This is a genomic window from Streptomyces sp. NPDC051109 (genome assembly GCF_044455885.1).
GTDB lineage: Bacteria > Actinomycetota > Actinomycetes > Streptomycetales > Streptomycetaceae > Streptomyces.
The window spans coordinates 410243-522744 of record NZ_JBITFF010000001.1 but is presented as its reverse complement, the minus strand read 5'-3'; the positions used below and the strand labels follow the sequence as shown (position 1 = coordinate 522744).

Below are 112502 nucleotides of genomic sequence, written 5' to 3'. Positions count from 1 at the left end.
TGCACGTAGAGTTGGCCACCCGCCACAGAAAGGGACACCCGGTGCAGCGTTACGACCGGCTGAGGGAGATCCTCCGTCTTGACCCCGACAAGGACTTCCTCGCCATCTACCGGCTCACCACCACCTACGAGTTCCCCTGGGACTTCACCCGCGCCCTGGAGCTCGCCCTCCTCCGGACGTACGCCGTCCCCAGCATCGGCCGCCTGCTCGCCGAGACCGCCGAGTTCACCGACCGCCCGCAGAAGCGCTACGACGACACCTCGCTGCTCCTCGACGCCGTCGTGGAGCACGGGTTCGAGAGCGAGACCGCACGCACCGCGATCCGCCGTGTCAACCAGATGCACCGCGCCTACGACATCGCCAACGAGGACATGCGCTACGTCCTGTGCACGTTCGTGGTGATTCCGGTGCGCTGGATGGACGCCTACGGCTGGCGCGCGTTGACCCACCACGAGCGCCGCGCCAGCGCGAACTATTACGCCGAACTCGGTCGGCACCTGGGCATAAAGGACATTCCGGGCTCCTATGAGGAGTTCGAGGAGACCCTGATCGCGTACGAAGACGCCCACTTCGGCTGGGACCAGGGCGGCCGCGCGGTCGCCGACTCCACCATCGGCCTGATGGCCTCCTGGTACCCGGCGCCGCTCGCTCCCGCGGCGCGCGCACTCGCCCTCTCCCTCCTCGACGAGCCACTGCTGTCCGCCTTCCGCTACGAGAGCCCCCGCCCGCAGGTCAAGCGGCTCTTCCGGGGCGCCCTCAAGCTCCGCGGGCGCGCCGTCCGGCTGCTGCCGCCGCGCAAGGCCCCGCACCACGCCCGGCAGAACCGGGAGATCAAGGGCTACCCCCACGGCTATGACGTGGGCGAGCTCGGCACGTTCCCGGTGCCCGGCTCAGGGGGGTGCCCCGTACCGCATCCCCGCCGACCGGCCGGGGCCGAGGCTCAGCCTCCGGCGTGATCCGGGGCACCTCCTCGGATCCCGGGCCAGGTGCCGACGTACGAAATGCCTGTGGGGAGGGGCCGGTCAGGTGCGGCGCAGCGCGAGCGCCAGGAAGCGGGCGTCCTCGTCGGCGTACGAGGTCATGTCCCAGCCCGAACCGGCCAGCAGCGGGCCCAGGTTGTGCTCGGCGCGCATGTCGTCCGGCGTCAGCTCGCGGCCCTGCCGCGCCGCCAGGGCCGCCCGTCCGATGGGGTGGAACAGGGCGAGCCGGCCGCCGGGGCGGACGACGCGGGCGAGCTCGCGCAGGTTCGCCTCCGGATCGGGCAGGTGCGCGATGAGCCCGGCGGCGAACACGGCGTCGAGCACCCCGTCGCGCAGCGGCAGCCGCGCCACGTCCGCGAGCAGCAGCGCGCCCTCGGCGTCCCGCCCGGCCCGCCGTGCGGCGGCGAGCATCTGCGGGGTGAGGTCCGCGCCGAGCACCGTGCCGGCCGGGCCGACTGCGGCGCGCAGCGCGGTCAGCGCCCGCCCGGTGCCGCAGCCCGCGTCGAGGACGCGGTCCCCGGGGCGCAGGCCGAATTCGGCCACGGCCGCGGTGAAGGCGGGCCCGTCCGCCGGGAACTTCCGGTCCCAGTCGGCGGCGCGCGTCCCGAAGAACTCCTGCACGTGCGTGTGGTCTTCGCTCATGTGAACATGATCCCCCATGGGCTCCGCGCGGTGCGTGCGCAAGGTGGCACGTGGCGTGATCGATGGCGAACGTAGCTCTGTCATATTCCAGCAGTTCCAGCTGCTTTCGAAATGCGCCCCTTGTTCGTGCCCTCACCCGGACTAGCGTCCCGGGGCCATGGGACACCTCGACCACGCGGCCTATGGCTGGCTGACACCCGTACTGTCATATGTGATGGCATCCATCGGCGCTGCCCTCGGGCTGCGCTGCACCGTCCGCGCCCTCGCCGCGACGAACGGATCCTCCCGCCGCAACTGGCTCCTCACCGCGGCCTCGGCCATCGGCACCGGCATCTGGACGATGCACTTCGTCGCGATGCTCGGCTTCAACGTCACCGGTACCGAGATCCACTACAACGTGCCGCTGACCATTCTCAGCCTCCTCGTCGCCGTGCTCGTCGTCGGCGCCGGGGTGTTCGCCGTCGGCTACGGCAGGGCCCGTGGCCGCGCCCTGGTCCTCGGCGGGCTCACCACCGGCCTCGGCGTCGCCAGCATGCACTACCTCGGGATGGCCGCCCTGCGCCTGCACGGCAGCGTCTCCTACGACCCGCTCACGGTCGGGCTCTCGGTCGCCATCGCCGTCGTCGCGGCCACCGCCGCGCTGTGGGCCGCGCTGAACATCAAGGCCCCGGTCGCGGTAGCCGTCGCCTCGCTCGTCATGGGCGCCGCCGTCAGCAGCATGCACTACACCGGGATGCTGGCGGTCGCCGTCAACGTGGCCCCCTCGGACCAGGCGCTGGCGGGCGCCACCGCGATGCAGTTCATCTTCCCGCTCGCCGTCGGGCTCGGCTCGTACCTGTTCATCACCTCCGCGTTCGTCGCGCTCTCCCCGACGGCAGACGAGCGCGCGGCCTCGGCGTCGGCCGCCCGGCATCTGGGCGGGCGGGCACCCGCCTCGGCACCGGCGTCGACGCACGCGCCGGCGGCGTCCGCGGTACCGCCCGCGGCGGCCCGCTGATCTGCGGGCCTGCCGATCTGGCGGCCTGCCGATCCGCCGATCCGCCCAACTGTCGAACCGTCCCGAACCACTCCGCTGGACCGCATCCGGAACGAGGAGCCCATGCGCACACCCCGCAGACCACCGGCAGCGGCGCCGCAGCTGCCCGCGCCCCCGGCGCGCGGCCGCCGGGCGCACGCCGGACCGCCCGCCGAGGAACCGGCAGCGCCGGAGGACGGGCGGCCCGGCGGACCCGGTCCGGCGAGGGCGGCCGCCGCCGACGGCCGGCCCCGCCGACCGGGTCTGCGGCCGAGGCTGCGCCCCGCCTCCGTCCGCGCGAAGATCGTGTCGCTCCTGATGGTCCCGGTCGTCTCGCTGCTCGCCCTCTGGGGCTTCGCGACCGTCAGCACCGCCCAGGACATCGCCCGGCTCACCCGCGCCCAGCGGGTCGACGAGCAGATCCGCACCCCCCTCGCGGCCGCCGTCACCGAGCTCCAGGCCGAACGGCGCGCGGCCGTCCGCTACCTGGCCGATCCCGCCTCCGACCAGGGCGCCGCGCTCGAACAGCAGGCGCGGCGCACCGACGCCGCCGTCCGGCGGCTCCGGCTCGGCGACCGGCACACCGTCGCCGAGTCCGGCGACCACCGCACCGCCGTCGTGGTCCGCGTCGGCGCCTTCGTGGCCGCGGCGGAGGGACTCGGCGCCACCCGCAAGGACGTCACGGACCGGCGGGCGACCCAGGACTCGGCGTACGAGACCTACACGCGCGTGGTCGACGGCGCCCTCGCCGTCGACGGCTCCCTCACCGGCGGCGCGGAGGCCGAACTCGGCGCCGATGCCCGCGTCCTGCTCGAATTCGCCCGAGCCGGGGAGCTCCTCTCCCGCGAGGACGCGCTGATCGCCGCACCCGGACCGCGTACCGCCGAAACGCTTCGGCGCCTCACCGGGGTCATCGAAACCCGCCGCGCCCTCACCGCGGGCAGCGCCGACGACCTGCCCGCCGCCCAGCAGGCCGCCTGGCAGTCCGTCGCGAAGAGTGCCGCCTACGCCGAGCTGACCGCAGCCGAGGACCGGGTGCTCACGGCCGGGGCGGCCTCGGGATCCGCCCCTGGACCCGCCACCGGATCCGCCACCGGGCCGGCCAAGGACGCGGCCCGCGGCGCGCCCGCCGGCTGGGACGCCGCCTACACCGGCATCAGCACCTCGATGCGCGAGATCGGCGCCGCCGCGCACGCCGGAGCCGTCGACCGCACCGACCCCCTCGCCCAGGGCGGCCTCAGCCCCGCCGGAGCGGCCGTACTGCTGGGCCTCGCCGCAGTCGCCGCCTCCCTCGTCATCTCGGTGCGCATCGGCCGCGCCCTCGTCGTGGAGCTCGTCTCGCTGCGCAACACCGCGCTGGAGATCGCCCACCGCAAGCTGCCGCACGCCATGGACCGGCTGCGGGCCGGCCAGGACCTCGACGTCGAGGCGGAGACCCCGCCCCCGCCGCCCGCCGACGACGAGATCACCCAGGTCGGCGAGGCCCTCGCCACCGTCCACCGGGCGGCCCTGAGCGCCGCGGTCGAGCGTGCCGAGCTCGCCAGCGGGGTGAGCGGCGTCTTCGTCAACCTCGCCCGTCGCAGCCAGGTCCTGGTGCACAAGCAGCTCACCCTGCTCGACTCGATGGAGCGGCGCGCCGACGACCCCGGCGAACTCGGCGACCTCTTCCGCCTCGACCACCTCACGACACGGATGCGCCGGCACGCCGAGAGCCTGATCATCCTGTCCGGGGCCGCCCCCGGGCGGGCCTGGCGGATGCCGGTCCCGCTGACGAACGTCGTACGGGCCGCGGTCTCCGAGATCGAGGACTATCCGCGCGTCGAGGTCCGCCAGCTGGCCGAGGCGGCCGTACTCGGCGGCGCGGTCGCCGACCTCACGCACCTCCTCGCCGAACTCATCGAGAACGCCACCCAGTTCTCCCCGCCCCACACCAAGGTCCGCGTCAGCGGCGAGCCCGTCGGCGCCGGATACGTCCTGGAGGTCGAGGACCGCGGGCTCGGCATGGGCCGCGAATCCCTCCACGAGGCCAACCGGCGCATCGAACAGTCCGAGGCCCTCGACCTCTTCGACAGCGACCGGCTCGGGCTCTTCGTCATCAGCCGGCTCTCGGCCCGGCACGGTGTCCGGGTGCACCTGCGGACGTCGCCGTACGGGGGCACGACCGCCGTGGTGCTCCTGCCGAACTCCCTGCTCCAAGGCGCGATAGAGACCGGCTCAGGGCAGGCGAAGGCACCCGCCCCGGTCCCCGCCCCGGCCCCGGCTCCGGTCCCCGCCCCGGCCCCGGCTCCGGAGGAGCTCTTCGAGCCCCCGGCGCAACCGCGGGAGCCGGCGCCGCCCGCGATGACCGTCGTACGCAAGGACGCACGCCGTGCGGCGGTACGGGAGGAACCGCGCGGCATCCCGGCGCCGGAGCGGAGCCCCGTACGGGAGGACGAGCCGCACCCGGCGCCGGTGGCCCCCCTGCGGGCGCGGGGTACCGCGGGCGCGGCGGTCACCGAACTGCCGCGCCGCGTGCGCCAGGCCAGCCTGGTCCCGCAACTGCGCGAGGCCCCCGCCCCGAAGGCCCCGGCCGGGGCGCGCCCGCCCGAGGACCCGCCCGGGCGCAGCCCGGAGGAGACCCGGGACCGGATGGCGTCCTACCGGGCCGGCTGGGTCCGCGGCGCCCAGGAGAACTCCGACCACGCAGGCAGCGAAGGAGAAGTGTGATGATCGAACACCAGAGATTCAATCCTGACGGGATCCGCAGGTCCGGCGAACTGGACTGGCTGTTGGACGATCTGGTGGTCCGGGTCCGCGAGGTCCGGCACGCCGTGGTCCTGTCCAACGACGGTCTGGCGGTGGGGGCGTCCAGCGCGCTCAGCCGGGAGGACGCCGAGCACCTGGCCGCCGTTGCCTCCGGCTTCCACAGTCTCGCGAAGGGCGCGGGGCGGCACTTCCACGCCGGGGGCGTGCGCCAGACGATGGTGGAGATGGACGAGGGGTTCCTCTTCGTCGCGGCCGCCGGGGACGGCTCCTGCCTGGCCGTGCTGAGTGCTGCGAGCGCCGACATCGGGCTGATCGCGTACGAGATGGCCCGGCTCGTGAAGCGGGTCGGGGAGCACCTCTACACTCCGCCCCGGTTCGCGGCGCGGCCGCCGGCCGCGGGCTGAGAGCGGCGGTCCGGTACGTGAACGGCCAGTGGTACGACGCCGACGCGGGCCCGCTCGTCCGTCCGTACGCCATGACGGGCGGGCGTACGAAGCCGGGACCCCACGGGGTGCGGTTCGACCTGATCGCGCTGGTCGTCGTCGACGGCGAGGGCGGGGACGCGGCGGCCGAGTCCCTGCTCGGCCCCGAACACCGGGCGCTGCTGGGGCTCTGCCGGTCCGAGACGCAGTCGGTGGCGGAGCTCGCCGCGGACGCGGACCTGCCGGTGGGCGTGGTGCGGGTGCTGCTCGGCGACCTGTTGGAGGGCGGGCACGTCAGGGTGAGCCGGCCGGTGCCGCCCGCCCGTCTGCCGGACGAGCGGATTCTGCGTGAAGTCATCGAGGGATTGCGAGCGCTGTGATGGGACAACACCACGACGGAACCGGCGGACGGGCCTCTGTGCCCGACCCGGAGACGGATCTCGATCCGGGTGCGGATCCCGAGGCCGACGGGGAACTGGCTGCTCTCGCGCTGAAGATACTCGTGGCGGGCGGGTTCGGCGTCGGCAAGACGACGCTGGTCGGCGCGGTGAGCGAGATCCGGCCGCTGAGGACGGAGGAACTCCTCAGCGAGGCGGGCGAACTGGTCGACGACACGGGCGGGGTCGCGCAGAAGACGACCACGACCGTGGCCATGGACTTCGGGCGGATCACCATCCGGTCCGGGCTGTCGCTCTACCTGTTCGGGACGCCGGGGCAGGACCGGTTCTGGTTCCTGTGGGACGAGCTGTCGCAGGGCGCCCTCGGTGCGGTGGTGCTCGCGGACACGCGGCGGCTGGAGGACTGCTTCCCGGCGGTGGACTACTTCGAACACCGGCGCATCCCGTTCGTGGTGGCCGTCAACTGCTTCACGGAAGCGCGGCGGTACGGGTCGCACGAGGTGGCGCGGGCACTGGACCTGGAGTCGGGGACCCCGGTGGTGCTGTGCGATGCGCGGGACAAGGACTCGGGGAAGGAAGTGCTGATCAGGCTGGTCGAGTACGCCGGGCGGGTGCACACCGCCCGGCTGCTGGACTCGGTGGAGCCGCAGGCCGATTCCGTGTGAGGGGGCGGGTGGCAGGGAGGGAGGGGGCGGGGGCGGTGCCCGCGTCAGTGGGTCACGCCGTCGACGGAGATCACCTTGTCGATGGGGACGCGGACGAGGAGTTCGCCGGTGACGGCGTTGCGGCGACCGTAGGCCGCGGCGCGCTCCTCACCCATGTAGCGGGCGGCGATGCGCGTCGCCCAGGGGAGCATCTCCTGCAGGTCCTCGCCGATCTCGGCGCGCCCCTGGAGGACGACGTAGGAATACGGCGGACGGTCGTCGTCCACGCAGAGGGCGACCCGGCCGTCGCGCAGCAGGTTGCGTCCCTTCACCGTGTCCTTGCCGGTGTTGAACACGAAGGCGTCGCCGTCCAGGACGAACCAGACGGGTGCGACGTGCGGGCTGCCGTCCTCGCGGACGGTGGACAGCTTGCCGGTGCGGGTCCCGTACGAGACGAACGCCCGCCATTCCTCTTGAGTCATCTTCTTCGCCATGGGGACATCCTCCTTGCCCGAAAGGCGCTGGTGGGGAAGGCTGACGGCATTTACTACGAGGGGTGGGGCGCGGCCACGCCGGCGGCGTCGACGGGGAGGGGCTCGAAATGGCACTGGACAAGCAACTCGACTGGCTGCTCGACGATCTGACGCGCAGGGTCCAGCAGGTCAGGCACGCGGTGGTGCTCTCCAACGACGGTCTGGTGACGGGTGCGAGCGCGGGGCTCGCCCGGGAGGACGCGGAGCACCTGGCGGCGGTGGCGGCGGGGTTGCAGAGTCTGGCCAAGGGGTCGGGCCGGCATTTCCGGGCGGGCGAGGTACGGCAGACGATGGTCGAGTACGACGACGGGGCCCTGTTCGTCATGGCGGCCGGTGCGGGGAGTTCGCTGTGCGTGCTGAGCGCCGCCGAGGCCGACATCGGCCAGGTCGCGTACGAGATGACGCTGCTGGTCAACCGGGTGGGGGAGCACCTCGGAGTGGCGGAGCGGCGGATCACCGGGGGCTGAGGCCTTCCGGATCCAGGCGTCTGCCGGCTCGCAGGGTTGCCGGAACGCCGGAACGCCGGGACGCCGGGTTGCCGGAACGCCCGGTTCCTGAGTTATCCACAGGCCTCGCAGGGTGTCGTAGCGCTGGGTTACGGTCTTCACACAGAGTAATCGTCTCGTGTGGGGGAGGACCGTCATGGAGGTCGCGACGCAGGTCTTGTCGGAGGTACGGGGGCAGGCCCTGCCGATGGTGGGGGCGGCCGGGCCGTCGGGGGTGGCGGGGGCGGACCTGCCGCCGGATGCGGCGGTGGGCGGTGCCCGGGCGGCCGGGGAACTGAGGCTGACCCGGACCGAGTTCGCCAGGGCAGTGCAGCTGGGCATCGTACGGGCCGGGCCGCCGGCGCCGGGAGGGGCCGCGCGCTACACGCGGGCCGAGCTGGAGCGGATCCGGTCGGCCGAGGGATTTCCGGACGCGCTGCGCGAGCGCGTCGAGACCGTGGCCGGAGCCGAGGCCGCCGGCGTGCTGCTGGGCGTCAGTCCGGGCCGGTTCACCCGGCTCGCGCGCTGCGGGCACATCACCCCGGTCGGCTACCGGATCAACCGCTACCGGGTCGTGGTGTGGCTCTATCTGACCGCGGAGTTAAGGGAGTTCGCTGACCGGGAGCCGGGGATGCTGCGCGGGAGCGCACCCCCGGCCGACCGGGAGCTGCTGGCCGCCAAGGCGGATCTGCGACCGCGGAAGTGGCGGGGGCGCTATGTGGGGCTGCTGCTGAGACGAACCGCCGACCCTTGGGAGCGGGCCGCCGTGCTCGCCTCCGTCCTCCCGGAGGAGGAACTGCGGGAGGCCGTGCCCGATCCGGCGGAGCGGATCGTGCTGGCCGCGCTCGCCCCGCCCCCGCCGTACGGGCACCCGCAGATCCCGGCCGCGGCGGCCGTGGCGCTCCGGCTGCTGCGGGCGCAGCCTCCGGACGAGGTCCACTGGTACCGCACCAGCCTGGACTTCGCGCTGACCGGGGCCCGCGGTCAGTCGAAGTCGACGGGGGACAGGGGGCCGACGTAGACCCAGGCGCCGGCCTCCCGGGTGAAGGCGCTGTGCTCGTGCAGGGAACCGGTGTGCCCGCCCTCGCGGTAGTACGCCCGGAACTCCACCGAACCCTCCGTCTCGAACATCCCGCCGCGTTCGGTGGCGAGGATCTCCAGGCGCTCCCAGCGCTGGCCGGGGTCCAGATCGAGCCGGCCGGGCCGCGTGCTCGGATGCCAGGAGCGCAGCAGGTAGGAGGTGTCGCCGACGGCGAACGCGCTGAACCGTGAGCGCATCAGCAGCTCGGCGGTGGGCGCCTGCTGGGCACCGGAGTGGAAGCGGCCGCAGCACTCCGGGTAGGTGGCGGGCAGCCCGCAGGGGCAGGGGAGGGCCGGGGTGGGCATGGGTGCGCTCAGCTCTTCGTGGACGGGACGGACTGCCGGGCCGGCGGAGTCCTGCGGACTGCCGGAAGGGGTGGGCTGCTACTGGGGTGACACGGGCGGCTTGGCCGCGTTCTCGGCGTACGGGCGGAAGAGCCCCTCCTGGACCACGGAGACCAGCAGCCTGCCCTCCAGGTCGTAGATGCGGCCACGGGCCAGGCCCCGGCCGCCGTGCGCGATGGGCGACTCCTGGTCGTACAGGAACCACTCGTCGGCGCGGAACGGCCGGTGGAACCACATGGCGTGGTCCAGGGAGGCCATGTCGAAACCGCGCATGCCCCACAGGGGCTCCACCGGAATGCGCACGGCGTCGAGGAGGGTCATGTCACTGGCGTAGGTGAGGGCGCACGTGTGCACCAGCGGGTCGTCGCCCAGCGGGCCGACGGCGCGCATCCACACCGCGCTGCGCGGGTCGGCGTCCTTGAGCTCCTCCGGAGTCCAGCGGAGCCGGTCCGTGTACCGGATGTCGAACGGCTGGCGGCGGGCCATCCGCTCCAGCGCCTCGGGCAGCGCGCCCAGGTGTTCGCGGATCTCGTCCGCGACCTTCGGGAGCGTCTCCGGGTGGGGGAAGTCGAGTCGGGGAGGCAGTTGGTGCTCGATGCTGCCCTCCTCCGGATGGTGGAAGGAGGCGGTGAGATTGAAGATCGTCTTGCCTTGCTGGACCGCGGTGACGCGCCGCGTGGTGAAGGACCGCCCGTCGCGCACCCGCTCCACCTGGTACACGATCGGCACCCCGGGGATGCCGGGGCGCAGGAAGTACGCGTGCAGCGAGTGGACCGGGCGGTCGCTCTCGGTGGTGCGGCCTGCGGCCACCAGGGCCTGGCCGGCGACCTGCCCGCCGAAGACCCGCTGGAGGGATTCCTGCGGGCTGGCGCCGCGGAAGATGTTGACCTCGATCTGCTCCAGGTCGAGCAGATCGACGAGTCTCTCGGCGGGATTCGTCATCAGAGGTTCTCCACTGTCGGGTCTGGGCGGAGCCGGCGGGAAACCGGCGTCGGCGGTGCCGGTCGCTTGCGGGTGGGGTTCCCCCCGGCCGGAGTCCGGGGGGAGTTCAGAGCGCGCCGAGCTCACCGACCGAGGTCAGCCGGATGATCGCACGGCCTTCCTCGTCGGAAGCCGCGAGGTCGACCTCGGCGCTGATGCCCCAGCCATGGTCCCCGTTCGGGTCCGCGAAGGTCTGGCGGACGCGCCACAGGCCGTGCGCCGGGTCCTCCTCGATCTGGAGCAGCTTCGGGCCGCGGGCGTCGGGGCCGGTTCCCAGGTCGTCGTACTCGTCCCAGTACGCGTCCATGGCATCGCCCCAGGCGTCGGCGTCCCAGCCGGACTCGGCGTCCAGTTCGCCCAGCTGGTCGACGTGGTCCAGGGCGGCGAGCTCCACCCGGCGGAACATGGCGTTGCGGACCAGGACGCGGAAGGCGCGGGCGTTCGCCGTGACCGGCTTGACCTGGTCGGCCTTCTCCTGGGCCTGCTCCGCCGTCTCCACCTCGGGGTTCGCCAGCTGCTCCCACTCGTCGAGCAGGCTGGAGTCGACCTGGCGGACGAGCTCGCCCAGCCAGGCGATGAGGTCCTGGAGGTCCTCGGACTTGAGGTCGTCGGGAATGGTGTGGTCCAGCGCCTTGTACGCGCTCGCCAGGTAGCGCAGCACGATGCCCTCGGTGCGGGCGAGTTCGTAGAAGGAGGTGAACTCGGTGAAGGTCATCGCGCGCTCGTACATGTCGCGGATGATCGACTTCGGGGAGACCGGGTGGTCGCCGACCCACGGGTGGCTCTTGCGGTACACGTCGTAGGCGTGGAAGAGGAGCTCTTCGAGCGGCTTGGGATACGTGACGTCCTGCAGACGCTCCATCCGCTCCTCGTACTCGATCCCGTCGGCCTTCATCGCGCCCACGGCGATGCCGCGCTCCTTGTTCTGCTGCGCGGCCAGGATCTGGCGCGGGTCGTCCAGGGTGGACTCGACCACGGAGACCATGTCCAGCGCGTAGGAGGGGGAGTCCGGGTCCAGCAGCTCGAAGGAGGCCAGCGCGAAGGTGGACAGCGGCTGGTTGAGCGCGAAGTCCTGCTGGAGGTCGACGGTGAGCCGGATGGTACGGCCCTCCGCGTCCGGGGTGTCGAGCTTCTCGACCACGCCTCCGTCCAGCAGCGAGCGGTAGATCGCGATGGCCCGGCGGATGTGCCGCAGCTGCGCCTTGCGCGGCTCGTGGTTGTCCTCCAGGAGGTGGCGCATCGCCTGGAAGGCGTCGCCCGGGCGGGCGATGACCGACAGCAGCATGATGTTGGTGACCTTGAAGCGGGAGGTCAGCGGCTCCGGGTCGGCGGCGATCAGCTTCTCGAAGGTGGTGTCCGACCAGGCGACGAAGCCCTCGGGAGCCTTCTTGCGCACCACCTTGCGGCGCTTCTTCGGGTCGTCGCCGGCCTTCGCGAGGGCCTTCTCGTTCTCGATGACGTGCTCGGGCGCCTGGGCGACCACGTAGCCCGCCGTGTCGAAGCCGGCCCGGCCCGCGCGGCCGGCGATCTGGTGGAACTCGCGGGCGCGCAGCGTGCGGACCCGGTTGCCGTCGTACTTGGTGAGCGCGGTGAACAGGACCGTGCGGATCGGGACGTTGACGCCGACACCGAGGGTGTCGGTACCGCAGATCACCTTCAGCAGGCCGGCCTGGGCCAGCTTCTCGACCAGGCGCCGGTACTTGGGCAGCATGCCGGCGTGGTGGACGCCGATGCCGTGCCGGACGTAGCGGGAGAGGTTCTGGCCGAACTTGGTGGTGAAGCGGAAGTTGCCGATCAGATCGGCGATCTTGTCCTTCTCCTCGCGGGTGCACATGTTGATGCTCATCAGCGACTGCGCCCGCTCGACCGCCTGGGCCTGCGTGAAGTGCACGATGTACACCGGGGCCTGCCGGGTCTCCAGCAGCTCGGTGATCGTGTCGGTGATCGGCGTCGTGACGTACTCGTACGACAGCGGCACGGGCCGGGTCGCGGAGCGGACCACCGAGGTCGGCCGGCCGGTGCGCCGGGTCAGGTCCTCCTCGAACCGCTTCATGTCGCCGAGCGTCGCCGACATCAGGACGAACTGCGCCTGCGGCAGCTCCAGCAGGGGGATCTGCCACGCCCAGCCGCGGTCCGGCTCGGCGTAGAAGTGGAACTCGTCCATCACGACCTGGCCGATGTCGGCGTACTTGCCGTCGCGCAGGGCGATGGACGCCAGCACCTCGGCGGTGCAGCAGATCACCGGGGCGTCCGCGTTCACGGAGGCGTCGCCGGTCAGCATGCCGACGTTCTCGGTGCCGAAGAGCTTGCACAGGTCGAAGAACTTCTCCGACACCAGCGCCTTGATCGGGGCGGTGTAGAAGGTCACCTTGTCCTGGGCGAGGGCGGTGAAGTGCGCGCCCGCCGCGACGAGGCTCTTGCCGGAGCCGGTCGGGGTGGACAAGATCACGTTCGCCCCGGAGACGACCTCGATCAGTGCCTCCTCCTGAGCCGGGTACAGGGTGATGCCCTGATCCTCCGCCCACGAGGAGAAAGCCTCGAAGAGGGCGTCGGGGTCGGCGTTCGGCGGGAGCTGATCAATGAGGGTCACACCCCCCATCTTGCCTGGCTTCCCGCCGGAAGAGGGAACCGGCGGACGGATCGAAGATCACCGCCGGTACGCTGTGCCGTTGACCGGGCCCGAACGAAACCGTCAACAGGGCCCGACCACCACACGACTGGGGCGGGGAACGACCATGATGGGTCCGGCGCACTCACTGTCCGGGGCGGCAGCCTGGCTGGGGGTGGGAGCGGCGGCCGCGGCCGCCGGGCACCCGATGCCCTGGCCGGTCCTCGTCGTCGGCGCGCTCATCTGCGCCGGCGCGGCCCTCGCCCCCGACCTGGACCACAAGTCGGCGACGATCTCGCGCGCCTTCGGCCCGCTGTCCAAGGTCCTGTGCGAAGTGGTCGACAAGATCTCCTACGCCGTCTACAAGGCCACCCGCGCCCCGAAGGACGCCCGCCGCACCGGCGGCCACCGCACCCTGACGCACACCTGGCTCTGGGCCGTCCTGATCGGTGGCGGATCCTCCGCGCTGGCGGTCACCACCGACCGCTGGGGCGTGCTCGTCCTGCTCTTCGTCCACCTGGTCCTGGCCGTCGAGGGCCTGCTGTGGCGGGCCGCCCGGATGTCCAGCGACGTCCTGGTCTGGCTGCTGGGCGCCACCAGCGCCTGGATCCTGGCCGGCTTCCTGGACCAGCCCGGCAACGGCGCCGGATGGCTGTTCACCGACCCCGGCCAGGAATACCTCTGGCTCGGCCTGCCGATCCTGCTCGGCGCCCTGGTCCACGACATCGGCGACGCCCTGACCGTCTCCGGCTGCCCCATCCTGTGGCCCCTCCCGATCGCCGGGAAGCGCTGGTACCCCATCGGCCCGCCCAAGGCCATGCGCTTCCGGGCCGGCAGCTGGGTCGAGCTCAAGGTGCTCATGCCCGTGTTCATGCTGCTCGGCGGCATGGGCGGAGCCTCCGCCCTCGGCTTCATCTAGGTCATCGTCCAGGAGCCCGTCGGCACGGCGAAGGCCCCGGCAGGGCGAAGGCCCCGGCCCCCGCGCTGCGGCGGGGGACCGGGGCCTCGTACGGCAGGCGACGCCGGCCGGTCAGCCGTGCCAGGAGCGCCACAGCGCCGCGTACGCGCCGTCCGCCGCGACCAGCTCGTCGTGCGAGCCCAGTTCGCTGATCCGGCCGCCCTCGACCACCGCGATCACGTCCGCGTCGTGCGCGGTGTGCAGCCGGTGCGCGATCGCGATCACCGTACGGCCGTCCAGCACCCGGGCCAGCGAGCGCTCCAAATGCCGCGCGGCCCGCGGGTCCAGCAGCGAGGTCGCCTCGTCCAGCACCAGCGTGTGCGGATCCGCCAGCACCAGCCGGGCCAGCGCGATCTGCTGCGCCTGCGCCGGGGTCAGCGCCGTACCGCCCGAGCCCACCTCGGTGTCCAGTCCGGTCTCCAGCGCCCGGGCCCACCCGTCCGCGTCCACCGCGCCCAGCGCCGCCCACAGCTCGGCGTCATCGGCCCCGGTGCGCGCCAGCCGCAGGTTGTCCCGCAGCGAGCCCACGAACACGTGGTGCTCCTGGTTGACCAGCGCCACCTGCTCGCGCACCCGCTCCGCGGGCATCCGCGCCAGCTGCGCCCCGCCGAGGGTGATCTCACCGGTCCGCGGCGCGTAGATGCCCGCCAGCAGCCGGCCCAGAGTGGACTTGCCCGCCCCCGAGGGTCCGACCAGCGCCATCCGGGTGCCCGGCGGCACGGACATGGACACCTGGTGCAGCACGTCCACGCCCTCCCGGTAGCCGAAGCGCACCTCGTCGGCCCGTACGTCCCGCCCCGCCGGGGAGACGCCCGCGTCACCCGCGTCCGGCTCGATCTCCCGTACGCCCACCAGGCGGGCGAGCGACACCTGGGCGACCTGCAGCTCGTCGTACCAGCGCAGGATCAGGCCGATCGGATCGACCATCATCTGCGCCAGCAGTGCACCGGTGGTCAGCTGTCCCACGGACATCCAGCCCTGGAGCACGCAGTAGCCGCCGATCATCAGCACGGAGCCGAGGATCGTCACGAAGGTGACGTTGATGACGGGGAAGAGGACCGTCCGCAGGTACAGCGTGTACCGCTCCCACGCCGTCCACTCCTTGATCCGCTGCTCCGACAGCGCGATCCGGGCCGACCCGAGGCGGTGCGCCTCGACCGTGTGCCCGGCGTCCACCGTCTCGGTGAGCACGGCGGAGACCGCCGCGTACCCGGCCGCCTCCGAGCGGTACGCCGACGGCGCCCGCCGGAAGTACCAGCGGCAGCCGATCACCAGCACCGGCAGCGCCACCAGCGCGGCCAGGGCCAGCGGCGGCGCGGTCACCGTGAGCGCCCCGAAGAGCAGCCCCACCCAGACCACGCCGATGGCCAGCTGAGGCACGGCCTCGCGCATCGCGTTGGCCAGCCGGTCGATGTCGGTGGTGATCCGCGACAGCAGGTCACCGGTGCCGGCCCGCTCCAGCACGCCCGGGGGCAGGCCCACGGACCGCACCAGGAAGTCCTCGCGCAGATCGGCCAGCATCTCCTCGCCGAGCATCGCGCCGCGCAGCCGGACCAGCCGCACGAAGAACGTCTGGACCACGAGGGCCAGCGCGAACAGCAGTGCCACGCGCCCCAGATGGAGCTCGCGGGCCCCCGCCGCCAGCTGGTCCACGACGCGGCCCAGCAGGTACGGGCCGACCATGGAGGCGGTCACCGCGGCCGCGTTGACCGTCACCAGCACCACGAAGGCCCGCCGGTGGCGGCGGAACAGGCCGCGCACATAGTCCCGTACGGTCGCCGTCGTGCCCACGGGCAGGGTGGCGGCCGATGCGGGGGCCGCCGGATCGTATTGCGGCGGCGCCACGCCGATCATGCGGATTCCTCGATCTCTGTGAGTGCTTCTTCCAGCCGGGTCAGCTCCAGTCGGGCCACCCGCTGTTCCTCGTCGGTCTCGCGGGTGACGACCGCCCGGTAGAGCGGTTCGCCGTGCAGCAGTTCGCGGTGCGTACCGGTCGCGGCGACCGCGCCCTCGTGGATCAGGACCACCCGGTCGGCTCGGTCCAGGAGCAGGGGCGAGGAGGCCAGTACCACCGTCGTGCGCCCGGCGCGCAGTGCGGTGATCCCGTCCGCGATCCGTGCCTCGGTGTGCGAGTCGACCGCAGAGGTCGGTTCGTCCAGGACCAGCACCTCCGGGTCGGTGGCCAGGGACCGGGCCAGCGCGAGCCGCTGGCGCTGGCCGCCGGAGAGGGACCGGCCGCGCTCGGTGATCCGCGCGTCCATCGGGTCCTCCACCCCGTCCGGCGCCGACTGCAGCAGCGCCTCCAGGACGTCCGCGCACTGGGCGGCGGCCAGCGCCGCCCCGGGCTCGACCGCTCCGGACGCCGGTACGGCGAACAGCTCGCGCAGCGTCCCGGACAGCAGCACCGGGTCCTTGTCCTGCACGAGGACCAGGGTGCGCGCGGTGTCCAGGGCGAGCTCGTCCAGGGCGACCCCGCCCAGCAGCACCGAGACCCGCTCGGCCGCCGGGCCGTCGTCCGCCGGATGCCCGCCGAGGCGCTCGGCGAGCCGGCCCGCCAGGTCCGGATCCCCGCACACCACGGCGGTGAACCGGCCCGCCGGGGCCAGCAGTCCCGTCGCGGGGTCGTACAGGTCCCCGCCCGGGGCCGGAGCCTGCGGGATCCCGGCGTCCGGCGCCTTGGGCTCGGGGGCGTCCGTACGCGTCAGCGACAGCACCCGCGCCGCCCGCGCAGCGGAGGGCCGGGAGAAGGAGTACGCCATGGCGATCTCCTCGAAGTGCCGCAGCGGGTAGAGCATCGTGGCCACCGCGCTGAAGGCGGCGACGAGTTCGCCGACCTCCAGCCGGCCGTCCAGCACGAGCACGGAGCCGTACCAGACCACGGTGATCAGCAGGGCGCCCGGGAGCAGCACCTGGATCGCGGAGATCAGCGCCCACATCCGGGCGCTGCGCACGGCGGCCTTGCGGACCTCCTGCGAGGCCTCGCGGTAGCGGCCCAGGAACAGCTCCTCGCCGCCGATGCCGCGCAGCACCCGCAGGCCGGCGACGGTGTCGGAGGCGAGTTCGGTGGCCTTGCCTGCCTTCTCGCGCTGGACGTCGGCGCGCCGGGTGGCACGCGGCAGCAGCGGCAGTACGGACAGGGCCAGCACGGGGACGCCGATGGCGACGACCACGCCGATCGCGGGCGCGTAGAACAGCAGGCCGACGCAGATGGCGACGACGGAGAAGGCGGCGGCGAGGAAGCGGGAGACCGCCTCGACGAACCAGCCGATCTTCTCCACGTCGCCCGTGGAGACCGCGACGACCTCGCCCGCCGCGACCCGCCGGGTCAGGGCTGAGCCCAGTTCGGCGGTCTTGCGGGCGAGCAGTTGCTGCACCCGCGCGGCGGCGGTGATCCAGTTGGTGACGGCGGTCCGGTGGAGCATCGCGTCGCCGACCGAGATGGCGACGCCGATCAGTGCCAGCAGCGCGCCGACCAGCAGCAGTCCGGTGCCGTCGCGCCGGACGACCGCGTCGACGCCCAGGCCCACCGCGTACGGCAGCCCGGCGACGCCGCCGAAGTGCACCAGTCCCCAGCACAGGCTCTTGGCTTGTCCGCCGAGTTGGCCGCGTCCCAGCCACACCAGGAATCGCGGGCCGGAGCGGGCGTCCGGGACTCCGGGATCCGGATAGGGAAGATCGCTGATCTGCATGACGCCCCATGACTGGTCGAGTGGTCCAAACCGTGCAAGGTTCGCCTTCCCGACCGGTCCGGGGCAATCGATTTTGCGTTGGCCAAGGCGCTACGCAGCGGGGTGTGCGGCGCACCGGGCCGCGGACCGCCGGCTCACGGGCGGGTCGCCCACTCCAGTTCCAGCAGCGCCGAGTGGTAACTGCGCCCGGTGGCCCGGTCCATGCCCACCTCGCACATCCGGTTGGCCGACAGATGCGCGTCGAACGGGCGCGGGGCCACCTCGGCCGCCTCGCGCTCCGTCGCCGAGGCCGTCAGTTCCGGATGCAGCATGCCCCGGTCGCCCGCGAAGGCACAGCAGCCCGCATCGTCCGGAACCACCACCTCCGCCGCACAGGCCTCGGCCACCGCCCGCAGCTGGGTCACGTCGCCCAAGTGGTGCATCGAGCAGGTCGGATGGAGCACGGCCGACCCCACCGTGCGCCGGACCTCCAGGTGCGGGAGCAGTTCGTCCGCCGCCCACACGACGGAGTCGACGACCGTCAGCTCCGCGTGCAGGGCCCGGTTGTCGTCCGTCAGGTACGGGACCACCTCGTGCGCGACGCCCAGCGTGCAGGAGGAGGCGTCGACCACCAGCGGCAGCCGCCCGCCGGCGGTCCAGCCCCAGGCGGCCTCCACGATCCGGTTGGCCATCACCCGGTTGCCGGCGTCGTAGCCCTTCGAGTGCCAGATCGTCGCGCAGCAGGTGCCCGCCACGTCGCCGGGGATCCACACCGGCTTCCCGGCCCGCTCCGACACCGCCACCACGGCCTCGGGCAACGAGGGGCCGGTCCGGCCCTTCGGGCCGCCGAAGATCCGGTTCACACAGGCCGGGTAGTACACGGCTGCCGCGCCCACCCTCTCGGTCCGGGGCGGCTTCCCGGCGGCGGCGCCGGGCAGCTGCGGCAGCCACTGCGGAACCAGGTCGGGGCGTACGGCCTTGCGCGCGACCCCGGTGACGGCCCCCAGCAGCCGGTCGCCGGCCCGGGCACCCATCAGGCCGACCACCTTGTCGGCGGCGGCCAGGGCCAGCCGGGCGGAGCCCTCCACGGCCTTGAACCGCTGCGCGGCGAGCTCGGCGGCGCGCTCCTCGCGCGGGCTGTGCCGGCGGTGGCGGAAGTCCCGCATCAGCGCGCCCGTGTCGATGCCGACGGGGCAGGCCAGCTTGCAGGTGGAGTCACCCGCGCAGGTGTCCACGGCGTCGTAGCCGTAGGAGTCGAGGAGTCCGTCCAGCACCTGTGAGCCGGGCTGCTGGCGCATCATCTCCCGGCGCAGCACGATCCGTTGGCGCGGCGTGGTCGTCAGGCCCTCGCTGGGGCAGGTCGGTTCGCAGAAACCGCACTCGATGCAGGGGTCGGCCACCGCCTCCACCCGGGGGATCGTCTTCAGCCCGCGCAGATGGGCCGCCGGGTCGCGGTCGAGGAGGATGCGCGGGGCGAGCAGCCCGTCCGGGTCGACGACCCGCTTCGTCCGCCACATCAGCTCGGTGGCCTTGCGCCCCCACTCCAGTTCCAGGAAGGGGGCCATGTTGCGGCCGGTGGAGTGCTCGGCCTTCAGCGAGCCGTCGAACCGCTCGACCGTCAGCCGGCAGAAGGCCTCCATGAACGCCGCGTACCGCTCGACGTCCGCGGGCTTCGCCGCGTCGAAGGCGAGCAGGAAGTGCAGGTTGCCGTGGGCCGCGTGGCCGGCGACGGCCGCGTCGAAGCCGTGCTCGGCCTGGAGCGTGAGGAGCGCCTCGCAGGCCTCGGCCAGCCGGGAGGGCGGCACCGCGAAGTCCTCGGTGATCAGGGTGGTGCCGGGGGCGCGGGCTCCGCCGACGGCGGTGACGAAGGCCCTGCGGGCCTTCCAGTACCCGTTGACCGTCTTCGCGTCGCGGGTGAACGCGTTGGTGATCGAGGCCGCCGGAGCGACCAGGTCCAGGCCCGCGAGGACCTCGGCGGCGCGGCGTTCGTACTCCGCGCGGCCCGCCTCGTCCGGGGCGCGGAACTCCACCAGCAGTGCGGTGGTGTCCTTCGGCAGCCCGGCCCAGTCGGCGGGCACGCCCTCGACGTTGACCGAGGCGCGCAGGGTGTTGCCGTCCATCACCTCCACGGCGCGGGCGCCCGCCTCGTTGAACAGCGGTACGGCGGCCGCCGCGGCGGGCAGCGAGGGGAAGAAGAGCAGCGCGCTGGTGAGCTCGCGGTCCAGCGGCACGGTGTCGAAGACGACCTCGGCGATGAAGCCGAGCGTGCCCTCCGAGCCGACCATCAGGCCGCGCAGGATCTCGACGGGGGTGGCGCCGTCCAGGTAGGCGTCGAGGCGGTAGCCGGTGGTGTTCTTGATCTCGTACTTGGTCCGGATCCGCGCGACGAGCTCCGGATCGGCCTCGATCTCGCGCTTGATCTCCAGCAGCCCGCGGCACAGCGCCGGTTCCGCGCGCGCCAGCTCCTCGTCCGCCTGTGGATCGGCGGTGTCCACGACGGTCCCGCCGGGCAGCACGAAGGTGAGCGAGGAGAGGGTGCGGTACGAGTTCCTCGTGGTCCCCGCCGTCATGCCGGACGCGTTGTTGGCGACGACCCCGCCGAGCGTGCAGGCGATGGCGCTCGCCGGGTCGGGGCCGAGGACACGGCCGTGCCGCGCGAGGGCGGCATTGGCCCGCGCCACGGTGGTGCCGGGCCGGATCCGGGCGCGGCGGCCCTCCTCCAGCACCTCGATTCCGGCCCAGTGGCGGCGTACGTCGACCAGGACGTCCTCGCCCTGGGCCTGGCCGTTCAGCGAGGTCCCGGCGGCGCGGAAGACGACCTCGCGCCCGCGGCCGTGCGCGTACGAGAGGACCGCGGACACGTCGTCGACGTCCTCGGCGACCACCACCACCTGCGGCACGAACCGGTACGGCGAGGCGTCGGAGGCGTAGCGGACCAGGTCGGAGATCTTCCAGAGCACCTTCTCGGCGCCCAGCAGCTCCGTCAGCTCGGTGCGCAGCGGCTCCGGGGTGCCGGCGGCGCGGTGGTCGGGGACCCGGTCGGGGGCGGGGCCCCCGATGCCGTGCGGCCGCAGGGCTCCGGGCCTCGGTTCCAGCAGCGGCATGCGCGACCCCTTGCCTACTCGTTCGGCCCAATCCGCGGAACCCTCTGCGGCACCGGGACGGCCCTCTCAGCAGCCGTGCTCCGTCGGGGCGTCCGTCAGAGCGTTCAGCAGGCCGCCGAGCACCTCGCGCTGCTCGGCGGTCAACGGAGCCAGGATCTCCTCTGCCGCGTCGGTTCGCGCGTTGCGCAGCCGGCGCAGCGTGGCGCGGCCCGTGTCGGTCAGCTCGATCCTTATGACCCGCCGGTTCGCCGGATCGGGCGCGCGGCGCACGCATTCGGCGGCCTCCAGGCCGTCCACCAGCGTGGTCACCGCGCGGGGCACGACTTCCAGACGGGCGGCGAGGTCCGCCATGCGGGGCGGCCGGTCGCCGTCGTAATGCGAGACGAGGCGCAGCAGCCGGCTCTGGGCGGGGGTGATGCCGAGCGGTTCCAGGTGGTGCTTCTGGATCCGGTGGAGCCGGCGGGTCAGCCGCAGCAGCTGCTCGGCGAGCACGCCGTCCGTGCTGTCGGTTTCGGAAGCGGTCCTCATACTGGGAAACAGTACCAGGACCACATTCATTGTGAGCATAGGTAACAATGAGCTATGCTCATTCGAGTCTCGCAAGTCTCGTACACAGCCAGGTCCCGCCAGAAGGAGGCCCATGCGCCCCGAAGAGCCGAAATGGATCCCATCGAAAGAAGCCCTCGACCCCAACCGCCCCGCCCCGGCGGAGCGGCCGCGCGAGCTGCGCCGGATCGTGGGCCTGTTCCGCCCCTACCGCGGCCGCCTCGCCGTCGTGGGGCTGCTCGTCTGCGCCTCCTCCCTGGTAGCGGTGGCCTCTCCGTTCCTGCTGAAGGAGATCCTGGACGTCGCCATCCCGCAGGGGCGCACCGGGCTGCTGAGCCTGCTCGCGTTCGGCATGATCCTCATCGCCGTCGTCACCAGCGTCTTCGGCGTGCTCCAGACCCTGATCTCCACCACCGTCGGCCAGCGCGTCATGCACGACCTGCGCACCGCGGTGTACGCCCAGCTCCAGCGGATGCCGCTGGCCTTCTTCACCCGCACCCGGACCGGCGAGGTGCAGTCCCGCATAGCCAACGACATCGGCGGCATGCAGGCGACCGTCACCTCCACCGCCACCTCCCTCGTCTCCAACCTGACGGCCGTGATCGCCTCCATCGTCGCGATGCTCGCGCTCGACTGGCGGCTCACCCTCGTCTCGCTGCTCCTGCTGCCCCTGTTCGTGTGGATCAGCCGGCGCGTGGGCCGCGAACGCAAGAAGATCACCCTGCAGCGACAGAAGCAGATGGCCGCCATGGCGGCGACGGTCACCGAGTCGCTGTCGGTGAGCGGCATCCTGCTCGGCCGCACCATGGGCCGCGCGGACTCGCTGACCCGGTCCTTCTCCGACGAGTCCGAGAAGCTCGTCGGTCTTGAGGTGCGCTCCAGCATGGCCGGGCGCTGGCGGATGTCGACCATCGGCATCGTCATGGCCGCCATGCCCGCGCTGATCTACTGGGCCGCCGGCATAGCCCTCCAGTCGGGCGCCCCCTCGCTGTCGGTCGGCACCCTCGTCGCCTTCGTCACGCTCCAGCAGGGCCTGTTCCGGCCTGCCGTGAGCCTCCTGTCGACCGGCGTGCAGATCCAGACCTCGCTCGCCCTGTTCGGCCGCATCTTCGAGTACCTCGACCTGCCGGTGGACATCACCGAGCGCGCGGACGCGGTACGGCTGGACCGTGCCAGGGGCGAGGTCCGGCTGGAGGACGTGCACTTCGCGTACGACGCCAAGCACGGCCCCACGCTGACGGGGATCGACATCACCGTCCCGGCCGGCGGCTCGCTCGCCGTGGTCGGCCCGACCGGCTCCGGCAAGAGCACGCTGAGCTACCTCGTGCCCCGGCTCTACGACGTGACCGGCGGCCGGGTCGCCCTCGACGGGGTGGACGTCCGCGATCTCGACTTCGACTCGCTGGCCCGCTCCATCGGCGTGGTCTCCCAGGAGACCTACCTCTTCCACGCCTCGGTCGCCGACAACCTCCGCTTCGCCAAGCCGGACGCCACCGACGAGGAGATAGCCGAGGCGGCCCGCGCGGCCCAGATCCACGAGCACATCGAATCCCTGCCCGACGGGTACGACACCCTGGTCGGCGAGCGCGGCTACCGCTTCTCCGGAGGCGAGAAGCAGCGCCTCGCCATCGCCCGCACCATCCTGCGCGACCCGCCGGTGCTCATCCTCGACGAGGCCACCAGCGCGCTCGACACCCGCACCGAGCATGCCGTGCAGCGGGCCATCGACAACCTCTCCCAAGGCCGCACCACGATCACCATCGCGCACCGGCTCTCCACCGTCCGCGACGCCGACCAGATCGTCGTCCTGGACAAGGGCCGCATCGCCGAACGCGGTACGCACGAGGAACTGCTGCAGGCGGGCGGCCGGTACGCGGCCCTGGTCCGGCGGGACCGGGAAGCCGCGCTCGTGCCGGAGAAGGTCGCACAACCCGCACCGGTAAACGTGTGATCGTATGACCGGGGTGCGGGTGTGGTGCCGGGAATGTGCCGTTTCGCGGGTTAGCGTGCCCGCATGCGCCATGAGTACCAGCCGCCACGGCGTCGCTCCCGGCTTACTCGGCGGGGCCGTCTGGCGCTCTTCCTCGGCATGCTGCTCGCCATCGGTGCGGCCGCTCTGCTCCCACTGCTGCGGAGCACGCAAGCCCCCGAGGAGCCGCGCCAGTTGACCATCCCGGAGGGCTGGCGGGCACCGCAGGTGTACGCCGCGATCGACCGCGCGCTGAAGCTCCCGGCCGGATCCACCAAGGCGGCGGTCCCCACGGCGGGACTGGCCCTGCCCCCGGAGGCGAAGGGCAACCCGGAGGGCTTCCTGTTCCCGGCGACGTATCCGGTGACCTCCGACTCCACGCCGGCCGCCCTGCTCGCGTACATGGTGGACACGGCCAACCGGAAGCTGGCGACCAGGGCCGTCGCCGACGGCTCCAAGGCGCACGGCATGACCCCGTACCAGACGGCCACGCTCGCCAGCATCATCGAGGCGGAAGCCGAATCCCGCAGCGACCGGGGCAAGGTCGCGCGGGTGGTGCACAACCGGCTGGCGCGGTCGATGCCCCTCCAGATGGACTCCACCATCAACTACGCGCTGGGCCGCAGCACGGTGGACACCAAGCTGAGCGAGACGCGGATCGACAGCCCCTTCAACACCTACGAGCGCCAGGGGCTCCCGCCGACGCCGATCGACAGCCCGGGCCTTGAGGCCATGGCCGCGGCCGTCGCGCCGACGCCCGGCGACTGGCTGTTCTTCGTCACCGTGAAGCCGGGCGACACCCGCTTCTCGGCGACGTACGAGGAGCACGAGAAGCACGTCGCCGAGTTCAACCGGATCCGGGCCGGTGCCGGTGCCGGTGCCGGTGCGAGCGCGGGGCCGGGGACGGGGACGGCGCCGGGACCGGGGACCCGCGAGGCCGCCGCCGGGCACGTCCGGGCGGGCTCCCGCGCCGGTTAGGCCGTCCAGGCGGAGCGGACGGCGGCCGGTTCGACAGTGTCGTCCGGTTCGACGGGGTCCTCCGTACGGTCCGTGTCGTCCGTGCCGCGGGCCAGCAGGCGGCGTATCTCGCGGACCGCGGCGCCGCCGGCGCGGTTGGCGCCGATCGTCGACGCCGACGGGCCGTAGCCGACCAGGTGGATCCGCTCGTCACGGACCGCGCGCGTGCCCTCGACGCGGATCCCGCCACCGGGCTCGCGCAGGTGCAGCGGGGCCAGGTGCTCGATGGCGGCCCGGAAGCCGGTGGCCCACAGGATCACATCGGCCTCCACCCGCCGCCCGTCCGCCCAGGCGACCCCCGTCGCCGTGATCCGCTCGAACACCGGCCGTCGCTCCAGCACCCCCGAGGCCAGCCCCGCCCGGACCGCCTCGTTCAGCGGGAGCCCGGTCACGCTCACCACGCTCTGCGGCGGCAGCCCCCGGCGCACCCGCTCGTCGACCAGGGCCACCGCGGCCCGGCCCTCGGCCTCACCGAAACCCCCGTCGCGGAAGACCGGGGGCCGGCGGGTCACCCAGGTGGTCTCCGCCGCCACCTCGGCGATCTCCAGCAGGTGCTGCACCGCCGAGGTGCCGCCGCCCACCACGACGACCCGGGCCCCGGTGAACTCCTGGGGGCCCGGATAGTTCGCGGTGTGCAGCTGGCGGCCCCGGAAGGCCTCCTGGCCCGGGTAGCGCGGCCAGAACGGCCGGTCCCAGGTCCCGGTCGCGTTGACCAGCGCCCGCGCGGTCCAGATCCCGGCCGGCGACTCCACCCGCAGCCGCCCGTCGCCCCCGTCCCGTACCGCCGTGACGTCCACGGGCCGCCGCACGCGCAGCCCGAACCGCTCCTCGTACGCCGCGAAGTACTCCCCGATCACCGCCGAGGACGGCCGCAGCGGGTCGGCGTCCGTGAGCTCCATGCCGGGCAGCGCGTGCATCCCGTGCACCTTGCCGTACGTCAGCGAGGGCCAGCGGAACTGCCACGCGCCGCCGGGCCGCGGTGCGTGGTCGAGCACCACGTACCCGATCCCGGCCCGGGCCAGGTGGTACGCACTGGACAGCCCCGCCTGGCCGCCCCCGACGACCACCACGTCGACGTCCGCCGCATCCCGCATGAAATCGTTCACGGTTCTACCAACTCGGGGACCCGGCGGGATCTTCCCGACCGCCCGATGGCCCTGCGCGAGCGCGGAGCGCTCGCTAAGGTCGGGGGACGTCAGGGGCGACTGCGGCGAGCGGCGGGGGCGGCTGGGTGGGGCGACGATTCTTCATCGGCATGGGCAGCGGCAGGTACCTGCACCTTCCCCCCGGGGAGCAACTCGCCTCCGTCCCGTCCGACATCCGTGACGTGTCGGCGCTCTTCGCGTCCTTCGGCTACGACGCGGTCCTCTCCGGACTCGGCGAGTACGACGGAGCCGAACAGCTGCGCCAGAAGCTCCGCCACTGGTCCGCAGACACCGGCCTCACGGGTGAGGACGTCGTCGTGGTCTACTTCGCGGGCCACGGCGCCGTCGAGGAGCGCGACCGGCACTACCTGCTCTGCTGGGACTCGCAGGAAGCCGACCTCGCCGCCACGGCCCTGGCCACCGAGGACCTCGTCCGCATCCTGTGCAAGGGCGGCCTGCGCCACCTGCTGCTGATCCTCGACACCTGTTCCGCCGGTGCGGGCAGCGCGGACGCCTCCGCCGTCGCGCTCCAGAGCATCGTGTACCGGGGCTCGGCCTCCGACGCCTCCGCCGGCCTCTGGTTCCTCGCCTCGGCCCGCCGCAAGGACGTCGCCGACGACGGGGCCTTCGCGACCGCGCTCGGCGACGCGATCACGACCACCACCGAACGCACCGGGCAGCGCCAGCAGTACCTCGACCTGACCGAGCTCGTGAAGGCCGTCAACGAACGCTTCGAGGCCGACGGCCGCGGCCAGCGCGCCGAACTGGCCAGCGGCCTGGTCACCGGCCTCGCCCCCTTCCTCGCCAACTCCGGCTACCGCGAGGAGTTACCGCCGCTCGGCACCGATCTGGAGGTCCAGCGCCGCGTCGTCGCCCGCGACCTCACCGAGCATTTCGGCCCCCGCTCGCGCGGCGTGGAGTTCGAGTCCGAGCAGGGCCTCTACTTCAGCGGCCGGGTGAGCGTGCTGTCCGAGCTGGTGGGCTGGCTGACCGCCGCCGACGGCGACTGCCGGGGCCGGGTCGTCACCGGCAGCCCGGGATGCGGCAAGTCCGCCGTCCTCGGCCGGATCGTCGCCCTCTCCGACCCGGCGTACCGGGCCCGGCTGGACCTCACGGGCGGGGATCCGCGCACCGTCGTCCCCGAGGGCTGTGTCACCGCCGCCGTGCACGCCCGCCACAAACGCCTCGAAGAGATCGTGGACCGGATCGCCGCGGCGCTCGGCACCGAGGCCGACGGCGCGGCCGCCCTGCTGCAGGAACTCACGCGGCGGGGGCGCCAGGGGCCGCCGCTGATCATCGTCGTCGACGCCGTGGACGAGGCCGGATCCGACACCGCGGCGGACGCCGGCGGCCACGGCGAACCCCGCCGGATCACGCGCGAGCTGCTGCGCCCGATGTCGGAGATCCAGGGGGTGCGCCTCCTCGTCGGCACCCGGCACGAGCTGGTCACCCCGCTCGGACCCACCTTCGTCTGCCTGGACCTGGACCGCGAGGAGTACCGGGCCGGGCACGAGGACGTCACCGGGTACGTGGCCCGCGTGCTGCTCGCCGCCGAGGAGGCCGACGTACGCACCCCCTACCGCGGCCGTCCCGAACTGGCCCGCGCGGTGGCGCGCGGCGTGGCCGACAAGGCCGCCGGCGTGTACCTGTACGCCCGCACCACCGCCCGTACGCTGCGCTCCGACGAGACCGCCGTCGACATCACGAAGCCGGGCTGGGCCGAGGCGCTGCCCAGCGAGGTCGGCGAGGCCTTCGACGACTACCTGGCCCGCTTCGGCCCCGACGAGCCGCGGGTCCGGCGGATGCTGCTGGCGCTGGCCTTCTCCGAGGGCAAGGGGCTGCCCCGCGGCCGGGTGTGGACCGCGCTGAGTTCGGTGATCTCCGGGGTGCCCTGCGAGGAACAGGACGTCAGCTGGCTGCTCGACGTCGCCGAGGCCTACATCGCGGAGGTCGTGGACGACGACCGGCGCTCGGTGTACCGGCTGTACCACAAGGCCCTGGCCGAGCACCTGCGCGCCACCGCGGACCGGCCGCCCGCCGAGATCCAGCAGTCGGTGGTGGACGCCCTGAGGTCGCTGGTCCCCGGGGCGGCCGAGGGGCGTCCGGACTGGTTCGCCGCGGTGGCCTACGTACGCCAGCACCTGGCCACGCACGCCGCCGAGGCGGGGCGGCTGGCCGAACTGGTCGAGGACCCCGGCTTCCTGCTGGCCGGCGAACCCCTGTCGCTGCTGCGCGCGTTCGCCACCATCGAGGGGGAGGGGGCCCGCCGGATCCGGGGCGCGTACGAACAGGTGGCCCACCGGCTCACTGCCGACCGCCCGCTCGGTGAACGCGCGGCCGACCTCCAGCTTTCCGCCCGGCGTTGCGGGGCGGACCGGCTCGCCGACCAGGTCGAGGAGCTCGCCGTCATGCGGCCCTGGTCGGCGCGCTGGGCCTGGTGGTCGATGAGCGGGGTCCACCGGCTGCTGGCCGGGCACACCCGTACGGTGGTCTGCGTGGCGGTGGGCCTCCTCGACGGCCGCCCCATCGCCGTCACCGGGAGCGTGGACCGTACGGCCCTCGTCTGGGACCTCCAGGCGCAGCGCCGGATCGGGGACCCGCTGCCGGTCGGGATCGCGGTGAGCGCGATCGCCATCGGCGAACTGGGCGACTACACGGTGGCGTTGACGGGAGGTGACGACGGGGTCGTCCGCGTCTGGGACCTTTCGGCCGGCCAGGAGTACGGTGCGCCGCTCACGGGCCACACCAACCGCGTCGAGTCGATCGTGGTCGGCACGGTGCGCGGGCACCCGGTGGTGCTCACAGCGAGCGCGGACGGCACCGCGCGAGTCTGGGACCTGGTCGAACGCCGCCAGCTCGGCCGCGACCTCAGCGCCCACCGGCGTTCCGTGCGCGCCGCCGACCTGGGCGAGCTCGACGGCCGCCCCATCGCCGTCACCGGCGGCGAGGACAAGGCCGTCCACGTGTGGGACCTCTCCGGCATCCTCGACGGCGGCGACGCCCGCCTCGACGGCAGCCCGCTGATCGGCCCCGCCATGGCGGTCACGGCGGTGTGCGCGACGGAGCTGGACGGCCGGACCGTGGCGCTGGTCGGCGACGAGGCGGGCATGCTCAGCCGCTGGGACCTCGCCGAGCGCCGCCAGATCGGTGAGCCTGTCATGGCACACGTCCACATCACCCGCAGCGGGGTGTTCTCGGCTTCGGTCGGCGTACTCGGGGGCAGGCCGGTGGCGTTGACCAGCGGCACGCGCAGCGCCCGCGTGTGGGACCTGCGCACCCTGCAACCGCTCGCCCACCAGCTGCGCGGCCACGTGGAGGACATCAGGGGGGCGGCGCTGGCCCACCACGGCGAGGCCGCGCTCGCCGTCACGGTCGGCGACGACCGGACGGCCCGGATCTGGGACCTGACGGCGGACCAGCCACCGGAGGGCCACACCCGGCCCGTCTGCGCCACCGCCTTCTGTGCGGGACCCGGCCGGCCCTTGGCCGTCACGGGGAGCGAGGACGGCACGGCCCGGGTCTGGGACCTGCACACCCGTGAGCAGCTCGGCGCCCCGATGGAGGGCCACACGGGGCAGGTCACGGCGGTGGCCTGCGAGATGGTCCACGCCCGCCCGAGGGTGGCCACGGGCGGTTCCGACACCACCGTCCGCCTGTGGGACCCGCTGCGCGGTCCCGGCGCGGGCCTGGTGTTGGCCGGGCACACCAACGCGGTGCGCTGCCTGGCCTTCGGAGAGCTGGACGGCAGGTCGGTCGTGGTCAGCGGGAGCGAGGACGGCACCGCCCGGGTCTGGGACGCCGCTACCGGTACGCCCGTGGGCCTCCCGCTGGCCGGTCACGTGGGCGGGATCCGGCGCCTGTCCGTGCGCCGCGCGGGGCGGGGGATGGAGATCGTGCTCTCCACCTCCCTGGGCCACGCCTACCTGTGGCAGCTCACGGGTGACGGGTCCGCTCCGGCCGCCCGGCGGCGGGCCCACTTCGAGGTCATGGACCTGACGCTGTCCGCCCGGATCGTGGGGGTGGCCTTCCACCGCTCGCGCGCCGTCGTCCTGGCCTCGCTCGCGGGGAACAACGTGCACGTCCACGACGTGGCCGACGGGAAGCCGGTGGCGGGACCCTTCCGCGGCCACACCGGATTCGTGGTGGCGGGCGCCCTCGGGCAGATCGGGGGCGCTCCGGTCCTCGCCACCAGCGGCCTCGACAACGCGGTGCGGATCTGGAACGTGGAGACGGGAGAGCCCCTCGGACCGCCCCTGGACGTGTTCTGCTCGCGCGGCCCCCTCGGCGCCGACACCCCTCCGGTCTTCGGCCGTGCGGACGGGGTGCCCGTCGTCATCACCGCCGGCTCCCTGGACGTGCGGGTCTGGGACCTCGCCGCCCTGCACCCGATCGGAGAGCCGCTGTGCGGAGTGGAACAGACCCTGGTGTCCGCCGACATCGTCCCCGGTGAGCCGGGCGGCCGCGACCTCGTCGTGACGGGAGGGCTCGACGGCGCCGTCCGCATGCACGACCTGGCGGACGGCCGGCAGGTGGCGCCGCAGCTCACGTTCGAGACGCTGGCCCTCAGCCATGTCGCCGCGGCCCGCCTGGGCGGGGACACCGTGGTGGTGCGGAGCAGCTGGATGTACACCGACGTGTGGACGCTGGAGCCGCGCCGTCGGGTGGTGAAGCGGCCCGGCACCTCGTTCCGGGCCGAAACGTACGCGCTGGGCGACCGTCCGATCGTGGTCTCGGTCTCCGACGACTACGCCCTGCACGCCTGGGACCTGGGGACCCAGTCGCCGCTCGGCGTCCCCATGACCGGCCACACCTCCCACATCGCCGGGCTGCGGACCGCTCTCGTCGGCGGGACGCACACCGTCGCCAGCTGCTCCTACGACGGGACCGTCCGGCTCTGGGACCTGGAGACGGGACGCCCGCTCGCCGAACCGCTCGGCGGCCACGAGCTCGGCGCCACCGGACTCGAACTGGCCCGGGCGGCGGGTGAGGACCTCGTGGTCACCGGAGCGGGGGACGGCAGCCTCCGCGTCCACGCGCGCGCGGGCGGCGGCTGGCGGTTGCGCACCGAGCTGGCGCCGTTCTCCTCCGCGGTCGGCGCCATCCGCGTCATGGACGTCCGAGGCGTCGACACGCTCATCGCCGCCGACCAGCACGGTCTGATGCGGGTCTGGGACATGGGCCGCCCGGGCCTCTGGACGACGGAGATCCACATCGGCAGCGGCATCAACGGGTTCGCCGTCGACCCCGCGGGACGCGTCTGCGTCGCCACCGACATGGGCGTCGTCGCCCTCAGCCTGACGGAGGTCCGCCCGTGAGCCGTATCGTCCTCGTCCACGGCATCGCCCAGGAGGTCCTGGGCCCCGAGACCCTGCTCACCGAGTGGTGCCCCGCGCTCGCCGACGGCCTCACCCTCGCCGGGCACCCGGGCGTCCCCCGCGAGGACGTCTCGATGGCCTTCTACGGAGACCTCTTCCGACCCGCCGGCCACCGCGGCCTCGGTACCCCCGAGCTCGACGCGGGCGACGTCGAGGACGGGATCGAGCGCGAACTCCTGCTCCGGTGGTGGGAGCACGCCGCCACCCTGGAGACCCGGGTCTCCGGACCGGGCGACCGCACGCGGCTGCGCACCCCCCACCTGGTCCAGCGGGCCCTGGACGCGCTCAGCCACTCCGCCTTCTTCGCCGGGATCGGCGAACGCCTGATGATCGGCGCCGTCCGCCAGGTCCGGCGGTACTTCACCGAGCCCGAGCTGCGCGGTGAGATCCAGGGGCGGCTCGCCGCGGCCGTCACCGACCGGACCGAGGTGGTCGTCGCGCACTCCCTCGGCTCGGTCGTCGCGTACGAGACCCTGTGCGCGGGCCCGGACCGCCCGGGCCTGTCGCTGGTGACCCTGGGATCCCCGCTCGGCGTACGGAACCTGATCTTCGACCGGCTCCGGCCGGAGCCGGTCGAAGGGCTGGGCCGCTGGCCCGCGCCCGTGCGGCAGTGGATCAACGTCGCCGACCGGGGCGACGTCGTGGCGCTGGCCAAGGAGCTCGGGCCGCGCTTCGGGGAGCGCGTGCGGGACCTGTCCATCCACAACGGGGCTCGGGCGCACGACGTACGGCCCTACCTGACGGCGGCGCCGACCGGCCGGGCGATCGCCGGAGCTCTGACCGGGCCGGGGTGAGTGCGGCGGGGTGGCCGCGGCGGGGTGACGCCGACCGGGGCGGTTCAGGCGGCCGGGTGCTCGCAGAGCCACTCGTAGGCCGCTTCCGCGCTGAAAGCGGGCTGCCCGCCGCGGAAGAGCAGGCCGGCCCCGGCGAACGCCGGGTCGGCGGCGGTGGCCGGCACGTACGGGACCGCCACGCAGGCCATGCCGGCCGCGTGGGCGGCCTGTGCCCCCGGCGCCGCGTCCTCGACGACCACGCAGTCGGCGGGGTCCGCGCCGAGGCGCCGGGCCGCCTCCAGGAAGACATCGGGGGCGGGCTTGCCGTGCGCCACCTCCTCGGCGGAGACCACCGTGGTCAGCAGCGCGTCCAGGCCCGTCCCCGCCAGCACGGCGTCGATCGCCTCGCGCGAAGACCCGGACGCCACCGCCATCGGGACCCCGTCCGCGTGCAACCGCTCCACGAACTTCCGCATCTCGGGGAAGGACTCGGTCCCCGCCCGGGCCAGCTCCAGGTAGGCGGCGTTCTGCTCGGCCAGCAGCTGCTCCACCGGAGCCTGGATCCCGTAACGGTCCCTGAGGAGCTCCAGCGTCTCCAGGGTGCCGATGCCGATGAAGCGCGCGTGCTGCTCCCAGGTGAAATCGCGGACCCCGTGCCGCGCCAGGGTGCGGCGCCCGGACTCGTAGTAGTTCGGTTCGCTGTCCACGAGGGTGCCGTCGAGATCGAATATGACGGAGATCATCCGCTCTGCCCGTCCTGCCGGTTGCGTACCTGTCCCGTCCATCCTGTCAGGATGTGCGCGCCGCCCGACCCACGGACTCCACCAGCGGCAGCAGGCGGTGCGCGACGCGCTCGCGCAGCGCCACCTCCGTACGGGTGCGGACCACGCCCGGCAGCCGGATCAGCCGCTGGATCACGTCCTCCAGATGCGCGTTGTCCCGGGCTGCCACGCGGGTCAGCAGGTCCCCGCCGCCGGTGATCGAAAAGGCCTCGATGATCTCGGGTACGGCGGCCAGGGCGTCGCCCACCTCGTCCAGGTGCCCCTGGGTGACCTCGATGTGCACGAACGCCAGCACCGGATGCCCGAGTGCGGCGGGGGAGAGGAAGGGACCCGTTCCGGTGATCACCCCGGTGCGTTCCAGCCGGTCCAGCCGGGCCTGCAGGGTGCCGCGCGCGACCCCGAGGATCCGGGCGTACTCGCGGACGCTGGTGCGCGGCTGTTCGATCAGCAGACGCAGGATCCGGGTGTCGAGCTCGTCCACCGCCATGCCGTGACTGTACCAATGGCCCAGTGCGGTGCGTCTTCCGTCGACTGCGGCCGAGGCGCATCCGCGGGGACCGGTCTGCGGGAACCCCCTACGAGACTGCCGGTCCGACACCTACGAGGAGCGGAGAGAGCGATGAAGGCCACCACCGGTCTGCACTGCCTGGTCACCGGGGCCACCGGATACATCGGGGGCCGCCTCGTGCCCGAGCTCCTCGGCGCCGGACACCGCGTCCGGTGCCTGGCCCGGTCCCCCGAGAAGCTGCGCGACCACCCGTGGGCCGGGAGCACCGAGATCGTCCGCGGCGACGTCGTCGACGCCGAGTCGGTCGCGGCGGCCCTGCGCGGGATCGACGTCGCCTACTACCTCGTCCACGCCCTCGGCGCCGGATCCGGATTCGAGGACCGCGACCGCACCGCCGCCCGCATCTTCGCGGAACAGGCCCGCGCGGCCGGTGTCCGCCGCATCGTCTACCTCGGGGGGCTCACCCCGGCCGGGATCCCGGTCAGCGACCTGTCCCCGCACCTGCGCTCCCGCGCCGAGGTCGGCGAGATCCTCCTCGGCTCGGGGGTGCCGACCACCGTCCTGCGCGCCGCCGTCATCATCGGCTCCGGCTCGGCCTCCTTCGAAATGCTGCGGTACCTGACCGAACGGCTCCCCGTGATGGTCACCCCCAGCTGGGTCGGCACCCGCGTCCAGCCCATCGCGGTCCGCGACGTCCTGCGCTACCTCGTCGGGAGCGCCGCCATGCCGCCCGAGGTCAGCCGCGCCTTCGACATCGGCGGCCCCGACGTGCTCACGTACGAGCAGATGATGCGCCGCTACGCCGCCGTCGCAGCCCTGCCCCACCGGCTCATCCTGCGCGTCCCGATGCTGACCCCGCGGCTGTCCAGCCACTGGATCGGCCTGGTCACGCCCGTCCCGCCGGCCCTGGCCCGGCCGCTCGCCGAATCCCTGCGCCACGAGGTCGTGTGCGCGGAACACGACATCGCGCGGTACGTCCCCGATCCGCCCGGCACCCCCATCGGCATCGACCGGGCCATGTCCCTGGCCCTGCGACGGGTGCGCGAGGCGAACGTGACCACCCGCTGGTCCTCCGCCTCCCTGCCCGGCGCACCCAGCGACCCGCTGCCGACCGACCCCGACTGGGCGGGCGGCAGCCTCTACACCGACCGGCGCGAACGCCCGGTCGACGCCTCGCCCGCCGCGCTGTGGCGGGTGGTGGAGGGCATCGGCGGGGAGAACGGCTGGTACTCGTTCCCGCTGGCCTGGGCCGTACGGGGCTGGCTCGACCGGCTCGTCGGCGGTGTCGGCATCCGGCGCGGCCGACGCGACGCGGCCCATCTGCGGGTGGGGGACTCCCTGGACTTCTGGCGGGTGGAGGAGATCGAACCGGGCCGCCTGCTGAGGCTGCGCGCGGAGATGCGGCTGCCGGGGCTGGCCTGGCTGGAGATGTACGCGGAGCCGGCCGCGCCGCCGGGCCGGGACCCGGGCGGTGCGGTCCGGGGCGCCCGGTACCGGCAGCGGGCCCTGTTCCATCCGCACGGGCTGCTCGGCCACCTCTACTGGTGGGGCGTGTCGCCCTTCCACGCCCTCGTCTTCGGCGGCATGGCCCGCAACATCGCCCGCGCCGCGCGCCGCCTGGACGAGGAGGCCGCCGCGACCCGTGGCCCCGCATCCGACGGTCCCGCATCCGACCGGCCCCTGTCCGCCGAAGTACCGGACGACAGCCGTCCCCACGGTCCCGACGCGGAGCGAGAGAACCCATGAACGTCGCGGTGGTCCTGTACACCTCCGACCTGCGCCTGCACGACCACCCGCCGCTGCGCGCGGCCCTGTCCTCCTGTGACCGGGTGGTGCCGCTCTTCGTCCAAGACCGTGCCGTGGACGCGGCCGGCTTCGCCGCGCCCAACCGGCTCGCCTTCCTCGCCGACTGCCTGGCCGACCTCGACGCCGGACTGCGCGAGCGCGGCGGCCGCCTGGTGCTGCGTTCCGGCGACGCCGTCGCCGAAGTCCGCGCCCTCGTCCGGGAGTGCGACGCCGACGAGGTCCACATGGCGGCCGGGGTCAGCGGCTACGCCCACGCCCGGGAGGAGCGGCTCCGCGCCGCCCTCGAAGCCGAGGGCGTGCGGCTCTACGTGCACGAGGCGGTGGTCACGGTCGCCGCCCCGGGGGCCGTGCTCCCCGCCGGCTCCGACCACTTCGCCGTGTTCACCCCGTACTTCCGCCGCTGGTCCGAACTGCCGCCCCGCGCCGTCGCCCCCGCGCCGCGCTCCGTCCGCGTGCCCGACGGCATCGGCTCGGACCCGCTGCCGCGGCGCGCGGACGTCACCGGGGTCTCCCCGGGCCTGGCCCGCGGCGGCGAGCGCGAGGCGCGCGACCTGCTCAGGCGCTGGATGCGGGCGGGCCTCTCCCGCTACGCCGACTCCCACGACGACCTGGCCGGTGACGCCACCTCCCGGATCTCCCCGCACCTGCACTTCGGCACGCTCTCGGCCACCGAGGCCGTCCACCGCGCCCGCGCCGCCGCCGACCCCGGCGCCGAGGCCTTCGTCCGGCAGATCTGCTGGCGGGACTTCCACCACCAAGTGCTCGCCGCCCGCCCGGAGACCGCCGTACGGGACTACCGCGACCGCCGCGACCACTGGCGCACCGGGGCCGCTGCCGAGGAGGAGACCGAGGCCTGGAAGGAGGGTCGCACCGGCTACCCGGTGGTCGACGCGGCCATGCGCCAGCTCCGCCACGAGGGCTGGATGCACAACCGGGGCCGGCTCCTCACCGCCAGCTTCCTCACCAAGACCCTGTACGTGGACTGGCGGATCGGCGCCCGGTACTTCCTGGACCTCCTGGTGGACGGGGACCTCGCCAACAACCAGCTCAACTGGCAGTGGGTGGCCGGGACGGGCACCGACACCCGGCCCAACCGCGTCCTCAACCCGGTGCGCCAGGGCCTGCGTTACGACCCGGCGGGCCGCTTCGTGCACCGCTGGGTACCGGAGCTCGCCGGGCTGGACGCACCGAGGGTGCACGAGCCCTGGCGGCTGCCCGCGGCCGAGCGGGCCCGGTACGCCTACCCGGACCGGATCGTCGAACTCGCCGACGGACTCGACCGGTTCCGCAGCGGACGGGGAGCGCAGTGAACGGCGGGCCCGGCCCGGGAGCCCTATCGTGAGCGGGTGGACCGCGTCCCCCAGACACCACCGCCGCCCCGGACACCACCGCCGCCCCGGACACCATCCGAGCCTCAGTCCCGGACGCCATCCGAGCCCCAGTCCCGGACACCATCCGAGCCCCAGTCCCGGACGCCACCGCATCCCCGGCCCGCCGCCGCCCTGAGCACCGGCGCGGTCGCCCGCCGCCTCGGGGTCTCGCCGACGACGCTGCGCTCCTGGGAGCGCCGGTAGGCGATCGGCCCGGCCCGCCGCGAGCCCGGCAGGCACCGCCGCTGGACCCCGGGGGACATCGCCCGGCTGGAGCTGATGTGCCGGCTCACCGCCGACGGGGTGCCGCCGGCCGAGGCGGCCCGCGCCGCGCTCGGCGGGGCCCCCGGAGCACCCCGCGCCCAGGCGCCGTCGACCGCTCCCGGCGGGCCCGACGTCCTCCCGCTCGGCGCGGTCCGTCCGGAGTGCCGGGGCCTCTCGCGGGCCGCCGTACGCCTGGACGCGCCGACGGTGGCGGAACTGCTGGAGGCGGCCTTGGCCGAGGACGGCCTCGTCACGGCCTGGGAGCAGGTCATCGCGCCGACCCTGCACGCCGTGGGCCGCAAATGGGCCACCGCCGGGGAGCGCTACGTGGAGGTCGAACACCTGCTGTCCTGGCAGATCTCCGCGGCACTGCACCGGATCCGGCCCCTGCCCGAGCCGCCCCGGACCCCGCCGGTACTCCTCGCCTGCGCCCCCGGAGAGCAGCACAGCCTGCCCATCGAGGCCCTGACCGCGGCTCTGGGCCAGCGGGGCGTGCCCGCCCGGATGTTCGGGGCCGCCCTGCCCGCCGGTGCCCTGCACGACGCCGTGCGGCGCACCGGCCCGCGGACCGTCGTCCTGTGGGCGCACTCCCGTACGACCGCCGACCCGGCCCTGGCCCGGTCGGTGGCGGGCATCGAGTGGGGACTGCGCGGTGCCCGGGCCCGTCCGGCGCTGCTGCTCGCCGGACCCGGGTGGGGCGCGGACACGAGGGCGCCGTGCGCCGAGCGGCTGCACGGGCTGCGCTCGGGCCTCGCGCTCATCGAGTCGCTCGCGCCGCCTCGGGCAGCGACCGGCCGAGCCGGTGGAGAGCCCTTCGCATATGGCTCTTGACGGTGCCCAGGGGCAGCCCGGTGCGCTCCGCGATCTGCGCCTGCGTCAGGTCCGCGTAGAAGGCGAGGTGCAGTACCCGCCGCTGCTCGGAGGACAGCCTGGACAGCTCCCCGAGGAGCAGCACCCGGTCCAGTACCTGCTCCGCCTCGGGCCGCGCCGGGGCGCCGGGCCGCTCGGCCGCACCGCGGGAGGCGCGCGCGGCGGCCGCGGCCGCCCGGGCCCGCCGGGTCCGCGCCTCCAGAGCGTCGGCCACCTTGTGGCGGGTGATGCCGGTGATCCAGGCGCCGAGACCGCCCGGGCCCGGCCGGTAGCGGCGCCGGCCGTGCCAGACGGCGAGGAACACCTGCTGGGTGACGTCCTCGGCCTCCCGCTCGTCGCCCAGGCCCCGGTGGGCGAGCGACTGCACCAGCGGCCGCCAGCGCCGGTAGACGGCCTCCATGCACCGCTCGTCACCCGCCGCGAAACCCGCCGCGAAACCCGCCGCGAAACCCGCCGCGACGCACTCCTCGCGCTCGCTCTCGTCCATGGTCCGAGCCTCACGGGCAGGTGCCGGGAGGACCACTCGCAGCGTTTGCGCATCGATTTCCCGACCGGCGTGGTCGGCAGCCCGGGCACGGCCAGCGCCGCCCGAGCGCCTCCGACGCGTCTTCGGACCGGGCCCCGCACCCCACCCCGAGGGCGAAGGAGGCGCAACGAGCGGGGGCTCACGTCCATGACCCCCGGCAGTGACATGCCGTACGAACCCTCCGGCGCCGACACGCCGGAGGGATATGGTCCGGAGAATGAGCGACCTGTTGCTGGTGAGACACGGTGAGACGGCCTGGAGCGCCAACGGGCGCCACACCGGGCGGACCGACATCCCGCTGAGCGCCGCCGGCGTGGAGGAGGCCGTCTCACTGGCCCCGTACTTCCGCGACCGGCACTTCGCCCAGGTGTTGACCAGCCCGCTGCGCCGGGCCGTCGCCACGGCCGAACTCGCCGGACTGGGCGGCGGCGTCACCGACCCCGACCTGTACGAATGGGACTACGGCGGCTACGAGGGCATCACCACGGCGGAGATCAAGCAGACCCGGCCGCACTGGTCCCTGTGGACCGACGGCGTCCCGCCCGGCGACACCGAACACCCCGGCGAGAACGCCGCCCAGGTCGGCGCCCGCGCGGACCGCGCACTGGCCCGGGCGGCCAAGGTCCTCGCCGAGGACCGCGGCGATGTCGTCCTCGTCGCCCACGGCCACTTCCTGCGCGTCCTGACCGCCCGCTACCTGGGCCTGCCCCCGCAGGACGGCCGGCTCTTCCTGCTGCGCACCGGCACGGTCAGCCTCCTGTCCACCGAACACGGCCTCCCGGTGATCGCGGGCTGGAACACCCACCCCTGAGTCCCGCGTCCCCAGGTCGCACGGCCGTCCACGTGGGATTCTGAGAACGTGCGAGCCCTTGGGGAACTCGAACGGGAACTCCGGACGGGCACCGGCCCGGTGCCGGCGGCCGCACGCCGGGCCGTCCGGACCACATGCGCCGCCTGCACCGGCTTCTTCGTGCTCCTGTACGCATTCGACCGGCCCGTCGCCGCCACCTACGCGCTCTTCTCCGCCGTCTCCCTGGCCGGGCTCGCCCGGATCCCCGGCACAGGACGGCAGCGCGCCGCCGTGATGGCCAGGCTGCTCCCGGTGGCCTGCTTCCTGGTGATCGTGGGCACCTTCCTCGCCGTACGGACCTGGAGCGCCGTCCTCGGCATGGCGGTGGTCGGCTTCTGCGTGGCCTTCTCGTCGGCGGCCGGACCCCGGCCGGCCGGCGCCGCGCCCGGGCTTCAACTGCTCTACATCCTGCCGAGTTTCCCGCCGTACCTCCCGCACACCCTCGGCGAGCGGCTGGTCGGCACCCTCACCGGCCTCCTGCTGCTGATCCTCGCCGAGGCCTGGATCCTGCCCGACCCCCGCCCCGCCACCTACGCGGAGCGGGCCGCCGGCGCCGCCGCCGAGGCGGCCCGGTGCGCGGCCGCGCTGGGGCAGCCGCCCCACGTACTGGCCGCTCCGGCTGCCGACCGGGCCCGCGCGGCAGCCGAGGCGCTGCGCTCCTCCCGCGTCCCCGAGGCGGAACGGCCCGCCGGTCCCGGCCTGCGCGAGCGGGCCATGGCCCACACCGGGCTGGCCGCCCGCACCCTGCTCTCCCGGCTGCGGAACCTGCCCGCACCGCCGGCCGGGCGGGAGCCGAGACAGGCCGGTCTCGACCTCCTCGGCGCCGTCCGGGAGTCGGCGACCGGGACCTCCACCCTGCTCCGCGACGGGCGCCCGCCCACGACGGACTCGGCGGAACTGCTGCGCCTGCGCGCGCGGAACGCCCGTACCCCGGCCGACCTGCCCGAGTCCCGGCGCCGGCAGGCCGCGCTGCTGGAGGTCGCGGACGCGGCCGTGGCGCTGCGGACGGCAGCGGAGATCGCCGTGGAGGGGCGCGGGGCGCACCCGGACGCGGACGCTGCGGACCGGTTCTGGTACGTCCGGCAGAGCACCCCCCGCCTCTGGTGGCACCGGCTCGCCGCGCACACGGGGCCGCGCTCCGTGCACTTCCAGAACGCCGTACGGATCGCGCTGGCCCTCGCCGTGGCCCGCACCGTGGCCGGGCTCGACTCCCTCCCGCACGGCTTCTGGGCCATGCTCGCGGTCATCAGCCTCACCCGGACCACCGCCGTGCAGACCCGGGGCACCGTGCGCAGCGCGCTGATCGGCACCTGCGTGGGCGCGCTCGCCGCCGGCACGGTCCTCGCACTGGCCGGCGAGCAGACCACCGTGTACGCGATCGTGCTCGCGCCGCTGATGCTGTTCACGTTCACCCTCGGGCCCGTACGGGGCGTGGGCTGGGCGCAGGCCCTGTTCACGCTGGTCGTCGCCGTCGTCTTCGCCCAGCTCTCCGCGGTCACCTGGCAACTGGCCGAGGTCCGCTTCCTGGACGTGCTCATCGGCAGCGCGATCGGGATCGTGTGCGGGCTGCTCGCCTGGCCGCGTGGAGCCCAGGAAGAACTCGGCCGGGCCGTGGCCGGGCTGCTGCGCGCCTGCGCCGACGACGTCGAGTCGACCACCGCCGTCGTCACGGCGCCCGGGCGGCTCACGGACTCCCCCGGGGACGAGGAGCACCGGGTCCGGCTCACGCTGACGATGGCGGAGTCGGCGTACGCCCAGTACCAGACCGAGACGCAGCGCCCGCCGGGGCCCGGCGCCGACTGGCAGGCCGCGGTGATGACCGGGCACCACGTGCTCTGGGGCGGCGGGCGGGTGCTGGGCAGCGCCGACGGGACACCGCTCGAGCGCAGCGAGGCGGCGGGACTGCGGGAGTACGCGGCCCGGGTGGCGGCCGGGCTGCGCCGCGCGGCGGCGGCCGCCGACGGCCCGCGCCAGACCCGGCAGGGCCCACCGGGCGGCACCGAAGCCCTCCTTCCGGGCACACTGCCCGCACCCACCGACGCGGCGCCGCCCGACGCCGGGCCCGCGTACTTCGCCACGACGGCCTGGCTCGACTCCCTGACGTCGGACCTCCGGACCATCGCGTCGGGCCGCGCCGCGGTCCGGTCCCCGGGGTGAGCGCCGGGACCCCGGCCGTTTCCCGGCCGCCGGCCCGGGCAGAACCTCCACGGCGTCCGGACCGGCCGGGCGGCCGCGCACACGAATCGAGGGTGAAGGTGGGGGAGCCGATGAAGGGCGGCAAGTCCGCGGCGGAGGTCTTCGACGACGTCGGCGCACGGTACGAGGAGGTGTTCGGGCGCGTCCCCGGACAGCTCGCCGCACTGGACTGGCTCACCGCCCGCCTCGCCCCCGGCGCCCGCGTGCTGGACGTCGGCAGTGGCACGGGCCGGCCGACCGCCGAGGCGCTCGCGCGGGCCGGCTGCGCGGTGACCGGCATCGACGTCTCGGCCCGCATGGTCGACCTCGCGCGCTCCCGGGTCCCGCAGGCCCGCTTCGAGCAGGCCGACGTCCGGACGTACGCGCCCCCGGAGGGCCCGTTCGACGCGGTGTGCTCCTTCTTCCCGCTGCTGGTGATGGACCAGCGGGAGGTCGCCGAGGCCCTGGAGCGGATGGCCTCGTGGGTGGCGCCCGGCGGGTACTTCGTCCTGGCCACCGTGCCGGGGGACATCAGCGGCCTCGACATCGTGTGGATGGGGCACGAGGTCACCGTCAGCAGCCTGTCCCCGGCGGAGCACCTGCGGCTGCTGGGAGCGGCCGGGCTGGAGGTGCTGGAGCACCACACCGCGCTGTTCCGGCCCGAGGGGGCCGATCCCGAGGAGCACTTCTTCTGCCACGCCCGCCGCCCCGCCTGAGCGAGCGCTGGTCCGTTGGCCGCAGGTGGCCGAAAAATACCCTCCGGTACTGTGCCAATGGCCCAGCGATGCTGAGCTGTGTTGAGCCAGTGGGCCTTCGGATGCTTATCTGTGTCGTATCCATGTACTTACGGCGCCGCGCAGCGCCGGGCGGCAACGAGGCCGGACCGGAGCGCGGTGCCTTCGCCGTGCCCGCCTGCCGCCCACCACCCCCGGGCGGACGCGGGACCGGCGCGCACCACTGCAAGGGGGGCGGCACACCGCCGTGAAGAGGATGTTCGTGGCTCCGGATCCGGGGCGCCAGAGACTGAGGAACTCGCTGCGGGCCGTGCTCGGCGTCGGGCTCGCCGTCGCCGTGGCCGAGCTCTGCGGCCTCTCCCTCACCGCGTCCATCACCGGGGGACTGGCGGCCCTGCTCACCCTGTTCACCGTGCTCGACACGACCGTGCGGGCCCAGCGCGTGACCAGCGCCCTGCTGCCCGTCGCCGGATTCCCCGTCCTCGCGCTGGCCACCACCCTGCACGGTACGCCGCTCGCCCGGGACGCCGCATTCCTCGCCGTCGTGTTCGCCGGGGTCTACGCCCGACGCTGGGGGCCGCGCGGTCACGCCCTCGGGATCTTCGGCTTCATGATGTTCTTCGTCACGCAGTTCCTGCACGCCGTACCCGGCCAGCTGCCCGAGCTGTACGCCGCCGTCGGGCTGGCGCTGCTCTCCGCCGGAGCGGTGCGGTTCGTCCTCTGGCCGATCGAGCGGCGCACCCCGCCGCCCGCCGCGCCGCCCGGCCTGCCCGGCACCGGCCTGGCCCGGCCGACCACGCGGCAGGCCTTCCAGGCCACCGCCGCCTGCGCCTTCGCGCTCGGCATCGGCCAGGCGCTCTCCGACGACCGCTGGTACTGGGCCGTCGGCACCGCCTGGTGGATCTTCGTCAACACCGCCTCCCGCGGCGAGACCCTCGTCCGCGGGTTCCGCCGGGTCCTCGGCACGGTCGTCGGCATCGCCGCCGGGCTGCTGATCGCCGTACCCCTGCACGGGGCGCCCGCGCCCACCGCCGCCCTCGTCGCCGTATGCGTCTTCGGGATCTTCTACACCGCGGCGCCCTCGTACTCCTGGATGATGTTCTTCGTCACCGTCATGGCCGGACTGCTCTACGGACTCCTCGGCGTCCTGCACCCCGGCCTGCTGCTCCTGCGCTTCGAGGAGACCGCCGTCGGCGCGCTGGGCGCGGCCCTCGCCGTGGTGCTCGTCCTCCCGGTGACGACCCACGCCGCCAACGACGCCTGGATCCAGCGCGCCCTGCACTGCGTACGGGCCTCCACGGCGGCCGCCCTCGACCGCCTCGCCGGGGACCCCGACGCCGACCCCGCCCCGCACGCCGCCGAACTCGAACTGCTGCTGGCTCGGGTGCGGATGGCCCTCGCGCCCCTCGTCCACCCGCTCAGCCCGCTGCGCGCCCGCAAGGCACGGGCCCGCCAGGTCCTCGGGCTGCTCGACGACTGCGCCCGCGAGGTGCGCGGACTGGTGGCCGTCGCCGCCGACCCGCAGGCCTCGCACGACGCCCGGCTGGCCGCCGCGTGCTGGCGGGTGGAGAGCGCCGTGGAGGCGCTGACCGCGCCGCGGGCCGCGTCGGAACGCGCCGTTCCCGCCCATCCCGGGCCCGCCGCCGAGGAGCCGGCCCTCGTGCACCTGCACGGCCTGGAGCACGCCCTCGCGGCCCTCCACGCCCCCCTGCGCACCGACCCGCGCGCGCCCCTCTCCCTCGGCGCCTGAGCCTGCCCCGGCGCCTGATCCACGAGGTCAGGGCCCTGATGGCGGCGGATCCTACGCCCTGTCAGGACCGCTCCGCAGGGCAATGGCCCGAAGATCACCCGGTGGAGTTGTTCCGGATGTGCGTGCCGTACGCCGCTGACCTGCGGCATGTACAACGGGTGGTTGTTGGTAGCACATTCATCCGGCACGTACAGGGTGGATCTGGTCGGACAGGGGGTAACCGCCCGGGATGGAAATACTTCAACAGCGCTCGACCACAGCCCAAGTGTGGGAAGCAGCCGAGGAGTTCATCCGACTCTTCCACCGGGAGAATCCGGCGGCGGGTGATCCGCGGGCCCGGCTCGCCGCCGTGCGGGCCGAGCTCGCGGACACCGGAACCTACCGGCACACCCCGCAGGAGCTCGTCCACGGGGCCCGCGTCGCCTGGCGCAACAGCAACCGCTGCATCGGCAGGCTGTACTGGAACTCGCTGCGGGTGCGCGACCGCCGCGAGCTCACCGAAGCCGACGACATAGCCGCCGAGTGCTTCGAGCACCTGCGCGACGCGACCAACGGCGGCCGGGTCAGACCCACCATCACCGTCTTCGCCCCGGACACCCCGGACCGCCCCGGCCCGCTGATCTGGAGCGAGCAACTCGTCCGGTACGCCGGATACGGCGACCACCACTCCGTCACCGTGGGCGACGCCCGCAACGCACCGCTCACCGGTGCCCTGCTCGGCCTCGGCTGGACCGGGGGCGCGGGCACCCCCTTCGACCTGCTGCCGCTGGTGGTCCAGGGCGTCGACGACAAGCCCCGCTGGTTCGACACCCCCGCCGACGCCGTGCTGGAAGTCCCGATCGAGCACCCGGACGACGCCGGCTGGGCGGACTGGGGGCTGCGCTGGCACGCCGTACCCGCCATCTCCAACATGTGCCTGGAGATCGGCGGCATCCACTATCCGGCCGCGCCCTTCAACGGCTGGTACATGGGGACCGAGATCGGCGCCCGCAACCTCGCGGACACCGACCGGTACAACCTCCTCCCCGCCGTCGCCCGGCGCCTGGGCCTCGACACCGCCAGCGACCGCTCGCTGTGGAAGGACCGCGCGCTCGTCGAGCTCAACCGGGCCGTACTGCACTCCTTCGACCGCGCCGGGGTCACCATCGCGGACCACCACACCGAGTCCCGGCGCTTTCTCAACCACATAGAGCGCGAGGAGCGCAAGGGGCGCGAGGTCGGCGCCGACTGGTCCTGGATCGTGCCGCCGATCTCGGGCTCGGCCACCCCGGTCTTCCACCGCACGTACGACGACCGGCCGAGCTCGACGGCGTACGTGCACCACGCGGGCGCACAGGAACGGGCCCAAGGACGGGATCTGGTCTAGACCCCTTCTGTTACCGTCGGCTCGGCACGGATCGATCCGGAACGGTGGAGAGGGGCATCCCGTGGGCGGCGCGGACGGTACGGACCTTGTGAAGGGCGCGGCGGGCACGGACGGCGGGGGCGACGGGGGAGGCGGGAGCGGCGGACTGCGGGCCCACATCGGCTCGTTCACCTCGGGAGGCGGCCGCGGCATTACCACCGCGGCCGTGGACCCGGCGACCGGTGCGCTGACCCTCTTGTCCGCCACCGGCGCGGTCGCGGACCCCTCGTACCTCGCCCTCGACCGGGGCACCGGGGTGCTCTACGCCGTGAGCGAGACGGAGCAGGGCGCGGCGGCCGCCTTCCGCCCGACCCCCGAGGGCCTCACCGCCCTCGGCCCCGCCGTCCGCGTCGGCGGCTCCGGACCGACCCACCTCAGCGTGGCCGGGCGACGGCTGCTGACCGCCAACTACACCTCCGGCAGCGTCAGCAGCCTCCCGCTCGCCGCGGACGGCGGCTTCTCCGGGCCGGCATCGGTCCTCGTGCACGAGGGCTCCGGCCCCGACACGAGCCGCCAGGAGCGGCCGCACGCCCACCAGGTGCTGCCCGACCCGAGCGGCCGCTGGGTGCTCAGTGTGGACCTCGGCACCGATTCGGTCCGGGTCTGCGCGCCGGACCGGGCCACCGGGGCGCTGCGCCTGCACGTCGAGACCGTGCTGCGTGCCGGGACGGGTCCGCGCCACCTCGCCTTCCACCCGGGCGGCGAGATGCTCTACGTGCTGCACGAGCTGGAGCCGCAGGTGACCGTCTGCCGCTGGAACGCCGGCTCCGGGCAACTGGAACCGATCGGTGAGGTTCCGGTCGCGTCCGCGGCCGCTCCAGGGGCCGTACGGGCCTACCCGTCGGCCGTGGTGGCTTCGCCCGACGGCCGTTTCGTGTGGGCGGCCGTGCGGGGCGCCGATGCCATCGCCACCCTCTCGCTCGCCGACGGGGCCGAGAAGCCGCGGCTGGTGGGCAGCGTGGAGTGCGGCGGCAGTTGGCCGCGGGACCTCGCCGCCGACCCCTCGGGGCGCCGGCTGTACGCGGCCAACGAGCGCTCCGGGGACGTCACGTGGTTCGACGTCGACCCCCTCACCGGGCAGCCGCGCCGGGCAGGATCGCTGGCGGTGCCGGCCGCGACCTGCGTCGTCTTCGCCTGATCCGCTGCCCGCTGCCCGCCGCCCTGTCGGCCGTCCGCGTGCGCACGGACCGAGGGCCCGTGCCCCGGGTTCAACCCCCGGGGCACGGGCCCTCGTCCGAGCGGACCTGTGCGGGATCAGTGGGCAGCGGCGCCCTGGGTGAGGCCGAGCGCCGCGGAGTACTGGGTGACGACCAGCTTGCCGAGCGCCGAGTAGGCCCCGAGCACCTCGGCGGCCGCGCAGTCGGCCTCCTTGCACGCCGTGTCCAGCAGCCCCTCGGCAGCCTCCGGGCCGATCAGGTAGGGGGCCAGCGCGAGCTGCGTCGAGCCCTCGCTGCGCAGCTGCTCGGCGACCGCGGCCACCGAGCCCTCCTGGTCGAGGGCGGCGGCCTTGACGGGCACGGCGAGGCGCGCGGCCAGCAGCATGCCGGTGACCGCGGCGGCCTGGACGGCCTCCTCGCCGCCGGTGGTGGCCACGATAATGCCGTCGGCGGCGGTGGTGACGGTGAACAGCCGGGCGCGGTCGGCGCGGGCCAGCCCGGCCTCGGAGAGCCGCACGTGCAGCCCCTCGGCGAGCAGCGGGTGCGGGCCGAGCACCTCGGCCAGCTCGGCCGCGGCCGAGGAGTCCATGACGGCCTGGCGCATCCGGCGCAGCAGATCGGCGTCGGAGCCGGCCAGCAGCGGGACGACCACGGCGTCCGGGCCGGTCGGCGCGGGTACCTCGTGGCCGGCGGCGCGGGCGAACTCCGCGCGGGCGACGCGCTCGGCCGCGACCGAGGTCAGCACGTGGGAGAGGGCCGGGAACTCGGAGCCCTCGGCGTCATCGCCCTCAAGGAAGCCGATGCGGGCGTCCAGGCCCGGCAGCTCGGAGCGGCCGATGCTGACGATCTCTTCCGCGAGCCCCCGAGAGGCGGCGGAAGGGGCACCGGGCACGGCGAGCACCAGCGCGGGCGCGCCCTCGGGCGCCACCGCGGGCTCGGGTCGGCGGTGCCGTCCGGCAGGGCGGGGTCGCGGCATTCGTACGGGCAGGCCATTCGCGGGCCCAGTGGGGGAGCTCATGGCGCCGCATGCTACTGGCTTATCGGAACGGAGTGTTCGGGCAGGGCCTCAACAGGCGGCTTCTGTCCGTATTTATCCGTGGAATGTCGTATACCGTTCAACAGAAAGATCGACCGGGAGATCAACCGGCGGCCGGAAGCCGCCAGTCCACCGGCTGGGCTCCCTGGCGGACCAGCAGGTCGTTGGTCCTGCTGAACGGCCGCGACCCGAAGAACCCGTTGGCGGCGGACATCGGGGACGGGTGGACGGACTCCACGGCCGGCAACTCGCCGAGCAGCGGCCGCAGATTGCGGGCGTCCCGGCCCCACAGCACCGACACGAGGGGCTTCCCGCGCGCGGCCAGGGCGCGGATGGCCTGCTCGGTCACGGCCTCCCAGCCCTTGCCGCGGTGGCCCCCGGTCTTGCGCGGGGCGGTGGTCAGCGCGCGGTTCAGCAGCAGCACGCCCTGCCGGGTCCACGGGGTGAGGTCCCCGTTCGCCGGCCGGGGCACCCCGAGGTCCGCGTGCAACTCGCGGAAGATGTTGTCGAGGCTGGGCGGCCACGGGCTGACGTCGGGCGCCACCGAGAAGGACAGTCCCATCGCGTGACCCGGGGTGGGGTAGGGGTCCTGGCCGACGATGAGCACCTTCACCTCGTCGAAGGGCTGCTGGAAGGCGCGCAGTACGTTCGCCCCGGCGGGCAGGTACGTCCTCCCCGCGGCGATCTCCGCGCGCAGGAAGTCGCCCATCACGGCGATCTGCGCCGCCACCGGCTCCAGAGCCCGGGCCCAGCCCGGCTCGACGATCTCGTTCAACGGTCGTGCTGCCACGGTGAGTCACTCTACTGGCCCCTTCAGTGAGCGATGACCGCCGCCCGTACGCACAGGACGTCGGGCAGGTGCCCGGCCAGCAGCTGCCAGCTGTCCCCGTCGTCGCCGCTGGCGTACAACTCGCCGTTGCGGTTGCCGAAGTAGACCCCCGCCGGGTCCGCGTCGTCCGTGCACAGGGCGTCCCGCAGGACCGTCCCGTAGTGGTCCCCGGCCGGCAGCCCGCGCGTCAGCGGCTCCCAGGTGGCGCCCGCGTCCTGCGTACGGAACACCCGGCACCGGTGCTCCGCCGGGACCCGGTCGGAGTCGGCGTTGAGCGGGAAGACGTACGCGGTGTCCGGCCGGCGCGGGTGCGCGGCCACGGCGAAGCCGAAGTCGGAGGGCAGGCCGGCGCCGATGTCGGTCCAGTGCGCCCCTGCGTCGTCGCTGCGGTACACGCCCCAGTGGTTCTGCAGGTACAGCCGCTCCCGGTCCCCGGCGTCCTGGGTGATCTTGTGCACGCACTGGCCGAACTCCGGATGCGGATCCGGCAGGAACACCGCCGAGACGCCGTCGTTCGACGGGGTCCAGTGGGCGCCGCCGTCCAGGGTCCGGAACACCCCCGCGGTGGAGACCGCGACCGTCACCTTGGCGGGGTCGGCCGGGTCCGTCAGCACCGTGTGCAGGCCCTCACCGCCGCCGCCCGGCACCCAGCTCTTGCGGCTCGGGTGCTCCCACAGCGGGCGGACCAGCTCGAAGGACTCCCCGCGGTCGGTCGAGCGGAACAGTGCGGCCGGCTCCGTCCCCGCGTACACCACGTCCGGCGCCTCGGGGCCGGCCGGATGCAGCTGCCAGACCCGCTCCAGCGAGGCCCCGGTGTCCTTCGGGAACTTCACGGCGGGGGCGGCGGGCTCGCGCCAGCTCGCCCCCAGGTCGTCCGAGGTGAACACGGACGGCCCCCAGTGCGCGCTGTCGGCGCCGACGAGCAGCCGGGGTACGGGACCCCGCCGGTCGACCGCGACGGCGTAGACGGCCTGGGCGTTGAAATGGGGCCCGTCGAGCTCCCAGGCGCCGCCGCCCCGCCTGCGGCCGATGAACAGGCCCTTCCGGGTTCCCGCGAGCAGGATCACCTCGGACATCGCCGACACCTCCGGACTTCGTCGTCCCGGTCGCTGCGACCGTTTCCAGCCAGTCTGCACCGGGCCGCTGACAGCGGCCGCCCGCCGTTCCGCTGCGCCGAGCAGTCGGTCGCCATCGATCAACAGGCGTATCCAAAGGGTGGCTACTTGATCGTAGGAGGCCGTAAGGGGTTGACTTCCACCTCTGCCACCGCACGCGAGAGGCAATACGTGGCCACCGAGCACCTGTCACCGCTCGACCTCGCCTTCTGGCGGATCGAATCCGCCGCCCATCCCATGCACCTCGGCGCCCTCGCGGTCTTCGAACCCGCCCGGCGGGACACCCCCGACCCGGGCCCCGATCCCGCCGTCCGCGCCGCCGCACTGCTCACCGCCCGCTGCGCGGCCGTCCCCGGCCTGCGCCGCCGCATCCACGACGTGCTGCTGCCGATCGGCGCCGCAGCCTGGTCGCCCGACGCGGACTTCGATCCCGCCCGGCACGTGTTCCTCGTCCGCACCCCCGACCCGCGGGCCGCCGCCGGACCCCTGATGGCGCGGCCGCTGGACCGGGGCCGGCCGCCCTGGGAGGCACACGTCCTGGCCGGGCCCGAGCCGGGTTCCTTCGCGGTGCTCTTCAAGTTCCACCACGCCCTCGCCGACGGGCTCGGGGCCCTGGCGCTGGCGGCCCTCCTCTTCGACGAGGGCCCGACGCTACGGGGTCCCGCGCGACCGGTCGCGGAACCGCGGCCCGCCGCCGGCTCCGCCCTGCGCCGCCTCCCCGGGATGCTGGCCGCCCGGGTCCAGGACGTCGGCCAGGCCCTGGAGATCGGCGCCTCCGTGGCCCGCGCCGGACTGCCCCTCGGGGTCCCGGCGGCCCTGACGGCCGTCCCGGCGCAGACCGGCACCCGCGCGGTCGCCGGCCTGGCGCTCGACCTCGACGACGTCAACCGCATCCGGAAGGTCGCCGGGGGCACCGTCAACGACGTGCTGATCGCCCTGGTCGCGGGAGCCCTGCGGCGCTGGCTTCTGGGCCGCGGTGACCCGGAGCCCGAGGGGCCCGGTCCGCGCGCCCTGATACCGGTCTCCCGCCGCCGGCCCGGCGGCGCGGCGAAGTACGGCAACCGGCTCTCCGGCTACCTGCTCAGGCTCCCGCTCGCCGAGCCGGACCCGCTGCTGCGCCTGGACCGGGTGCGGCTCGGCATGGACCGCAACAAGGAGGCCGGGCCCGCCCGCGGCGCCGGGGCCGTCGCCCTGCTCGCCGACCACGTCCACCCCCTCGGCCACCGGCTCGGCGGCCCCCTGGTCGCCCAGGCGGCCCGGATGCTCTTCGACATCCTGGTCACGAGCGTCCCGCTGCCCGGCTTCACCTTCTCGCTCGGCGGCAGCCGGGTCCGGGAGGTCTACCCCCTGGCCCCGCTCGCCCGCGGCCACTCCCTCGCGGTCGCGGTCTCCACCTACAAGGGCACGGTCCACTACGGCCTGGTCGCGGACGCGGCCGCCGTGCCGGACCTGGCGGCCCTCGCGGAGGCGCTGCGCGCCGAGCTCGACGAGCTTGTACGAGAGGTCTCGTAGTACGGAATGAATCGTAGTACGCTGACTCTCGTACAAGCCGCCGATCCGCGGCGTGCCCGGCCACCTCCGGAGAGTCCTTCATGAGTGCTGCCCCCGCCACCCCCGCCACGCACGTACCCACCAGCCACGCCGAGGCCCTCTTCGCGCCGCTCACCCTGCGCTCGGTCACCGCGCGGAACCGGATCTGGATGGCGCCGATGTGCCAGTACGTCGCGGCGGCCTCGGGTCCGGACGCGGGCGTGGCCCACGCCTGGCACTTCGCGCACTACGCGGCCCGCGCGGTGGGCGGCACCGGCCTGATCCTCCAGGAGGCGACCGCCGTCTCCCCGGAGGGCCGGATCTCCCCGTACGACCTCGGCATCTGGAACGACACGCAGGTCGAGGCGCTGCGCCCGATCACCTCCTTCATCAAGGCCCAGGGCGCCGTCCCGGGAGTCCAGATCGCCCACGCCGGGCGGAAGGCCTCGACCGGACGGCCCTGGGAAGGCGGCGGATACGTCGGCCCCGAGGCGGACGGCTGGCTGCCGAGCGCCCCCAGCCCGGTGCCTTTCGCCGAGGGCGACCCGGTGCCGCACGAGCTGACGACCGACGAGATCCGCGAGATCACCGGGCAGTTCGCGGCCGCCGCACGGCGCGCGCTGGCCGCCGGCTACGAGGTCGTCGAGATCCACGGCGCCCACGGCTACCTCATCGGCCAGTTCCTCTCCTCGGAGAGCAACCGGCGCACCGACGCGTACGGCGGCTCCTTCGAGAACCGGGCCCGTTTCGCGCTCGAAGTGGTCGACGCCGTACGGGCGGTGTGGCCCGAGGAGCTGCCGCTGTTCTTCCGGGTCTCCGCCACCGACTGGCTGGAGGAGTCCGGCTGGACCTCCGAGGACACGGTCCGGCTGGCCGCGCTGCTCCAAGGCCGCGGGGTGGACCTCCTGGACGTGTCCACCGGCGGGATGGCCCCGAAGGCGGACATCCCGGCCGGGCCCGGCTTCCAGGTGCCCTTCGCCGCCGAGGTCAAGGCCCGGACCGGCCTCCCGGTGGCCGCCGTCGGGCTGATCACCGAACCGGGGCAGGCCGGCGCGATCCTGGCCGACGGGCAGGCGGACGCGGTCCTGCTCGGCCGCGAGCTGCTGCGCGACCCGTACTGGGCCCGCACCGCGGCCGCCGCGCTGGGTGCCGAACGGGCCGCCGAACCGGGCGCCGGGGTACGGGTGCCCGTCTCGTACCACCGCGCCTGGTAGCCGCTGCCGGGAGCACGGGTGCGCGTCCCCTCCGGCGGCAGTCGATGTACTACGGTGGTTCTCGTACGAACAGGGAGCCGGACGAGACGAGGGCAGACGTGACGGATACGGCCACCACCCGTACGCTCGCCCATCCCGGGCTCGCCGAGATCCGGCTCGAAGCGGTGCTGCACGCCCTCTCGGACCCGATCCGGCTGTCGATCGTGCGGGACCTCGCGGCCACGCCGGACGAGCTGGCGTGCTCGTACTTCGACCTGCCGGTCACCAAGTCGACGACCACACACCACTTCCGCGTCCTGCGGGAGGCCGGTGTGGTCCGCCAGACCTACCGGGGGACGGCGAAGATGAACGGCCTGCGCGGCGCGGAGCTGGAGAACCTGTTCCCGGGGCTGCTCGACAGCGTGCTCGCGGCGGCGGCCGCGGAAGAGGCGCGCAGGGCCTGAGCCGAGCGCCGGCCCCGGCTCAGGCGCCCGCGTCCGCCGCGGCCAGCAGGCCGGGCCAGTCCGGGATCTTCACCGAACGGCGGCCCAGCGAGCGCCCGAGATCGGCCTCCGCCGTCTCGATCGCCAGCCAGCCCGGCCACTCCACCGGGTGCAGCCCCGCCGCGCGCAGCGCGTCCAGCGGGTCACCCGGCAGCTCCCGCCGGGCCAGCACCGCCGCGTCCTGGAGCAGCGAGGAAACCGTCTCCTTGGCGCAGGGCCGGTTGGTGCCGATCACCCCGGTGGGGCCGCGCTTGATCCAGCCCGCCACGTACTCGCCCACCGAGGCCCGGCCTTCGCGCAGGACCCGGCCGGCGGCGTGCGGAACGGTGGCCTTCACCGGGTCGAACGGCAGACCCGGCAGCGGAACGCCCTGGTATCCCACCGAGCGCAGCACCAGCTGCGCCTCGACGTCCTCGTACGAGCCCGTTCCCGTGACCCCGCCGCGGCCGTCCGGGGCGGTCCGTTCGAAGCGCATCCCGGCGACCCGGCCGCCGGGGCCGGCCAGCACCTCCACCGGGCGCAGGTAGAACCGCAGGCCGATCCGGCGCTGCGCACCACCCGGGTCCTGCCCGGCCCAGCCGCGCAGCACCTCCAGGTTGCGCCGGGCCACCGCGGGCAGCGCGGCGGCCGCGTCCTGGTCGGCGTACGCGGGGTCGAGGGCCAGCTCGGCGGGGTCCACCACGGCGGCCACGCCCGGCAGCGTGCCCAGCTCCCGCAGCTCCTTGGTGGTGAACTTGCCCTGCGAGGGCCCGCGCCGGGCCACCATCGAGACCGACTTCACCCCGCTGTCCGCGAGCGCGCCCAGGGCCGGCTGGGGCATGTCGGTAGGGGCCAGTTCCGGTTCGCCCCGGGCCAGCATCCGCGTCACGTCCACGGCCACGTTGCCCGCCCCGACGACCACGGCCGAACCCACCCCGGGCAGGTCGAAGGCCTCGGCCACGGCGTCCGGGTGGCCGCTGTACCAGGCGACGAAGGCCGTCGCGGAGTGCACCCCGGCCAGCTCCTCGCCGGGGATGCCGAGCAGCCGGTCGCGGGCGGCGCCCACGCAGTACACCACCGCGTGGTACAGCTCCAGCAGCCGTGCGGCGGGCAGCTGCGCCCCGCCGACCTCGACGTTGCCGAGGAAGCGGATCCGCTCGTCCTCCAGCACGGTGCGCAGGCTGCCCTGGAGCGATTTGATCTTCTCGTGGTCGGGGGCCACCCCGTAGCGCACCAGTCCGTACGGCGCGGGCAGCCGGTCCAGCACGTCGACGCGCACGCCCGGCACCTCACGCTGCTGCACCAGGGTCTGAGCGGCGTAGACCCCGCTGGGGCCCGAACCGATGACGGCGACACGAAGCACGGCGGAGCTCCTCCCGCAGGTGCTCCCAGCATGCCACCGGGCCCGGCGGCCGTCAGCCCATCGCGCGCATCCGGTGGATCTCGGCGGTCTGGGTGGCCACCACCTCGTTGGCCATCTCCTCCACCGCGCCGTTGTTTCCGGAGGCCAGCGCCTCGCCCGCCATCTTGACGGCGCCCTCGTGGTGGGCCGTCATCAGAGCGAGGAAGAGTCTGTCGAAGTCCGCGCCCCGCGCCCCGGCGAGCTCCTTGAGCTGCTGCTCGGTCGCCATGCCGGGCATCGCGCCGTGGTCGTGGCCTGCTGCCGGGGCCCCGGAGGGTGCCGGGTGGCGCGCCAACCACTTCTCCATCGCGCCGATTTCGGGCTGCTGGGCGGCGGTGATCCGCTCGGCGAGCCGTTTGACCGCATCCGCCGAAGCCCGGCCCGGGGCCAGTGCGCTCATCGTGAGGGCCTGCCGGTGGTGCTCGACCATGTGCTGCACGTAGGCCCGGTCGGCCGCGTTGGGACTGTCGTCCGGCTGCCGCTCGGCGGCTTCTCCGGGGGAGAGGGTGCGGGCCTTCTCGCCCGGTCTGCCGGGGGCGATGACCGCCGCGGCGCCGTCCTTCGCCCCGTCGCCGCCGTCCGGGCCGCTGCAGCCGGCCAGGGCGAGCAGGATCCCGGCGGCCACGGCCGCCGCGGTGGTTCCGCCGAGTGACCCTTTTGCCATGTCCATGAAAGGAACATACTGCCGGGGACCGCTCCAGTACCCCGGCGGGCACGTACCCACCACGGGCGGAACCGATCGGATTCCCATCGGAGGGCGCAGTGACCTCGAAGCACACCACCAGAGTGCGGCACAGGAGTCTGGGGGCGGCCGTGGCCGCGGCCGGGCTGCTGACCACGCTGTTCGCGGCCGGCCCCGCGGCCGCCACCCCCGATCCCGGGGACTTATCGCCCGGCAGGGCTTCCACCCGGGGCGCCGACCCGGCGGCGGGCGGCGGCCGCGCACTGGCCCCGGGCGAGATCCCCGGCCAGGACGAGATCGTGCACAGCGCCAACGTCAAGCACCTGGCCAACGTCCCGAGCACCTACCCGGGCGTCATCAACAGCGACCTGGCCTTCCAGGGCAAGTACGCATACGCCGGCAACTACAACGGCTTCACGATCTACGACATCGGCAACCCGAAGGCCCCCAGGACCGTCAGCCAGGTGCTCTGCCCCGGCGGCCAGAACGACGTCTCCGTCCAGGGCGACCTGCTCTTCCTCTCCACCGACTCCTCGCGCAGCGACGACTCCTGCAACAGCGTCTCGCAGCCCGCGACGGAGAAGTCCTCGTGGGAAGGGATCAAGATCTTCGACATCAAGGACAAGAAGAACCCCAAGTACATCAAGTCCGTCGAGACCAACTGCGGTTCCCACACCCACACGCTGGTCCCGGGTGAGCGCGACATCTACCTCTACGTGGCCTCGTACTCCCCGAACGAGGCGTTTCCGGACTGCCAGCCGCCGCACGACGGCATCTCCGTGATCAAGGTCCCGAAGAAGAACCCGACGCAGGCGGCGGTCGTCGCCTTCCCCGTCCTCTTCCCGGACGGCGGCAACCCGGGCGCGCCCGCCAACCCCGGCGTCTCGAAGACGACCGGCTGCCACGACATCACCGTGCTGCCGTCGAAGAAGCTGGCCGCCGGCGCCTGCATGGGCGACGGCATCCTCTTCGACATCAGCAAGCCCGAGCAGCCGCGGGTCATCGACCGGGTCCAGGACAACGTGAACTTCGCGTTCTGGCACTCGGCGACCTTCAACGAGAAGGCCGACAAGGTGGTGTTCACCGACGAGCTGGGCGGCGGTGGCGGCGCCACCTGCAACGAGGCCACCGGCCCGAACCGCGGGGCCGACGGCATCTACGACATCACGGGCCGCGGCGACCAGCGCAAACTCGTCTTCCGCAGCTACTTCAAGATCCCGCGCCTCCAAGCCGACACCGAGAACTGCGTGGCGCACAACGGCTCGCTGATCCCGGTCGGCGGCGGCCGCGACATCATGGTCCAGTCCTGGTACCAGGGCGGCGTCTCGATATGGGACTTCACCGACTCCACCCGCCCCAAGGAGATCGGCTACTTCGAGCGCGGCCCCCTCACCACGGACCAGCTCGGACTCGGCGGGTCCTGGTCGGCGTACTACTACAACGGGAACATCTACTCGAACGACATCGTCAAGGGCCTCGACGTGCTGCGGATCGACGACTGGCGCACCGAGGGCGCGAAGCGGGTGTGGATGGACCGGCTCAACGTGCAGACCCAGCCCGAGTACCACTGAGCAGCGTCTAGCACGCTGAGGGAAACGTTCCGTCGGGCGGTCCGCCGTCCGGCGGGAAGCCGAGCTCCCAGTCCAGCCCGTAGCGCTGGAACAGCTCCGCCCGCAGCCGCGCCGCCGGCATCGGAGCGCCCGGCAGCAGGACCGCGACCACCGCGCCCATCAGCAGCGCCCGCAGCAGCGGGTAGTCGGTGTCCACGTCCGCCGATCCGTACCGCGTGACGGTGTCCCGGAGCAGCTCGGCCAGCCGCTGCTGCTCCGGGCACTGGACGAACCCCTCGGCCTGGAGGATGCCCGCCATGTGCGTCCGCATCAGCAGCGGCTCGTCCCGGGCGAGCCCGAGGATCGCGTCGATGGCGCGGGCGAGCCGCTCGCGGCCGTCATCGGTGCGCGGCTCGCGCTCCAGGGCCGAGTCGAGCGTCCGGTGCATCAGCCGGTGGACGGCCGACTGGAGCAGCTGCCGTTTGCCCGGGAAGTAGTACGAGACCAGGCCGCGTGCGGTGCCCGCCCGATCGGCGATGTCGCCGAGCGTCGTGGCCTCGTAGCCGTGTTCGGCGACGAGTTCGACCGTGGCCTGGAGCAGCCGCTCCCGGGAACGTCTGCGCAATTCTTCATTGACCGATGCGCTGCGCGGGGACATGCTTGCTCCTGCGTTGACTGGCTCCCAGCCAATATACTCAGCGCACGGGGTCGCCTGCTCTGGGTGACGCGGGGGATCACCCAGGGCAGCGGACTTCCCGTCTCGGGGCACGACGGGTTCCGGCCCGTCCGCCGGGACGGGCGGGATCAGGTGCGGCGGCATCGGACGGGTGCGCCCAGGCGTGCCCGCATCAGGCGTGCGCGGTCAGAGGAGTGCGCTCAGCCGAGTGCGCTCAGACCGGGCATCAGGGCCACCACCAACGGGACCGCAGGGACCAGTGTGGCCAGTGCGGTCAGCCGAAGCCGGCGGCCCGCCGACAGTCGGGGCGCCGCGGACAGCAGCCGCCGCACCCGCTCCGACACGTGCGGCTGCGGGCTCGGATAGGGCCCGAACACCCCCCGGTCCTCGTTGAGCCCGACCAGGGCCAGCGCGATCGTCAGCCTCCCGAACCGCCGCGAGGCCACGTCGTCGGCGGCCAGTTCGACGAGCCGGTGCATCTCCGCCTCGAACGCCGCGAAGACCGGCACCTGCGGGAACCCGCCCGCCAGCGCCCTCGAGCAGTGCAGCAGCCAGTCGTGCCGGGCCTGCGCGTGCCCCTGCTCGTGTGCCAGTACGGCGTCCAGCTGGCTCCCCTTGAGCCGTCCGAGTGCGGCCGTGGTCACCACCAGCTGCGGGGCCGCGCCCGGCAGCCACCACGCGTCGGGCCGGGTCCCCTCCAGGACGACGAGCCGTGCCCCGGCCGGGTCCTCCCCGGGCAGCAGCGGCGCACGTACGAGCAGCTCCGCGCCCTGCGCCCGGCGCCGTGCCCGGGCCCGCAGCACCTCCCGGGTCAGCCGGGCCCCGGTCCACAGCCCGCCGCCCGCCAGCGCCAGCGCGGTCCCCACGGCCCACGGGCCGCCGGTCGGGCCCAGCGCGTACGCGTCGACCACCCCGTGCGGGGCCGCGGCGAAGAGCCGGCCCCGGACCGCCAGCCAGGCGGCGGCCGCGCTCAGCACCATCGAGAGGGCGAAGCACAGGAGCACCGCGCCCACCACGCACTGCCACACCCACAGCGCGACGACGGGCTCCCGCTCCGGCCATTCGGCCCGGGCCAGCAGACGGGGGGCGAGCACCGCGGTCAGGGCGCCGAGCAACAGGAGTGCGGCGGGGACCATCATGTCCGCCAGCCTATGAGCGCGGGGCTACCTGCGGGTACGGCCTTTCGTGATTGGTGACGCAGGACACGTTTGCCCTCCGGCTCCCGGAGCTTCACAGGCTCAGCAGCATCGCCAACATCCCCATGCCCATGGCGAGTCGGCACGCCCTCGTCAGCTCCGCGGCCTTCGCGGGCGGCCCGGCCGCGATCGGCGCCGTACCCCCGCCCGCCGTCACCAGCCGGGCCCCGCCGAGCAGCACGTACCCCGCGAAGTAGAGGAGCAGCGCCCCGGTGACGAGCGGCGGGCCCCCGCCGCGCCCGTGCCCGTGCCCGTCGGCCATCGTCAGCGCCATGTACGCCATGGCCAGCGAGCCGACCAGGTGGTGCGCGTGGTGCACCCCCTCCCGCAGCAGCCACAGCGCATGCAGCACGGCCCCGCAGAAGACGGCCGGCAGGATCGCGGGCGCCCACGGCCCGATGCCCGAGGGCACGGCCATCACCGCCATTCCGAACCCCATCAGCGCCTCGCCCGCCGCCCCGCCGCGCGCCTCCCGCTCCGATGTACGCACCCGCCACAGGCAGTACGCACCGCTCGCGGCGCAGAGCAGGACGAGCAGCCAGGCGGAGAGGGAAGCGGAAAGGGACATCGCGGGACCGTGCACGGCGGAACCTCCCGGTTCGTCGGCGTCACGGGAAGAGATGCCCCGGCCCGGACGCCCGCACGCCGCCCCGGGTTAGGCTCTCCTTGCCGCACCGGGCATGTCATATGCCACCGAGCAGAACGGGAGCCCCCGATGTCGACCGCCCACCCCACCGCCCTGAACTTCCGCAGTGCCGTGGAGGCGGACGTACCGGAACTGGTGCTCCTGGTGGAGTCGGCCTACCGAGGGGACGCCAGCCGTGCGGGCTGGACCACCGAGGCGGACTACCTGGACGGGCAGCGCACCGATCCCGAGGGGGTCCGCGCCATCATCGGCTCCGCCGACGGCGTCCTGCTCGTGGTCGAGCGCGCGGGCGAGCTCGTCGCCTGCTGCCAGCTCGAACACCGGGGCGACCACGCCTACTTCGGGATGTTCGCGGTCCGCCCGGGGCTGCAGGGCGGCGGCCTCGGCAAGGAGATACTCGCCGAGGCCGAGCGCCGCGCCCGCGAGACGTGGGGCGCCGAGGAGATGCGGATGACGGTGGTGAACGTACGGGAGGAGCTCATCGCCTACTACGTGCGCCGCGGATACCGGCGCACCGGCGAACTGAGCCCCTTCCCCTACGGAGACGAGCGCTTCGGCGTCCCGCTCCGCGACGACCTGGCCTTCGAGCTGCTGGTCAAGCCGCTGTAGCGGGCAGCGGGAGCCGCCGTCAGGCGATGAACCGGCCCGTGCTGCGGATCTCCGGGTAGCCGGTGGCCGCGCCGTCCAGTTCGAGCGCCCGCGCCACCCGCAGCTCCTGAAGGGTGTTGACGGTCCAGCCCGTCACCCGCAGCCCGGCCGCGTGCACGCACTCGACCGTGTCCAGGGTGAGCTCGCGGATGTTCAGGGCGAGCGTGTGCGCGCCGCAGGCCCGGGCCCGGGACACGACGTCTGCGGCCCCGCCGCCCAGATCCGAGTGGAGCACGGTCCGCACCCCCGGCAGCAGCCGCGCCGTCTCGGCGAGCACCCCGTCGCGGAAGGAGGCCACCTCCACCCGTGCGCTCAGGTCGCGGCGCAGCACCAGCTCCGCCAGCGCCTTCGCGGCCGGCCCGTCGTCGACCGACACCTGGAGCGGGGTCCGGACCGCGTCCAGGACCTCCTCGAAGACCGGCACCCGTTCGCCCTGGCCGGCGTCCAGTTCGCGCAGCGCGGACAGGGTGAGGTCGGCGACGGCTCCGGAGCCGTCGGTGGTGCGGTCCACCTCGGCGTCGTGCAGGACGACGAGCACGCCGTCCTTGCTCAGCTGCAGATCCAGCGCGATGGCGTCCATCCCGGAACGCTCCGCGCGGACGAACGACCGCAGGGTGTTCTCCGGTTCGACACCCATGACCCCGCGGTGACCGATGGTGAGGAAAGTCAAGGTTCTCTCGCTTCCGTCGACGGCGGCTCGCCGCACGGTCGCGGTGTCCCTACCGGCCGGGCGGTGAGGACGCATGCTAGTGCGCCGGGGAAGCGATGGGACCGCCCGTGCAGCGCCCGGAACCGGCCCTCCGGCCGGTTCCCGCCAGGGCTGTACGCCGCCGCGCGCGCCGCGGCGGCCCTGTCGCGTCACCCGGGCGTGGGCGCGTCCCCGCCGCCTTGACGATCCGCGTCCAGCTCCGCGAGATCGGCCAGCAGGGCCTCGCCCAGCTTCAGTTCGGCCAGGTGCTGCCGCTCGCTCCAGCGCAGGGCGAGCGCGGGGAAGGCCCACTGCGGTACGCCGCCCGCCTGCTCCATGGCCTCGCGTACGGCGGCCAGTTCGCCCCGGGTGCGCTCCAGGTGGTCGCCGACCATCGCGCGCAGCAGCTGCGGCTCGGCGAGGTGGCCGAGCCAGATCCGCAGCAGCAGGCCGTGCTTGAGCACCGGGGGTCCGGCCTCCGCGGTGTCCGAGGCCCAGCCGGCGAGGGCCGCGCGTCCGGCGTCGGTGATGGCGTAGCGCCGCTTGGCCCGGGCCTCCTCCGGCCCGGAGCGCGCGGAGGCCGCGTACCCGAGTTCCTCCAGACGGCGCAGTTCGGCGTAGATCTGGCTGATGGCCGGGGACCAGTAGAAGAAGCGCAGGGAGGAGTCCGCCCACTTCTTCAGCTCGTAACCGGTGCGTTCCCCGGGGAAGGACAGCAGCCCGAGCACGGCCCATGCGGTCGCCGGCAGGTCTTGCTTCTTCGACGTCTGACTACTAGTCATATTCCGAATTGAAGTAAGGCCGGGCACGGGACGCAACCCTGGAGGCATCGTGAAATTCTCCGTGATCTTCGAAGCTCAGCTCGCCGACCCGACCGTGGAGCGGGAGCACCAGGTCATCCACGACTGCGTGGAACAGGCCGTGCTCGCCGAGCAGATGGGATTCGACCGGATCTGGGCCGTCGAACACCACTCCCTGAAGTGGTACGCCCACATGTCGGCGCCCGAGGTCTTCCTGACCTGGGTCGCGGCCCGGACGCACACCATACGCATCGGCCACGGGGTCGTCTGCATGCCCTTCAACTTCAACCACCCGGTCCGGGTGGTTGAGCGGGCCGCCATGCTCGACCTGCTCTCCGGCGGCCGCCTCGACCTGGGCGCCGGGCGCGGCGGCACCGAACAGGAGACCTCCCTGTGCGGGGTCGACCCGGAGCGCACCGCGCAGGAGGTGGAGGAGGCGCTGCGGATCATCGGCAAGGCCTGGCAGGAGGAGGAGCTGGAGTACCACGGCGAGCTGATCGACATCGACCCCCACCCGATCCTGCCGCGGCCGCGACAGACCCCCCATCCGCCGCTGTTCCTGGCGTGCAGCCGCGCCGAGACCCTCGTACAGGCGGCCGAACTGGGCGTCGGGGCGCTGGTGATGGGCTTCGCCGGGCCGGAGTCCATCGCCGGGATGCGGGCCGTCTACGACGGGGCGGTGGCCGGGCGGGACGCGGCGCGCTTCGTCTCCACGGCGGTCAACGACCACTTCTCGGTGCTCTGCCCGACCATCGTGCTCGACGATCCGGCCGAGGCGCGCCGGATCGGCATCCGCGGCCAGCGGTTCTTCGCGCAGTCCATCGGCCACTGGTACGGCGGCGCCGGCATCCCGGACGAAGCCGTCGTCGCGGGCGCCGACGAGGCGGCGGAGATGCGCACGGCGGCCGAGCAGGTGGTGGCCAGGCTGCACGAGCAGGCGATCCCGGTGCGGCCCACGTCGACGGCGACCTTCCACGCCGACCACGCGTACGGGAGCGCCGAGGATGCCATCGCGTACGTGCAGCGGCTCAAGGAGGCGGGCGCGGACGAGATCATGTGCCTGATCCAGATGGGCACGGTGCGGCAGGAGGCCTGTCTGGAAACGCTGCGGCAGTGGGGCGGGAAGGTCATCCCGCACTTCCGCACCGCCTGAGTGACGGACGTCACCCGTCAGCCCTTCGGGTGGCCGCCAGAAGGGCCGACGGGTGCGGGTCGCAGTGCGCGAAAGGGGCGAAGCGCTCGCTCGGACGGTGGACGGCGGGAAGAATTACGGTGTCGACGGGGGTTGCGCAGGATAATTTCCCGCACAGGCCCTTGAGCAGGACAGGGCCGCACGCATACGCTGTGTTGACGCGAGGTTCTCCTGTGGAGGAAGTGACATGACGGAAATTCTTGTGCCGGGTTCTGGCGGTGCGGTGATAGCCGCCGGTGCGCGGGTGGTGGACCACCCGGCGTGGCCCGAGCTCAAGGCCGCCGTGGAGGAGATCCGCCCCTGGCAGGCCACGGACGGCTCGATCGACTTCGAGGCCGCGGGCGCCCCGGCTCCGACCGAGGTCGCAGCGGCCGTCGAGCGGGCGATCGCCGCCGTGGAGGCGCTCTCGCCGCTGCTGCCGCACGCCGCCGCGTACCACCGCGCGCTCGTCTCCGACCTGCGCAAGTGGGTGGCGGACGGCTTCAAGGTGCCCGACTTCCTGGACTCCCTGCTGGCCTTCCACCCGGCCGCCGAGCGCGCCGACGGGCTCCAGCACCTGGTCGTCTTCCCCATGTACACGCAGAACGGCAACCTCGACCGCAACTTCGAGGCCGTCGTCCTGAAGATGGTCTGGCCCGAGTGGCTCTCCGAGCTGGAGCGCACCCGGTACGACAACCCGCTCTTCCTCGGCATCACCTTCGAGGACTTCACCCCGGGCTACGACACGCACTCCGCCGTGCTCTTCCCGGAGACCATCGCCGTCCGCGAGGCCCCCGAGCGCTTCACCTGGGGCGGCATCTTCTGCGACCGCGAGGCCGCCCGCTACCGCAAGGTCACCGAGGCCGCCGTCGACATCCTGGGCATCGAGCTGCCCGAGGACATCGCCCGCATGGTCGAGGACCAGGAGCGCTGCGAGAAGGCCTTCGTCCTGTGGGACATGGTCCACGACCGCACCCACAGCCACGGCGACCTGCCGTTCGACCCCTTCATGATCAAGCAGCGCCAGCCGTTCTGGATGTACGGCCTGGAGGAGCTGCGCTGCGACCTCACCGCCTTCAAGGAGGCCGTGAAGCTGGAGTCCGAGGGCAACGAGCACGGCCGCGACGTGCAGTACGCCGTCCTCTTCGACCGGATGTTCCGCTTCCCGGTCTCCGGCGACCGCAACCGCAACTACGACGGCCTCGGCGGCCAGCTGCTCTTCGCGTACCTCCACAAGCACGACGTCGTGCGCTGGACGGACAACAAGCTGAAGATCGACTGGATGCGTGCCCCGCAGGTCACCAACCAGCTGTGCGCCGAGATCGAGGACCTCTACCGGGCCGGCATCGACCGCCCGAAGCTCGTCCACTGGTTCAAGGCGTACGAGCTCGTCTCCACCTACCTCGCCCCCCACCCGGGCTCCAAGTGGGCCAAGGGCCCCGACGCCCTCGACCTGACGCAGCCGCCGCGCAAGCTCGTCGACGACGTGCTTCCCGACGAGTTTCCGCTGAGCATGTTCTATGAGGCGCTCGCCAAGAAGCTCAAGGGAGTGATCGCCTCCACGAAGGGCATCACTGCAGTGAACGCCGATTCGGCCGAGCGGGTCGCCGCGTGAGCGCTCGCGCACAGGAGGCTGCACAGATGAACAGCGCTGGGAAGTCCGGGAACGGCAAGCTCCACGGTGCCGTGGTGGCGGTCGCCGGGGCCGGCGGCCCCGCCGGGCGCGCCGCCCTGCTCCGCCTCGCCGAGGCCGGTGCCGTGGTCGTCGCGGCCGACGCCGACCCGACGCGCCTCGCGGAGTCCGTGGACGCGGCCCGCTACGCCCACGGCGGCGCCACCGTCACCGGTGACACCGTGAACCTCCTCGACCTGGAGGCCACCAAGGCCTGGGCCGAGCGGACCGAGAAGGAGTTCGGCCGGATCGACGGGGTCGTCCACCTCGTCGGCGGCTGGCGCGGCAGCAAGACCTTCACCGATGTGGACCTCGCGGACTGGGACTTCCTGGAGAAGCTCCTGATCCGCACCGTCCAGCACACCTCGCTCGCCTTCCACGACGGGCTGCTGCGCAGTGACCGCGGCCGCTACGTCCTGATCAGCCAGTCGGGCGCGCACAAGCCGGTCGCCAACAACGCCGCGTACAACGCGGGCAAGGCGGCCGCCGAGGCCTGGACGCTCGCCCTCGCCGACTCCTTCCGCAAGGCGGGGGGCGAGGAGGGTCCGGGCGCCGCGGCTGCGATCCTGGTGATCAAGGCACTGGTGCACGACGCGATGCGCGCCGAGCGCCCCAATGCGAAGTTCGCGGGCTTCACCGACGTCAAGGAGCTGGCCGAGGCCATCGCCGGCGTCTGGGAGCGGCCCGCCATCGATGTGAACGGACAGCGTCTGTGGCTCACTCCGCAACCGTGAAGACCGATGCCCACCGCCACCACGATCCGGCGGTGCGCGGATTCGCGAGCGACAACTACGCGGGGGTCCATCCGGAGATCCTGGAGGCCCTCGCCCTGGCCAACGGCGGCCACCAGGTCGCCTACGGCGAGGACGAGTACACCGAGCACCTGCAGAAGATCATCCGCAGCCACTTCGGCCCGTACGCGGAGGCCTTCCCGGTCTTCAACGGCACCGGCGCGAACGTCACGGCCCTCCAGGCCCTGACGGACCGCTGGGGTGCGGTGATCTGCGCCGAGACGGCGCACATCAACGTCGACGAGGGCGGCGCCCCGGAGCGGATGGCCGGGCTCAAGCTGCTCACGGTCCCGACCCCGGACGGCAAGCTCACCCCCGAGCTCATCGACCGGCAGGCCTGGGGCTGGGAGGACGAGCACCGGGCGATGCCCCAGGTCGTCTCGATCACCCAGAACACGGAGCTCGGGACGGTCTACACGCCGGACGAGATCAGGGCGATCTGCGAGCACGCGCACGCCCACGGCATGAAGGTCCACCTCGACGGGGCCCGCATAGCCAACGCCGCGGCCTCGCTCGACGTGCCGATGCGCACGTTCACCAACACGGTGGGCGTGGACGTGCTGTCCTACGGCGGCACCAAGAACGGCATGATGTTCGGCGAGGCCGTGGTGGTCGTCAACCCGGACGCGGTCCGGCAGATGAAGCACATCCGCAAGATGTCGATGCAGCTCGCGTCCAAGATGCGGTTCGTGTCGGTGCAGCTGGAGGCGCTGCTCGCCAAGGACCTGTGGCTGCGCAATGCCCGGCACGCCAATGCCATGGCCCAGCGGCTGGCGGCGGGGGTGCGCGAGACCGACGGGGTGGAGATCCTCTACCCGGTGCAGGCCAACGCGGTGTTCGCGAAGCTGCCGCAGGAGGTGTCGCGGCGGCTGCAGAAGCGCTACCGCTTCTACTTCTGGGACGAGGCCGCCGGCCACGTGCGCTGGATGTGCGGCTTCGACACCCAGGAGGAAGACGTGGACGGCTTCCTCCAGGCGCTGAAGGAAGAGCTGGCCCGCTGAAGAATTGAATAGATATACCCCCGACTGCAAATCCATTGATTCGCGGTCGGGGGTATGCCTATGCTCCGGGCCATGCAGCTGATCCCGCAAAGCCCGGACGTGCGCCCTTACCTGGCGGCAGACGAGGTCATCGATCACGGTCACCCGCTCGTACGGGAGACCGCCGACGCCCTCTGGACCGCCACCGGAGACGCATACTCATACGCCAAAGCCGCTTTCGAATTCGTCCGCGACACCATCCCGCACTCCGGGGACTCCGGGGACCTGCGCGTCTCATGGCGCGCCTCGGACGTGCTGCGCACCCGCAACGGCATCTGCTACGCCAAGTCCCATGCGCTGGCCGCCCTGTTGCGGGCCAAGGGCATCCCGGCCGGCCTCTGCTACCAGCGCCTCGCCGACGACGACGGCTCGAACCCCGCCGTGCACGGGCTGATCGCCCTCCGGCTGCCGGGGACCGCGGAGTGGGCCCGTCTGGACCCGCGGGGCAACAAGCCGGGCGTCGACGCCCAGTTCGCGCTGGACACCGAGCAACTGGCCTTTCCCGTACGCCCCGAGCTCGGCGAGGTCGACTACCCCGAACTCCATGCCGTCCCGCATCCGGCCGCGCTGGCGGCCCTCAAGGAGTCCGCCGACCGGCCGGAGCTGTGGCGGAACCTTCCGACGGCCCTGTAGTCCCGACGGCTCCGGCCGGCGCCGCGCCCTGCCGGGCCACCAGTGCGTGCAACAGGGCCGAGGCCAGGATCAGTGCGGAGATCCCGGCCAGCAGCGCCTGCGGCGGCGCGGCGGCCGCGAAGCCCACGAGCGCGGCGCCGAGCGACGCGGCGGTCAGCTTGAGCCCCGCCCCGAGGGTGAACACCTGGGTGCGTACGGCGTCGGGGGCGTACTCGGACCGGATCCGGAGGGTGGCCGTCAGCAGGGGCCCGTCGCACACCCCGGCGGCGGCGAACAGCACCGCCGCGACGGCGACGGACGGGGCGAACGCGGCTGCCGCCAGGGCGACCCCGGTCCCCGCCATGGATCGGCGCGCAAGCCGCCCCGGCTCCACGGCCGTGACCCGGCCCAGCGTGAGGGAGCCCGCCAGCGCGCCCACCGCGAACGCCGTCATGAGTACGCCCCCGCCGCGCGGGCTGCCCAGCCGGGACGCCAGCAGCACCGACGTGGTGGTGAGGGTGCCTATGCCGACGAACGCCAGCGTGGTGGCCGCGGTGATCGCCCGCAGTTCGCGGATCCGCCACAGCGCCGCCAGGCCGGCGTGCAGACCGGTGGGAGCCCCCGTCCCGGCCCCGGGGTGCGGCGCCGGGTCCGGCTGCCGGGTTCCGTACGGGAGCGTGGCGGCGAGCGCCGCCGCGAGCGCCCCGGCCGCCGCGAGCACCGCCATCGCGGGTGCGGCCGAGCCCAGTGCGGAGGCCAGGCCCACCACTGCCGGGGCGGTGACCGCGGCGGCGTTGTAGGTGGACGCGTCCCAGGCGTACGCCCGGTCCCGCCCGGCCCCCGCCGGGACCAGACCGGCGACCAGGCTGGACATCCCGCCCGTCACCATCGGTCCGCAGCTGCCGCCCAGCAGCGCCACCGCCAGGACCAGCGGCGCCGGGGCACGGCCCAGCAGTACGGCCAGCGCGGCCACCGCGCAGGTGAACCCGGCCAGCGCGGCCACGTGGAACGGTCTCGGCCGGCGGGTCCGGGCCGCGGCCGCGCCGGCGAGCGGAGCCGCGAGCACGTGCGGCGCCAGCCAGGCGGTCAGTACGAAGGCCCCGTACGCCGCGCTGCCGGTGCGCTCCAAGGCCAGCAGGACCACCGCGAGGCTCATGCCCTCCGAGGCGAACCGTGCGGCCAGCGCCGCTGCCAGGTACCGCCCGAACCCGTGCATCCCGGACCCCCCCGCGAGGCGTAACGTGATAGTGGCACAAGACGTTACGTCATATGGGTGTAGGTCGAAAGGATTCCGCGATGCCCGATTCCGCGCCGGGGTTCTCGGCGGACCGGCGGCTGATCGAGCTCGCCGAGGCGGTCCGCGCGGACCCCGAGCTCCCGCGCGCCGAGCTCGCGGCGCTCCTCGCGGAGCACGGGGAGCGCCCCGCCGCCCTCACGGAGCGGGCCTTCACCGAGCAGGGCGCGGCCGAACTGCGGGCGGCCGCCCTGCAGATGGGGGCGCTCCTCGCCGAGACCGACGAGGAGCGGGCCGCCGGAGCCCTCAACGCGCTGTTCGCGCAGTACGCGGCCCCTCCCCGGCTGAGCCGGCACGACGGCCACCCCTGGCACCTGCACGTGGACCGGGGGGAGCAGGCCGGGTGGGGCGAGTGGTTCCTGGCCTCCGGGGCCCTGGCGCTCTCCCGACTGCTCACCGAGTACGGGCGGATCGCGTGGGGCGCCTGCGCCGCCGAGGGCTGCGGGCGGTTCTTCCTCGGCACCGGCCCCGGCAGCGCCCGCCGGTACTGCTCCACCTCCTGCGCCACGCGGGTGCGGGTCGCCGCACACCGCAGGCGCAAGCGGGCGGAGGCGGCGGGACCCGTGTGAGCGGAGGCGGCGGGCCCGTGTGAGCGGTCGCATCGAGGGCAATAGGAAAGTTTCCTGTTGGATAACGTTGTCAACTTGGCATGCTCATGGGTACTTTCGGCGGCAGAACATCCCCGTTCCCCCCACCCCCGAACGGAAGTGCTCCCATGCGCTACGGAGTTCCCGCGGGTCTGGCCGCCCTGGCACTCGGCCTGACGGCGGCCCTGACCCTCACCCCCACCGCCCAGGCCGGGCCCCAGCCGGCTCCCGCCCCCGCCGCTCCGGCGCAGTTCGCGCACCCCGGAGTCCTCAACAGCCGCGCCCAGCTGGACTTCGTACGCGCGAAGGTGCAGGCGGGGGAGCAGCCGTGGAAGTCGGCGTTCGACGCCATGCTCGCCAGCCCGTACGCCTCGCGGTCGCGTACGCCCCGACCGCGCGCCGTCGTCGAGTGCGGTTCGTACTCGAACCCGGACAACGGCTGTTCCGAGGAGCGCGAGGACGCCATCGCCGCGTACAGCGACGCCCTCGCCTGGTACATCACCCGGGACGCCGGGTACGCGAAGAAGTCGATCGAGCTGATGGATGCCTGGTCCGCGAAGATCAAGGACCACACCAACAGCAACGCCCCGCTGCAGAGCGGCTGGGCGGGCTCCACCTGGCCGCGCGCCGCCGAGATCATCAAGCACACGTACACCGGCGGCTGGCCGGGCCAGGGGCGCTTCGCCACCATGCTGCGCGACGTCTACCTGCCCGAGGTCGTCAACGGGAAGCCGAACAGCAACGGCAACTGGGAACTGATCATGATGGACGCCGCGATCGGCATCTCGGTCCATCTCGACGACCGCGCGAGCTACGACAAGGCGATGGCGATCTACCTCGGCCGGGTCCCGGCGTACTTCTACCTCGCCTCCGACGGGGCGCAGCCCGCGTACCCGCCGCGCTCGACCATCGACACCAGGAGCGAGCTGATCGACTACTGGCACGGCCAGAGCGTCTTCGTGGACGGCTTGGCCCAGGAGACCTGCCGGGACTTCGGCCACACCGGGATGGCGATCGCCGCGACCATGCACGTCGCCGAGACCTCGCGGATCCAGGGACGCGACCTGTACCCGCAGTTCAAGGACCGGTTCCGGTACGCGCTCGGCTTCCACGCCCAGTACGAGCTCGGCGCGAAGGTGCCGTCGTGGCTGTGCGGCGGGAGCGTGGCGAAGGGCATCGGCCCGGCCACCGAGGTCGGCTACAACGCCCTGCACACGCGTCTGGGCGTCAGCATGGAGAACACCCGCAAGCTCACCGAGGGGCGCCGCCCGGCGGGAACCGAGAACCACTTCGAGGCATGGGAGACGCTGACCCACGCCGAGAACCCCAACTGACGTTCGGGCGGGGCCGGCACGAGAGCGCGGCCCCGCCGTGGACGGCGGGGCCGCGGGATCACCCGACCTGGTGGTGCGGGATCAGCCCGCTTCCTTGACCTGGGCGGCCGTCGGCGCGGTCCCGCCCAGGTGCGCCGGCACCCACCAGGTGTCCTCGGGGCCCTTGGGCTTGCCCGGGTAGGCGCTCTGCGCGGCGTCGAGCAGCTCCTGCACCCGCTCGCGCAGGCGGCGGGTGATCGCCCCGGCGTACTGGTCGGTGGGCGCCTCGATGGGCTCGCCGACCCGCATCGTCACCGGGATGTGGCTGCGCTTGAGGTTCTTCGGGCGGCCCTTGGTCCACAGCCGCTGGGTGCCCCACAGCGCCACCGGGATCAGCGGGACGCCGGCCTCCTGGGCCATGCGCGCGGCGCCCGACTTGAAGCTCTTGAGGGTGAACGACTGGGAGATCGTCGCCTCCGGGAAGACGCCGATGATCTCGCCCGCGCGCAGCGAGTCGAGGGCGTGCTCGTAGGCCGTCTCACCCTGCTTGCGGTCGACCGGGATGTGCTTCATGGCGCGCATCAGCGGACCGGACACCTTGTGGCGGAAGACCGACTCCTTCGCCATGAAGCGGACCAGGCGCTTCTGCGGCCGCGCGGTCAGGCCGGCGAAGATGAAGTCGAGGTAGCCGATGTGGTTCGACACGAGAACCGCCCCGCCCTTGCGCGGGATGTTCTCCGTGCCCTTCATGTCGATGCGGATGTCCAGCGCCTTGAAGAGGGTGTGGGCGGCGCCGATCACCGGAGGGTAGACGAGCTCAGCCATGAGGGGGAGACCCCGCTTTCTGCCTGGGGAGGTGCTCCCGGCCGGAAGTTACGGCTGCGTAGGTACGCTGCCCTTGGGGATCGTGCCCCATACGCGGGCTGCTGGCCAGCCCAGACGACCGTGCCCGAGGAGATTCTCGTCACGCCGGGAATGCAGCGCGTAGCCGGGGCGCTCGGATCACCGTACGAACGCAATTCAATGATGCGGCAACGGTCCGCGGCGACGGGAGCAGGGGTGCACGGGGACGAGGACGGCCGGGCCGCGGGCCCGGCACGGCTGGGCGCGGCGGAACTGGGCGCACCGCCCGGGCGCAGGGCCACCCTGGTGCAGTTCTCCAGCGCGTTCTGCCAGCCCTGCCGGGCCACCCGGCGGATCCTCGCCGAGGTGGCCGGACTGGTCGAGGGCGTCGAGCACGTCGAGATCGACGCTGAAGCCCGTCTTGAGCTGGTGCGCGCGCTCGGCATCGAGAAGACGCCGACCGTGCTCGTGCTCGACGCCGGGGGCCGGATCGTGCGGCGCGCGGTGGGGATGCCGCGCAAGGCGGACGTGATCGCCGCGCTGGGCGCCGCGATGTGACGACCCCGGCGGCCGGCGGTACGCCCGGTACGCCGGTGCACGCGCCCGCACGCAGCGTGACGCGCCTCGCATCTGGCCGGTGCGGCTTGACTGTGTACACGGGAGATCGCCAGGCTGGCGGCATGCGGTATGAACTCCTGCTTTACGGGCGGGTCCACGTGGACCTCGTCCGCTACGCGAGCGCGCGTTGTCGGGGCCACTGAACGAACCCGGTCCCCGACCCGATCCCACCGCGCCCGTGCCCGCCGCCTCCGCGGCAGAAGGAAGCACCTCCATGACGGCCCCGACCGCCTCCACTGTCCCCACCGCCGCCTCCGGCCGGCCCGGCTCGCCCGACCTGCTGCGCTCCGTCTTCCGCCGGCATGCCGCGGGAGTGGCCGTGATCACCGCCGAGGACGGCGGCCGCCCGGTCGGGTTCACCGCGACCTCGCTCAACTCGGTCTCCGCCGATCCTCCACTGCTGTCCTTCACCATCGCCACGGGGGCCTCCAGCTGGCCCGCGATACGCGACTCCGAGCACCTCGGCGTCCACATACTCGGCGAGCACCAGCAGGACCTCGCGGGCCTGTTCGCCCGGAGCGGAGCCGACCGGTTCGGGCCCGGCACCGACTGGGCCCGGGGCCCGTACGGGGTTCCGGTACTGGACGACGTACTGGCGTGGCTGGTGTGCCGGGTGGTGGCGCGCGTGCCGGCCGGGGCGCACCGGGTGATCATCGCGGAGGCGGTGGCCGGGGACCCGGCCGGGGAAGGCCGGCCGCTCCTGTACCACCAGGGCCGCTTCAACGCGCTGCGCGACTGAATCGTCCCTGCTGGGGCGGGTTCGGGCGGCGTTGGACAGATCACAGTTCACCGGCCTTGCCACCGTGGAGCACCCACGGTGTACTGACGAGTAACATTCCCTTCGGAGCGCGGGCCGCCCCGACCGGGATCCGCCCGACAAGGCGCCTATGCTGCCTGCACAAGGCGGTATCAGAAAAAAGACGATGCGGTAGGAGAGCCGGCGTGAGCCTGAGGATCGTTGTCTGTGTGAAGTACGTGCCCGACGCCACCGGCGACCGGCACTTCGCCGATGACCTGACGGTCGACCGCGACGACGTCGACGGTCTGCTGTCGGAGCTCGACGAGTACGCCGTCGAGCAGGCGCTGCAGATCGCCGAAGACGCCGACGACGCCGAGATCACCGTCCTGACGGTGGGCCCCGAGGACGCCAAGGACGCCCTGCGCAAGGCGCTGTCCATGGGTGCCGACAAGGCCATCCACGTCGAGGACGACGACCTGCACGGCAGCGACGTCATGGGCACCTCGCTGGTGCTCGCCAAGGCGATCGAGAAGGCCGGCTACGACCTGGTCATCACCGGCATGGCCTCGACCGACGGCACCATGGGCGTGCTCCCGGCGATCCTGGCCGAGCGCCTGGGCGTCCCGCAGGTCACCCTGCTCTCCGAGGTCAAGGTCGAGGACGGCACCGTGACGGGCCGCCGCGACGGCGACTCCGCGAGCGAGCAGCTGGAGGCCTCCCTCCCGGCGCTCGTCTCCGTGACGGACCAGTCGGGTGAGGCCCGCTACCCCTCCTTCAAGGGCATCATGGCCGCCAAGAAGAAGCCGGTGGAGTCCTGGGACCTGGAGGAGCTGGAGATCGAGTCGGACGAGGTCGGCCTCGAAGGCTCCTGGACCGCGGTCGACTCCGCGACGCAGCGCCCGGCGCGCACCGCCGGCACGATCGTCAAGGACGAGGGCGAGGGCGGCAAGGCGCTGGCCGAGTTCCTGGCCGGCCAGAAGTTCATCTAAGAGCTTCGGCCGAAACCCTCTCGATCGCCCCCTGACTACTTCGCATTCGCAGGAGCATTCCCATGGCTGAAGTCCTCGTCTACGTCGACCACGCGGACGGTGCCGTCCGCAAGCCCACCCTTGAGCTGCTGACCCTGGCCCGCCGCATCGGCGAGCCCGTCGCCGTCGCCCTCGGCGCCGGTGCGGCCGACACCGCCGCCGTGCTCGCCGAGCACGGTGCGGTCAAGGTCCTGACCGCCGACGCCCCCGAGTTCACCGAGTACCTCGTCGTACCGAAGGTGGACGCGCTCCAGGCCGCGTACGAGGCCGTCTCCCCGGCCGCCGTGCTCGTCCCGTCCTCCGCCGAGGGCAAGGAGATCGCCGCCCGCCTGGCGGTCCGCATCGGCTCGGGCATCATCACCGACGCCGTCGACCTGGAGGCCGGTGACGAGGGCCCGGTCGCGACGCAGGCCGCGTTCGCCGCGTCCTTCACCACCAAGTCCCGCGTCTCCAAGGGCACCCCGGTCATCACCGTCAAGCCGAACTCGGCTCCGGTCGAGGCCGCCCCGGCCGCCGGCACCGTCGAGGCGCTCGCCGTCACCTTCGGCGCCCTGGCCACCGGCACCAAGGTCGTCTCCCGCACCCCGCGCGAGTCGACCGGCCGCCCCGAGCTGACCGAGGCCGCGATCGTGGTCTCCGGCGGCCGCGGCGTCAACGGCGCCGAGAACTTCCACATCATCGAGGCCCTCGCGGACTCCCTCGGTGCCGCCGTCGGCGCCTCGCGCGCCGCCGTCGACGCCGGCTGGTACCCGCACTCCAACCAGGTCGGCCAGACCGGCAAGTCGGTCTCCCCGCAGCTGTACATCGCCTCCGGCATCTCGGGCGCGATCCAGCACCGGGCAGGCATGCAGACCTCGAAGACCATCGTGGCCATCAACAAGGACGCCGAGGCCCCGATCTTCGACCTGGTCGACTACGGCGTGGTCGGCGACCTCTTCGCGGTCGTCCCGCAGCTGACCGAGGAGATCAAGGCCCGCAAGGGCTGACCTGCTTCGATGCTCTGACCCGGGGCCGCGTGGTGACACTCACCACGCGGCCCCGAGGTGTTTCCTGCAACCATTGACTAGACAAGAACCCCTCATTAAATTCTGCTATGCGGATCTATGCTTCCGTGAAGCGGAAAACGAGGAGAGTGCACGATGGGTCAGCAGGAGAAGGTGGCGACGAGCCTCGCCGGCGCGGTCAGCGAGGGAATCAGCGCCTCCCTCGCGCCGGTGGACGCGGAGCTCGCGCGCCACTACCCGGGCGACCCCGGCACCCGCCAGCCCATCCACACGGTCTACGTCCCCGGTGACGTCTTCGCCGCCGACACCATCCGCTCCTGGGGAGACCAGGCCCTCGCCGCCCTCGACGAGCACGCCCCGGACGCCGCGACCTTCGCCGAGGTCCTCGGCATCTCCGAGGAGCTCGCCGTACCGGTCTACGACCGGGTCCGCGCCAAGCTGCAGCGCGAGCCCGTCGAGGACCTCCGCGTCGACTTCGAGGACGGCTTCGGCGTCCGCTCCGACGAGGAGGAGGACCAGGCGGCCGCCCGCGCCGCCCGCCTCGTCTCCGAAGCCTTTTCCAACGGCACGAACGCCCCGTACATGGGCATCCGCATGAAGTGCATGGAGTCCAACGTCCGCGACCGCGGCATCCGCACCACCGACATCTTCCTGTCCGGGCTGCTGGAGCACGGCGGGCTGCCCGAGGGCCTCGTCCTGACCCTCCCGAAGGTCACGTACGCCGAGCAGGTCAGCGCCTTCGTCAAGCTGCTGGAGGCCTTCGAGACCGCCCGGGGCCTGCGCCCGGGCCGGATCGGCTTCGAGATCCAGATCGAGACCAGCCAGTCGATCGTCGCCTCCGACGGCACCGCCACCGTGGCCCGGATGATCGAGGCCTCCAAGGGCCGCGCCACGGGCCTGCACTACGGCACCTTCGACTACAGCGCCTGCGTCGGGGTCTCCGCCGCGTACCAGTCGAGCGACCACCCCGCCGCCGACCACGCCAAGGCGATCATGCAGGTCGCGGCCGCGGGCACCGGCGTACGCGTCTCCGACGGCTCCACGAACGTCCTGCCGATCGGCAGCACCGAGCACGTGCACGAGGCCTGGAAGCTGCACTACGGCCTCACCCGCCGGGCCCTGGCCCGCGCGTACTACCAGGGCTGGGACATGCACCCGGGCCACCTGCCGACCCGCTACGCGGCGGTGTTCACCTTCTACCGCGAGGGCCTCGAAGCCGCCGCCGCGCGGCTGAAGGCGTACGTCGCGAAGATCGAGGGCGACGTGATGGACGAGCCGGCCACGGCCAAGGCGCTGGCCGGCTACCTGGTCCGCGGCCTGGACTGCGGCGCGGTGGGTGCGGAGGAGGTCACCGCCCTGACCGGCCTGACCCGCGCCGAGCTGGACGCGTTCGCGATCCCGCGCCGCTCGGCGACGCTGATGGCGACCGCCTGATCCGTCGCGCGCCGTACGAGGGCCGGCCGGGGACGCCCCGGCCGGCCCTCGCGGCGTCCTGCAGCGGGGCGGTGATCCAGCGGTCCAGCGTTCCGTCCCGGCCCGCGGTGACGCTCCCGTCGGGGGAGAAGGCCGCGGCGGAGACGGCATCGTCGTGGCCTTCGGGGGGACCGCCCGCGGTCCGCCCGCCCGCCGGGTCCCGCAACCCGACCCGGCCGTCCGCGCCCGGCCGACGCCGGCCGGCGCCCGTCCGGCGAGAACGCCACTTCTCACACCGGCGAGTGATGGCCGGTCAGCGGCTCGCCGATCCGCCCGCCGTGGCGAGGACGGCTCCGTCCAGTGAGAACACCGCCGACCACCCCGCGCCCTGGTGGCCGAGCGAGGGGCCGGTGCACCGCAGTTGCGCGCCGGCGGCCCACCACACCACCCGGCCGTCCGCGCCGGAGCTGAACGGACGCCGCCCGTCCGGGGCGGAGGCGATGTCCACGACCGGGTTGACGTGTGCTTCGGCGGGACTTGCCGAGACGTGCTTCAGAGCGCCAGAGCGCCAGAGCGCCAGAGCGCTGTTCGCGCTCCCCGTGGCGGGCGGCCGCCCCCCGGGTAGAGCGCGAGCCGCCTCGGCGGGCCGCGGTGCCGGGTGGCAGCTCGCGCAGAACGGCGCCGCTCGCCGGGTCGCGCAGGTACGCGGTCCGGTCGCCGGATGCCGTGGCGAGCAGGGTCCCGTCCCGTCTGGGAGGAACGCCGGACTGACCAGGGGCGCCGAGGGGGAGCCGCGTGACCGGGTTCCGTACCTGCGCGGACCGCTCGGTGTCGGTCGCCGCGAGGAGGCGGCCGTCGGGCGAGAACACCACCCGGACGAGGGCGGCTTCGGCCTGCACGGGCGGCAGTCATCGCGTCAGTGTGCGGCCGCTCAGGCTGGAACGCCGTCGGCGGAACGGTCCCGAACCTTCCGGACCTTTCCCCACAGCTCGGAACACCCGCCGCCCTCCGCCGAACACCCGCGTCGTTCAAGGGGTTTCCCGGGCGATCGACTCGGATCGGGCCCGTTCCGCACATGCCTGCCGACGGCCCCGGCCGGGGTGCGATCGAGCCATTTCGTCAACGCCCTGCCCATCGGGTGCGCCGTGGGCGGGCTGAGCTTCCTGGGCGGTGTCCCCGCCGCCCTCTCCGTACTCGCCGGGCACCGGCGCCGGCGGGGCCGTGCCCGTACTGCGGGGCTGATCCGGTGAACCCGGTGAACCCGGTGAACCCGGTGAACCCGGTGAATCCGCCGAGTCCGACCGGTTCGCCGAGCCTCAGCCGGCCGGCGGGAGTTCGCCCGAGCCGCGGGGGATCAGCCGCGTCGGGAGTTCGATGCGGGCCGGGTCGAGGGCGGCGCCCGCGAGGCGCTGGAACAGGCGGTCCGTTGCCACCCGGCCCAGGGCCGCCGCGTCCTGGGCCACCACCGTCACCCCGGGACGCAGCAGGTCGGCCAGCTCGAAGTCGTCGAAGCCGACCAGGGCCACCGGCACCGGGTGCTCGGCCAGGACCCGTACCAGCGTCACCGTCACCCGGTTGTTCCCCGCGAAGACCGCCGTGACGGGGTCGGGGCCCGTCAGCATCGCGCGGGCCGCATCCCGGACGCGGTCCGGAGAGGTCGAGCCGAGGGAGACCCAGGGCTCGGCCACCGGCAGGCCCGCGTCCGCCATCGCCGCGCGGTAGCCGCGCAGGCGCTCCGTCGCCGTGTGGATGTGCGGGTGGTCCCCGATGAAGCCGATCCGCCGGTGGCCGCCCCCGATCAGGTGCGCCACGCCCGCGCGGGCTCCGCCGAAGCTGTCCGACAGCACCACGTCCGCGTCGATCCGGCCCGCCGGCCGGTCCACGAACACCGTGGCCACCCCCGCCCGGATCTCCGGCTCCAGGTAGCGGTGGTCGTCCCCGGCCGGGATCACGATCAGCCCGTCCACCCGGCGCGCGCACAGCGCCAGCGCCAACTCCCGTTCCCGGTCGGGGTCCTCGGCGCTGGACCCGTTGATGAGCAGCGCCCCGTGCGCCCGGGCCACCTCCTCCACGGCCCGGTTCAGCGGTCCGTAGAAGGGGTCGGCGAGGTCCTCCAGGACCAGCCCGACGGTGGCCGTACGGCCCTTGCGCAGCACGCGGGCGCTGTCGTTGCGGCGGAAACCGAGCGCCTCGATGGCCTCCTGGACCCGCCGCACGGTGTCCGCGGTGACCCCCGCCTCGCCGTTGACCACGCGCGAGACCGTCTTGAGGCCCACGCCCGCACGGGACGCCACGTCCTTCATGGTCGGCCGGTTGCCGTAGCGGGGGTCGGACGGGCGGCGGGTCTGTGGCACGGGACGGAAACCTCCGGAGGCGGCGGGGCGGGCGGGGCTGGGCTCTAGGGGGTGTCTCGCCGATCATGCCGGGCTCGCGGCGGCGGGCGGATCGACACGACACCCCCTGGACCTTTCCGACCCTGAGGATAAGCACTGGGCCGGGGAGCGGGTTTCCGTGGCAGGGTGATGCGGGCAAGCCACTGGGGGCTCCGGACGAGCCATGGGGAGAGGGGTAGACGTGATTGTCTGGATCAACGGCACATTCGGCGCCGGGAAGACCAGCACGGCCCGCGAACTGACCGGGATCCTGCCGGACAGCACCCTGTACGACCCGGAGCTCGTCGGCGAGTCACTACGCCAACTGCTGCCGCGCAAACGCCTCGCGGAGGTCTCGGACTACCAGGACCTGCCGAGCTGGCGGCGCCTGGTGGTGGACACGGCCGCCGCGATGCTCGCGGAGCTGGGCGGGGTGCTGGTGGTGCCGATGACGCTGCTGCGGCAGGAGTACCGGGACGAGATCTTCGGCGGGCTGGCGGCGCGCCGGATTCCGGTGCGGCATGTGCTGCTCGCCCCGGAGGAAACGATCCTGCGCGAGCGGATCGCGAAGCGGGAGGAGCCGGGGGACCCCGCCGAGGTGGACGTGCGGGTGCGGCAGTGGGCGTACGACCACATCCCCGCCTACCGGCAGGCGCTGGGCGGCTGGCTGGCGGCGGACGCGCACGTCATCGACAACGGCGCCCTGAGCGTACGGGAGACGGCGGAGCGGATAGCCGAAGCCGTGCGCACGGACGCGGCCCGGGTCTGCGACATCGTGCAGACGCCGGAGCCGACCCGGGAGACGGTGGCGGCCGGGGTGCTCCTGTTCGACGACGAGGACCGGGTGCTGCTGGTCGATCCGACGTACAAGCCGGGCTGGGAGTTCCCGGGCGGGGTCGTGGAGGCGGGTGAGGCACCGGGCGGCGCGGGGGTGCGGGAGGTCGCGGAGGAACTGGGCCTGACGCTGGACGCCGTACCGGGGCTGCTGGTCGTGGACTGGGAGCCGCCGGTGGCTCCGGCGTACGGGGGACTGCGGCTGCTGTTCGACGGGGGCCGCCTCTCGCCCGCCGCCGCGGCGGGGCTCCGGCTGCCGGGGCCGGAGCTGCGGGCGTGGCGGTTCGTCACGGAGGAGGAGGCGGCGGGCCTGCTCCCACCGGTCCGCTACGAGCGCCTCCGCTGGGCCCTGCGGGCCCGCGAGCGCGGCCGCCCCCTCTACCTGGAAGCCGGCCGGCCGACCCCGTGACCTCGGACGGGCCGGGAGTTCGACTCCCGGCCCTCGGGGCTGCGGCTACGGGATGGCCGCGGCCGCGTGGAGGGTGGCCGCCGCAGCCTCGGTGAGCGGGTCGCCGTGGCCGAAGCAGGCCACCGACGGGGACAGCGCCGCCAGGCGCCGGAACGAGGTCCGCGCCTGCGCGCGGTCCACGTTGAACACGCCCAGCATCACCCGGCCCACCCCCGCGATGCAGTCCCCCGCGAACAGCACTCCGTGCCGGGGCAGATGGATGCCGATGCTGCCCGGGGTATGGCCAGGGGCGTGCACCACCACCGCGCCGCCGCCGAACGGGAGCACCTCCCCGTCCTCGACCTCGCGGTCGACCCGTGTCGGCGGCGCCTGCAGCGCCGTCAGGCCGTGCGCGTACAGCGGGAGTTCCCAGTCCAGCAGATCCGGTTCCGGGACGGGGAGCTCGCCGCGGACCACCGGCGCGTCCAGCCGGTGCGCCAGCACCTGCGCACCCCAGCGCCCGGCGAGTTCCTCCGCCGCGCCGACGTGGTCGCGGTGGCAGTGGGTGAGGACGATCCGCTCCAGCCGCTCCGGACTCAGCCCGAGGGAACGGACGGCCTCCTCGATCGCCGCCGCGGAGCCGGCCTGGCCGGCGTCGATCAGGGTCAGGGCTTCGCCGTCGCGCCACAGGTACGCCTGGCCGATCGGGAAGCGGAACATGTGGAGCTGCTGCGGCAGCACTTCGACGAGATCCATGCCCCCGAAGCTACGTCCCCCGGCTCCGCTCCCGGCCGGCCTTTCACCGGGAGCGGAGTTCGCCCGTAGCGCAGCCGACGGGCCGGCCGATCCGCAGGTCAGCCGCGCTTGGACGCCGCGTAGTTGACCAGGAACAGGGCCTCCGCGACCGAGAGCCGCTCCAGCTCCTGCGGTGAGACGCTCTCGTTCACCGCGTGGATCTGCGCCTCGGGCTCGCTCAGCCCGATCAGCAGCATCTCCGCCTCCGGGTACAGCGAGTTCAGCGTGTTGCACAGCGGAATCGATCCGCCCATGCCGCTGATCTGCATCTCCTCACCCGGGTAGGCCTCCTGCAGGGCCGCCGCCATCGACGCGTACGCCGGGCTGTCCGTGTCCGCCCGGAACGGCTGGCCCTGGCCCACGACCTCAAGTGCGAGGCGCGCCTGCCACGGGGTGTGCGCCACCAGGTGCGCCTCCAGCAGCTTGACGGCGTCGGCCGTGTCCACGCCCGGCGGCACGCGCAGGCTGATCAGTGCGCCGGCACTCGCGTGCACCGAGGGGGTGGCGCCGACGACCGGCGGGCAGTCGATGCCGAGGACGGTGACGGCCGGGCGGGCCCACAGCCGGTCCGCGATCGTGCCCTCGCCGATCAGCCCCACCCCGTCCAGCACCTTCGCGTCGGCTCGGAAGTCGGCCTCCGGGTACTGCAGGCCGTCCCAGACGGCGTCCGAGGCCAGACCGTCGACGGTCGTCGAACCGTCCGCGGCGCGCAGCGAGTCCAGCAGCCGGATCAGCGCGGCCAGCGCGTCGGGGGCGGCGCCGCCGAACATGCCGGAGTGCAGGTTGCCGCCGAGGGTGTCGATCTTCACCTTGATCAGGCACATGCCGCGCAGGGTGGCCGTGACCGTCGGCAGGCCGAGCCGGAAGTTGCCCGTGTCGCCGATGACGATCGTGTCGGCGGCCAGCAGCTCCGGGTGCGCCTCGGCGTACTGCTGGAGGCCGCCGGTGCCCTGCTCCTCCGAGCCCTCGACGATCACCTTCACGCTCACCGGCACCCCGCCGTTGGCCTTCAGCGCGCGCAGCGCCAGCAGGTGCATGATGAAGCCGCCCTTGCAGTCCGCGGCGCCGCGCCCGTACCAGCGGCCGTCGCGCTCGGTCAGCTCGAAGGCGGGGGAGATCCAGGCGGCGTCGTCCAGCGGCGGCTGCACGTCGTAGTGCGCGTACAGGAGGACGGTCGGCGCACCCGCCGGGCCGGGCAGCAGGCCGTACACCGACTGGGTGCCGTCGGGGGTGTCAAGGAGCGCCACGTCCTGGAAGCCCTCGGCGCGCAGCGCGTCGGCCACCCAGTCGGCCGCGCCCTGGCTCTCGCTCTGCGGGAACTGCGCCCAGTCCGCCACCGACTGGAAGGCCACCAGCTCGCTCAGCTCCTGCTTGGCGCGGGGCATCAGCGAGGCGATGGTCTCGGCGATCGGATTCTGGGACATGGGCACGCTCCTCTTGGGTGCGACGTTGTGTGGGTGTACGCCGTGTGCGCGTACGCCGTGTATGTGTACTCGGCGGTACGTGTACGCCGCCCGCATCCGCGTGGTGGGCGTATGCCGGGTACGGCGAAAGACAGTCCCGATCCTCGCACAGCAGGACGGGGCGGACTCGCGCCGTAGGATTTCCCTGCATCGGAGCAACCGCATGATCAGGAGCAGCAGCACATCGTGAGCAGCGACGACAGCACTGTCGGGGGACCCGACTCAGCAGCAGGGCAGGCCGCTCAGGCGGCGGAGGGCGGCATGGCCGAGGTGGCCGGGGGCACCGGCGAGGTGTGGGACGTGGTCGTGGTCGGGGCCGGGCCGGCCGGCGCCTCGGCCGCGTTCGCGGCGGCGACGGCCGGGCGGCGGGTACTGCTGCTGGAGAAGGCCGAGCTGCCCCGGTACAAGACCTGCGGCGGCGGGATCATCGGCCTTTCGCGCGATGCCCTCCCGCCCGGTTTCGTCCTGCCGCTCAAGGACCGCATCCACGCGGTCACCTTCTCGCTGAACGGGAAGCTGACCCGGACCCGCCGTTCGCGGCAGATGCTCTTCGGGCTCGTCAACCGGCCGGAGTTCGACGCGGGGCTGGTCGCCGAGGCCGAGAAGGCCGGCGCCACCGTCCGTACGGGTACGGCGGTCGCCCGGGTCGAGCAGCACGGAGCGGCGGTGCCCGACCGGCGCACGGTCGCCGTGGTCCTCGCAGACGGGGAGACCGTCCTGGCGCGCGCGGTGGTCGGCGCGGACGGCAGCGCGAGCCGGATCGGCGCCCACGTCGGCGTCGAGATGGAGCAGGTGGACCTCGGCCTGGAGGCGGAGATCCCGGTCCCGGAGACGGTCGCGGAGGACTGGAAGGGGCGGGTGCTGCTCGACTGGGGCCCGCTGCCCGGCAGTTACGGCTGGGTCTTCCCCAAGGGCGACACCCTGACCGTCGGGGTCATCTCGGCGAAGGGCGACGGGGCCGCGACCAAGCGGTATCTGGAGGACTTCATCGCCCGGCTCGGACTGGCCGGTTTCGAACCCGCCGTGTCGTCCGGTCACCTGACCCGCTGCCGCAAGCCCGAATCGCCGCTGTCGCGGGGCCGGGTCCTGGTCGCGGGAGACGCGGCCGGACTGCTGGAGCCGTGGACCCGGGAGGGGATCTCCTTCGCGCTGCGCTCGGGCCGGCTGGCCGGGGAGTGGGCGGTGAAGATCTCCGAGGCGCAGGACGCGGTGGACGCGCGCCGCCAGGCCCTGAACTACGCGTTCGCGGTCAAGGCCGGACTGGGCGTGGAGATGGGCGTCGGCAGGCGGATGCTGACCGCCTTCGAGGCCAGGCCGGGGCTGCTGCACGCGGCGATCACCGGCTTCCGCCCGGCGTGGCGGGCCTTCGCCCGCATCACCCGGGGTGCGACGACGCTGCCGGACCTGGTGCGGACGTATCCCATCGCCCGCAAGGCGCTGCACGTCCTGGACGGCAGGCAGGCGCGGAACCGGGCCGAGGGTCCGGAGCAGGGGCAGGGGCAGGAGACGGAGAAGGCTTAAACGCCGGCCCGGTCCTGGGGGGCGAGGTACGGCGGGCGGGCCCCTCCTGGCCGGCCCACGGATGATGGTGGCGGTCTTGCCGGGTGTGCGGGCAGGGCCGCCGCTGTATTTTGCGCGGAGGGCGCGGAGGGCGCGGAGGGCGCGGAGGGCGCGGAGGGCGCGGAGGGCGCGGGGGCGCGCGCGTCAGTTCGACAGCGTGATGCGGAAGACCGGGTGGTCGCCGGCGCTGGCCCGGAGCTCCGCGTCGGTGGACTGGGCGGTGACGCCCTGGAAGAACCGGTTGACCTCCCAGCCCCACTTCTCCAGGTAGGTGCGCAGGACGGCGGCCTTGTGCACCGGGTCGGTGATCTCGGTGACCGTGAAGGTGCGCACCTTGCGGCCCACGCGCAGCTCGCCGCCGCCCGCCACCCGCATGTTGCGGACCCACTGCGAGTGGCCGCGCGCCGACACCAGGTACTGCTCGCCCTCGTACGTGTGCGGGTTGACCGGGATCCGCTGCATCTGGCCGGACTTGCGGCCGCGTACCGACAGCTCGGCGGAGCCGGCCAGGCTGATGCCGAGCCGGGCCAGCTTCCCGAAGAGGGAGTTGAAGCGGGTGGCGAGCGGGCTTGCCTGGACGTAGTACGGGGTGGGCGCGTTCATGGCATGCTCCGAGGCTGGTGGGAGAGCGGTGCTCTCGCTTGAGATCAGTGTGCACGGATTGCCGCTCCAAAACAAGAGCGCCGCTCTCTGAATGGAGCGACGATCTGTTTTTTGGGCAGTGCTCCGCCTTCTGGCACACTGCTCGTATGAGTACCGTGCGCGGGGCCCGGGAGCGGGCCCGTATCGAGGTCACCGCCGCCATCAAGGACGAGGCGCGCCGCATGCTCGCCGCCGAGGGCGCCGCCAAGCTCTCGCTGCGCGCCGTGGCCCGTGAGCTGGGCATGGTCTCCTCGGCCCTCTACCGCTACTTCCCGAGCCGCGACGAGCTCCTCACCGCCCTGATCGTCGACGCCTATGACAGCGTCGGCGCCGCCGCCGAGGAGGCCGACGCCCGCGTCCGCGCCGCCGGCGCCGCGCCCCGTGAGCGCTGGACGGCCGTCTGCGAGGCCGTCCGCGCCTGGGCCCTGGACCACCCGCACGAGTACTCCCTGATCTACGGCTCCCCCGTGCCCGGCTACAGCGCCCCCATGGACACGGTCGCCCCCGCCTCCCGCGTCGGCAACACCTTCATCGGCATCGTCCGGGCCGCCCACGCCGGGCGCGGCCTCGCGCTGCCGCCGCTGCCCGCCGCCCTGCGGCCCGAGGCCGTACGGATGACCGCGGACTTCGCCGAAGGGCTGCCCCCGGAGGTCACGGCCGCCCTGGTCGCGGCCTGGGCGCAGTTGGTCGGTCTCATCTCCTTCGAGCTGTTCGGCCAGTTCAACCGGGTCGTGGAGGACCGCGCCACCTTCTTCGCGCACGCCGCGGGCCAACTGGCCCACGGGGTCGGGCTGCCCGCCGTTTGACGGCCCGCGTGCTCGTGCGTCCGGCGGTACGGCGGCCCGTGCGGCCGGGCGGCCATGCGCGTGATTCACATGATGAGGTGACGGATCGCTTGTCTGTTCCTCATATCAATAAGAGTGGTTGGGCTTTCACCGAACGGGCGCGCGTCTAGTGTTCGTCGGGTCGTGCTCCTGCCCTGCCCTCGCCGGAGGAACAGCCATGGCCCGCGCCGTGAAGGCCCTGTACGCCGTCCTGGTCACCTCCTTACTGGCCGCCCCGGCGCCCGCCGTGCCCGCCTCGGCCGGCACGGTCGCCGAGGAGGCCGTCCCGGCCCCGAGACCCCGGGCGGCCGGCGTGCGGGGCCTGGAGATCGGCGTCCCCGCGTACGCGTGGGCCGGGGACCGCATGCTCGGCGACCTCGTCGCCACCACGCCGGCCGCGTCCGTGGTCGTCCTCAACCCGGGCAACGGCGACGCCGCCTTCGACGAGCGCTGGCAGGCCCGTGCCGACGGCCTGCGGGCCGGGACCACCGCCACCGGGGAGAAGACGAAGGTCCTCGGCTACGTCCACACGGACCACGGCAACCGCGACGTCGCCGACGTCAAGGCCTCCGTGGACAACTACCTCAAGACCCGCGACGGCCGCCTGCACGTGGACGGCATCTTCTTCGACGTCGTCAGCCGCGACTGCGGCCCCGGCAACGCCACCCGCGACCACTACGCGCGGCTGCGCGCGTACGTGCAGGACACCATGGACGCCGCGGACCCCGCGGCCGCCGAGCTCGTGGTCGACAACCCCGGCACCGCCATCGCCGACTGCTACCTGGAGCCGGGCCACCGCACCGCGGACGTCTTCGTCACCTTCGAGGACACGTACGCCGCGTACACCGGAAGCGGCTGGCTCGGAGGGAACGTTTTCGCAGAATCGGGCGGCTACCGTGCCGGTACCGAACTCGACCCGACCGGCACCGCGTTCTGGCACCTCGTCCACGCCGTCCCCGACACCACTGCCATGCGCACCACGCTCCGCACGGCCTTCGACCGCGGCGCCGGTTACGCGTACGCGACCGGCACAAGGATGCCGAACCCCTGGGACGAGTCGCCGAGTTGGAAGTACCGGAGCCAGACGCTGTACGCCGCCACCCTGGGCTGACGGACCGGACGGTCGACGGCGGCCCGGTGGCCCGCGTCCAGGTTCGGTGCCCGGCGGCCAGGTTCGGGGGCGCCGCGGTCAGCGGCCGTCGTTCTCCGGGCGGCGGGCGAAGCGCCACAGGACGTGGGTGATCCGGAGCAGGAACACCGTGCCCGCCAGGACCCCGGCCGCCACCGTGAGCACCGCGTCGGCGGCGGGGGAGACCTCGAAGACCAGGGCGGGGCCGTACACCGCCCCGAAGACGAGGGCGGCCGCGAAGCACCCGCTGAGGAACGCGTAGCCGATCTCTATGGTGATCGCGTCTCGATCCGCCTGCGTCCGTCGCCCCATCCACGCAGTGTCACAGCCCGTACCGCACCGTCACAAGGGTGCCTTGAGCCTGCTTCGACCGCCCGCGCGGCGCTCGCCCTTGCGCCCCCGCCCCCGGAATCCCCCTCAGCCGATGCCGGCCGTCTCGGCCCACTGCCGCGCCAGCGACTCGTCCCCGGTCACTGCCGGGCCCATCAGCGGCAGCCGGTTCCACAGCGCCGCGTACAGCCACGACGCCGTCCCGATCACCTCGCAGTCGACGGGGTCGCCCGTGTCGCCCGACACCGTGCGGGGCGGTTCCGGCGACAGGTGTACGGTCCACACCGCGCCCGTGTCGGCGGCGCGGACCCGCAGCGTCCGCGGCTCCTCCGTCCGCATCCGGCTGCGCGGCCGCGCGTGGAAGCCGGTCAGCAGCTCGTCCACCCCGTCCTCGGCGAACTCGGGTGCCACCGGCGAGTAGGCCACGCCGAGCGCCGCCTCCGCGTCCATCCGGTGCACGGCGGTCTCGTGCGCCTGCCGGCGCGCCCAGAACGCCAGCGGCGACGGCGCGGCCGTCGGCAGGAACGTCCAGCACTGCACGTCGGCCGGAGCCTCGGCCAGCGTCCGCACGAGGGCCTCGTGTCCCTCCCGGTACCAGGCCAGCAGTTCGGCGCCGACCAGCTCCGGCGCGTCCGGGAACGGGCCCGGCTCCACGACCGCGTCCCTGACGTACGCCGCGGCCCACCGGTGCACCGCGCCCGTGTGCCGCAGCAGATCGGCGACCCGCCACCCGGGACAGGTGGGCACGGGGGCCTCCGTACCCGCCCGCTCGGCCGTGTCGGCGAGCAACTCGCCTTCCTGCGCGAGCGTCTCCACATACTCCGAGATCTTCATGCGGGCAGTGTCGCACCGGCCACCGACAATGCCGGTGAGAATGGAGCCATGGACGGCGAACTCTTCCCGCGCGAGCGGACCGAGGTCACCCCCGGCGCCGTGCACGTGCCCGACTGGCTCGGGCCGGGGCGCCAGCGGGAGCTGCTCGCCGCCTGCCGCGCCTGGGCCCGCCCGCCCGCGGGCCTGCGCACCGTACGGACACCCGGCGGCGGGACGATGACCGCGCGGCAGGTGTGCCTGGGGCTGCACTGGTATCCGTACGGGTACGCCCGCACGGCCGTGGACGGCGACGGGGCCCCGGTCAAGCCGATGCCCGGCTGGCTCGCGGAGCTGGGGCGGGAGGCGGTGGCGGCGGCGTACGGCGGCCCGTCGCCGGCCGCGGAGGGGAACGACGACGCGGCAGCGGCACTGGCCTCGGTCCCGTACGCCTACGACATCGCGCTGATCAACTTCTACGACGGCGACTCCCGCATGGGTATGCACCGGGACGCCGAGGAGAAGTCGGGGGCTCCGGTGGTCTCCCTCAGCCTCGGCGACACCTGCGTCTTCCGCTTCGGCAACACCGCCTCGCGCGGCCGCCCGTACCAGGACGTCCGGCTGCGCAGCGGCGACCTGTTCGTCTTCGGCGGCCCGGCCCGGCTGGCCTATCACGGGGTGCCGAAGGTCCTGCCCGGCACCGCCCCGCCCGGGCTCGGGCTGACGGGACGGCTGAACATCACCCTGCGGGTCGGCGGCCTCGGAGCGGCCCCCGACTGATCGGCGGCGCCGCGCACACCGCCGATCATGCGAGGATCGCTGTCATGAACGGCAACGGGGCCCCGCCGCGGGTGGGGGATGTGTCCGCGGTGTCCGCGCTGTCCGCAGCGTCTTCGGCGTCGGCGGCCGAATCTGCGTCTTCGGCTGCGTCCTCGGCGGGGGCCTCGGCCGGCTCCTCGGCGAGGACCAAGCTGGAGCGGGGCCGCGGCGCACTCGGCCCGGCGCTGGAGCTCGTCCACACGGGCCGGGCCCCGACCCGCGCCGTCCTGACCGCCGAGCTCGGTGTCACCCGCGCCACGGCCGGGGCGGTCGCCGCCGAGCTGGAGGCGCTCGGCCTGATCCGCGTCGACTCCCGCCCGGGCGGCGCGGGAGGCACCCAGGGCCGCCCCTCGCACCGGCTCTCCATCGACGAGAACGGCCCCGTGGCGCTGGCCGCGCAGGTGCACTCCGACGGGTTCCGGGCCGCGCTGGTCGGCCTCGGGGGCCGGATCGTGGCCACCGCCCCCGGCAAGGTCACCGTCTCCGCGGACCCGGCCCAGGTGCTCGGCGAGGTCGTCGCGGCGGGCGCGGCGCTGCTCGCCGAGACCGGCCGGCGCTGCATCGGGGCGGGGCTCGCGGTGCCGTCGGCGGTGGCGGAGCCGGAGGGCACGGCGCTGAACCCGCTGCACCTGGCCTGGCCGGCCGGGTCTCCCGTACGGGACATCTTCACGGAGTGCGTGAAAGCGGCCGGGATCGACGGCCCGGCCCTGACCGGGAACGACGTCAACCTCGCCGCGCTCGCCGAGCACCGGCACGGTGCGGGCCGCAGCGCCCAGCACCTGCTGTGCGTGGCCACCGGCCACCGCGGGGTCGGCGGCGCGCTCGTACTGGACGGCCGCCTGCACAGCGGGAGTTCGGGGCTGGCACTGGAGGTCGGCCACCTCACGGTGAACCCGGAGGGCCGGCCCTGCCACTGCGGCAGCCGCGGCTGCCTGGACGTGGAGGCGGATCCGCTGGCCTTCCTGACCGCGGCGGGCCGTACCCCCGGCCCGGAGGTGTCGCTGCTCCAGCAGGCCCGCGACCTGCTGCGCGAGGAGTACGCGGAGCCGGCGGTACGGGCGGCCGCCGAGGAGCTCATCGACCGCCTGGGCCTGGGCCTCGCGGGGCTGGTCAACATCCTCAACCCGGACCGGATCATCCTGGGCGGGCTGCACCGGGAGCTGCTGAACGCGGACCCGGAGCGGCTGCGCGCGGTGGTCGCGGACCGCAGCCTGTGGGGCCGCAGCGGGGGAGTCCCGATCCTGCCCTGCACCCTGGACCACAACAGCCTGGTGGGCGCCGCGGAACTGGCCTGGCAGCCGGTCCTGGACGACCCCCTGGGCGCGCTGGGGGCGGCAGCCTAGGCTGTCCGCGTCCCCGTGCTCGCCGCCGGGCCACGCCCGCCGCCGGGTGCAGATACGTGCCGGGGGACCCGGCCCGGGGCTCGCCGCCGGGTCGGCGACAGGCCCGTCGCACCCCGGCAGCGCCGGTGCCGCCGGAGCGCGGGGTGCGGCGCCGGGGTACCCCTACCCGGGCCTGGCGCCGACCGAGGCCGCCACCGGCACGGCCGTCGGGACGGTGCCCGGGTCCACCGAGACCACCACCACCGGCGCGGGCTCCCGTACGGGCTTGGTTCCGCCGGCGACCGGGGCGGCGCGCAGCGAGAACCACACCACCTTGCCGGGGCCGTCCTCCTGGTTCCGCGCCCCCCAGGCCTCGCTGACGGCCGCGACCAGGGCGAGCCCGCGCCCGCAGGTCTCCAGCGCGTCCGCGGCCGCCTCCCGCAGGACGGGAAGGCGCGGATCGCTGTCGTACACCGAGACCGTGAGCCGCCCCAGCCGCAGCTCGATCTCGACCGTGCACGTCTTGTCCGGCTGCGCATGGCGGTGGACGTTGCTGAGCAGCTCCGTCACGCCGAGCGCAGCCCGGTCTATGAGCGGATCGAGCTGCCAGTGGCGCAATTGCGCCGAAACGATCCTCCGGATCTGTCCGATCCGGGACGGCAAGGCCTGCAGTTCGACGACGCAGTGCCTGCGGGAATGACTGATCACGGCTGCGACTCCCCGACATGAGTGTTACGGGTGCTGCACCCTCGGTAATGCTCCACCAGGGTCACCCACGGTGCCCGTGTATGCAACCGAACGCGATCGAAAGCGATCCGCATGGATACCCAAAGTGACTGTTTGCGCAGGTGAGGGAGGTACATTGCGAAAGCAGGGGGCGAACAGACGCACGAAGGAGCAAGGCGCATGAGCACCACCCGTACCTCCGGTACGACGGCTACGACAATCGACGTCGACCGTAGCGACGCGGACTACCGCGCCTGGCTGAAGGAGGCCGTCCGCAAGGTCCAGGCCGATGCCAACCGTTCCGCCGACACCCACCTGCTGCGCTTCCCGCTCCCCGAGGAATGGGGCATCGACCTCTACCTCAAGGACGAGTCCACGCACCCGACCGGCTCCCTCAAGCACCGCCTCGCGCGCTCGCTCTTCCTCTACGCGCTGTGCAACGGCTGGATCCGCCCCGGGCGCCCGGTCATCGAGGCGTCGTCCGGCTCGACCGCCGTCTCCGAGGCGTACTTCGCGAAGCTGATCGGCGTTCCGTTCATCGCCGTCATGCCGCGTACGACCAGCCCGGAGAAGTGCCGGCTCATCGAATTCCACGGCGGTGAATGCCACTTCGTGGACGACTCGATGAAGATGTACGAGGAGTCCGCGGAGCTCGCCGCCCGCACGGGCGGGCACTACATGGACCAGTTCACGTACGCGGAGCGGGCGACGGACTGGCGCGGCAACAACAACATCGCGGAATCGATGTACCAGCAGCTGCGGTTGGAGCGCTACCCCGAGCCGGCGTGGATCGTGGCGACGGCGGGTACGGGCGGTACGTCCGCGACCATCGCCCGCTACGTGCACTACATGCAGCACGACACCCGGGTGTGCGTCCCGGACCCGGAGAACTCCTGCTTCTTCGACGGCTGGACCAGCAACGACCCGCATGCGAGCAGCGATTGCGGCTCGCGCATCGAGGGCATCGGGCGGCCGCGGATGGAGCCGAGCTTCGTGCCCGGAGCCATCGACCGCATGATGAAGGTCCCCGACGCGGCGAGCGTCGCCGCCTGTCGCGCCCTCGAACAGGCCATCGGCCGCAAGGCGGGCGGCTCGACGGGGACGGGCGTGTGGAGCGCGTTGAAGATCATCTCGGAGATGGTCGCCGAGGGCCGCAGGGGCAGCGTGGTCACCCTGCTGTGCGACCCGGGCGACCGCTACCTGGACAAGTACTACTCGGACGAGTGGCTGGCCGCGCAGGGCCTGGACATCGCCCCGTACGCGCAGACCCTCGAAACCCTGCTGGCGACCGGCGTCTGGCGCGAACCGGCGGCCTGATCCGGCGACCGCACCGGCGACCGCGCCGGCGGCCCGACCGATCGGGCGCCGCCCATGAGGGGCCGCGTCACTGACCGGCCGGGCGGTGGGACGTCAGGCGGGCGTCCAGGGCCCGGACCGCCGACCGGAAAGAGTGCCCCAGGAGCGGACGGGCTGCGGTGAGGGCGAGCCGGAGCGGCGCCGGGCCGTCCACCGCGAAGGTCCAGCGGACGAGGGTGCCGGAGCCGGGGTGGGCGGGGGTCAGCCGCCACTCCTCCAACAGGGCCCGGATCCCGGGGGCGTTGGTCTCGTCGACCCGGTACGCGTAGCGCCGCTCCGGGTCCGCCGCCATGACGGTCTCCTCGAAGCGGGTCCCGCCGACCAGCCGGACCTCCCGGCCCGCGCCGCCGTGCGTCGGCCGGGCCCGGGTCACCGCACCGAACCACCGCGGCCACCCCTCCACGTCCTCGGCAAGGGCCCGGTACACGGCCTCGGGCCCCGCCGCCGTCCGCGCGGTGAAGCGCAGGCGGGTCGGGGCGTCCTCGATGAAGTCCAGCCCCACCGGGCGGAGTCGGCGAGCCATGGCGGTCCCTCCTGGGGGTGAGCAGTGGAACATGCGTCCGCGTACCCTATCTGTCGGATCGTCAGATGTCCGCCGCCCGGCTGCCGTCCGGGAGGCCCGTGCGTGAGCCGGGGGGCGAAGGTCGCCCGGACAGGCCCTAGGCAGGGGGTTCGGGGCGCGGGATCCTGGCGAGTGCACTGATCCCGCCCCGCGAGCGGAGGCCGTCGTGCCGGAGAACCCCCCGCCTCCCCAGCCCCTGCATCCCCTGGCCCTCGAACTCCGCGTGCACGGAGTCCACGGCGCACCCCCCGGCGAACTGCTCGGCGATCCGCGGACCGTGCGGATCACCGGGGACTCCACCGCCGCCGTGTTCCGGCGCGCCTCGGACGCCGACGCCGAAGCCCACCCCGAGCGGTACGCCGGCCGCCCCGTGGTCGAGGCGTACTGCTGGTCCCGGCTCACCTCCGGCAACGGCTCCCGCGCCCTGTGGCTGCTGCTCCTGCCCTTCATGGTGGTCAACCTCGCGCACTGGGCCCGGCCGGCCGCGCCCGCCACCGGTCCGGCGCCGTGCGCGGTGCGCACGTACGGCGTCCTCGTACGGATCCTCGCGCTCAGCCTCACCCTGCTGCTGATCGCTGCCGCCTGTGAGGTCGCGCTCGACCTCTTCGCCTGGCAGTGCGCGGGATCCGGTGCCTGCACCGGCTCCCGGTCCTGGCCCGGGTTCCTGAAGCCGGGCGGCTGGTGGGGCCAGCCGGGGCGGCGACTCGGACTCGGCGCGCTGGTCCCGGCCGCACTGACGGGGCTGCTGTGGTTCCTGTCGAACCGTACGTGGAGCGCGTACGAGTCCCAGACCCCGCCGGCCGACACCGCCCTCCAAGCCGCCGGACCGGACGGCGCGCCCGCACTCGGCCGGCCCGGATTCTGGTACGGGCGGCGCATCGTGGCCCGGCTGCGCGCCGCCCACACCGCCGCCGGGCTGCTGATCGTCGCGGCAGCCGTCGCCGCGCCCACCGCCCGCTACGACCGCCGCGCCGGCGGCCCCGTACTCGAAGCGCTCGGCTGGGCGGTGGAGGCGGCGCTCGCCGCCGGGGCCGTCGCCGTCGCCTGGGTCGTCTGCCGGCGCGGCCGCACCGAGGACCGCCCCGACCACCGCCTCGACCGTGCCGCCATCACCCTGCTGCCCGGCTCCGCCCTCGCGCTGCTGGCCGCCGTGCTGCTCTACGCCGGCTGGTCGCGCCCCGGGTGGACCTCCACCGGGCGGCTCCCCGGCGACTTCGCGTTCGGCGTGCTCATGCTCGGCCAGGGGTGCTGCGTCCTGCTGCTCGCCGCCGTCGCCGTCCGCCTGTACCGCCTGGCCCCCGATCCGGCGACCGCCCTGTACGGGCTCGGCGGCCCCGCCATCGCCATGCTCGGCTGCGCCCTCGGCGGGGTGATGTCCGGCGGGGTCGCCCAGCGGGTCGCCGACTGGCTGGACGGCGGGGCCTCCCCCTCGGCGGCCGGGGCGCCGATGCCCTCCCCGCCCGTGCTGCTGTCCTGGCAGGCGGCCGTACTGCCCCCGCTGCTCCTCGTACTGGCCCTGCTCGCGGCCTGGTTCGCCGTACGCGGAGTCCTCGCGCGGAGCCGACTCGCCGCCGGGGTGGCCGCCGAGTACCCGGGGGAGCCGCCCGACGAGAACCGCAGCCGCCGGATCGCCGGGGCCCGGGCCGCCGCCGCGCTCACCGACTCCGCGCCCTGGTTCGTGGCCGCCGTCTCCGGGATCACCCTGCTGCTCGGCGCGGGCGCCCTCGCCGGAGCCTGGCTCAGCGGGCAGGTCCCCGGTGCGGCGGTCCGCGGCGCCCACCCGCTGCTGGAGACCGCCGCCCGTGCGGCGCAGGACGCCGGGTCCTGGCTGATAGGACTCGGCGTCGCCGCGTTCGTCGCCTGGGGCCGCCGCGCCTACCGGGACCCCGCCGCCCGCCGCACCATCGGCGTGCTGTGGGACGTCGGCACCTTCTGGCCGCGCGCCGCCCACCCGTTCGCGCCGCCCTGCTACGCCGAGCGCGCCGTCCCCGACCTGACCTGGCGGATGACCGGCTGGACCGGCCGCACCGGCGGCCGCCTGGTCATCTCCGGCCACTCGCAGGGCAGCGTCCTCGCGGCCGCCGCCGTCTGGCAGCTGCCGCCGCAGGTCCGCCGCCGCGTCGCGCTGCTCACGTACGGCTCCCCGCTCCGGCGGCTCTACGGGCGCTGGTTCCCGGCGTACTTCGGCTCGGGCCCGCTCGCCGCACTCCACGCCGACGTCGACTGCTGGCGCAACCTCTGGCGAGCCACCGACCCCATCGGCGGCCCGGTCCTCCCACCGGCGGACACCGCACCGGCAGGTCCCGCCGCCCCGCCGGGCGCAGGCCCCGCCGGCTCCGTCGACCGGGGGCCGCTGGCCGATCCGCTCGCCTACGGGCGCAGCACCCGTCACCCGCTGCCCGCGCCGATCCTCGGCCACTTCGACTACCAGGCCGACCCGGCTTTCGCCGCCGAGCGCGATGCCCTCCTGGCGCGGCTGGCCGGACCGGCCCGCCGCGCACGGTCCCGGCCGACCGGGCTCGACGCCACGCCGGGCTCGGACTCCGCAGCCGCCCCGCCGGTCCCACCAGCCACACCGGCTCGGGCCAACCCGGCCGTACCCGGCCCCCGGGTCAGCAAGGCGTCGGCATCACCGGAAGGGTCGGAAGGGTCGGAAGGGTCGGGAGATCCTCCGGGAACAGGAGGGTGAGCTCGTCCGTGTCCGGGTCAGAGAGCTGTGCCACCCGGCCGGCATGGCGCTCGACCATCGACTCGAAGGTCTGCCGCGCCGTGCGGCCGTTGCCGAACGCCGGCCCCTTGGGCAGCTCCGTGAAGTACGCCAGAAGCGCCTTCGCGGTGCCCTCCCCGAGCCGGTACTCGTGCTCCTCCGCCTGCTGCTCCACGATCCGCAGCAGTTCCTCCGGGCCGTAGTCCCCGAACGTGATGGTCCGCGAGAACCGCGAGGCCACACCCGGATTGACGGTCAGGAACCGGTCCATCTCCGCCGTGTACCCGGCGACGATCACCACGACCGCGTCCCGATGGTCCTCCATCAGCTTCACCAGGGTGTCGATCGCCTCCCGCCCGAAGTCCCGCCCGGAGTCCTCCGGAGCCAGCGCGTACGCCTCGTCGATGAACAGCACCCCGCCGCGCGCCCGGTCGAACGCCTCCTGGGTCCGGATCGCCGTGGAACCGATGTGCTCGCCGACCAGGTCCACCCGGGAGACCTCGACCAGGTGACCGCGCTCCAGGACCCCGAGGGAGGCCAGGATCTCCCCGTAGAGCCGGGCCACCGTCGTCTTGCCCGTGCCGGGATTGCCGGTGAACACCAGATGGCGGCGCACCGAGGCGGCCTTGAGGCCCGCCTGCTGCCGCCGGCGGCCCACCTCGATCATGTCGGTCAGCGCCCGCACCTCGCGCTTGACGCTGTCCAGGCCCACCAGCCCGTCGAGCTGCCCCAGCACGTCGCCGGAGCCGCGCGACGCCCCCGGCGCCTCCCGGTCCGCCTCCTCGGCGAGCCGCGGAGCCGGCACCTGCGCCGCCTCGACCGCCGGTCCCCGGACCGTGCCGACCGTACGGATCCCCGCGCGCTCACCGGCCGGTGCCCCGGCGCCGGCCCCCGCGGACCGGGCGGCGAGCCGCGACCCGGACTCGTCGCTGGTGCAGTCCTCGGCGACCGGGCCGTCCTCCGCGAACTCGTAGCCCCCGCGCGCGCAGCGCTCGGTGTGGCAGCGGGCCAGCGTGGTGCGGCAGCCGTCGATGACGTGGAAGCCGAAGCCGGAACTGCCCGTCACGCGGCAGGACTGGAAGCTCCCGCGGCCGCCCGCCGACACGTAGAACCCCGCTTCGGAGGGGGAGCTGACCGTGCACCGCTCCAGCGCGGGATCGGCACCCTTGGTGACGATCACCCCCGTCTGGACCGCGTCGATCGTGCAGTTCGCGAGGGTGCCGCCGCTGCCGTGGTCGCGGAACCAGGCCCCCGTCGCCGCCTCCCGGATCCTGCAGTCGTCGACCTGCGCCGTGGCCCCGTCGCTCACCGAGACGGCCGTGTTGCGGACCTGGGAGAGATCGCTGTCGACCACGTCGGCGCGCGAGCCCCGGTCCAGGACGAACACTGCGTCCGGTACGTCGTGCACCCGGCAGGAGCTCAGCGAGGCGGTGGCCCCGTCGCTGATCCACACCGCCGGATAGTCGCCCGTACTGTCGTGGATCTCGCAGGAGTCGGCATCCACCCGGGTCCCCGGATCCCACACCGACAGGCCGTTGCGGCCGAACCGGCGTACGGTGGTGCGGCTGAGCGTGAGCACCGAACGGGAGCGCAGGTCCACCGCGTTCTCCGGGATGTCGTGGATGTCGCAGCCGGCGAGCGTGAGCACCGCGTCCGTGTCGAGGGTGACGCCGTCCGTCGAAGTGCGGTGCACCGAGCAGTCGGTGAGGCGGGCCGCCGCACGCGCGGCGATCTGCACGCCCGTGCCCTTGATCTCGTACACCTCGCAGCCCAGTGCCTCCAGGCCCGAACCCTCGCCGGTGACCGCGATTCCCGCACCCGAGGCATGGTGGATCCGGCAGCGCTCCAGGCGCGGCCGCCCGCCGCCGCGGACGGAGACCCCGGTCTGCCCGGCGGCCACCACCTCGCAGTCCTCGAACACCCCGCCGCCGCCGTCCAGCACGGCGATCCCGACGCCCGCCGGGTTCTCCACCGTGCACCGCCGCACCAGGGGCCGGGCCCCACCGCGCACCTCGATCCCCGCCGCGGACCGGGTGCTCACCCGCAGGTCGGTGAGCTCGGGCGAACCCTCCTCGACCAGCAGCGCGGGCGCCGCCCGGTCCTGCCCCTCCAGGTGCAGGTCCTGGACGACGGCCGAGGCGCGCACCGTCAGCGCGACCCCGTCGAGCGGGGCGATCCGCACCGACCCCACCGAGCCCTCCGGCCCGCGCAGGGTCACGGCATGGTCGAGCACCAGGTTTTCCCGGTAGGTGCCGGGGGCGACGGTCAGCACGTCCCCGTCGCCCGCGACGGCGAGCGCGGCGGCCAGCGTCGGATACTCACCGGAGCGGCGCCGCCAGCGCGAAGACCCGCCGTACGTCACCTGGACCGTGCCCTGTGCCATGGTGCTGTCGTGCCCCCGCCCTCGTGCTCGTGCCATCGAAGCGACTGAAACCACCGCCGCAGCCCACCGCCTGGGCGGCGACCGACTCTGGCCGCTCCACCGTAGCGCGCGCGGAGCCGGTGAGATGCCAGGTCAGCTGCCCGCGCCCGCCCGGCCCCAGTCCGGCCCCGCCGCCGCCCACGCACGGTCCAGCCGTATGTACCGACGATGCATGAGCCTTCGTACGACGAGCCGGCGGACCGTCTCCACCAGCGCGGCCGCGCCGAGGGCTGCGGCCAGGCCCACCACCGCGGCGTGCACGCTCGCCGAGGCCGCGTCGAGGGGACGCCCCACGAGCCGGCCCTGTGTATCGGTCCATATCCGGAACCGGTCGCCCGCCTGCGGTGGTTCCTCCGCGGCCGGCACCGTGCCCTGGTGGCTGCTGCCGTCGGGCGCCGTCCAGGACGCCACGATCTGCGTGCGCTGCGGGGTCTGCCGCTGCGCCGACGGATCGGCCTGCGTCCCCGCGGGCGGCTCCGCGGCGGGCCGGACCACCACCGCCGGCACGAGGTACCGCTCCTGCCGCTGTTCGCGCACGGCCCGCTGCAGCGTGCCGTCCACCTCCAGGCCCGCGACCGTGCCGACGGCCGGAGCCACCAGCAACACGCACACCAGAGCGGCGAACGCCACCCATGCCTCGAAGAGATCAGTCGGACGGCGCAGTGGATTGCGCCGCCAACGCCACACACCCGTTGCTGTCCACACGGTCCGGCACCCCCTTTGCCTCCGTCTGCCTGCGGTCCAAGCCTCCCGCACCCCCGGGCAACGCGCATTCCGGGACGCGCGGCAGCCGTGTCACCCGATCCGGTGCATGAAGTCCTGCACGCGTGGCTCAGTCGTGGCCGTGGTCACAGCCGCTGCCGAGCCCGCTCGCGCACCTTCCCGTCACAGCCGTCGAAATGCACAACGGCCCGCTCACGGTGCTTGGTTCCACTGTTTCCCCACAGCCCCCCGAAGGTGTCATTCCGAGGGCCCGCCGCCGCCCCGCTCACTCCAGGACGCGGACCTCGTCGCCCACCCGCACCGTCCCCGTCCGCACCGGCACCAGCTGCCGTCCGAAGGCCAGCGACTTGCCGATCCGCCGGTGCCGGGCCAGGGTCTTGAGGGGCTCCTTGCCGCGCTCCGCCGTCGCCTGGTCGGTGGTCGTGACGATGCACCGCCCGCACTCCCGGGCCCCGCGGAAGACGGCGTCGCCGATCGCTATGCGCCGCCAGCCGTCCTCCGCCCACGCCTCGGCGCCGGCGACCACCACGTTGGGGCGGAACCGGTTCATCGGCAGCGGACCCTCCTCGGGATGGTCCCCCCGCGCGATCAGAGAGTTGAGCGCGTCCAGCGACGCGAGGGTCGTGAGCAGCACCGGATAGCCGTCGGCGAGGCTCACCGTCTCGCCCGGCAGCGCGTACTGCGGGTCGACGGGCCGCCGTACGGCAGGGTCGTCCATGTGCACCAGCCGCGCCGGGACCCCGAGATAGGCGCTGAACCAGTCGGCCGCGGCGCTCGCGGCGACCACGGTCTCGACCTTCTTGCCGAACAGGGTGACGGGCTCCAGCAGACCCGGCTCCGGCACCTCCACGACCAGGTCGGCCATGCCGGGCGCCGACAGCGCGACAGCGCCGCCCCCCAGCGGACGCGCCGCAGCCAACGCCAGCCGGGGCTGCTGGCGTTGGGTGATGACCGTGCCCTCGGTGTCGACCAGTGCCCACCGCCGGTCCCCGGACAGGCCCCAGGGCTCCACGGCCATCTCGTCGGGAGCTGTCCCCGCTACCGACTTGACGGGATGGATGTGGAGCGCCTGGACGTACAAGTTCGACATGGGAGCATCCTGCCAGGAGCCCCCGCGCCCGCCCTAGCGGGCGTCCCCGGATCCGTCAGTACCGGATCCTGTCAGTACCGGATCCGTCAGTAGCCGCGCCCCTGGTACGGGCGGCCGTACGGGTCCTCGTACGCAGCGGCCGGAACCGGAGCCGGAACCTGCATCGGACGCGGTGCGGCCGGACGCATCGCCTCGTACCCGGTGCCCGCGGCCACCGGCCGGGGCTGCTGCGGCTGGGCCTGCTGCATGTAGCCCGCGCGGGCCAGGCCCGGCTGCTGCTGCGGGATGTACGGAGCGGGCGCCTGCTGCAGGGGCATCGGAGCGGGTGCCGCCTGCTGCTGGTACGGGTACCCGTACGCCGGGGCTTGCTGCTGCTGCGGCATGGCCGGGGGCAGCGCGGCCGGCAGGGCGGGCAGCGAGGAGGCGAGGGCGGGGAGGTACCCGCCGCTCGAATAGCCGGAGCTGGGGGAGTCGTACGCGGCCGGAACGCGGATCGGGGCGATCTGCGGGGTGCCGCGTTCGGCGACGAGGGAGTCGTAGATGGGGGTGTCCGGGAAGGAGGGCGCGGAGTAGTAACCGCCGCCATAAGTGGAGCGGGGGGAGGTCATGGGACCTAAGTTAAGCCCACGACTTCACCGGGTCCATAGCGAGGTGTGACGAACGCCGCGCTGACCTGCATATTCGCAGGTCAGGGCCACACCCTTCACTTCTTGTTCACGTGCACGTTTTCGCCACTTCCGCCCCGAGTTGCTCCTACTCGTGCTCACCGGTTGGCTGTTGCACCGACTTGGCGCTGACGTAGCGTCACAACGCGGTGACCTGGGATGACATCGGTATCGGGGGTGGTCGGGGGCGGCTTTTTCGTTTCAGGCGTCACTCGGGCGGGCATAGGTTCGGCCCTTCCACGCCGCGCCGCGGCCCCGGTAGTGCTGAACGGCCGAGTCGACGGTCATCAGGAGGTACAGGAGGGCCGTGAGCGGAAGGAGCGGCGCGAGTGTCGAGGGCTGCCGGTAGTAGCGCAGCATCGGCAGGTAGGTGCCCGCCATCAGCAGCCAGGCGAGCCCGCCCGTCCACGCGGTGGCGGAGTGCCCGGTCGCCAGTCCGGTGAGGAGGGCGGCCGGGGGGACCAGGTAGACGAGCACGAGCCCGGCCACCGTCCCGGCCAGCAGCAGCGGCTGGTGGCGCAGTTGCGCGTACGCGCTGCGCGAGACCATCCGCCACAGGTCCCCGAGCGCGGGGTACGGGCGCACGCTGTCCACCCGCTCCGCGAGCCCCAGCCAGATCCGGCCGCCCGAGCGCCGGACGGCGCGCGCGAGGGAGACGTCGTCGATGACGGCGTGCCGGATCGAGTCCGGCACGCCGGCCCGTACGGCGGCCCCGGTGCGCAGCAGGACGCAGCCGCCGGCCGCGGCGGCGGTCCGGCCGGTCGGGCGGTTGATCCGGCGGAAGGGGTAGAGCTGTGCGAAGAAGTACACGAAGGCCGGTACGACGAGCCTCTCCCAGAGACTGACGGCACGCAGGCGGGCCATCTGCGAGACGAGGTCGAGCTCGGCGGTGGTCGCCGCCGCGACCAGCTCGCGGAGGCTGTCGGGCTCGTGCGCGATGTCGGCGTCGGTGAGGAGGAGGTATTCGGGCTCGGTGGCGTGGGCGGTCCGGGCGAGCGCGATGCCGTGGCGCAGCGCCCACAGCTTCCCGGTCCAGCCGGGTTCCGGCTCGCCGGGGGACGTGAGGGTGAGGGGCAGTCCGGGGTGCGCCCGGGCGAGCCGCAGGGCGAGGTCGCCGGTGCCGTCGGTACTGCCGTCGTCGACCAGGATCACCTCGGCTTCTCCGGGATAGTCCTGGGCGATGAGCGAGGGCAGGCTGTACGGCAGCACCTCGGCCTCGTCCCGGGCCGGGACCACGATGGCGACGGACGGCCACCGGCCGGGGGCGCTGCGCGGCGGGAGCCGCACGTCGGTCCGCCAGAACATGCCCTGGGCGAAGGTGAGCCAGATCCAGGCGGCGAGGGAGGCGCAGGAGGCGCAGAGAAGGCCCATGCGGGCAGTGTGCCGAAGACGGAGGTGGGTGTCGTGGATTTGGCCGGTGCGGTGCGGGACGGGCCGGCGGTGTGCCGGCCAGCGGTGCGGGGGCGAACGGTGCGGGACGGGCCGGCAGTGCGGGGACGAACGGTGCGGGACGGGCCGGCAGCGCGGGGGCGGCGCGGGGCGGTGCGGGGCGGCGGTACGGGCGGTGCGGGCGGTGGGGTGGGATGGCCGTGGGGGTGGGCTCGGGCTCCGTCGGGGCGGGGTCGGCGGGCCCCGGGGGGTGGGCTTCCCTTAAGGTGACCAGGTGAAGATCGCCCTCATGGACTCCGGAATCGGCCTCCTCGCGGCGGCCGCCGCGATGCGGCGGCTGCGGCCCGACGTCGATCTGGTCCTCTCCTCCGACCCCGTCGGCATGCCCTGGGGACCTCGTACGCCCGCCGATCTGACCGCTCGGGCCCTCGGTGTGGCCCGGGCCGCGGCCGGCCACGGGCCGGACGCCTTGATCGTGGCCTGCAACACCGCCAGCGTGCACGCCCTGCCCGCCCTCCGGGCCGAGCTCGAACCCGGGATCCCGGTGATCGGGACCGTGCCGGCGATCAAGCCCGCCGCCGCCCCGGGCGGGCGCGTGGCCATCTGGGCCACCCCCGCCACCACCGGCAGCCCCTACCAGCGCGGGCTGATCCGTGACTTCGCCGCCGGGGCCCGGGTCACCGAGGTGCCCTGCCCGGGACTCGCCGACGCCGTCGAGGCGGGGGACGACGCCGCCATCGCGGCGACCGTTGCCGCAGCCGCCGCGCTGACCCCGCCCGACGTCACCGACGTCGTCCTCGGCTGCACCCACTACGAGCTCGTCGAGGCGTCCGTCCGGGCCGCCCTGGCCGAGCGGACCGGCGGCGCCGGACTCCGCTTCCACGGCTCCGCCGAGGCCGTCGCCGTACAGGCACTGCGCCGTCTCGGCGCCCTCCCCGAACCGGGCCTGCCCCGCACCGGCACCCTGACCGTCCTGCTCAGCGGGGAGGAGGGCGCGCTCCCGGCCGCCGCGCTCGGGTACGCCGAGGGGCGGCTGCTCGCGGGGGAGCCGGGCGCTGACCGCGCGGGCTACGCGGGGCCCGCCAGCGACCGGGCGAGCGCGCGCAGCCCGTCCGCGTCCAGCACCCGGTCCCCGAATGCGGGCAGCGGTACGTGCAGCGGAGCCGTCCACTGCGGCGGGATCGCGGCCTGGCCGTAGCGGGCCCCGGCGAGGGTGCCGGTGACCGCCGCCACCGTGTCGGTGTCCCCGCCCAGGTCCACGGCCGCCCGTACGGCCCCGGCGAACCCGGTGGTCGTCCGCAGCGCCCACACCGCGGAGCCCAGGCAGGGCCACACCGCCCCGTTGAATTCGGTGGCCAGTCCGGGATGCCAGTCGGGGGCGAGGACCACCCCGTATCGCGCGCGGTGGTCCGGGTGCACCGCGTCGAGCACCTCGGGGAGCGCGGCCAGCGGATCACCCCCGCCGAGCGTCACCCGTACGAGCTCGTGCAGTACGGCCGTACCCTCCCAGGCCGCCCGGTCGCCGTGCGTGAGGGCCGCGATCCGCCGGGCGGCGTCCATCGTCCCCTCCCGCCCGGCGGCGGCGAAGTACACGGCCGAGGTGGAGGCCCGCATCAGGGAACCGTTGCCCGCCGCGCGCGCGTTGATCTGGAAGTGCAGTGCGGCGGCCAGGTCCCAGGCCTCGCCGTTCGTCAGCACGTCCTCCGTCTGGAGGCCGATGTCCTTGGGCCGGGCGGCCGCCCAGCGCTGGAACCGCCCGAACACGTCGGCGAGTTCGAGGCCGTCGTGCTCCAGGAGGGACTCGCCGACCAGGACCGCCATCTGCGTGTCGTCGGTCGCCTCGCCCGGATCCCAGCCCCCGCCCCCGGTCATCTCCTGGCCGCGTGCGGTCAGTTCCCCGGCGGGCCCGAACTCGTAGGGCGCGCCGAGGGCGTCGCCGACGGCCGAACCCAGAACGGCGCCCACGGCGCGGTCGAGTCGAGTGATCACAGTTCCTCCTCGGGCGGTTCGGGGCATGCGCAGGCCAGTACACCGCGTGCGAAGCCGTCGAGGGTCCTCGTTCGTCGGGATCCTCCGTCGAGGGTCTCGGGGTCGCACGGGACCGCCGGGGCCGGGGGCCTCCCGCCCCCGCGCCTACGCGTCCGCCGAGCGCGCCCGCAAGTCGGCCGGGGGTACGTCCTCGATGTGGGTCAGGAAGATCCACAGGTGGCCGAACGGGTCGCGGAGGACGGCGGTGCGGTCGCCGTGGAACTGGTCCGCCGGGAGCTGGAGCAGGTCCGCCCCCTCGGCCACCGCCGTGCGGACGAGCGCGTCCGCGTCCGGTACGAAGACGTGCAGTGCGGCAGAGGTGCCCCCCAGGGCCGACGGGGCCGTGAACGGGACTTCGGAGACGTCCCCGAGCATCAGCACCGCCCCGGCCACCCGGACTTCGGCGTGCAGCACCCCGCCCCCAGGGTGGTGGAGCCGGAAGTCCTCGACGGCGCCGAAGGCCCGTCCGTAGAGAGAGTGCCGCAGCCGCGTCGGCCACCATGATGTGCGGCACCGCCGCCGTGCGGTAGCGGCGCGCCTGCGACGGCGCTCCGGCGCGTCCGACGCGTCCGTGCCGAGTGGGCCAGAGGCGGTGCCGCGCATGCGGAACGTGAGTACGCTGCTACACATGACGGTTCACCCCCCGGGTCCGCTGTGGACGGGACGGGCCTCCAACCGCGCGCAATGGCTGATCGCCGCGGCCGGAGCGGCCTGCCTCGCGCTCGGCGTCGAGCTCGCCGTCGACTCGAACTGGACCTCCGGCGTCGTCCCGCTCCTGATGTCCGTGATCGGCTGCCTCGCCGTCGGACTGCTGATCCTCTACGGCACGCTCGCCTTCGTGCACGTCGCCGTCACCGTCGACGCCGAAGCCATGGTGGTCCGCTGCGGCCACATCGGGCTGCCGCGCCGCAAGATCCGGCTCGCGGAGGTGGCCTCCGCCGAGTTCGTCCCCCGGATCACCCCCCAGCAGTGGGGCGGCTGGGGCTACCGCTGGCGGCCCGAAAGAGGAACCGCCGTCATCGTGCGGCGCGGCGAGGGAGTGGAGCTGCGGCTCGGCGACGGCAAGGTGTTCACCGTCACCGTCGACGACGCCGAGAACGCGGTCCGGGTCATCCGCACCCACCTGCGCGCCCTTGCCCGCTGAGGGTTCTCCCGCTGCCCGCCGGCGGGCACGTACACTCCGGCAGATGAGCAGCAGTGTCACCGCACAGCCCGGTTCCGGTGTCGACGCGGAAGCGGAACCCGCAACCCCCGCCGCGTCCCCCCGGCGGTGGGCGGCCTCCTGGCCCGTGCGCCCAGCCCTCGCCGTCTGCTCCGGGGTGCTGCTCTACCTGAGCTTCCCGCCCCGCCCGCTGTGGTGGCTGGCACCCTTCGCCCTCGCCCTGCTCGGCGCCTGCCTCCACGGCCGCCGCGCCCGCGCCGGCTTCGGCCTCGGCTTCCTGCACGGACTGGGCTTCCTGCTGCCGCTGCTCATCTGGACCGGCGAGGGGGTGGGCCCGGTCCCGTGGCTGGCCCTCGCCACCCTCGAAGCCCTCCTGGTCGGCCTCACCGGCCTCGGACTGGCCCTCGTCAGCCGGCTCCCCGCCTGGCCCCTGTGGGGCGCGGCCGTGTGGATCGCCGGAGAGGCGCTGCGCGCCAGGGCCCCCTTCGGCGGTTTCCCCTGGGGCAAGCTCGCCTTCGGCCAGGCCGACGGCGTCTTCCTCCCGCTCGCCGCCCTCGGCGGCACCCCGCTGCTCTCCTTCGCCGTGGCCCTGTGCGGATTCGGGCTCTACGAGGCGCTGCGCGTCGGTGCCGACACCCGGCGGGCCACCGCCGCGCTGCTCGCCGCGACCGCCGTGGCCGCCCCGCTCGCCGGGGCCCTGGCCTCCCGGCCGCTGGTCTCCGACGCCGCCGAGGAGGGCACCGCGGTCGCCGCCGTCGTCCAGGGCAACGTCCCGCGCGCCGGGTTCGACTTCAACGCCCAGCGCCGCGCGGTCCTCGACAACCACGCCAACCGCACGCTCCAGCTCGCCGCGGACGTCAAGGCCGGCCGCGTCCCGAAGCCCGACTTCGTCGTCTGGCCGGAGAACTCCTCCGACATCGACCCGTACACCCAGCCCGACGCGTACGAGGTCATCGACAACGCGGTCAAGGCGATCGGCGTCCCGGTCGCGATCGGCTCCGTACTGGTCCCGGAGACCGGGCCGCTGCGCAACACGATGATCTTGTGGGACCCGGTCAAGGGACCCGTCGACACCTACGACAAGCGCAAGATCCAGCCCTTCGGCGAGCGCATCCCGATGCGGTCCGTCGTCCGGCTCTTCAGCTCGGACGTGGACCGGGTGCAGCGCGACTTCGGCCCCGGCAAGGAGCCGGGCGTGTTCGCCATGGGGGGCAGCGCGGTCGGCATGGTCACCTGCTTCGAGGCCGCCTTCGACGACGCCGTGCGCTCCACGGTCCAGGACGGCGCACAGGTGATCGCCGTACCGAGCAACAACGCCACCTTCGGCCGCTCGCAGATGACGTACCAGCAGCTCGCGATGGACCGGGTGCGGGCGGTCGAGCACAGCCGGACCGTGCTCGTGCCCGTCACCAGCGGCGTCAGTGCCGTGATCCGCCCCGACGGGGAGATCGTCCGGCAGACGGAGATGTTCACGGCCGACGCGCTCGTCGCCGAGATCCCGCTGCGCTCAGCGCAGACCCCGGCCACCCGTTTCGGCCCGCTGCCGGAGTACCTGCTGCTCGTGGTCGCCGCGGGCGGCCTCGGCTGGTCCCTCGCCCGCCGGATCCGGTCCCGACGGACGGCCGCCTGAGGCGGACCGGCGGACCGGCGCGCCCCGATCAGTGCGCGCGGCCTCGTAGGGTCGGGGGATGACCACTCCTGAGTTCATCCGCCAGATCCGCGCCGCCGCCGGGAACCAGCTGCTCCTGCTGCCCGGGGTCACCGCCATCGTCTTCGACGACGAGGGGCGGGTGCTGCTCGGCCGGCGCTCCGACACCGGCCGCTGGTCCGTGGTCGGCGGGATCGCGGAGCCGGGGGAGCAGCCCGCGCAGACGGCGGTGCGCGAGGTGTACGAGGAGACGGCGGTGCACTGCGTCCCGGAGCGGGTGGTACTGGTCCAGATGCTGGAGCCGATCACCTATCCGAACGGCGACGTCTGCCAGTTCCAGGACATCACCTTCCGCTGCCGCGCCACCGGCGGCGAGGCACGCGTCAACGACAGCGAGTCGCTGGAGGTGGCCTGGTTCGAGGTGGAGGCCCTGCCCGAGCTGGAGCCGTTCGCGGTGGACCGCATCCTGCGCGCCCGACGCGAGGACCCGACCTGGTTCGCGCCGCTGGAGGGCTCGACGGCGGAGACCGCCATGCCGGACGAGGCCCCCGAGGCCCTGCGCGCCGAGCTGGAACGGACGCGCGCCGAGCGCGACGCGGCCCTGAGCGACGCCGCCCGCCTGCGGATCCACGTCGAGTCCCTGAAGCAGCCGAGCGATTTCCACACGGAAGCGGTCGGGCGGGCCGGTGACCCCGTGGACGGTCAGCCCGCGGAGACCGCCGCCTCGCGGTAGAGCTCCAGGGCCTGGTCGTCCATGACCGCGCTGTACGAGACCTCCGGAACCGCGCCGCCGCCCTCGTAGCCGCCCAGGACGCCGGCCAGCGCGCCGTCCGCCAGCCAGGGGCTGCCGCTCGTGCCGCCGCTGAGGTCCGGGCAGTCGATCCGGCGCTGGGTCTCCGAGAACAGGCTGGTGGTGTTCGCGCAGCGCAGCGGGGCCTCGTCGCCGCTGGGGTAGCCGAGGATCGTCACCGTCACGTCGTCCGGCTGCTCGATCGCCACCGGGAAGCCGCCCACCGCGTCCTCGATGCGCGCCGTGCCGCCTTCCGCCGGGGCGACCGTCGCGAAGGCGACGTCCTCGTCCGGGTCCTTCCCCTCCACCCAGGCCGGGGCGACGGACACGCCCGTCAGCTTCCAGATGCCGTACGGGGCCTTGCCGTCCCGGTAGCCCGGCGCGAACACGGTGGTGTCCGGGTTGTCCAGGCAGTGCGCGGCCGTGGCGATCACATCGCGGTCGTCGCTGTGCACGACGGCCGCGGTGCAGAAGTGCCCGCCGTCCAGGTCGCCCGCGAACAGGGCGCCGACCCGGTTCGCCGTCGGGTCGGACCCGGCCTCGGCGGTGACCCCCAGGGGCGGCACGGCCGCCGCGTCGGGCAGGTCCACGCTCAGCAGCGCGGCCATCGCGGCCAGCGCCAGCAGGATCCGGGACGCCCGCCGGGCGCGGGGGCCGTGGGCCGGTCGGGGAAGCATGCGCGGGATCATGCCCCGAGCCTCCCCGCCGAAGCTATGTCCGGAGCCTGATATTCCATATGAATGTCCTGTGAATCGGCGATCCGTGCACGTGCCGCGGTTTCTGCTCCGCAGGCGGCCGTGCGCCGCGCGGGCGAGACTGGCAGAGGCGGCAGGGGGTCCAGGAGGTGTCCCGCCATGACCGCACAGCACCGCACGCCCGTGGTGTTCATCCACGGCCTCTGGCTGCATTCCACGAGCTGGGAGGGGTGGGCCGACGCCTTCCGTGAAGCCGGGTACGAGCCCGTCCTGCCGGAGTGGCCCGGGGTCCCCGACAGCGTCGCCGAGGCCCGCCGCCGGCCCGACGACCAGGCCGGGGTCGGACTCGTCGAGATCTCCGACGCGCACGCCAGGGTGATCCGCGACCTGCCCGCCCGACCCGTCCTCGTGGGGCACTCGGTCGGCGGGTTCATCGCCCAGCACCTGCTCGGGCAGGGCCTCGCCCAGGCCGCCGTCGCCATCTGCCCCGGGCAGATCAAGGGCGTCAAGGCCATCGCCCCGGCCCAGGCCAAGTCGACGTTCGCCGTCCTGCACAACCCGGGCAACACCCGCCGGTCCGTCTCGCTCAACCGCGAGCAGTTCCGCTACGGCTTCGCCAACGCCGTCTCCGAGGAGGAGTCCGAGGAGCTGTACGACGAGTGGACCATCCCGAGCACCGCCCGACCCCTGTTCCAGCTCGCGCTCGGCAACTTCACCCCGCACTCCCCGGCCGAGGTCGACACCGGCAACGAGACCCGCGGGCCGCTGCTCCTGCTGTCCGGCAGGCTCGACCACACCGTCCCGGACCTGCTGACCCGCTCGACCTACAAGCAGTACCGCCACTCGCACGCGACCACCGAGTACCAGTGCTTCGAGGACCGCGGCCACTCCCTGACCGTCGACCACGGCTGGCCCGACCTGGCCCGCGCCTCGCTGTCCTGGCTGGACTCCCACACCGGGGCGGCCCGCCCCCGGGCCGCGTGAGGGCGCCTACCGGCGCTCGTACACCGTCACCCGGCGGCCCCGGACCTGGCGGTCCTCCACCACCGTGAACCGCTCCTTCAGCACCGCCGCCTTCGCCGCGTCCCGGGCCGCCCCCGAGGGCTTCGCCACCTTCGCCGCGTCCGTCACCAGCAGCACCCGCGACTGCCGGAGCAGCACCTCCCGTATCCGCGCCGGGTCCGCCTCCTCGCCCTTGAGGGTCGCCGAGGCGACCGGACTCCGTTCCAGGGCCACGTCCGCCAGCCCCGCGAACGCCCCCGGCGAGACCAGCGCCGTGTCCCGCCTGGCGGCCGGTACGAACAGCACCGCGTCCCCCGGACGCCCCAGGCGGGCCACCTCCCCGGCCACCGCCAGTACGTCGTCGACCCGGCTGGCCGGCGCACGCTTGCCCAGTTCCACCGGCAGCAGCGCCAGCACCGCGACCCCGACCACGCCCGGCACGAGCAGGCCCGCCGCCCTCGGGAACCGGGGCCGGGCCGCCCGTACGGCCGCCCCCAGCCCCGCCCCGATCAGCAGGGCCAGCCCCACCATGCTGAACAGCACGTACCGGTCCAGGAACAGCGGCTGGACCAGCGAGATCCCGATCAGGCCCAGCTGCGGCACCGCCAGCAGCGGCAGCCCCACCGCGGCCGCCGACAGCCGGCCCGCACGCGGCCGGTCCAGCCGGGCCCCGAGACCACCGACGGCCAGCAGGATCGCCGGGCCGATCATCATGTGCCAGGTCAGCGGCGGTATCCACGACACCTGATCGGACTGGCTCCGGCTGAACAGCACCAGCGGCAGCGCCCCCGCCACCGCGCAGGCCCCGGACGCCGCCCAGCGCAGCCACGACGCGCGCCCGGCCCGCACCCACCACAGCGTCGCCGCATGGGCGGGCAGGACCAGCAGCGACAGCCAGTTCAGCAGCGCGCACACCAGCACCGCGACCGCGTACGCCGTCCACCGCGGCCAGGCCCGCCGCCCGGGCCCGGCCGGCGCGGACAGCAGGGACACCAGCAGCAGCGTGGACAGCCCGGCACCGGCCGCGACCAGCGCGTACGGCCGGCCCTCCTGGAGGTAGAACTGCACGGCCGGCAGCAGCCCGAGCGCCAGCCCGCCGCCGAGCCCCGCCCAGACCCCGGCCAGCCGCCGCCCGATCACGGCCACGCACCCCGCGGCGGCCGCCACCGCCAGGACCGACGGCAGCCGCAGCGTGGTCGTACTCGCCCCGAACAGCTCGAAGAGCCCGTGCATCAACAGGTAGTACAGCCCGTGGACGGCGTCGACGTTGCCGAGCATGTCCACGATCTCGCCCGCCGACCGCCCGGCCACCTGCCAGGTCGCCGCCTCGTCCCGCCACACGCTGTCCTGCCGCGAGAGCCCCCACAGGCCCAGGGCGACGGTCCACAGGGAGGGGAGCAGCCAGACGAGGGGCCCGCGTCGGGCCGAGGGTATGTGGCAAGGCATGAAAGTGCTGGAATCCTCGGTCTGGCGTTCGGGCGGAAGGCACCAGTCTATGGACGCGGCGGAGGACTTCCGGACCGGCTGTTGTGCACCGCGGAGCGTGATCGCCGGGCCCGCCCGCCCCTAGCCTCGCCGCAGGAGCACGAACGAGGGGCGGTACCCGGTGAACTGGCTCATCCACGACTACCGCGAGAGCGATCTCGCCGCTGTCGTCCACCTGATCGACACGACTGCCGAACTCGGCCAGGAGTCCGTCTTCTCGCTCGCCGAGTGCATCAGCGCCCTCACCGACCGGCAGCCGTGCGTGGTCGCCGTCCACCAGGGCGTCCCGATCGGCGCGGCCCTCGCCTGCGTCAGCGGCGAACGGGCCTGGGTCATGCGGATCGCGATCGCCGCGGGCTGGCGCGGCCGCGGCCTGGCCAGCGCCCTCCTCGTCGAGCTGGAGCGGCGGCTGATCGCGGCCCGCGTCGGGCGCATCGCGTACGTCCTGCCCGAGGAGGACCTGCTGGGCGAGGGCCTGCTCAACGCGGGGTACACGCGCCAGCCCGCCGTCGCCTACTTCGAGAAGACCGAGCCGCTGCACGGGCCGGCGGCCGGCCTCCTCGACGACCTCGGCGGCCGCTTCCTGCCCAATGACCTGTGGACCAAGGTCGCCGGAATGGAGCACGAGAAGGACCTCATAGAACGGCGCGTCGTGCTCCCGCTCGCCGAGCCCGAGCGGGCCGCCGCGCACGGGGTGCGGCCGCCGCGCGCCATCACCCTCTTCGGCCCGCCCGGCACCGGCAAGACCACCTTCGCCCGGGCCATCGCCTCCCGGCTCGGCTGGCCCTTCGTGGAACTGCTGCCCTCCCGCCTCGCCGACGAGGGCAACCTGGCCGCCGCGCTGCGCGACGCGTTCGCCCGGATCGCCGAGCTGGAGCGGGTCCTCGTCTTCATCGACGAGGTCGAGGAGATCGCGCCCGTACGCACCGAGCCCGCGCAGCCCGGCGGGATCCACGGGGTCACCAACGAGCTGCTCAAACTGATCCCCGGATTCCGGGAGGGCGACGAGCGGCTGCTGGTGTGCGCCACCAACTCCATCCGCTCCCTGGACCCGGCGTTCCTGCGGCCCGGACGCTTCGACTACCTGATCCCGATCGGCACCCCGGACGCCGGGGCGCGCGCCGCGATCTGGTCCCGCTACACGGCGGGCCGCACCGACGTGGACGTGGCGGCGCTGGTGGCGGCGAGCGAGCTGTTCACCCCGGCCGACATCGAGCACGCGGCGCGGATCGCGGCGCAGGTGTCCTTCGAGCGGGATCTGGAGGCGGTGGGCGCGCGCGGAGCGGCGGCGGCCCAGCTCGGCGCCTCCACCCAGGACTACCTGGCGGCGGTCGCGCAGTGCCGGCCGACGGTGACCCCGGCGATGACGGGGGAGTTCGAGGCGGACATCACCGCCCACGCCAGGTTCTGAAACCGGAACGGAACACGGGGCACGGACCCGGCCTGCCACGGACAGGTCGGCAGGGACGGCCCGCAGCCACTCCCCGAAGCGGCTGCGGGCCTCCCGCGCGGACTGCCATCCGTGCGGGACGGCCGCGCCCCGATGGGGTGTTCGCCGGCTGGAACGAGACGCGCGGGGATGTCGGAGGCGTCCCTGAGCCCTCGTCAACGCCCCGGGTCAACCAGCGGGCGTGTCCGCGCAGCGGTACGTGAACTGCGTCGCCGCGGTGCGCTGTCCGGGCGAGACCAGCCGGAGCTCGGCCCCGGCCCCGTAGGTGCCCCGGCCCTGGAAGGTCCACAGCAGGTGCAGCCGGGCCTCCTTCCTCCCCCGCGGCACCCGCTCGGTGAGCTGCTCCGACTGCGTGCCGTCGGAGCGGATCCACCGGTACGTGAGGGTCCCCGGCCGCCCGTTGGTCCGTACGACGGCCACCACGTCGGCGGTCGAGTCGCAGCCGGGACCCCGCGGATCGGCGGTCGCGACCGTCACGTCCCGTACTTCGAGGGCGGGTCCGTACCGCTGCCAGGCCAGGTACGCCAGCACCGCCAGCAGGACCACGGCGGCCAGGGTGTACCGGCGCCACTCCCCGCGCCGGCGGGGCGCCACCGGTTCCGCGACCACCACGGGGAACGGCGCCGGCATGGCGGCCGTCACCCCGGGCCCGAACCGCAGGACCGAGCCTTCGACCCGGTCGGGCACGGCTTCCTGCGGCTGGACCCGAGTCTGCTGCGGCGCCTGCTGCGGCCCGCTGAACCAGTGGCTGCCGAGGACGGTGGCGCTGTAGTCGTCGTCGCTGTCGCTCATGAGATCGTGCACCGCCTGATGAAGACCTGGCTGGTCGAGGAACCGTTGCCGGCGGCGGGCCTGGTGGTGGCGCGCACGCCCCAGTAGCAGCCCGCACCGGAGAAGGTGTGGGTCTTGACGAGCGGTGCGGCGGCGCCCGGCTGGTACGTGAGGGTGTCCGCGGGGCCGTCCGCCTTGCCCAGCCGCCCCGCCACGTCACCCGTGAACCATTCGAGCACCACCGTCACCGGCGCGGTGCCCTTCGCCTCGACGCTCACGGTCGCCTGGCCGAGGGAGTTCCCCGTCTGGCGGATGGTGACGGACACCGCGCCGACGACCACCGTCGGCTTCGGCGAGGGCGGCGCGGTGGTGGGCGGCGGGGTCGTCGGAGCCGTGACCGCGGGCGTCACCACCGGCGACTGGCTCGGGCTCGGAGTGGACGACGGCGACGCGGACGCGGACGCGGACAGTGACGGGGAAGGGGAGGCGGACGGCGCGGGACCGGCCGACGTGCTCGGGCCCGGCGCCGGCGCGGGGCCCGTACCGCCGGGGCTCGCGCTCGACGTCGCGAACGCGTTCAGCGCCGCCGCCCCGCCGGCCTCCCCGCCGGCCGCGCTGTAGGTGAGCGCCGTCAAGACCCCGAGGACCAGCGCCGCGCCGCCCGCGATCAGCCCGCGCCGGCCCGGGGCCCAGCGGGAGGGCGCCGCGATCGTCGTCGTGGCCACCGCCGTGGTCCCCGCGGCCGGGGCGCCCGCGGAGGGGAACAGCAGGGGCAGCAGCGCGGCCAGCGCCGCCAGCTTGCGCTGCCCGCGCTCCTCCCAGTCGGCCCCGTACGCGGCGAGCGCCACGCCCTCCAGCTCCGCCACGAACGCCTCGGCGTTCTCCGGCCGCTCCTCCGGCGCCTTGGCCAGCCCCCGCCGGATCAGCGGGCGGACGGGCTCCGGGGCCTCGGTCTCGGGTACGGGCGCCTCTACGTGCTGGACCGCGAGCTCCGCGAAGTTCTCCCCCGCGAACGGCTTGCGGCCGGTCAGGCACTCGAAGAAGGTCGCCGTCGCCGCGTACACGTCCGCCGCGGGCGAGGCCGGGCGGCCCTGCCACTGCTCGGGGGCCATGTACGCCGGGGTGCCGGCCACGCCGGGCGTCGTACCGCGGCGCGCCGCGATCCCGAAGTCCACCAGCTTCGAGGAGCCGTCGGCGGCGACCAGGACGTTCTCGGGCTTGTAGTCGCGGTGGACCACGCCCGCCCGGTGCGCGGCGGCCAGGCCCAGCAGCGAGCCCTTGAGCACCACCAGCGCGGCCTCGGGATCGGCCTGCCCGGCCTGCTTCAGCAGGGCGCGCAGGGAGATCCCGTCGACCAGCTCCATCACGATGGCGGCGCCGGCGGGCGCCTCCACGTACTCGTACAACCGGACCACGTACGGGGTGTCCAATCCGCCGAGGAGGCGGGCCTCGGCCCGGAACTCCCCGACGAACGCCGGGTCCTCGCGCATCCGGTCGCTGAGGTACTTCACGGCGACCGGCGTGCCCGTGGCCTCGTGGACGGCGAGTACCACGCGGCCGCTGCCGCCCGAGCCGAGCTCCCGGACCTGCGCATAGCCGGGCACCGTCCACGCGTTCTTCATCGTCATGCCCCCGTCCCCGTCCCGTCCCGTGTCCCCGTCCGCGGCGTCACCGGGCCCCGGGCAGCGGGCCCGCTCGTGCCGAGCGGGCACACCCAGGGACACGGTTTCCGCCACGGCCGGTTCCCAACCGCGCGGAGCATCTCACACGGTGTCCGGGGTGGGCTCATGGGGGCTCTACACGGGTCGTCCGGGGATCACGCCGCGGCCTGCGCCGCGCCGATCATGGTGTGCAGCCGGTCGGCCGCCGCCCTCCCGAAGTCCGGGTCGTTGATGTGGGTGTCGTAGTCGTAGAGCCGGGCGGAACTGCCCCGCAGCCCCTCGCGCAGCGCCGAGAACAGCGCCCGGTCCGCGTCCGGGTCGTGGTAGGTGCCGCCCGGGGCGCCGAGCGTGGACAGTCCGCGAAGCGGGACGCAGACGGCCGTGGGACCGGTCGCGGCGCGGAGTTTGGCGGCGACCCGGCGCCCGAGCTCCGCGCACTCGGCAGGGGTCGTACGGACCACCGTGATGGACGGGTTGTGTACGTGGACCCGGCGGTAGCGGGCCCGTTCGGGCAGGGTCTCCAGCGGGCCGAACTTCACCATGTCCAGCGCCCCCAGGCTCACCACCTGCGGAATCCCGGCCCGCCCGGCGGCGCTCAGCCGGTCGGGGCCGGCGGTGAGGATGCCGCCGCACAGGTCGTCGGCGAGCTCGCTG

The 112502-nt window shown here is 73.8% G+C and carries 97 protein-coding genes and 3 pseudogenes (1 of these 100 cut by a window edge); 54 read left to right on the top strand and 46 right to left on the bottom strand.

Annotation, left to right across the window (positions count from 1 at the left end; genetic code table 11):
• Window positions 1-41: 41 nt before the first annotated feature.
• Window positions 42-956 (top strand): oxygenase MpaB family protein, encoded by a 915-nt coding sequence (locus ACIBAD_RS02210; RefSeq protein ID WP_398903787.1) that lies wholly within the window; start codon window positions 42-44, stop codon window positions 954-956.
• A 66-nt stretch (window positions 957-1022) separates the two neighbouring features.
• Here the strand turns inward: ACIBAD_RS02210 and ACIBAD_RS02205 are convergent, their stop codons facing one another.
• Entirely contained in the window at window positions 1023-1622 is a 600-nt protein-coding gene (locus ACIBAD_RS02205) for a methyltransferase domain-containing protein (RefSeq protein ID WP_134068247.1), read from the bottom strand.
• 157 nt (window positions 1623-1779) lie between these two features.
• On the opposite strand from ACIBAD_RS02205, the gene ACIBAD_RS02200 reads away from it, so the two are divergent.
• The 5 genes from ACIBAD_RS02200 (at window position 1780) to ACIBAD_RS02180 (ending at window position 6867) form a co-directional block, all read left to right on the top strand.
• A complete protein-coding gene (locus tag ACIBAD_RS02200) occupies window positions 1780-2619 on the top strand; it encodes an MHYT domain-containing protein (RefSeq protein WP_398903785.1) in 840 nt (279 codons plus the stop codon).
• 102 nt (window positions 2620-2721) lie between these two features.
• Window positions 2722-5343 carry a nitrate- and nitrite sensing domain-containing protein gene (locus tag ACIBAD_RS02195; protein ID WP_398903783.1) on the top strand — a complete coding sequence of 874 codons (2622 nt, stop codon included), beginning with the start codon at window positions 2722-2724 and terminating at the stop codon, window positions 5341-5343.
• On the top strand, window positions 5343-5786 hold the full coding sequence (locus tag ACIBAD_RS02190) for a roadblock/LC7 domain-containing protein (protein WP_030158074.1): 444 nt from the start codon (window positions 5343-5345) through the stop codon (window positions 5784-5786). Before ACIBAD_RS02195 ends, ACIBAD_RS02190 begins: the two co-directional genes overlap by 1 nt.
• Window positions 5783-6184 (top strand): DUF742 domain-containing protein, encoded by a 402-nt coding sequence (locus tag ACIBAD_RS02185; RefSeq protein ID WP_134068245.1) that lies wholly within the window; start codon window positions 5783-5785, stop codon window positions 6182-6184. The genes ACIBAD_RS02190 and ACIBAD_RS02185 overlap by 4 nt, the downstream gene beginning before the upstream one ends.
• The gene (locus tag ACIBAD_RS02180; RefSeq protein WP_398903780.1) at window positions 6184-6867 is read left to right on the top strand and encodes a GTP-binding protein; all 684 of its coding nucleotides are present in this window, start codon (window positions 6184-6186) and stop codon (window positions 6865-6867) included. Before ACIBAD_RS02185 ends, ACIBAD_RS02180 begins: the two co-directional genes overlap by 1 nt.
• A gap of 44 nt (window positions 6868-6911) precedes the next feature.
• On the opposite strand, the gene ACIBAD_RS02175 is transcribed toward ACIBAD_RS02180, so the two are convergent.
• Entirely contained in the window at window positions 6912-7340 is a 429-nt protein-coding gene (locus ACIBAD_RS02175) for a PPOX class F420-dependent oxidoreductase (RefSeq protein WP_398903778.1), read from the bottom strand.
• A 107-nt stretch (window positions 7341-7447) separates the two neighbouring features.
• Here ACIBAD_RS02175 and ACIBAD_RS02170 point away from each other — a divergent pair, with 107 nt between their 5' ends.
• On the top strand, window positions 7448-7846 hold the full coding sequence (locus ACIBAD_RS02170; protein ID WP_030158066.1) for a roadblock/LC7 domain-containing protein: 399 nt from the start codon (window positions 7448-7450) through the stop codon (window positions 7844-7846).
• 175 nt (window positions 7847-8021) lie between these two features.
• Window positions 8022-8885, top strand: coding sequence for a DUF6397 family protein (locus ACIBAD_RS02165; protein WP_398903776.1), 864 nt, complete (start codon window positions 8022-8024; stop codon window positions 8883-8885).
• Here ACIBAD_RS02165 and ACIBAD_RS02160 read toward each other — a convergent pair.
• The 3 genes from ACIBAD_RS02160 to ACIBAD_RS02150 form a co-directional block, all read right to left on the bottom strand.
• A complete protein-coding gene (locus ACIBAD_RS02160) occupies window positions 8849-9250 on the bottom strand; it encodes a YchJ family protein (RefSeq protein WP_398903774.1) in 402 nt (133 codons plus the stop codon). The genes ACIBAD_RS02165 and ACIBAD_RS02160 overlap by 37 nt on opposite strands.
• 78 nt (window positions 9251-9328) lie before the next feature.
• The gene (locus tag ACIBAD_RS02155; RefSeq protein ID WP_134068242.1) at window positions 9329-10231 is read right to left on the bottom strand and encodes an acyl-CoA thioesterase II; all 903 of its coding nucleotides are present in this window, start codon (window positions 10229-10231) and stop codon (window positions 9329-9331) included.
• 106 nt (window positions 10232-10337) lie between these two features.
• A complete protein-coding gene (locus tag ACIBAD_RS02150) occupies window positions 10338-12860 on the bottom strand; it encodes a DEAD/DEAH box helicase (RefSeq protein ID WP_134068241.1) in 2523 nt (840 codons plus the stop codon).
• Window positions 12861-13005: 145 nt separating this feature from the next.
• On the opposite strand from ACIBAD_RS02150, the gene ACIBAD_RS02145 reads away from it, so the two are divergent.
• Window positions 13006-13797 carry a metal-dependent hydrolase gene (locus ACIBAD_RS02145; RefSeq protein ID WP_134068240.1) on the top strand — a complete coding sequence of 264 codons (792 nt, stop codon included), beginning with the start codon at window positions 13006-13008 and terminating at the stop codon, window positions 13795-13797.
• A 111-nt stretch (window positions 13798-13908) separates the two neighbouring features.
• Here ACIBAD_RS02145 and ACIBAD_RS02140 read toward each other — a convergent pair whose 3' ends face one another.
• The 4 genes from ACIBAD_RS02140 to ACIBAD_RS02125 all read right to left on the bottom strand — a co-directional run bounded on the left by ACIBAD_RS02140 (window position 13909) and on the right by ACIBAD_RS02125 (window position 21136).
• Window positions 13909-15690: an ABC transporter ATP-binding protein gene (locus tag ACIBAD_RS02140; protein WP_398903770.1), complete on the bottom strand. Its 1782-nt coding sequence runs from the start codon at window positions 15688-15690 to the stop codon at window positions 13909-13911.
• Window positions 15687-17525 (bottom strand): ABC transporter ATP-binding protein, encoded by a 1839-nt coding sequence (locus ACIBAD_RS02135; RefSeq protein WP_134068238.1) that lies wholly within the window; start codon window positions 17523-17525, stop codon window positions 15687-15689. The genes ACIBAD_RS02140 and ACIBAD_RS02135 overlap by 4 nt, the downstream gene beginning before the upstream one ends.
• 134 nt (window positions 17526-17659) lie before the next feature.
• A complete protein-coding gene (locus tag ACIBAD_RS02130; protein ID WP_398903768.1) occupies window positions 17660-20608 on the bottom strand; it encodes an FAD-binding and (Fe-S)-binding domain-containing protein in 2949 nt (982 codons plus the stop codon).
• 66 nt (window positions 20609-20674) lie between these two features.
• Window positions 20675-21136 (bottom strand): MarR family transcriptional regulator, encoded by a 462-nt coding sequence (locus tag ACIBAD_RS02125; protein WP_134068236.1) that lies wholly within the window; start codon window positions 21134-21136, stop codon window positions 20675-20677.
• Window positions 21137-21248: 112 nt separating this feature from the next.
• Here ACIBAD_RS02125 and ACIBAD_RS02120 point away from each other — a divergent pair, with 112 nt between their 5' ends.
• Together ACIBAD_RS02120 and mltG are read left to right on the top strand one after the other, a co-directional pair.
• Window positions 21249-23105, top strand: a complete 1857-nt coding sequence (locus ACIBAD_RS02120; RefSeq protein ID WP_134068235.1) for an ABC transporter ATP-binding protein — start codon at window positions 21249-21251, stop codon at window positions 23103-23105.
• A gap of 63 nt (window positions 23106-23168) precedes the next feature.
• Entirely contained in the window at window positions 23169-24101 is a 933-nt protein-coding gene (mltG, locus tag ACIBAD_RS02115) for an endolytic transglycosylase MltG (RefSeq protein ID WP_134068234.1), read from the top strand.
• Here mltG and ACIBAD_RS02110 read toward each other — a convergent pair.
• Window positions 24098-25234 (bottom strand): FAD-dependent oxidoreductase, encoded by a 1137-nt coding sequence (locus tag ACIBAD_RS02110; RefSeq protein WP_134074089.1) that lies wholly within the window; start codon window positions 25232-25234, stop codon window positions 24098-24100. The genes mltG and ACIBAD_RS02110 overlap by 4 nt on opposite strands.
• Window positions 25235-25395: 161 nt before the next feature.
• Here ACIBAD_RS02110 and ACIBAD_RS02105 point away from each other — a divergent pair, with 161 nt between their 5' ends.
• Together ACIBAD_RS02105 and ACIBAD_RS02100 are read left to right on the top strand one after the other, a co-directional pair.
• Window positions 25396-30600 (top strand): caspase family protein, encoded by a 5205-nt coding sequence (locus ACIBAD_RS02105; protein ID WP_398903764.1) that lies wholly within the window; start codon window positions 25396-25398, stop codon window positions 30598-30600.
• A complete protein-coding gene (locus ACIBAD_RS02100) occupies window positions 30597-31454 on the top strand; it encodes a hypothetical protein (RefSeq protein WP_134068232.1) in 858 nt (285 codons plus the stop codon). Before ACIBAD_RS02105 ends, ACIBAD_RS02100 begins: the two co-directional genes overlap by 4 nt.
• 44 nt (window positions 31455-31498) lie before the next feature.
• On the opposite strand, the gene ACIBAD_RS02095 is transcribed toward ACIBAD_RS02100, so the two are convergent.
• Complete coding sequence (locus ACIBAD_RS02095) at window positions 31499-32176, bottom strand: HAD family phosphatase (protein ID WP_134068231.1); 678 nt, start codon at window positions 32174-32176, stop codon at window positions 31499-31501.
• A 46-nt stretch (window positions 32177-32222) separates the two neighbouring features.
• Window positions 32223-32702 carry an Lrp/AsnC family transcriptional regulator gene (locus tag ACIBAD_RS02090; protein ID WP_134068230.1) on the bottom strand — a complete coding sequence of 160 codons (480 nt, stop codon included), beginning with the start codon at window positions 32700-32702 and terminating at the stop codon, window positions 32223-32225.
• 132 nt (window positions 32703-32834) lie between these two features.
• Here ACIBAD_RS02090 and ACIBAD_RS02085 point away from each other — a divergent pair, with 132 nt between their 5' ends.
• The 3 genes and pseudogenes from ACIBAD_RS02085 to ACIBAD_RS02075 all read left to right on the top strand — a co-directional run bounded on the left by ACIBAD_RS02085 (window position 32835) and on the right by ACIBAD_RS02075 (window position 36994).
• Entirely contained in the window at window positions 32835-34469 is a 1635-nt protein-coding gene (locus tag ACIBAD_RS02085) for an SDR family oxidoreductase (RefSeq protein ID WP_398903761.1), read from the top strand.
• Window positions 34466-35839 carry a cryptochrome/photolyase family protein gene (locus ACIBAD_RS02080; RefSeq protein WP_398903759.1) on the top strand — a complete coding sequence of 458 codons (1374 nt, stop codon included), beginning with the start codon at window positions 34466-34468 and terminating at the stop codon, window positions 35837-35839. Before ACIBAD_RS02085 ends, ACIBAD_RS02080 begins: the two co-directional genes overlap by 4 nt.
• Window positions 35840-36031: 192 nt before the next feature.
• Window positions 36032-36994 (top strand): annotated as a pseudogene (locus ACIBAD_RS02075) (MerR family transcriptional regulator).
• On the opposite strand, the gene ACIBAD_RS02070 reads toward ACIBAD_RS02075, so the two are convergent.
• Window positions 36921-37520 carry an RNA polymerase sigma factor gene (locus ACIBAD_RS02070; RefSeq protein ID WP_398903757.1) on the bottom strand — a complete coding sequence of 200 codons (600 nt, stop codon included), beginning with the start codon at window positions 37518-37520 and terminating at the stop codon, window positions 36921-36923. The pseudogene ACIBAD_RS02075 and the gene ACIBAD_RS02070 overlap by 74 nt on opposite strands.
• A 256-nt stretch (window positions 37521-37776) precedes the next feature.
• Here ACIBAD_RS02070 and ACIBAD_RS02065 point away from each other — a divergent pair, with 256 nt between their 5' ends.
• From ACIBAD_RS02065 to ACIBAD_RS02040, 6 genes are all read left to right on the top strand, one after another.
• A complete protein-coding gene (locus tag ACIBAD_RS02065) occupies window positions 37777-38370 on the top strand; it encodes a histidine phosphatase family protein (protein WP_134068226.1) in 594 nt (197 codons plus the stop codon).
• A 48-nt stretch (window positions 38371-38418) separates the two neighbouring features.
• Window positions 38419-40566, top strand: coding sequence for an FUSC family protein (locus tag ACIBAD_RS02060; RefSeq protein WP_398903754.1), 2148 nt, complete (start codon window positions 38419-38421; stop codon window positions 40564-40566).
• Between the two features lie 110 nt (window positions 40567-40676).
• Complete coding sequence (locus ACIBAD_RS02055) at window positions 40677-41300, top strand: class I SAM-dependent methyltransferase (RefSeq protein ID WP_134068224.1); 624 nt, start codon at window positions 40677-40679, stop codon at window positions 41298-41300.
• 274 nt (window positions 41301-41574) lie between these two features.
• Window positions 41575-43068 carry an FUSC family protein gene (locus ACIBAD_RS02050; RefSeq protein WP_134074085.1) on the top strand — a complete coding sequence of 498 codons (1494 nt, stop codon included), beginning with the start codon at window positions 41575-41577 and terminating at the stop codon, window positions 43066-43068.
• A 229-nt stretch (window positions 43069-43297) separates the two neighbouring features.
• On the top strand, window positions 43298-44434 hold the full coding sequence (locus tag ACIBAD_RS02045) for a nitric oxide synthase oxygenase (protein WP_398903752.1): 1137 nt from the start codon (window positions 43298-43300) through the stop codon (window positions 44432-44434).
• Window positions 44435-44522: 88 nt separating this feature from the next.
• Window positions 44523-45611, top strand: a complete 1089-nt coding sequence (locus tag ACIBAD_RS02040; RefSeq protein ID WP_398903966.1) for a lactonase family protein — start codon at window positions 44523-44525, stop codon at window positions 45609-45611.
• A 116-nt stretch (window positions 45612-45727) separates the two neighbouring features.
• On the opposite strand, the gene ACIBAD_RS02035 is transcribed toward ACIBAD_RS02040, so the two are convergent.
• The 3 genes from ACIBAD_RS02035 to ACIBAD_RS02025 all read right to left on the bottom strand — a co-directional run bounded on the left by ACIBAD_RS02035 (window position 45728) and on the right by ACIBAD_RS02025 (window position 48571).
• On the bottom strand, window positions 45728-46648 hold the full coding sequence (locus ACIBAD_RS02035; protein ID WP_398903750.1) for a sirohydrochlorin chelatase: 921 nt from the start codon (window positions 46646-46648) through the stop codon (window positions 45728-45730).
• 121 nt (window positions 46649-46769) lie between these two features.
• Entirely contained in the window at window positions 46770-47456 is a 687-nt protein-coding gene (locus tag ACIBAD_RS02030) for a uracil-DNA glycosylase (RefSeq protein WP_134068220.1), read from the bottom strand.
• 23 nt (window positions 47457-47479) lie between these two features.
• Entirely contained in the window at window positions 47480-48571 is a 1092-nt protein-coding gene (locus tag ACIBAD_RS02025; RefSeq protein ID WP_398903748.1) for a WD40/YVTN/BNR-like repeat-containing protein, read from the bottom strand.
• Window positions 48572-48781: 210 nt separating this feature from the next.
• Between ACIBAD_RS02025 and ACIBAD_RS02020 the strand changes: the two genes are divergently transcribed.
• The 3 genes from ACIBAD_RS02020 (at window position 48782) to ACIBAD_RS02010 (ending at window position 51797) form a co-directional block, all read left to right on the top strand.
• Window positions 48782-50122 (top strand): wax ester/triacylglycerol synthase family O-acyltransferase, encoded by a 1341-nt coding sequence (locus ACIBAD_RS02020; protein WP_134074083.1) that lies wholly within the window; start codon window positions 48782-48784, stop codon window positions 50120-50122.
• Window positions 50123-50202: 80 nt separating this feature from the next.
• Complete coding sequence (locus tag ACIBAD_RS02015) at window positions 50203-51354, top strand: NADH:flavin oxidoreductase/NADH oxidase (protein WP_398903746.1); 1152 nt, start codon at window positions 50203-50205, stop codon at window positions 51352-51354.
• Between the two features lie 98 nt (window positions 51355-51452).
• Window positions 51453-51797: an ArsR/SmtB family transcription factor gene (locus tag ACIBAD_RS02010; protein ID WP_398903744.1), complete on the top strand. Its 345-nt coding sequence runs from the start codon at window positions 51453-51455 to the stop codon at window positions 51795-51797.
• 19 nt (window positions 51798-51816) lie between these two features.
• Here the strand turns inward: ACIBAD_RS02010 and ACIBAD_RS02005 are convergent, their stop codons facing one another.
• Together ACIBAD_RS02005 and ACIBAD_RS02000 are read right to left on the bottom strand one after the other, a co-directional pair.
• The gene (locus tag ACIBAD_RS02005; protein ID WP_398903742.1) at window positions 51817-53178 is read right to left on the bottom strand and encodes an FAD-dependent oxidoreductase; all 1362 of its coding nucleotides are present in this window, start codon (window positions 53176-53178) and stop codon (window positions 51817-51819) included.
• 52 nt (window positions 53179-53230) lie between these two features.
• Complete coding sequence (locus ACIBAD_RS02000) at window positions 53231-53887, bottom strand: DUF305 domain-containing protein (RefSeq protein WP_398903740.1); 657 nt, start codon at window positions 53885-53887, stop codon at window positions 53231-53233.
• Between the two features lie 92 nt (window positions 53888-53979).
• Here ACIBAD_RS02000 and ACIBAD_RS01995 point away from each other — a divergent pair, with 92 nt between their 5' ends.
• Window positions 53980-55470, top strand: a complete 1491-nt coding sequence (locus ACIBAD_RS01995) for an LVIVD repeat-containing protein (protein WP_398903738.1) — start codon at window positions 53980-53982, stop codon at window positions 55468-55470.
• A 7-nt stretch (window positions 55471-55477) separates the two neighbouring features.
• Here ACIBAD_RS01995 and ACIBAD_RS01990 read toward each other — a convergent pair whose 3' ends face one another.
• The 3 genes from ACIBAD_RS01990 to ACIBAD_RS01980 form a co-directional block, all read right to left on the bottom strand.
• A complete protein-coding gene (locus tag ACIBAD_RS01990) occupies window positions 55478-56107 on the bottom strand; it encodes a TetR/AcrR family transcriptional regulator (protein WP_134068214.1) in 630 nt (209 codons plus the stop codon).
• A gap of 218 nt (window positions 56108-56325) precedes the next feature.
• Window positions 56326-57264 (bottom strand): M56 family metallopeptidase, encoded by a 939-nt coding sequence (locus ACIBAD_RS01985; protein ID WP_134068213.1) that lies wholly within the window; start codon window positions 57262-57264, stop codon window positions 56326-56328.
• Between the two features lie 91 nt (window positions 57265-57355).
• Window positions 57356-57889, bottom strand: a complete 534-nt coding sequence (locus ACIBAD_RS01980; RefSeq protein WP_398903734.1) for a DUF5134 domain-containing protein — start codon at window positions 57887-57889, stop codon at window positions 57356-57358.
• A gap of 147 nt (window positions 57890-58036) precedes the next feature.
• On the opposite strand from ACIBAD_RS01980, the gene ACIBAD_RS01975 reads away from it, so the two are divergent.
• A complete protein-coding gene (locus tag ACIBAD_RS01975; protein WP_134068211.1) occupies window positions 58037-58576 on the top strand; it encodes a GNAT family N-acetyltransferase in 540 nt (179 codons plus the stop codon).
• A gap of 19 nt (window positions 58577-58595) precedes the next feature.
• Here the strand turns inward: ACIBAD_RS01975 and ACIBAD_RS01970 are convergent, their stop codons facing one another.
• Both ACIBAD_RS01970 and ACIBAD_RS01965 read right to left on the bottom strand, forming a co-directional pair.
• The gene (locus tag ACIBAD_RS01970; protein WP_398903732.1) at window positions 58596-59285 is read right to left on the bottom strand and encodes a glycerophosphodiester phosphodiesterase; all 690 of its coding nucleotides are present in this window, start codon (window positions 59283-59285) and stop codon (window positions 58596-58598) included.
• Between the two features lie 188 nt (window positions 59286-59473).
• Window positions 59474-60085 carry a PadR family transcriptional regulator gene (locus tag ACIBAD_RS01965; RefSeq protein ID WP_398903729.1) on the bottom strand — a complete coding sequence of 204 codons (612 nt, stop codon included), beginning with the start codon at window positions 60083-60085 and terminating at the stop codon, window positions 59474-59476.
• A 49-nt stretch (window positions 60086-60134) separates the two neighbouring features.
• On the opposite strand from ACIBAD_RS01965, the gene ACIBAD_RS01960 reads away from it, so the two are divergent.
• The 5 genes from ACIBAD_RS01960 (at window position 60135) to ACIBAD_RS01940 (ending at window position 65410) form a co-directional block, all read left to right on the top strand.
• Window positions 60135-61256, top strand: coding sequence for an LLM class flavin-dependent oxidoreductase (locus ACIBAD_RS01960; protein WP_398903727.1), 1122 nt, complete (start codon window positions 60135-60137; stop codon window positions 61254-61256).
• A gap of 226 nt (window positions 61257-61482) precedes the next feature.
• A complete protein-coding gene (locus ACIBAD_RS01955; RefSeq protein ID WP_398903725.1) occupies window positions 61483-62889 on the top strand; it encodes a DUF6421 family protein in 1407 nt (468 codons plus the stop codon).
• A gap of 26 nt (window positions 62890-62915) precedes the next feature.
• Window positions 62916-63680 carry an SDR family NAD(P)-dependent oxidoreductase gene (locus tag ACIBAD_RS01950; protein WP_134068207.1) on the top strand — a complete coding sequence of 255 codons (765 nt, stop codon included), beginning with the start codon at window positions 62916-62918 and terminating at the stop codon, window positions 63678-63680.
• Window positions 63677-64738 carry a low specificity L-threonine aldolase gene (locus ACIBAD_RS01945; protein WP_208328886.1) on the top strand — a complete coding sequence of 354 codons (1062 nt, stop codon included), beginning with the start codon at window positions 63677-63679 and terminating at the stop codon, window positions 64736-64738. Before ACIBAD_RS01950 ends, ACIBAD_RS01945 begins: the two co-directional genes overlap by 4 nt.
• Window positions 64739-64810: 72 nt before the next feature.
• A complete protein-coding gene (locus ACIBAD_RS01940) occupies window positions 64811-65410 on the top strand; it encodes a transglutaminase family protein (protein ID WP_134068205.1) in 600 nt (199 codons plus the stop codon).
• Here ACIBAD_RS01940 and ACIBAD_RS01935 read toward each other — a convergent pair.
• On the bottom strand, window positions 65355-66605 hold the full coding sequence (locus ACIBAD_RS01935; RefSeq protein WP_134068204.1) for an MFS transporter: 1251 nt from the start codon (window positions 66603-66605) through the stop codon (window positions 65355-65357). The genes ACIBAD_RS01940 and ACIBAD_RS01935 overlap by 56 nt on opposite strands.
• Before the next feature lie 80 nt (window positions 66606-66685).
• On the opposite strand from ACIBAD_RS01935, the gene ACIBAD_RS01930 reads away from it, so the two are divergent.
• Both ACIBAD_RS01930 and ACIBAD_RS01925 read left to right on the top strand, forming a co-directional pair.
• Entirely contained in the window at window positions 66686-67252 is a 567-nt protein-coding gene (locus ACIBAD_RS01930) for a CGNR zinc finger domain-containing protein (protein WP_398903722.1), read from the top strand.
• Window positions 67253-67398: 146 nt separating this feature from the next.
• Entirely contained in the window at window positions 67399-68604 is a 1206-nt protein-coding gene (locus ACIBAD_RS01925; protein WP_398903720.1) for an alginate lyase family protein, read from the top strand.
• A gap of 81 nt (window positions 68605-68685) precedes the next feature.
• Here ACIBAD_RS01925 and ACIBAD_RS01920 read toward each other — a convergent pair whose 3' ends face one another.
• Window positions 68686-69408: a lysophospholipid acyltransferase family protein gene (locus tag ACIBAD_RS01920; RefSeq protein ID WP_398903718.1), complete on the bottom strand. Its 723-nt coding sequence runs from the start codon at window positions 69406-69408 to the stop codon at window positions 68686-68688.
• Between the two features lie 201 nt (window positions 69409-69609).
• Here ACIBAD_RS01920 and ACIBAD_RS01915 point away from each other — a divergent pair, with 201 nt between their 5' ends.
• The 6 genes from ACIBAD_RS01915 (at window position 69610) to ACIBAD_RS01890 (ending at window position 74249) form a co-directional block, all read left to right on the top strand.
• Window positions 69610-69984, top strand: a complete 375-nt coding sequence (locus ACIBAD_RS01915) for a thioredoxin family protein (protein ID WP_398903716.1) — start codon at window positions 69610-69612, stop codon at window positions 69982-69984.
• Window positions 69985-70106: 122 nt separating this feature from the next.
• Window positions 70107-70187 carry a putative leader peptide gene (locus ACIBAD_RS01910; protein ID WP_351040880.1) on the top strand — a complete coding sequence of 27 codons (81 nt, stop codon included), beginning with the start codon at window positions 70107-70109 and terminating at the stop codon, window positions 70185-70187.
• 71 nt (window positions 70188-70258) lie between these two features.
• Window positions 70259-70783: a flavin reductase family protein gene (locus ACIBAD_RS01905; RefSeq protein ID WP_134068199.1), complete on the top strand. Its 525-nt coding sequence runs from the start codon at window positions 70259-70261 to the stop codon at window positions 70781-70783.
• A gap of 203 nt (window positions 70784-70986) precedes the next feature.
• Entirely contained in the window at window positions 70987-71772 is a 786-nt protein-coding gene (locus ACIBAD_RS01900) for an electron transfer flavoprotein subunit beta/FixA family protein (protein WP_030161916.1), read from the top strand.
• Between the two features lie 62 nt (window positions 71773-71834).
• Window positions 71835-72797 (top strand): electron transfer flavoprotein subunit alpha/FixB family protein, encoded by a 963-nt coding sequence (locus tag ACIBAD_RS01895; protein ID WP_134068198.1) that lies wholly within the window; start codon window positions 71835-71837, stop codon window positions 72795-72797.
• A 153-nt stretch (window positions 72798-72950) separates the two neighbouring features.
• The gene (locus ACIBAD_RS01890) at window positions 72951-74249 is read left to right on the top strand and encodes a DUF6986 family protein (RefSeq protein ID WP_398903713.1); all 1299 of its coding nucleotides are present in this window, start codon (window positions 72951-72953) and stop codon (window positions 74247-74249) included.
• A gap of 292 nt (window positions 74250-74541) precedes the next feature.
• Here the strand turns inward: ACIBAD_RS01890 and ACIBAD_RS01885 are convergent, their stop codons facing one another.
• A complete protein-coding gene (locus tag ACIBAD_RS01885) occupies window positions 74542-74736 on the bottom strand; it encodes a hypothetical protein (protein ID WP_398903711.1) in 195 nt (64 codons plus the stop codon).
• 808 nt (window positions 74737-75544) lie between these two features.
• A complete protein-coding gene (locus ACIBAD_RS01880; protein ID WP_398903709.1) occupies window positions 75545-76582 on the bottom strand; it encodes a LacI family DNA-binding transcriptional regulator in 1038 nt (345 codons plus the stop codon).
• A gap of 220 nt (window positions 76583-76802) precedes the next feature.
• Here ACIBAD_RS01880 and ACIBAD_RS01875 point away from each other — a divergent pair, with 220 nt between their 5' ends.
• Window positions 76803-77843 (top strand): NUDIX domain-containing protein, encoded by a 1041-nt coding sequence (locus ACIBAD_RS01875; RefSeq protein WP_398903707.1) that lies wholly within the window; start codon window positions 76803-76805, stop codon window positions 77841-77843.
• A 45-nt stretch (window positions 77844-77888) separates the two neighbouring features.
• On the opposite strand, the gene ACIBAD_RS01870 is transcribed toward ACIBAD_RS01875, so the two are convergent.
• Both ACIBAD_RS01870 and ACIBAD_RS01865 read right to left on the bottom strand, forming a co-directional pair.
• Window positions 77889-78578, bottom strand: coding sequence for an MBL fold metallo-hydrolase (locus ACIBAD_RS01870; protein ID WP_398903706.1), 690 nt, complete (start codon window positions 78576-78578; stop codon window positions 77889-77891).
• A 98-nt stretch (window positions 78579-78676) separates the two neighbouring features.
• Complete coding sequence (locus ACIBAD_RS01865) at window positions 78677-80041, bottom strand: dipeptidase (protein ID WP_134068192.1); 1365 nt, start codon at window positions 80039-80041, stop codon at window positions 78677-78679.
• A 300-nt stretch (window positions 80042-80341) separates the two neighbouring features.
• On the opposite strand from ACIBAD_RS01865, the gene ACIBAD_RS01860 reads away from it, so the two are divergent.
• Window positions 80342-81601 (top strand): geranylgeranyl reductase family protein, encoded by a 1260-nt coding sequence (locus ACIBAD_RS01860; protein WP_134074081.1) that lies wholly within the window; start codon window positions 80342-80344, stop codon window positions 81599-81601.
• Window positions 81602-81784: 183 nt separating this feature from the next.
• Here the strand turns inward: ACIBAD_RS01860 and ACIBAD_RS01855 are convergent, their stop codons facing one another.
• Window positions 81785-82243, bottom strand: coding sequence for a nitroreductase/quinone reductase family protein (locus tag ACIBAD_RS01855; RefSeq protein WP_398903703.1), 459 nt, complete (start codon window positions 82241-82243; stop codon window positions 81785-81787).
• Between the two features lie 146 nt (window positions 82244-82389).
• On the opposite strand from ACIBAD_RS01855, the gene ACIBAD_RS01850 reads away from it, so the two are divergent.
• Window positions 82390-83088: a TetR/AcrR family transcriptional regulator gene (locus tag ACIBAD_RS01850; RefSeq protein WP_134068190.1), complete on the top strand. Its 699-nt coding sequence runs from the start codon at window positions 82390-82392 to the stop codon at window positions 83086-83088.
• Between the two features lie 196 nt (window positions 83089-83284).
• The gene (locus ACIBAD_RS01845) at window positions 83285-84217 is read left to right on the top strand and encodes a spherulation-specific family 4 protein (RefSeq protein WP_398903701.1); all 933 of its coding nucleotides are present in this window, start codon (window positions 83285-83287) and stop codon (window positions 84215-84217) included.
• 78 nt (window positions 84218-84295) lie between these two features.
• Here the strand turns inward: ACIBAD_RS01845 and ACIBAD_RS01840 are convergent, their stop codons facing one another.
• Window positions 84296-84547 (bottom strand): DUF6332 family protein, encoded by a 252-nt coding sequence (locus ACIBAD_RS01840; protein ID WP_134068188.1) that lies wholly within the window; start codon window positions 84545-84547, stop codon window positions 84296-84298.
• Between the two features lie 105 nt (window positions 84548-84652).
• A complete protein-coding gene (locus ACIBAD_RS01835; RefSeq protein ID WP_398903699.1) occupies window positions 84653-85399 on the bottom strand; it encodes a maleylpyruvate isomerase family mycothiol-dependent enzyme in 747 nt (248 codons plus the stop codon).
• Window positions 85400-85447: 48 nt separating this feature from the next.
• Here ACIBAD_RS01835 and ACIBAD_RS01830 point away from each other — a divergent pair, with 48 nt between their 5' ends.
• Both ACIBAD_RS01830 and ACIBAD_RS01825 read left to right on the top strand, forming a co-directional pair.
• Entirely contained in the window at window positions 85448-86155 is a 708-nt protein-coding gene (locus tag ACIBAD_RS01830) for an alpha-ketoglutarate-dependent dioxygenase AlkB (RefSeq protein ID WP_134068186.1), read from the top strand.
• 44 nt (window positions 86156-86199) lie between these two features.
• A complete protein-coding gene (locus tag ACIBAD_RS01825) occupies window positions 86200-87537 on the top strand; it encodes an ROK family protein (protein WP_398903697.1) in 1338 nt (445 codons plus the stop codon).
• Between the two features lie 162 nt (window positions 87538-87699).
• Here the strand turns inward: ACIBAD_RS01825 and ACIBAD_RS01820 are convergent, their stop codons facing one another.
• Window positions 87700-88224, bottom strand: coding sequence for an ATP-binding protein (locus ACIBAD_RS01820; protein WP_134068185.1), 525 nt, complete (start codon window positions 88222-88224; stop codon window positions 87700-87702).
• A 198-nt stretch (window positions 88225-88422) separates the two neighbouring features.
• Here ACIBAD_RS01820 and ACIBAD_RS01815 point away from each other — a divergent pair, with 198 nt between their 5' ends.
• Complete coding sequence (locus ACIBAD_RS01815; protein ID WP_398903695.1) at window positions 88423-89559, top strand: PLP-dependent cysteine synthase family protein; 1137 nt, start codon at window positions 88423-88425, stop codon at window positions 89557-89559.
• Between the two features lie 67 nt (window positions 89560-89626).
• Here the strand turns inward: ACIBAD_RS01815 and ACIBAD_RS01810 are convergent, their stop codons facing one another.
• The gene (locus ACIBAD_RS01810; protein ID WP_134068183.1) at window positions 89627-90121 is read right to left on the bottom strand and encodes an SRPBCC family protein; all 495 of its coding nucleotides are present in this window, start codon (window positions 90119-90121) and stop codon (window positions 89627-89629) included.
• Between the two features lie 205 nt (window positions 90122-90326).
• Here ACIBAD_RS01810 and ACIBAD_RS01805 point away from each other — a divergent pair, with 205 nt between their 5' ends.
• The gene (locus ACIBAD_RS01805) at window positions 90327-92849 is read left to right on the top strand and encodes a hypothetical protein (protein ID WP_398903693.1); all 2523 of its coding nucleotides are present in this window, start codon (window positions 90327-90329) and stop codon (window positions 92847-92849) included.
• Here ACIBAD_RS01805 and ACIBAD_RS01800 read toward each other — a convergent pair.
• From ACIBAD_RS01800 to ACIBAD_RS01780, 5 genes are all read right to left on the bottom strand, one after another.
• Window positions 92773-95250 carry a right-handed parallel beta-helix repeat-containing protein gene (locus ACIBAD_RS01800; RefSeq protein ID WP_398903691.1) on the bottom strand — a complete coding sequence of 826 codons (2478 nt, stop codon included), beginning with the start codon at window positions 95248-95250 and terminating at the stop codon, window positions 92773-92775. The genes ACIBAD_RS01805 and ACIBAD_RS01800 overlap by 77 nt on opposite strands.
• A 132-nt stretch (window positions 95251-95382) precedes the next feature.
• Complete coding sequence (locus ACIBAD_RS01795; protein WP_134068181.1) at window positions 95383-95994, bottom strand: hypothetical protein; 612 nt, start codon at window positions 95992-95994, stop codon at window positions 95383-95385.
• Between the two features lie 283 nt (window positions 95995-96277).
• Entirely contained in the window at window positions 96278-97102 is an 825-nt protein-coding gene (locus ACIBAD_RS01790) for an MOSC N-terminal beta barrel domain-containing protein (RefSeq protein ID WP_134068180.1), read from the bottom strand.
• A gap of 86 nt (window positions 97103-97188) precedes the next feature.
• On the bottom strand, window positions 97189-97710 hold the full coding sequence (locus ACIBAD_RS01785) for a DUF6643 family protein (protein WP_398903689.1): 522 nt from the start codon (window positions 97708-97710) through the stop codon (window positions 97189-97191).
• A gap of 258 nt (window positions 97711-97968) precedes the next feature.
• Window positions 97969-99138 carry a glycosyltransferase gene (locus ACIBAD_RS01780; protein ID WP_398903687.1) on the bottom strand — a complete coding sequence of 390 codons (1170 nt, stop codon included), beginning with the start codon at window positions 99136-99138 and terminating at the stop codon, window positions 97969-97971.
• Between the two features lie 292 nt (window positions 99139-99430).
• On the opposite strand from ACIBAD_RS01780, the pseudogene ACIBAD_RS01775 reads away from it, so the two are divergent.
• Window positions 99431-100195 (top strand): annotated as a pseudogene (locus tag ACIBAD_RS01775) (glutamate racemase); the annotation flags it as partial.
• A gap of 29 nt (window positions 100196-100224) precedes the next feature.
• Here ACIBAD_RS01775 and ACIBAD_RS01770 read toward each other — a convergent pair.
• Complete coding sequence (locus ACIBAD_RS01770; protein ID WP_398903685.1) at window positions 100225-101172, bottom strand: ADP-ribosylglycohydrolase family protein; 948 nt, start codon at window positions 101170-101172, stop codon at window positions 100225-100227.
• 117 nt (window positions 101173-101289) lie between these two features.
• Window positions 101290-101598: a VOC family protein gene (locus ACIBAD_RS01765; protein ID WP_398903683.1), complete on the bottom strand. Its 309-nt coding sequence runs from the start codon at window positions 101596-101598 to the stop codon at window positions 101290-101292.
• A gap of 214 nt (window positions 101599-101812) precedes the next feature.
• Here ACIBAD_RS01765 and ACIBAD_RS01760 point away from each other — a divergent pair, with 214 nt between their 5' ends.
• From ACIBAD_RS01760 to ACIBAD_RS01750, 3 genes and pseudogenes are all read left to right on the top strand, one after another.
• The gene (locus ACIBAD_RS01760; RefSeq protein ID WP_398903681.1) at window positions 101813-102328 is read left to right on the top strand and encodes a hypothetical protein; all 516 of its coding nucleotides are present in this window, start codon (window positions 101813-101815) and stop codon (window positions 102326-102328) included.
• A 43-nt stretch (window positions 102329-102371) separates the two neighbouring features.
• Window positions 102372-103976 (top strand): apolipoprotein N-acyltransferase, encoded by a 1605-nt coding sequence (gene lnt / locus ACIBAD_RS01755; RefSeq protein ID WP_398903679.1) that lies wholly within the window; start codon window positions 102372-102374, stop codon window positions 103974-103976.
• A gap of 58 nt (window positions 103977-104034) precedes the next feature.
• Window positions 104035-104499: pseudogene (locus ACIBAD_RS01750) on the top strand (NUDIX hydrolase); the annotation flags it as partial.
• 197 nt (window positions 104500-104696) lie between these two features.
• Here the strand turns inward: ACIBAD_RS01750 and ACIBAD_RS01745 are convergent.
• On the bottom strand, window positions 104697-105461 hold the full coding sequence (locus ACIBAD_RS01745; RefSeq protein ID WP_398903677.1) for a trypsin-like serine peptidase: 765 nt from the start codon (window positions 105459-105461) through the stop codon (window positions 104697-104699).
• Between the two features lie 177 nt (window positions 105462-105638).
• Between ACIBAD_RS01745 and ACIBAD_RS01740 the strand changes: the two genes are divergently transcribed.
• Window positions 105639-106463, top strand: a complete 825-nt coding sequence (locus ACIBAD_RS01740) for an alpha/beta hydrolase (RefSeq protein ID WP_398903675.1) — start codon at window positions 105639-105641, stop codon at window positions 106461-106463.
• A gap of 6 nt (window positions 106464-106469) precedes the next feature.
• Here the strand turns inward: ACIBAD_RS01740 and ACIBAD_RS01735 are convergent, their stop codons facing one another.
• On the bottom strand, window positions 106470-107927 hold the full coding sequence (locus ACIBAD_RS01735) for a hypothetical protein (protein WP_398903673.1): 1458 nt from the start codon (window positions 107925-107927) through the stop codon (window positions 106470-106472).
• A 160-nt stretch (window positions 107928-108087) separates the two neighbouring features.
• Between ACIBAD_RS01735 and ACIBAD_RS01730 the strand changes: the two genes are divergently transcribed.
• On the top strand, window positions 108088-109377 hold the full coding sequence (locus ACIBAD_RS01730; RefSeq protein ID WP_398903671.1) for an ATP-binding protein: 1290 nt from the start codon (window positions 108088-108090) through the stop codon (window positions 109375-109377).
• Between the two features lie 207 nt (window positions 109378-109584).
• Here the strand turns inward: ACIBAD_RS01730 and ACIBAD_RS01725 are convergent, their stop codons facing one another.
• The 3 genes from ACIBAD_RS01725 to ACIBAD_RS01715 all read right to left on the bottom strand — a co-directional run.
• On the bottom strand, window positions 109585-110208 hold the full coding sequence (locus ACIBAD_RS01725) for a hypothetical protein (RefSeq protein WP_398903669.1): 624 nt from the start codon (window positions 110206-110208) through the stop codon (window positions 109585-109587).
• On the bottom strand, window positions 110205-111815 hold the full coding sequence (locus tag ACIBAD_RS01720; RefSeq protein WP_398903667.1) for a serine/threonine-protein kinase: 1611 nt from the start codon (window positions 111813-111815) through the stop codon (window positions 110205-110207). Before ACIBAD_RS01720 ends, ACIBAD_RS01725 begins: the two co-directional genes overlap by 4 nt.
• A 188-nt stretch (window positions 111816-112003) precedes the next feature.
• Window positions 112004-112502: the end of a Tm-1-like ATP-binding domain-containing protein gene (locus tag ACIBAD_RS01715; protein ID WP_134068171.1), read on the bottom strand. 758 nt of this gene lie beyond the right edge of the window; only the last 499 of its 1257 coding nucleotides appear in the window; its start codon lies off the right edge, out of view — the gene reads right to left on this strand; its stop codon occupies window positions 112004-112006.

Excerpts from the sequence above, each read along its gene's own strand:
- ACIBAD_RS02205 (WP_134068247.1), bottom strand. The coding sequence starts at position 1,622 with ATGAGCGAAGACCACACGCACGTGCAGGAGTTCTTCGGGACGCGCGCC.
- ACIBAD_RS02200 (WP_398903785.1), top strand. The coding sequence starts at position 1,780 with ATGGGACACCTCGACCACGCGGCCTATGGCTGGCTGACACCCGTACTG.
- ACIBAD_RS02195 (WP_398903783.1), top strand. The coding sequence starts at position 2,722 with ATGCGCACACCCCGCAGACCACCGGCAGCGGCGCCGCAGCTGCCCGCG.
- ACIBAD_RS02190 (WP_030158074.1), top strand. The coding sequence starts at position 5,343 with ATGATCGAACACCAGAGATTCAATCCTGACGGGATCCGCAGGTCCGGC.
- ACIBAD_RS02180 (WP_398903780.1), top strand. The coding sequence starts at position 6,184 with ATGGGACAACACCACGACGGAACCGGCGGACGGGCCTCTGTGCCCGAC.
- ACIBAD_RS02175 (WP_398903778.1), bottom strand. The coding sequence starts at position 7,340 with ATGGCGAAGAAGATGACTCAAGAGGAATGGCGGGCGTTCGTCTCGTAC.
- ACIBAD_RS02170 (WP_030158066.1), top strand. The coding sequence starts at position 7,448 with ATGGCACTGGACAAGCAACTCGACTGGCTGCTCGACGATCTGACGCGC.
- ACIBAD_RS02165 (WP_398903776.1), top strand. The coding sequence starts at position 8,022 with ATGGAGGTCGCGACGCAGGTCTTGTCGGAGGTACGGGGGCAGGCCCTG.
- ACIBAD_RS02160 (WP_398903774.1), bottom strand. The coding sequence starts at position 9,250 with ATGCCCACCCCGGCCCTCCCCTGCCCCTGCGGGCTGCCCGCCACCTAC.
- ACIBAD_RS02155 (WP_134068242.1), bottom strand. The coding sequence starts at position 10,231 with ATGACGAATCCCGCCGAGAGACTCGTCGATCTGCTCGACCTGGAGCAG.
- ACIBAD_RS02145 (WP_134068240.1), top strand. The coding sequence starts at position 13,006 with ATGATGGGTCCGGCGCACTCACTGTCCGGGGCGGCAGCCTGGCTGGGG.
- ACIBAD_RS02140 (WP_398903770.1), bottom strand. The coding sequence starts at position 15,690 with ATGATCGGCGTGGCGCCGCCGCAATACGATCCGGCGGCCCCCGCATCG.
- ACIBAD_RS02135 (WP_134068238.1), bottom strand. The coding sequence starts at position 17,525 with ATGCAGATCAGCGATCTTCCCTATCCGGATCCCGGAGTCCCGGACGCC.
- ACIBAD_RS02130 (WP_398903768.1), bottom strand. The coding sequence starts at position 20,608 with ATGCCGCTGCTGGAACCGAGGCCCGGAGCCCTGCGGCCGCACGGCATC.
- ACIBAD_RS02125 (WP_134068236.1), bottom strand. The coding sequence starts at position 21,136 with ATGAGGACCGCTTCCGAAACCGACAGCACGGACGGCGTGCTCGCCGAG.
- ACIBAD_RS02120 (WP_134068235.1), top strand. The coding sequence starts at position 21,249 with ATGCGCCCCGAAGAGCCGAAATGGATCCCATCGAAAGAAGCCCTCGAC.
- mltG (WP_134068234.1), top strand. The coding sequence starts at position 23,169 with ATGCGCCATGAGTACCAGCCGCCACGGCGTCGCTCCCGGCTTACTCGG.
- ACIBAD_RS02110 (WP_134074089.1), bottom strand. The coding sequence starts at position 25,234 with ATGCGGGATGCGGCGGACGTCGACGTGGTGGTCGTCGGGGGCGGCCAG.
- ACIBAD_RS02105 (WP_398903764.1), top strand. The coding sequence starts at position 25,396 with ATGGGCAGCGGCAGGTACCTGCACCTTCCCCCCGGGGAGCAACTCGCC.
- ACIBAD_RS02095 (WP_134068231.1), bottom strand. The coding sequence starts at position 32,176 with ATGATCTCCGTCATATTCGATCTCGACGGCACCCTCGTGGACAGCGAA.
- ACIBAD_RS02090 (WP_134068230.1), bottom strand. The coding sequence starts at position 32,702 with ATGGCGGTGGACGAGCTCGACACCCGGATCCTGCGTCTGCTGATCGAA.
- ACIBAD_RS02085 (WP_398903761.1), top strand. The coding sequence starts at position 32,835 with ATGAAGGCCACCACCGGTCTGCACTGCCTGGTCACCGGGGCCACCGGA.
- ACIBAD_RS02080 (WP_398903759.1), top strand. The coding sequence starts at position 34,466 with ATGAACGTCGCGGTGGTCCTGTACACCTCCGACCTGCGCCTGCACGAC.
- ACIBAD_RS02070 (WP_398903757.1), bottom strand. The coding sequence starts at position 37,520 with ATGGACGAGAGCGAGCGCGAGGAGTGCGTCGCGGCGGGTTTCGCGGCG.
- ACIBAD_RS02065 (WP_134068226.1), top strand. The coding sequence starts at position 37,777 with ATGAGCGACCTGTTGCTGGTGAGACACGGTGAGACGGCCTGGAGCGCC.
- ACIBAD_RS02055 (WP_134068224.1), top strand. The coding sequence starts at position 40,677 with ATGAAGGGCGGCAAGTCCGCGGCGGAGGTCTTCGACGACGTCGGCGCA.
- ACIBAD_RS02050 (WP_134074085.1), top strand. The coding sequence starts at position 41,575 with ATGTTCGTGGCTCCGGATCCGGGGCGCCAGAGACTGAGGAACTCGCTG.
- ACIBAD_RS02045 (WP_398903752.1), top strand. The coding sequence starts at position 43,298 with ATGGAAATACTTCAACAGCGCTCGACCACAGCCCAAGTGTGGGAAGCA.
- ACIBAD_RS02035 (WP_398903750.1), bottom strand. The coding sequence starts at position 46,648 with ATGAGCTCCCCCACTGGGCCCGCGAATGGCCTGCCCGTACGAATGCCG.
- ACIBAD_RS02025 (WP_398903748.1), bottom strand. The coding sequence starts at position 48,571 with ATGTCCGAGGTGATCCTGCTCGCGGGAACCCGGAAGGGCCTGTTCATC.
- ACIBAD_RS02015 (WP_398903746.1), top strand. The coding sequence starts at position 50,203 with ATGAGTGCTGCCCCCGCCACCCCCGCCACGCACGTACCCACCAGCCAC.
- ACIBAD_RS02000 (WP_398903740.1), bottom strand. The coding sequence starts at position 53,887 with ATGGACATGGCAAAAGGGTCACTCGGCGGAACCACCGCGGCGGCCGTG.
- ACIBAD_RS01990 (WP_134068214.1), bottom strand. The coding sequence starts at position 56,107 with ATGTCCCCGCGCAGCGCATCGGTCAATGAAGAATTGCGCAGACGTTCC.
- ACIBAD_RS01985 (WP_134068213.1), bottom strand. The coding sequence starts at position 57,264 with ATGATGGTCCCCGCCGCACTCCTGTTGCTCGGCGCCCTGACCGCGGTG.
- ACIBAD_RS01980 (WP_398903734.1), bottom strand. The coding sequence starts at position 57,889 with ATGTCCCTTTCCGCTTCCCTCTCCGCCTGGCTGCTCGTCCTGCTCTGC.
- ACIBAD_RS01975 (WP_134068211.1), top strand. The coding sequence starts at position 58,037 with ATGTCGACCGCCCACCCCACCGCCCTGAACTTCCGCAGTGCCGTGGAG.
- ACIBAD_RS01965 (WP_398903729.1), bottom strand. The coding sequence starts at position 60,085 with ATGACTAGTAGTCAGACGTCGAAGAAGCAAGACCTGCCGGCGACCGCA.
- ACIBAD_RS01955 (WP_398903725.1), top strand. The coding sequence starts at position 61,483 with ATGACGGAAATTCTTGTGCCGGGTTCTGGCGGTGCGGTGATAGCCGCC.
- ACIBAD_RS01950 (WP_134068207.1), top strand. The coding sequence starts at position 62,916 with ATGAACAGCGCTGGGAAGTCCGGGAACGGCAAGCTCCACGGTGCCGTG.
- ACIBAD_RS01940 (WP_134068205.1), top strand. The coding sequence starts at position 64,811 with ATGCAGCTGATCCCGCAAAGCCCGGACGTGCGCCCTTACCTGGCGGCA.
- ACIBAD_RS01935 (WP_134068204.1), bottom strand. The coding sequence starts at position 66,605 with ATGCACGGGTTCGGGCGGTACCTGGCAGCGGCGCTGGCCGCACGGTTC.
- ACIBAD_RS01930 (WP_398903722.1), top strand. The coding sequence starts at position 66,686 with ATGCCCGATTCCGCGCCGGGGTTCTCGGCGGACCGGCGGCTGATCGAG.
- ACIBAD_RS01925 (WP_398903720.1), top strand. The coding sequence starts at position 67,399 with ATGCGCTACGGAGTTCCCGCGGGTCTGGCCGCCCTGGCACTCGGCCTG.
- ACIBAD_RS01920 (WP_398903718.1), bottom strand. The coding sequence starts at position 69,408 with ATGGCTGAGCTCGTCTACCCTCCGGTGATCGGCGCCGCCCACACCCTC.
- ACIBAD_RS01915 (WP_398903716.1), top strand. The coding sequence starts at position 69,610 with ATGCGGCAACGGTCCGCGGCGACGGGAGCAGGGGTGCACGGGGACGAG.
- ACIBAD_RS01910 (WP_351040880.1), top strand. The coding sequence starts at position 70,107 with ATGCGGTATGAACTCCTGCTTTACGGGCGGGTCCACGTGGACCTCGTC.
- ACIBAD_RS01905 (WP_134068199.1), top strand. The coding sequence starts at position 70,259 with ATGACGGCCCCGACCGCCTCCACTGTCCCCACCGCCGCCTCCGGCCGG.
- ACIBAD_RS01895 (WP_134068198.1), top strand. The coding sequence starts at position 71,835 with ATGGCTGAAGTCCTCGTCTACGTCGACCACGCGGACGGTGCCGTCCGC.
- ACIBAD_RS01890 (WP_398903713.1), top strand. The coding sequence starts at position 72,951 with ATGGGTCAGCAGGAGAAGGTGGCGACGAGCCTCGCCGGCGCGGTCAGC.
- ACIBAD_RS01870 (WP_398903706.1), bottom strand. The coding sequence starts at position 78,578 with ATGGATCTCGTCGAAGTGCTGCCGCAGCAGCTCCACATGTTCCGCTTC.
- ACIBAD_RS01865 (WP_134068192.1), bottom strand. The coding sequence starts at position 80,041 with ATGTCCCAGAATCCGATCGCCGAGACCATCGCCTCGCTGATGCCCCGC.
- ACIBAD_RS01860 (WP_134074081.1), top strand. The coding sequence starts at position 80,342 with ATGGCCGAGGTGGCCGGGGGCACCGGCGAGGTGTGGGACGTGGTCGTG.
- ACIBAD_RS01855 (WP_398903703.1), bottom strand. The coding sequence starts at position 82,243 with ATGAACGCGCCCACCCCGTACTACGTCCAGGCAAGCCCGCTCGCCACC.
- ACIBAD_RS01850 (WP_134068190.1), top strand. The coding sequence starts at position 82,390 with ATGAGTACCGTGCGCGGGGCCCGGGAGCGGGCCCGTATCGAGGTCACC.
- ACIBAD_RS01845 (WP_398903701.1), top strand. The coding sequence starts at position 83,285 with ATGGCCCGCGCCGTGAAGGCCCTGTACGCCGTCCTGGTCACCTCCTTA.
- ACIBAD_RS01840 (WP_134068188.1), bottom strand. The coding sequence starts at position 84,547 with ATGGGGCGACGGACGCAGGCGGATCGAGACGCGATCACCATAGAGATC.
- ACIBAD_RS01835 (WP_398903699.1), bottom strand. The coding sequence starts at position 85,399 with ATGAAGATCTCGGAGTATGTGGAGACGCTCGCGCAGGAAGGCGAGTTG.
- ACIBAD_RS01830 (WP_134068186.1), top strand. The coding sequence starts at position 85,448 with ATGGACGGCGAACTCTTCCCGCGCGAGCGGACCGAGGTCACCCCCGGC.
- ACIBAD_RS01825 (WP_398903697.1), top strand. The coding sequence starts at position 86,200 with ATGAACGGCAACGGGGCCCCGCCGCGGGTGGGGGATGTGTCCGCGGTG.
- ACIBAD_RS01815 (WP_398903695.1), top strand. The coding sequence starts at position 88,423 with ATGAGCACCACCCGTACCTCCGGTACGACGGCTACGACAATCGACGTC.
- ACIBAD_RS01810 (WP_134068183.1), bottom strand. The coding sequence starts at position 90,121 with ATGGCTCGCCGACTCCGCCCGGTGGGGCTGGACTTCATCGAGGACGCC.
- ACIBAD_RS01800 (WP_398903691.1), bottom strand. The coding sequence starts at position 95,250 with ATGGCACAGGGCACGGTCCAGGTGACGTACGGCGGGTCTTCGCGCTGG.
- ACIBAD_RS01790 (WP_134068180.1), bottom strand. The coding sequence starts at position 97,102 with ATGTCGAACTTGTACGTCCAGGCGCTCCACATCCATCCCGTCAAGTCG.
- ACIBAD_RS01785 (WP_398903689.1), bottom strand. The coding sequence starts at position 97,710 with ATGACCTCCCCCCGCTCCACTTATGGCGGCGGTTACTACTCCGCGCCC.
- ACIBAD_RS01780 (WP_398903687.1), bottom strand. The coding sequence starts at position 99,138 with ATGGGCCTTCTCTGCGCCTCCTGCGCCTCCCTCGCCGCCTGGATCTGG.
- ACIBAD_RS01770 (WP_398903685.1), bottom strand. The coding sequence starts at position 101,172 with ATGCCCCGAACCGCCCGAGGAGGAACTGTGATCACTCGACTCGACCGC.
- ACIBAD_RS01760 (WP_398903681.1), top strand. The coding sequence starts at position 101,813 with ATGACGGTTCACCCCCCGGGTCCGCTGTGGACGGGACGGGCCTCCAAC.
- lnt (WP_398903679.1), top strand. The coding sequence starts at position 102,372 with ATGAGCAGCAGTGTCACCGCACAGCCCGGTTCCGGTGTCGACGCGGAA.
- ACIBAD_RS01745 (WP_398903677.1), bottom strand. The coding sequence starts at position 105,461 with ATGCTTCCCCGACCGGCCCACGGCCCCCGCGCCCGGCGGGCGTCCCGG.
- ACIBAD_RS01740 (WP_398903675.1), top strand. The coding sequence starts at position 105,639 with ATGACCGCACAGCACCGCACGCCCGTGGTGTTCATCCACGGCCTCTGG.
- ACIBAD_RS01735 (WP_398903673.1), bottom strand. The coding sequence starts at position 107,927 with ATGCCTTGCCACATACCCTCGGCCCGACGCGGGCCCCTCGTCTGGCTG.
- ACIBAD_RS01725 (WP_398903669.1), bottom strand. The coding sequence starts at position 110,208 with ATGAGCGACAGCGACGACGACTACAGCGCCACCGTCCTCGGCAGCCAC.
- ACIBAD_RS01720 (WP_398903667.1), bottom strand. The coding sequence starts at position 111,815 with ATGACGATGAAGAACGCGTGGACGGTGCCCGGCTATGCGCAGGTCCGG.